Source organism: Acetobacter sp. ESL1128, assembly GCF_058505085.1.
In genome coordinates, this window is record NZ_CP196369.1 from 2,165,001 (window position 1) to 2,278,201 (window position 113,201).

At 57.8% G+C, this 113,201-nt stretch carries 108 protein-coding genes, 4 tRNA genes, 1 pseudogene and 2 riboswitches (1 of these 115 only partly in view); of the genes and pseudogenes, 64 read left to right on the plus strand and 49 right to left on the minus strand.

The window, feature by feature from the left end; genetic code table 11:
* Nucleotides 1-838 precede the first annotated feature (838 nt).
* The 4 genes from ACSYTG_RS10015 to ACSYTG_RS10030 all read right to left on the minus strand — a co-directional run bounded on the left by ACSYTG_RS10015 (nt 839) and on the right by ACSYTG_RS10030 (nt 2,720).
* Nucleotides 839-929, minus strand: a tRNA-Ser gene (locus ACSYTG_RS10015).
* A 72-nt stretch (nt 930-1,001) separates the two neighbouring features.
* Nucleotides 1,002-1,646 (minus strand): phosphoribosylanthranilate isomerase, encoded by a 645-nt coding sequence (locus ACSYTG_RS10020; protein ID WP_489783314.1) that lies wholly within the window; start codon nt 1,644-1,646, stop codon nt 1,002-1,004.
* A gap of 2 nt (nt 1,647-1,648) precedes the next feature.
* Entirely contained in the window at nt 1,649-2,362 is a 714-nt protein-coding gene (gene pyrF, locus ACSYTG_RS10025; RefSeq protein WP_095350309.1) for an orotidine-5'-phosphate decarboxylase, read from the minus strand.
* On the minus strand, nt 2,355-2,720 hold the full coding sequence (locus ACSYTG_RS10030) for a lipopolysaccharide assembly protein LapA domain-containing protein (RefSeq protein WP_095350308.1): 366 nt from the start codon (nt 2,718-2,720) through the stop codon (nt 2,355-2,357). Before ACSYTG_RS10030 ends, pyrF begins: the two co-directional genes overlap by 8 nt.
* A gap of 222 nt (nt 2,721-2,942) precedes the next feature.
* Between ACSYTG_RS10030 and pdxA the strand changes: the two genes are divergently transcribed.
* The 7 genes from pdxA (at nt 2,943) to ACSYTG_RS10065 (ending at nt 8,489) form a co-directional block, all read left to right on the plus strand.
* Entirely contained in the window at nt 2,943-3,914 is a 972-nt protein-coding gene (gene pdxA, locus ACSYTG_RS10035) for a 4-hydroxythreonine-4-phosphate dehydrogenase PdxA (protein WP_489783333.1), read from the plus strand.
* Nucleotides 3,911-4,633: a pyridoxine 5'-phosphate synthase gene (locus tag ACSYTG_RS10040; protein WP_489783313.1), complete on the plus strand. Its 723-nt coding sequence runs from the start codon at nt 3,911-3,913 to the stop codon at nt 4,631-4,633. The genes pdxA and ACSYTG_RS10040 overlap by 4 nt, the downstream gene beginning before the upstream one ends.
* A complete protein-coding gene (locus ACSYTG_RS10045; protein ID WP_489783312.1) occupies nt 4,634-4,966 on the plus strand; it encodes a DUF6476 family protein in 333 nt (110 codons plus the stop codon). It abuts the gene before it with no gap.
* A 7-nt stretch (nt 4,967-4,973) separates the two neighbouring features.
* A complete protein-coding gene (locus ACSYTG_RS10050; RefSeq protein WP_489783311.1) occupies nt 4,974-6,152 on the plus strand; it encodes an anhydro-N-acetylmuramic acid kinase in 1,179 nt (392 codons plus the stop codon).
* Between the two features lie 17 nt (nt 6,153-6,169).
* A complete protein-coding gene (locus tag ACSYTG_RS10055; protein WP_086645727.1) occupies nt 6,170-6,661 on the plus strand; it encodes a hypothetical protein in 492 nt (163 codons plus the stop codon).
* 179 nt (nt 6,662-6,840) lie between these two features.
* The gene (locus ACSYTG_RS10060; RefSeq protein WP_086645726.1) at nt 6,841-7,020 is read left to right on the plus strand and encodes a DUF3311 domain-containing protein; all 180 of its coding nucleotides are present in this window, start codon (nt 6,841-6,843) and stop codon (nt 7,018-7,020) included.
* The gene (locus ACSYTG_RS10065) at nt 7,017-8,489 is read left to right on the plus strand and encodes a sodium:solute symporter family protein (protein ID WP_095350304.1); all 1,473 of its coding nucleotides are present in this window, start codon (nt 7,017-7,019) and stop codon (nt 8,487-8,489) included. Before ACSYTG_RS10060 ends, ACSYTG_RS10065 begins: the two co-directional genes overlap by 4 nt.
* A gap of 84 nt (nt 8,490-8,573) precedes the next feature.
* Here the strand turns inward: ACSYTG_RS10065 and ACSYTG_RS10070 are convergent, their stop codons facing one another.
* A complete protein-coding gene (locus tag ACSYTG_RS10070; RefSeq protein WP_086645724.1) occupies nt 8,574-8,957 on the minus strand; it encodes a hypothetical protein in 384 nt (127 codons plus the stop codon).
* 114 nt (nt 8,958-9,071) lie between these two features.
* Between ACSYTG_RS10070 and alkB the strand changes: the two genes are divergently transcribed.
* The 3 genes from alkB to ACSYTG_RS10085 all read left to right on the plus strand — a co-directional run bounded on the left by alkB (nt 9,072) and on the right by ACSYTG_RS10085 (nt 13,529).
* Nucleotides 9,072-9,752, plus strand: coding sequence for a DNA oxidative demethylase AlkB (gene alkB / locus ACSYTG_RS10075; RefSeq protein ID WP_489783310.1), 681 nt, complete (start codon nt 9,072-9,074; stop codon nt 9,750-9,752).
* A gap of 29 nt (nt 9,753-9,781) precedes the next feature.
* Entirely contained in the window at nt 9,782-10,963 is a 1,182-nt protein-coding gene (locus ACSYTG_RS10080) for a serine hydrolase domain-containing protein (protein WP_489783309.1), read from the plus strand.
* Nucleotides 10,964-11,144: 181 nt separating this feature from the next.
* Nucleotides 11,145-13,529, plus strand: coding sequence for a TonB-dependent siderophore receptor (locus tag ACSYTG_RS10085; protein ID WP_278740025.1), 2,385 nt, complete (start codon nt 11,145-11,147; stop codon nt 13,527-13,529).
* Between the two features lie 131 nt (nt 13,530-13,660).
* Here ACSYTG_RS10085 and ACSYTG_RS10090 read toward each other — a convergent pair whose 3' ends face one another.
* From ACSYTG_RS10090 to ACSYTG_RS10115, 6 genes are all read right to left on the minus strand, one after another.
* Entirely contained in the window at nt 13,661-14,029 is a 369-nt protein-coding gene (locus ACSYTG_RS10090; protein ID WP_095350300.1) for a helix-turn-helix domain-containing protein, read from the minus strand.
* A gap of 485 nt (nt 14,030-14,514) precedes the next feature.
* On the minus strand, nt 14,515-15,186 hold the full coding sequence (locus ACSYTG_RS10095) for a methionine ABC transporter permease (RefSeq protein ID WP_095350299.1): 672 nt from the start codon (nt 15,184-15,186) through the stop codon (nt 14,515-14,517).
* Entirely contained in the window at nt 15,167-16,147 is a 981-nt protein-coding gene (locus ACSYTG_RS10100) for a methionine ABC transporter ATP-binding protein (RefSeq protein ID WP_489783308.1), read from the minus strand. The genes ACSYTG_RS10095 and ACSYTG_RS10100 overlap by 20 nt, the downstream gene beginning before the upstream one ends.
* Complete coding sequence (locus tag ACSYTG_RS10105) at nt 16,144-16,959, minus strand: MetQ/NlpA family ABC transporter substrate-binding protein (protein WP_489783307.1); 816 nt, start codon at nt 16,957-16,959, stop codon at nt 16,144-16,146. The genes ACSYTG_RS10100 and ACSYTG_RS10105 overlap by 4 nt, the downstream gene beginning before the upstream one ends.
* 179 nt (nt 16,960-17,138) lie before the next feature.
* A complete protein-coding gene (locus ACSYTG_RS10110; RefSeq protein ID WP_489783306.1) occupies nt 17,139-18,563 on the minus strand; it encodes an FAD-binding oxidoreductase in 1,425 nt (474 codons plus the stop codon).
* A 30-nt stretch (nt 18,564-18,593) separates the two neighbouring features.
* Nucleotides 18,594-20,063 (minus strand): mannose-1-phosphate guanylyltransferase/mannose-6-phosphate isomerase, encoded by a 1,470-nt coding sequence (locus tag ACSYTG_RS10115; protein WP_489783305.1) that lies wholly within the window; start codon nt 20,061-20,063, stop codon nt 18,594-18,596.
* Between the two features lie 491 nt (nt 20,064-20,554).
* On the opposite strand from ACSYTG_RS10115, the gene ACSYTG_RS10120 reads away from it, so the two are divergent.
* Genes ACSYTG_RS10120 through ACSYTG_RS10135 form a run of 4 tightly spaced genes read left to right on the plus strand, consistent with a single transcriptional unit; the run spans nt 20,555 to nt 23,690 of the window.
* Nucleotides 20,555-20,938 (plus strand): dihydroneopterin aldolase, encoded by a 384-nt coding sequence (locus ACSYTG_RS10120; RefSeq protein WP_491706412.1) that lies wholly within the window; start codon nt 20,555-20,557, stop codon nt 20,936-20,938.
* Nucleotides 20,916-21,701, plus strand: coding sequence for an SDR family oxidoreductase (locus tag ACSYTG_RS10125; protein ID WP_086645714.1), 786 nt, complete (start codon nt 20,916-20,918; stop codon nt 21,699-21,701). The genes ACSYTG_RS10120 and ACSYTG_RS10125 overlap by 23 nt, the downstream gene beginning before the upstream one ends.
* A gap of 53 nt (nt 21,702-21,754) precedes the next feature.
* A complete protein-coding gene (locus tag ACSYTG_RS10130) occupies nt 21,755-22,678 on the plus strand; it encodes a hypothetical protein (RefSeq protein WP_489783304.1) in 924 nt (307 codons plus the stop codon).
* A 25-nt stretch (nt 22,679-22,703) separates the two neighbouring features.
* Complete coding sequence (locus ACSYTG_RS10135) at nt 22,704-23,690, plus strand: NAD(P)/FAD-dependent oxidoreductase (protein ID WP_278740035.1); 987 nt, start codon at nt 22,704-22,706, stop codon at nt 23,688-23,690.
* 62 nt (nt 23,691-23,752) lie between these two features.
* Here the strand turns inward: ACSYTG_RS10135 and ACSYTG_RS10140 are convergent.
* Nucleotides 23,753-23,828 (minus strand) — tRNA-Glu (locus tag ACSYTG_RS10140).
* 51 nt (nt 23,829-23,879) lie between these two features.
* Entirely contained in the window at nt 23,880-24,785 is a 906-nt protein-coding gene (locus ACSYTG_RS10145; RefSeq protein WP_489783303.1) for an energy transducer TonB, read from the minus strand.
* 71 nt (nt 24,786-24,856) lie between these two features.
* Here ACSYTG_RS10145 and ACSYTG_RS10150 point away from each other — a divergent pair, with 71 nt between their 5' ends.
* The gene (locus ACSYTG_RS10150; RefSeq protein WP_489783302.1) at nt 24,857-25,402 is read left to right on the plus strand and encodes a hypothetical protein; all 546 of its coding nucleotides are present in this window, start codon (nt 24,857-24,859) and stop codon (nt 25,400-25,402) included.
* A gap of 98 nt (nt 25,403-25,500) precedes the next feature.
* Nucleotides 25,501-27,669 carry a TonB-dependent receptor gene (locus ACSYTG_RS10155; RefSeq protein WP_095349534.1) on the plus strand — a complete coding sequence of 723 codons (2,169 nt, stop codon included), beginning with the start codon at nt 25,501-25,503 and terminating at the stop codon, nt 27,667-27,669.
* An 87-nt stretch (nt 27,670-27,756) separates the two neighbouring features.
* Here the strand turns inward: ACSYTG_RS10155 and ACSYTG_RS10160 are convergent, their stop codons facing one another.
* Together ACSYTG_RS10160 and cobU are read right to left on the minus strand one after the other, a co-directional pair.
* A complete protein-coding gene (locus tag ACSYTG_RS10160) occupies nt 27,757-29,211 on the minus strand; it encodes an NAD-dependent succinate-semialdehyde dehydrogenase (RefSeq protein ID WP_489783300.1) in 1,455 nt (484 codons plus the stop codon).
* A gap of 222 nt (nt 29,212-29,433) precedes the next feature.
* A complete protein-coding gene (gene cobU / locus ACSYTG_RS10165) occupies nt 29,434-29,994 on the minus strand; it encodes a bifunctional adenosylcobinamide kinase/adenosylcobinamide-phosphate guanylyltransferase (RefSeq protein WP_489783331.1) in 561 nt (186 codons plus the stop codon).
* Nucleotides 29,995-30,054: 60 nt separating this feature from the next.
* Here cobU and cobT point away from each other — a divergent pair, with 60 nt between their 5' ends.
* Together cobT and ACSYTG_RS10175 are read left to right on the plus strand one after the other, a co-directional pair.
* On the plus strand, nt 30,055-31,104 hold the full coding sequence (cobT, locus tag ACSYTG_RS10170) for a nicotinate-nucleotide--dimethylbenzimidazole phosphoribosyltransferase (protein WP_489783299.1): 1,050 nt from the start codon (nt 30,055-30,057) through the stop codon (nt 31,102-31,104).
* Nucleotides 31,101-31,931: an adenosylcobinamide-GDP ribazoletransferase gene (locus ACSYTG_RS10175; protein ID WP_489783298.1), complete on the plus strand. Its 831-nt coding sequence runs from the start codon at nt 31,101-31,103 to the stop codon at nt 31,929-31,931. Before cobT ends, ACSYTG_RS10175 begins: the two co-directional genes overlap by 4 nt.
* A 66-nt stretch (nt 31,932-31,997) precedes the next feature.
* Here the strand turns inward: ACSYTG_RS10175 and ACSYTG_RS10180 are convergent, their stop codons facing one another.
* The gene (locus tag ACSYTG_RS10180; protein ID WP_489783297.1) at nt 31,998-32,264 is read right to left on the minus strand and encodes a hypothetical protein; all 267 of its coding nucleotides are present in this window, start codon (nt 32,262-32,264) and stop codon (nt 31,998-32,000) included.
* Nucleotides 32,265-32,420: 156 nt separating this feature from the next.
* Nucleotides 32,421-33,500 (minus strand): threonine-phosphate decarboxylase CobD, encoded by a 1,080-nt coding sequence (gene cobD / locus ACSYTG_RS10185; protein ID WP_489783296.1) that lies wholly within the window; start codon nt 33,498-33,500, stop codon nt 32,421-32,423.
* A gap of 49 nt (nt 33,501-33,549) precedes the next feature.
* Between cobD and cbiB the strand changes: the two genes are divergently transcribed.
* The gene (gene cbiB, locus ACSYTG_RS10190) at nt 33,550-34,539 is read left to right on the plus strand and encodes an adenosylcobinamide-phosphate synthase CbiB (RefSeq protein WP_489783330.1); all 990 of its coding nucleotides are present in this window, start codon (nt 33,550-33,552) and stop codon (nt 34,537-34,539) included.
* Nucleotides 34,536-35,174, plus strand: a complete 639-nt coding sequence (bluB, locus tag ACSYTG_RS10195; protein ID WP_415424436.1) for a 5,6-dimethylbenzimidazole synthase — start codon at nt 34,536-34,538, stop codon at nt 35,172-35,174. The genes cbiB and bluB overlap by 4 nt, the downstream gene beginning before the upstream one ends.
* A 33-nt stretch (nt 35,175-35,207) precedes the next feature.
* On the opposite strand, the gene ACSYTG_RS10200 is transcribed toward bluB, so the two are convergent.
* From ACSYTG_RS10200 to ACSYTG_RS10230, 7 genes are all read right to left on the minus strand, one after another.
* Entirely contained in the window at nt 35,208-36,734 is a 1,527-nt protein-coding gene (locus tag ACSYTG_RS10200) for a cobyric acid synthase (RefSeq protein WP_489783329.1), read from the minus strand.
* A 14-nt stretch (nt 36,735-36,748) separates the two neighbouring features.
* Complete coding sequence (gene cobO, locus ACSYTG_RS10205; RefSeq protein ID WP_489783295.1) at nt 36,749-37,375, minus strand: cob(I)yrinic acid a,c-diamide adenosyltransferase; 627 nt, start codon at nt 37,373-37,375, stop codon at nt 36,749-36,751.
* A gap of 44 nt (nt 37,376-37,419) precedes the next feature.
* Nucleotides 37,420-37,998, minus strand: a complete 579-nt coding sequence (locus tag ACSYTG_RS10210) for a histidine phosphatase family protein (RefSeq protein ID WP_489783294.1) — start codon at nt 37,996-37,998, stop codon at nt 37,420-37,422.
* Between the two features lie 121 nt (nt 37,999-38,119).
* On the minus strand, nt 38,120-39,469 hold the full coding sequence (locus ACSYTG_RS10215; protein ID WP_489783293.1) for a cobyrinic acid a,c-diamide synthase CobB: 1,350 nt from the start codon (nt 39,467-39,469) through the stop codon (nt 38,120-38,122).
* Nucleotides 39,470-39,472: 3 nt separating this feature from the next.
* Complete coding sequence (gene cobN, locus ACSYTG_RS10220) at nt 39,473-42,913, minus strand: cobaltochelatase subunit CobN (RefSeq protein ID WP_489783292.1); 3,441 nt, start codon at nt 42,911-42,913, stop codon at nt 39,473-39,475.
* 14 nt (nt 42,914-42,927) lie between these two features.
* The gene (gene cobW, locus ACSYTG_RS10225; protein WP_354857781.1) at nt 42,928-43,980 is read right to left on the minus strand and encodes a cobalamin biosynthesis protein CobW; all 1,053 of its coding nucleotides are present in this window, start codon (nt 43,978-43,980) and stop codon (nt 42,928-42,930) included.
* Nucleotides 43,977-44,417 carry a DUF1636 family protein gene (locus ACSYTG_RS10230; RefSeq protein ID WP_489783291.1) on the minus strand — a complete coding sequence of 147 codons (441 nt, stop codon included), beginning with the start codon at nt 44,415-44,417 and terminating at the stop codon, nt 43,977-43,979. The genes cobW and ACSYTG_RS10230 overlap by 4 nt, the downstream gene beginning before the upstream one ends.
* Nucleotides 44,418-44,592: 175 nt before the next feature.
* Nucleotides 44,593-44,825: riboswitch (cobalamin riboswitch) on the minus strand.
* Between the two features lie 189 nt (nt 44,826-45,014).
* Between ACSYTG_RS10230 and ACSYTG_RS10235 the strand changes: the two genes are divergently transcribed.
* The 3 genes from ACSYTG_RS10235 (at nt 45,015) to ACSYTG_RS10245 (ending at nt 48,513) form a co-directional block, all read left to right on the plus strand.
* Nucleotides 45,015-45,488, plus strand: coding sequence for a MarR family winged helix-turn-helix transcriptional regulator (locus ACSYTG_RS10235; RefSeq protein ID WP_086646253.1), 474 nt, complete (start codon nt 45,015-45,017; stop codon nt 45,486-45,488).
* A 25-nt stretch (nt 45,489-45,513) separates the two neighbouring features.
* Nucleotides 45,514-47,724: an FUSC family protein gene (locus tag ACSYTG_RS10240; protein WP_489783328.1), complete on the plus strand. Its 2,211-nt coding sequence runs from the start codon at nt 45,514-45,516 to the stop codon at nt 47,722-47,724.
* A 189-nt stretch (nt 47,725-47,913) separates the two neighbouring features.
* Nucleotides 47,914-48,513: an acetate uptake transporter gene (locus ACSYTG_RS10245; RefSeq protein ID WP_086646202.1), complete on the plus strand. Its 600-nt coding sequence runs from the start codon at nt 47,914-47,916 to the stop codon at nt 48,511-48,513.
* A 106-nt stretch (nt 48,514-48,619) separates the two neighbouring features.
* Here the strand turns inward: ACSYTG_RS10245 and ACSYTG_RS10250 are convergent, their stop codons facing one another.
* The gene (locus ACSYTG_RS10250; RefSeq protein WP_086646203.1) at nt 48,620-49,639 is read right to left on the minus strand and encodes an enoyl-CoA hydratase/isomerase family protein; all 1,020 of its coding nucleotides are present in this window, start codon (nt 49,637-49,639) and stop codon (nt 48,620-48,622) included.
* Nucleotides 49,640-49,701: 62 nt separating this feature from the next.
* On the opposite strand from ACSYTG_RS10250, the gene ACSYTG_RS10255 reads away from it, so the two are divergent.
* Nucleotides 49,702-50,196 (plus strand): flavin reductase, encoded by a 495-nt coding sequence (locus ACSYTG_RS10255; RefSeq protein ID WP_095349546.1) that lies wholly within the window; start codon nt 49,702-49,704, stop codon nt 50,194-50,196.
* Between the two features lie 49 nt (nt 50,197-50,245).
* On the plus strand, nt 50,246-50,377 hold the full coding sequence (locus ACSYTG_RS10260) for a hypothetical protein (RefSeq protein WP_255375217.1): 132 nt from the start codon (nt 50,246-50,248) through the stop codon (nt 50,375-50,377).
* A gap of 34 nt (nt 50,378-50,411) precedes the next feature.
* Here ACSYTG_RS10260 and ACSYTG_RS10265 read toward each other — a convergent pair whose 3' ends face one another.
* From ACSYTG_RS10265 to ACSYTG_RS10275, 3 genes are read right to left on the minus strand one after another with little or no spacing between them, the layout of a single operon-like run.
* Nucleotides 50,412-51,206: a metal ABC transporter permease gene (locus ACSYTG_RS10265; protein WP_095349547.1), complete on the minus strand. Its 795-nt coding sequence runs from the start codon at nt 51,204-51,206 to the stop codon at nt 50,412-50,414.
* Entirely contained in the window at nt 51,206-52,012 is an 807-nt protein-coding gene (locus tag ACSYTG_RS10270; protein ID WP_278740067.1) for a metal ABC transporter ATP-binding protein, read from the minus strand. Before ACSYTG_RS10270 ends, ACSYTG_RS10265 begins: the two co-directional genes overlap by 1 nt.
* Nucleotides 52,009-52,920 carry a metal ABC transporter solute-binding protein, Zn/Mn family gene (locus ACSYTG_RS10275; protein ID WP_095349548.1) on the minus strand — a complete coding sequence of 304 codons (912 nt, stop codon included), beginning with the start codon at nt 52,918-52,920 and terminating at the stop codon, nt 52,009-52,011. The genes ACSYTG_RS10270 and ACSYTG_RS10275 overlap by 4 nt, the downstream gene beginning before the upstream one ends.
* A 123-nt stretch (nt 52,921-53,043) precedes the next feature.
* Between ACSYTG_RS10275 and ACSYTG_RS10280 the strand changes: the two genes are divergently transcribed.
* The 3 genes from ACSYTG_RS10280 to ACSYTG_RS10290 are packed head-to-tail and all read left to right on the plus strand — an operon-like array spanning nt 53,044 to nt 55,211.
* Nucleotides 53,044-53,625, plus strand: a complete 582-nt coding sequence (locus tag ACSYTG_RS10280) for a Fur family transcriptional regulator (protein ID WP_354857766.1) — start codon at nt 53,044-53,046, stop codon at nt 53,623-53,625.
* Nucleotides 53,625-54,146 (plus strand): hypothetical protein, encoded by a 522-nt coding sequence (locus tag ACSYTG_RS10285; RefSeq protein ID WP_489783290.1) that lies wholly within the window; start codon nt 53,625-53,627, stop codon nt 54,144-54,146. Before ACSYTG_RS10280 ends, ACSYTG_RS10285 begins: the two co-directional genes overlap by 1 nt.
* Nucleotides 54,147-54,173: 27 nt before the next feature.
* Nucleotides 54,174-55,211 carry an asparaginase gene (locus ACSYTG_RS10290; protein WP_489783289.1) on the plus strand — a complete coding sequence of 346 codons (1,038 nt, stop codon included), beginning with the start codon at nt 54,174-54,176 and terminating at the stop codon, nt 55,209-55,211.
* Between the two features lie 160 nt (nt 55,212-55,371).
* On the opposite strand, the gene ACSYTG_RS10295 is transcribed toward ACSYTG_RS10290, so the two are convergent.
* Complete coding sequence (locus tag ACSYTG_RS10295) at nt 55,372-56,076, minus strand: histone (protein WP_489783288.1); 705 nt, start codon at nt 56,074-56,076, stop codon at nt 55,372-55,374.
* 323 nt (nt 56,077-56,399) lie between these two features.
* Here ACSYTG_RS10295 and mtnA point away from each other — a divergent pair, with 323 nt between their 5' ends.
* The 7 genes from mtnA to ACSYTG_RS10330 all read left to right on the plus strand — a co-directional run bounded on the left by mtnA (nt 56,400) and on the right by ACSYTG_RS10330 (nt 62,567).
* On the plus strand, nt 56,400-57,497 hold the full coding sequence (gene mtnA, locus ACSYTG_RS10300) for an S-methyl-5-thioribose-1-phosphate isomerase (RefSeq protein WP_489783287.1): 1,098 nt from the start codon (nt 56,400-56,402) through the stop codon (nt 57,495-57,497).
* Between the two features lie 32 nt (nt 57,498-57,529).
* Nucleotides 57,530-58,027 carry an aminoacyl-tRNA deacylase gene (locus ACSYTG_RS10305; RefSeq protein WP_086646255.1) on the plus strand — a complete coding sequence of 166 codons (498 nt, stop codon included), beginning with the start codon at nt 57,530-57,532 and terminating at the stop codon, nt 58,025-58,027.
* Nucleotides 58,028-58,184: 157 nt separating this feature from the next.
* Nucleotides 58,185-59,075, plus strand: coding sequence for a DUF2272 domain-containing protein (locus tag ACSYTG_RS10310; RefSeq protein WP_095349611.1), 891 nt, complete (start codon nt 58,185-58,187; stop codon nt 59,073-59,075).
* 72 nt (nt 59,076-59,147) lie between these two features.
* Nucleotides 59,148-60,191, plus strand: coding sequence for a cysteine synthase A (locus tag ACSYTG_RS10315; protein ID WP_086646213.1), 1,044 nt, complete (start codon nt 59,148-59,150; stop codon nt 60,189-60,191).
* Between the two features lie 129 nt (nt 60,192-60,320).
* Nucleotides 60,321-60,539: a hypothetical protein gene (locus ACSYTG_RS10320; RefSeq protein ID WP_086646214.1), complete on the plus strand. Its 219-nt coding sequence runs from the start codon at nt 60,321-60,323 to the stop codon at nt 60,537-60,539.
* A 6-nt stretch (nt 60,540-60,545) separates the two neighbouring features.
* The gene (locus ACSYTG_RS10325) at nt 60,546-61,295 is read left to right on the plus strand and encodes a class I SAM-dependent methyltransferase (RefSeq protein ID WP_489783286.1); all 750 of its coding nucleotides are present in this window, start codon (nt 60,546-60,548) and stop codon (nt 61,293-61,295) included.
* 825 nt (nt 61,296-62,120) lie between these two features.
* Nucleotides 62,121-62,567: a DUF1493 family protein gene (locus ACSYTG_RS10330; protein ID WP_489783285.1), complete on the plus strand. Its 447-nt coding sequence runs from the start codon at nt 62,121-62,123 to the stop codon at nt 62,565-62,567.
* 62 nt (nt 62,568-62,629) lie between these two features.
* Here the strand turns inward: ACSYTG_RS10330 and ACSYTG_RS10335 are convergent, their stop codons facing one another.
* On the minus strand, nt 62,630-63,022 hold the full coding sequence (locus ACSYTG_RS10335; protein ID WP_491706413.1) for a hypothetical protein: 393 nt from the start codon (nt 63,020-63,022) through the stop codon (nt 62,630-62,632).
* A 352-nt stretch (nt 63,023-63,374) separates the two neighbouring features.
* On the opposite strand from ACSYTG_RS10335, the gene ACSYTG_RS10340 reads away from it, so the two are divergent.
* The 3 genes from ACSYTG_RS10340 (at nt 63,375) to ACSYTG_RS10350 (ending at nt 67,529) form a co-directional block, all read left to right on the plus strand.
* A complete protein-coding gene (locus ACSYTG_RS10340; protein ID WP_489783283.1) occupies nt 63,375-63,764 on the plus strand; it encodes a hypothetical protein in 390 nt (129 codons plus the stop codon).
* A 70-nt stretch (nt 63,765-63,834) separates the two neighbouring features.
* On the plus strand, nt 63,835-66,165 hold the full coding sequence (locus ACSYTG_RS10345) for a TonB-dependent receptor family protein (protein WP_489783282.1): 2,331 nt from the start codon (nt 63,835-63,837) through the stop codon (nt 66,163-66,165).
* Nucleotides 66,166-66,176: 11 nt separating this feature from the next.
* Nucleotides 66,177-67,529: a PepSY-associated TM helix domain-containing protein gene (locus tag ACSYTG_RS10350; RefSeq protein WP_489783281.1), complete on the plus strand. Its 1,353-nt coding sequence runs from the start codon at nt 66,177-66,179 to the stop codon at nt 67,527-67,529.
* 2 nt (nt 67,530-67,531) lie between these two features.
* On the opposite strand, the gene ACSYTG_RS10355 is transcribed toward ACSYTG_RS10350, so the two are convergent.
* Complete coding sequence (locus ACSYTG_RS10355) at nt 67,532-68,173, minus strand: SCO family protein (RefSeq protein WP_489783280.1); 642 nt, start codon at nt 68,171-68,173, stop codon at nt 67,532-67,534.
* A gap of 484 nt (nt 68,174-68,657) precedes the next feature.
* A complete protein-coding gene (gene guaA / locus ACSYTG_RS10360; protein ID WP_086646220.1) occupies nt 68,658-70,256 on the minus strand; it encodes a glutamine-hydrolyzing GMP synthase in 1,599 nt (532 codons plus the stop codon).
* 227 nt (nt 70,257-70,483) lie between these two features.
* Here guaA and ACSYTG_RS10365 point away from each other — a divergent pair, with 227 nt between their 5' ends.
* Complete coding sequence (locus ACSYTG_RS10365) at nt 70,484-70,921, plus strand: hypothetical protein (protein ID WP_489783279.1); 438 nt, start codon at nt 70,484-70,486, stop codon at nt 70,919-70,921.
* Between the two features lie 71 nt (nt 70,922-70,992).
* Nucleotides 70,993-71,069 (plus strand) — tRNA-Arg (locus tag ACSYTG_RS10370).
* 234 nt (nt 71,070-71,303) lie between these two features.
* Here the strand turns inward: ACSYTG_RS10370 and ACSYTG_RS10375 are convergent.
* Nucleotides 71,304-72,488: a lipase family protein gene (locus tag ACSYTG_RS10375; protein WP_489783278.1), complete on the minus strand. Its 1,185-nt coding sequence runs from the start codon at nt 72,486-72,488 to the stop codon at nt 71,304-71,306.
* Between the two features lie 149 nt (nt 72,489-72,637).
* Complete coding sequence (locus ACSYTG_RS10380) at nt 72,638-73,975, minus strand: PQQ-dependent sugar dehydrogenase (protein ID WP_489783277.1); 1,338 nt, start codon at nt 73,973-73,975, stop codon at nt 72,638-72,640.
* A 221-nt stretch (nt 73,976-74,196) separates the two neighbouring features.
* Between ACSYTG_RS10380 and ACSYTG_RS10385 the strand changes: the two genes are divergently transcribed.
* Nucleotides 74,197-75,792 carry an L-lactate permease gene (locus ACSYTG_RS10385; protein ID WP_489783276.1) on the plus strand — a complete coding sequence of 532 codons (1,596 nt, stop codon included), beginning with the start codon at nt 74,197-74,199 and terminating at the stop codon, nt 75,790-75,792.
* 52 nt (nt 75,793-75,844) lie between these two features.
* Here the strand turns inward: ACSYTG_RS10385 and ACSYTG_RS10390 are convergent, their stop codons facing one another.
* Complete coding sequence (locus tag ACSYTG_RS10390) at nt 75,845-76,141, minus strand: putative quinol monooxygenase (protein ID WP_415424209.1); 297 nt, start codon at nt 76,139-76,141, stop codon at nt 75,845-75,847.
* Nucleotides 76,142-76,399: 258 nt separating this feature from the next.
* On the opposite strand from ACSYTG_RS10390, the gene lgt reads away from it, so the two are divergent.
* The 4 genes from lgt to ACSYTG_RS10410 are packed head-to-tail and all read left to right on the plus strand — an operon-like array spanning nt 76,400 to nt 80,053.
* Nucleotides 76,400-77,248 (plus strand): prolipoprotein diacylglyceryl transferase, encoded by an 849-nt coding sequence (gene lgt, locus ACSYTG_RS10395; RefSeq protein WP_086646226.1) that lies wholly within the window; start codon nt 76,400-76,402, stop codon nt 77,246-77,248.
* Between the two features lie 8 nt (nt 77,249-77,256).
* Entirely contained in the window at nt 77,257-78,285 is a 1,029-nt protein-coding gene (locus tag ACSYTG_RS10400) for a class I SAM-dependent methyltransferase (protein WP_086646227.1), read from the plus strand.
* Nucleotides 78,282-79,085 carry a peptidoglycan editing factor PgeF gene (pgeF, locus tag ACSYTG_RS10405; RefSeq protein WP_489783275.1) on the plus strand — a complete coding sequence of 268 codons (804 nt, stop codon included), beginning with the start codon at nt 78,282-78,284 and terminating at the stop codon, nt 79,083-79,085. Before ACSYTG_RS10400 ends, pgeF begins: the two co-directional genes overlap by 4 nt.
* Complete coding sequence (locus ACSYTG_RS10410; RefSeq protein WP_253528334.1) at nt 79,082-80,053, plus strand: hypothetical protein; 972 nt, start codon at nt 79,082-79,084, stop codon at nt 80,051-80,053. Before pgeF ends, ACSYTG_RS10410 begins: the two co-directional genes overlap by 4 nt.
* A gap of 68 nt (nt 80,054-80,121) precedes the next feature.
* On the opposite strand, the gene ACSYTG_RS10415 is transcribed toward ACSYTG_RS10410, so the two are convergent.
* The 5 genes from ACSYTG_RS10415 to ACSYTG_RS10435 all read right to left on the minus strand — a co-directional run bounded on the left by ACSYTG_RS10415 (nt 80,122) and on the right by ACSYTG_RS10435 (nt 85,299).
* Nucleotides 80,122-81,546 carry a lytic transglycosylase domain-containing protein gene (locus ACSYTG_RS10415; RefSeq protein WP_095349576.1) on the minus strand — a complete coding sequence of 475 codons (1,425 nt, stop codon included), beginning with the start codon at nt 81,544-81,546 and terminating at the stop codon, nt 80,122-80,124.
* A 337-nt stretch (nt 81,547-81,883) separates the two neighbouring features.
* Nucleotides 81,884-82,918, minus strand: coding sequence for a transporter (locus tag ACSYTG_RS10420; protein ID WP_086646256.1), 1,035 nt, complete (start codon nt 82,916-82,918; stop codon nt 81,884-81,886).
* Nucleotides 82,919-83,104: 186 nt separating this feature from the next.
* Complete coding sequence (locus tag ACSYTG_RS10425) at nt 83,105-83,383, minus strand: hypothetical protein (protein ID WP_415420259.1); 279 nt, start codon at nt 83,381-83,383, stop codon at nt 83,105-83,107.
* Nucleotides 83,384-83,542: 159 nt separating this feature from the next.
* On the minus strand, nt 83,543-84,610 hold the full coding sequence (gene hisC, locus ACSYTG_RS10430; RefSeq protein WP_489783274.1) for a histidinol-phosphate transaminase: 1,068 nt from the start codon (nt 84,608-84,610) through the stop codon (nt 83,543-83,545).
* Nucleotides 84,611-84,726: 116 nt separating this feature from the next.
* Nucleotides 84,727-85,299 carry an ankyrin repeat domain-containing protein gene (locus ACSYTG_RS10435; protein WP_095349579.1) on the minus strand — a complete coding sequence of 191 codons (573 nt, stop codon included), beginning with the start codon at nt 85,297-85,299 and terminating at the stop codon, nt 84,727-84,729.
* Between the two features lie 329 nt (nt 85,300-85,628).
* Here ACSYTG_RS10435 and tkt point away from each other — a divergent pair, with 329 nt between their 5' ends.
* The 8 genes from tkt (at nt 85,629) to ACSYTG_RS10475 (ending at nt 94,980) form a co-directional block, all read left to right on the plus strand.
* Nucleotides 85,629-87,731, plus strand: a complete 2,103-nt coding sequence (gene tkt / locus ACSYTG_RS10440; RefSeq protein ID WP_489783273.1) for a transketolase — start codon at nt 85,629-85,631, stop codon at nt 87,729-87,731.
* Between the two features lie 87 nt (nt 87,732-87,818).
* Nucleotides 87,819-90,674 carry a bifunctional transaldolase/phosoglucose isomerase gene (locus tag ACSYTG_RS10445; RefSeq protein WP_489783272.1) on the plus strand — a complete coding sequence of 952 codons (2,856 nt, stop codon included), beginning with the start codon at nt 87,819-87,821 and terminating at the stop codon, nt 90,672-90,674.
* Nucleotides 90,675-90,699: 25 nt separating this feature from the next.
* Nucleotides 90,700-91,698 (plus strand): phosphogluconate dehydrogenase (NAD(+)-dependent, decarboxylating), encoded by a 999-nt coding sequence (gnd, locus tag ACSYTG_RS10450; protein ID WP_489783271.1) that lies wholly within the window; start codon nt 90,700-90,702, stop codon nt 91,696-91,698.
* A 53-nt stretch (nt 91,699-91,751) separates the two neighbouring features.
* Entirely contained in the window at nt 91,752-92,660 is a 909-nt protein-coding gene (locus tag ACSYTG_RS10455; protein WP_489783327.1) for an HAD family hydrolase, read from the plus strand.
* Between the two features lie 17 nt (nt 92,661-92,677).
* Nucleotides 92,678-93,427 (plus strand): 6-phosphogluconolactonase, encoded by a 750-nt coding sequence (pgl, locus tag ACSYTG_RS10460; RefSeq protein WP_489783326.1) that lies wholly within the window; start codon nt 92,678-92,680, stop codon nt 93,425-93,427.
* 17 nt (nt 93,428-93,444) lie between these two features.
* Complete coding sequence (gene rpiA, locus ACSYTG_RS10465; protein ID WP_415421531.1) at nt 93,445-94,158, plus strand: ribose 5-phosphate isomerase A; 714 nt, start codon at nt 93,445-93,447, stop codon at nt 94,156-94,158.
* 2 nt (nt 94,159-94,160) lie between these two features.
* On the plus strand, nt 94,161-94,739 hold the full coding sequence (locus tag ACSYTG_RS10470) for a gluconokinase (RefSeq protein WP_489783270.1): 579 nt from the start codon (nt 94,161-94,163) through the stop codon (nt 94,737-94,739).
* Between the two features lie 13 nt (nt 94,740-94,752).
* Complete coding sequence (locus ACSYTG_RS10475; RefSeq protein ID WP_489783269.1) at nt 94,753-94,980, plus strand: hypothetical protein; 228 nt, start codon at nt 94,753-94,755, stop codon at nt 94,978-94,980.
* A 50-nt stretch (nt 94,981-95,030) separates the two neighbouring features.
* Here ACSYTG_RS10475 and ACSYTG_RS10480 read toward each other — a convergent pair whose 3' ends face one another.
* The gene (locus ACSYTG_RS10480; protein WP_489783268.1) at nt 95,031-95,255 is read right to left on the minus strand and encodes a hypothetical protein; all 225 of its coding nucleotides are present in this window, start codon (nt 95,253-95,255) and stop codon (nt 95,031-95,033) included.
* 108 nt (nt 95,256-95,363) lie between these two features.
* Here ACSYTG_RS10480 and ACSYTG_RS10485 point away from each other — a divergent pair, with 108 nt between their 5' ends.
* From ACSYTG_RS10485 to ACSYTG_RS10520, 8 genes are all read left to right on the plus strand, one after another.
* Complete coding sequence (locus ACSYTG_RS10485) at nt 95,364-96,398, plus strand: TroA family protein (protein WP_244896401.1); 1,035 nt, start codon at nt 95,364-95,366, stop codon at nt 96,396-96,398.
* Nucleotides 96,399-96,487: 89 nt separating this feature from the next.
* Nucleotides 96,488-98,257, plus strand: coding sequence for a chloride channel protein (locus tag ACSYTG_RS10490; protein WP_415424200.1), 1,770 nt, complete (start codon nt 96,488-96,490; stop codon nt 98,255-98,257).
* 121 nt (nt 98,258-98,378) lie between these two features.
* Nucleotides 98,379-99,404: an NAD(P)H-quinone oxidoreductase gene (locus tag ACSYTG_RS10495; RefSeq protein ID WP_253528315.1), complete on the plus strand. Its 1,026-nt coding sequence runs from the start codon at nt 98,379-98,381 to the stop codon at nt 99,402-99,404.
* 63 nt (nt 99,405-99,467) lie between these two features.
* Nucleotides 99,468-100,166, plus strand: a complete 699-nt coding sequence (locus ACSYTG_RS10500; RefSeq protein WP_489783267.1) for a YggS family pyridoxal phosphate-dependent enzyme — start codon at nt 99,468-99,470, stop codon at nt 100,164-100,166.
* Nucleotides 100,167-100,287: 121 nt separating this feature from the next.
* Nucleotides 100,288-102,279 carry a potassium transporter Kup gene (locus ACSYTG_RS10505; RefSeq protein WP_489783266.1) on the plus strand — a complete coding sequence of 664 codons (1,992 nt, stop codon included), beginning with the start codon at nt 100,288-100,290 and terminating at the stop codon, nt 102,277-102,279.
* 4 nt (nt 102,280-102,283) lie between these two features.
* Nucleotides 102,284-103,438, plus strand: coding sequence for a radical SAM family heme chaperone HemW (gene hemW / locus ACSYTG_RS10510; protein WP_489783265.1), 1,155 nt, complete (start codon nt 102,284-102,286; stop codon nt 103,436-103,438).
* Between the two features lie 44 nt (nt 103,439-103,482).
* Nucleotides 103,483-103,914 carry a DUF1489 family protein gene (locus ACSYTG_RS10515; protein WP_086646246.1) on the plus strand — a complete coding sequence of 144 codons (432 nt, stop codon included), beginning with the start codon at nt 103,483-103,485 and terminating at the stop codon, nt 103,912-103,914.
* Between the two features lie 147 nt (nt 103,915-104,061).
* Nucleotides 104,062-104,137, plus strand: a tRNA-Glu gene (locus ACSYTG_RS10520).
* A gap of 153 nt (nt 104,138-104,290) precedes the next feature.
* On the opposite strand, the gene ACSYTG_RS10525 is transcribed toward ACSYTG_RS10520, so the two are convergent.
* From ACSYTG_RS10525 to ACSYTG_RS10550, 6 genes are all read right to left on the minus strand, one after another.
* Nucleotides 104,291-105,526, minus strand: coding sequence for an MFS transporter (locus tag ACSYTG_RS10525; protein ID WP_415420267.1), 1,236 nt, complete (start codon nt 105,524-105,526; stop codon nt 104,291-104,293).
* Between the two features lie 26 nt (nt 105,527-105,552).
* Nucleotides 105,553-105,951, minus strand: coding sequence for a GlcG/HbpS family heme-binding protein (locus ACSYTG_RS10530; RefSeq protein WP_165925509.1), 399 nt, complete (start codon nt 105,949-105,951; stop codon nt 105,553-105,555).
* An 88-nt stretch (nt 105,952-106,039) separates the two neighbouring features.
* Complete coding sequence (locus ACSYTG_RS10535; RefSeq protein WP_489783264.1) at nt 106,040-106,771, minus strand: IclR family transcriptional regulator; 732 nt, start codon at nt 106,769-106,771, stop codon at nt 106,040-106,042.
* Between the two features lie 104 nt (nt 106,772-106,875).
* The gene (locus ACSYTG_RS10540; protein WP_489783263.1) at nt 106,876-107,520 is read right to left on the minus strand and encodes a LysE family translocator; all 645 of its coding nucleotides are present in this window, start codon (nt 107,518-107,520) and stop codon (nt 106,876-106,878) included.
* A gap of 149 nt (nt 107,521-107,669) precedes the next feature.
* Nucleotides 107,670-108,116 carry a hypothetical protein gene (locus tag ACSYTG_RS10545; RefSeq protein ID WP_489783262.1) on the minus strand — a complete coding sequence of 149 codons (447 nt, stop codon included), beginning with the start codon at nt 108,114-108,116 and terminating at the stop codon, nt 107,670-107,672.
* A 37-nt stretch (nt 108,117-108,153) separates the two neighbouring features.
* A riboswitch (cobalamin riboswitch) is annotated at nt 108,154-108,362 on the minus strand.
* Between the two features lie 43 nt (nt 108,363-108,405).
* Entirely contained in the window at nt 108,406-108,975 is a 570-nt protein-coding gene (locus tag ACSYTG_RS10550; RefSeq protein WP_489783261.1) for a histidine phosphatase family protein, read from the minus strand.
* Nucleotides 108,976-109,085: 110 nt separating this feature from the next.
* Between ACSYTG_RS10550 and ACSYTG_RS10555 the strand changes: the two genes are divergently transcribed.
* The 3 genes from ACSYTG_RS10555 to bfr all read left to right on the plus strand — a co-directional run bounded on the left by ACSYTG_RS10555 (nt 109,086) and on the right by bfr (nt 112,694).
* Entirely contained in the window at nt 109,086-111,041 is a 1,956-nt protein-coding gene (locus tag ACSYTG_RS10555) for an esterase/lipase family protein (RefSeq protein ID WP_489783260.1), read from the plus strand.
* Complete coding sequence (locus ACSYTG_RS10560; protein ID WP_491706414.1) at nt 111,038-112,042, plus strand: Lnb N-terminal periplasmic domain-containing protein; 1,005 nt, start codon at nt 111,038-111,040, stop codon at nt 112,040-112,042. Before ACSYTG_RS10555 ends, ACSYTG_RS10560 begins: the two co-directional genes overlap by 4 nt.
* A 166-nt stretch (nt 112,043-112,208) precedes the next feature.
* The gene (gene bfr / locus ACSYTG_RS10565) at nt 112,209-112,694 is read left to right on the plus strand and encodes a bacterioferritin (protein ID WP_025826363.1); all 486 of its coding nucleotides are present in this window, start codon (nt 112,209-112,211) and stop codon (nt 112,692-112,694) included.
* Between the two features lie 56 nt (nt 112,695-112,750).
* Here bfr and ACSYTG_RS10570 read toward each other — a convergent pair whose 3' ends face one another.
* Nucleotides 112,751-113,110: an ArsC family reductase gene (locus tag ACSYTG_RS10570; protein ID WP_415420297.1), complete on the minus strand. Its 360-nt coding sequence runs from the start codon at nt 113,108-113,110 to the stop codon at nt 112,751-112,753.
* Nucleotides 113,111-113,125: 15 nt separating this feature from the next.
* Nucleotides 113,126-113,201 (minus strand): annotated as a pseudogene (locus ACSYTG_RS10575) (HIT family protein); its annotated part runs 368 nt beyond the window's last position; the annotation flags it as partial.

A 113,201-nucleotide genomic window follows, 5' to 3' on the forward strand; every position in this document is an offset into this window, starting at 1 on the left:
CATGTGGGGCGCGGAGTACGTTGGTTATGACCAGATCAGCCGAATATCTGAGGAATTAAGTTCAGATCTCATGACCAGAAGAGGACTGGTGGCATAAAGAAAACCATGGCCGCCGCTGGTGCGAGCAACAACGCCCGACACCTCTTGAGCCTGTCGAGCATGATTTCGATGTGGTTTTGGCACTATGGTGTCATTTGTCGCGCATGATGGCCGGGAGCAAAAACTCCGCTCTGGAATGTAAGGCTTGACCTCCCCCACATGCAGAGCATCACGAAACCTGCCCGCGTTATAACCCCGATCAGCCATTGTGCTTTTGGAAGGCGGCTAGGAAGAGTTACGCCCCTCCCTACGTGTGTCATCACTGACCCACACCCAGTCACGAAGAAACTCTCTAAGAGCATCCATTCCTGTCGGTCACGACACGGGTTGCGCATTCATGCCGCTTATGGTGCGACTGATCGGATCACCTCGGCCCCGTTTTTATCCACGGGCTCGACATCACACGATACGCAATTTCAGGCAGGTCGTATCGACCCTAAAGTTTCCTCGATAGGCAGGCCACCTATCATCCGGGCAAAACCACCCATGGCGCTCCAGTTGTTGTAAAACGCCTTCTGCGGACCACACGCTTCTGGGGTATCTTTCCACTAAAAATCATTGCAAATGACGCAAATAATCCCGCTCAGCAGGCTCCCTCCACCGGAGAGACCAGCCTGATGCAAACACAACATGAAGAGAGGAAAGAAGCCAAAATCTTTATCGCCTCTGCAACACACAAGTGTATTACACAACGGAAAGCTAAAAATTTTATGCTGCAAAATTAACCACTTAAGTGGTGTGGCGGAGAGAGAGGGATTCGAACCCTCGGTACGCTATTAACGTACACACGCTTTCCAAGCGTGCGCCTTAAGCCGCTCGGCCATCTCTCCAGCGCGAGGACGGTAATAGCAAGATTATCGGAACAGGCAAGAGGGAAAAAGTCCTCCGGCTCTGTTTTTTCCTTAATTCCTGTCCGCCTGCCGTGCGTTGCGCACAAATTGCGCAATCAAAGCCGGGTCCTTGATGCCCGGAGCACTCTCCACCCCTGACGAAACATCCACAGCCGGAGCACCTGTAATACGGATCGCTTCTGCCACGTTATCGACCCTGAGCCCTCCGGCGAGCATCCACGGGAATAAAGGCTTCCAGCCTGCCAGCATGGACCAGTCCAGCTTCTGGGCGTTTCCACCGGGGCGGGTTGCCTCCTTGGGAGGACGCGGTTCTATGAGCATTTTCTGGACAGGGCAGGATGCTGGCAGGTCCGCAGCACCCGCAACCGGGAACGAAAGCCAGACAGGTACGCCGAATGCGTGCGCCACCTGCTGCGCACACTCCTCTGAAGCATAAATCTGCAGGACATCGAGTGCTGCATGCTCAAGCACCCGCGCAATATCCTCATCCCGTGGGTGCACAAACAGGCCAACAGTTTTGGCCTGCCCCACGCCACGGGTGGCAAGCCTTGCAGCCTGCTGCGGCGTTACACAACGTGGGGAGCGATCAAAAAAAACAAAGCCAATCCAGTCTGCCCCATGTTCCACGCAGGCATCAAACCCCGCTTCCTCCGTAAGGCCGCAGATTTTAACACCTGTGTGTAAACGCCCGGGCATGTTCAGCTTTCCAGTTCCGCCATAATGGCAGCAGCAGCCGCCGCCGGCTGTGCAGCCTGCGTTATGGGGCGGCCAACCACAATCCAGTCTGCACCTGCATCCCGCGCCTGAGCGGGGGTCATGACCCGCTTCTGGTCACCTTTTGCTGCACCAGCGGGACGGATGCCGGGCGTCACAATAACCGGGGCACTTCCCAGATCATCACGCAGCACATCCAGCTCATGCGCGGAACAGACAAGGCCATCCATACCGGACTCAACAGCCAGCTTGGCCAGACGGCGCACCTGTGCCCGCGCGCCATCCATAACCCCGGTTTCCGCCAGTCCCTGATCATCCAGACTGGTCAGAACCGTAACACCCAGCAGCAGAGGCCGCTGCCCTTGGGGAAAAGCTTCATCACAGGCCGTGCGGGCAGCTTCCATCATGGCCCGACCGCCAGAAGCGTGGAGGGTAAGCATACGTGGCCGCAAGTGCGACAGGGAGCGCACCGCTGCACCAACCGTATTGGGAATATCGTGCAGCTTCAGGTCCAGAAACAGTGGTGCCCCACCGGCAACATCTGCCACAGCCTGAAAGCCGGCAGCGTAAGTAAACTCAAGCCCCAGTTTGATGATGCCGGACACGGGCGCTACATCCTGCACCCATTGGCGCGCCTGAGCAGGGTCCTGCGTATCCAGAGAAACAATAAGGCCGGTGCGCCGGGGTGTATTAGACATTGGAGTGCTCTTCGCTCCCTGCAGGGTTAAGCTGTGGTGTAACAACAGGCTGCACATCAGGGACAGGCACAACGGGAGGTGCACGGTTAGCCAGCATGGCCCGCACCTGTGCCAGTTGTGCCTCCAGGTCCCGGACCTGCTGTTCGGCCTTGCGCGCCCTGCGCCCCTGCCGGAACTCGACCACCCACAGGCAGAACGCTCCAAGCAGAAAAGCCAGAGCCCCCACACTCAGTGCAAGCACACCCAGCGAGCACTTCCAGCTATATGTGAGCATCCACATATCCAGCGGGTCCTGATTACTGGCACTGAACACAACAAGTGCAAGCAGGAACGGTACAACAATTATGAGCCTGATCATGATGATGTGGTAGCCCTATCCTACGCAAAGAACAAGAATGGCAGACAAACCAGCCGCAAGGCAGCCTGTACCACCCTACCACGGTCTTTTATCCGCGTGTTGGCATAAACACATATCCCGCCCGGCCAAACACTCTCCCCCTTTACGCACGCGCCTTTCTGCGTTTCTCTGCCAGAGGTTCAGGCAAAGACAGCAACAATGACGGATAAGGAAGACACAGCCATGCTGGTTCTGACGCAGGGTGACCCGGCCAGTATTGCGCCCGAAATTACCGCCGCGGTCTGGCAGGCCCTCCGCCAGAACGGGCCTTCTTTTGTATATGTGGGCGATCCCTCCCTGCTGGAGCGACGCGTGCCGGTACAGACCATTCGTTACCTGTCTGATGGCGCAGATGTATTTGGCCACGCCCTGCCGGTGCTGCCCCTGCATCTGGCAACGCCCCCCGCACCGGGGGAGCCGGACCGCCGCAATGCCGCCAGTGTTCTTGAGAGCATTCGCCTTGCCACGGAACTCACCCTGAGCGGGGAGGCCTCGGCCATGATCACCAACCCGATCAGCAAGGAGGTTGTGCAAGGATCAGGCTTCCGGCACCCCGGGCATACGAGCTATCTGGCAGAACTCTGCCAGACGCCGGGGGATGAGGTCATGCTTCTGGCTGGCCCTTCGCTCAAGGTCGTGCCCATTACCGTGCATGTGGCACTGCGGGATGCCATTGCCCAGCTTTCCACCGAACTGATCATCCGCACAGCCCGCACGGTTGCTGCCGGTCTGCAACGTGACTTTGGCCTGCCCCACCCGAGACTGGCCTTTGCGGGCCTGAACCCCCATGCAGGCGAACACGGGCTCATGGGGCATGAGGAACAGGAGATTATTCTCCCCGCCATAAATACCCTGCGCAATGAAGGGCTGCATGTAAGCGGCCCCCTACCGCCGGATACCATGTTCACCCCCCATGCCCGCGCGCAATACGATGTTGCCCTGTGCATGTACCATGATCAGGGACTAATCCCGCTCAAGACACTGGATATGGCCGAAGGCGTAAACGTAACCCTTGGCCTGCCCATTATCCGCACATCGCCAGACCACGGGACGGCATTTGACATAGCAGGCCAGAACAAGGCAGACCCACGCAGCCTGGCAGCGGCCATAAAGCTGGCCGCAACACTGGCCGCGAACAGAAGGAAAAATGCATGAGACCGGCCATCAGGCTTGGCGTCAACATTGACCATGTTGCCACCGTCCGTAATGCCCGTGGGGGCCAGCACCCCGACCCCGTAGCCGCAGCCCTGCTGGCCGTGCAGTCCGGAGCAGATGGCATAACAGCCCACCTGCGCGAAGACCGCCGCCATATCCGTGATACAGACCTTGAGCGCCTGCGCACCGAGGTAGACGCCCCCCTGAACATGGAAATGGCCGCAACGCAGGAAATGCTCGGCATTGCCCAGAACCTGCGCCCCCATGCCTGCTGCCTTGTGCCCGAACGCCGCGAGGAGCTGACAACCGAAGGCGGGCTGGACGTCGCTGGCCAGTCCTTGGTGCTGACACCCAAGGTCCATGCACTCAAGGGCTGGGGGATCCGGGTGTCACTGTTCATAGACCCCGACCCCGCACAAATTGCCGCGGCAGCCGCCACAGGCGCGCAGGTTGTGGAACTGCATACCGGCGCTTATGCACAGGGTCGGGCGGGAGAGCTGGAACGCCTGCAACACGCCGCCGCACAGGCAGCCAGCCTTGGGTTGGAAGTGCACGCAGGCCACGGCCTGACTTACGAGAATGTCGGCCCTGTTGCCGCCCTTACCCCTGTGCGGGAACTGAATATCGGCCACTTCCTGATCGGTCAGGCCATTTTTGACGGGTTGCCAACGGTTATCCAGACCATGCGCGCCCATATAGACAAAGCAGCAGGACACTAAATGGAAGAGCAGAACTACAAGACGCCAAAAGCGCTCATGGCTGCGGTTGTGGGCATGGGGGTGCTGATTATTGTCGGTGTGGTTGTTCTGGTAGGCGTGGTCATCCACCGCATGAACGCCCCCCACCAGCCTGCCCTTGCCAGTGCCATCCCGCTAACGGACGCCCGCAACGCCCACCTTGCCCTTGGGCCGGACGAGCACATGCTGGCCATAACCCGCGTACATGATGACCTGCTGGCCATCCAGATTGCGAGCAAGGAGCACGAGCGGATCATGCTGTGGAATGTGGCTACCGGGCAGGTTCAGCCCGGGCTGGAAACCACACAGCCCTGATGCGCTAATGCCTGCGCCCCCTCCCCCGTTTACGCCAGATGGCAGCCTGAACGCACTGGGCCTGATGAGCGGCACATCGCTCGACGGGGTGGATGCAGCCCTCATCCGCACGGATGGCATATCCGTTACCGCCCATGGTCCATCGCTGACGTTGCCCTACCCCGCGCATATACGCCAGAATCTGCGCGACCTGCTTGATAGTGCACCGACCCTTACCCCCGATAGTGCCGCACTCAAGGAAGCAGAACATGCCCTGACACTGGTGCATGTGCAGGCCGTGCAACGCCTACGCGCGCTTGCCCCGGACTGGGCGGTGGATGTTGTGGGCTTTCATGGCCAGACCATTCTGCACCAGCCCGGCCGCACATGGCAGATCGGGGATGCCGCCTGCCTCTCTGCCCAGACTGACCTGCCCGTGGTGCATGATTTTAGAAGCGCTGATGTTGCCGCAGGGGGAGAAGGGGCTCCTCTGGTCCCGCTTTACCACGCGGCCCTGCTCCGTAACCGACCTTACCCCGTTGCAGCGCTCAATATCGGTGGCGTTGCCAACCTGACCCTTGTCACCCGTGACGGGCACATTCTTGCGTGTGATACCGGGCCGGGGAACGCCCTGCTGGATGACTGGGCCTACCAGCACACCGGCATACCGTGCGACACCAATGGCCAACTGGCGCTCCAGGGTACCGCCGACCTGACTCTGGTGGACCGCCTCCTCGCGCATCCCTTTTTCCATAAACCTGCCCCCAAATCGCTCGACCGCATGAGCTTCCATTCCGCTCTGGCGCAGGTCGGGGCACTGGGTGCGGCGGATGGGGCAGCAACGCTGACCGCCTTTACTGCACAGAGCATTGCCCGCACCCTGCTGCCAGAACAGCCAAAGGAATGGTTTGTCTGCGGGGGAGGCAGGCACAACCCGGCCCTTATGGCAGCACTGGCCCAAGCCCTGCCCGGCACCCTGCACCCGGCAGAACAGCTTGGCTGGAACGGAGATGCACTGGAAGCCGAATGTTTTGGCTTTCTGGCGGTGCGCAGCCTTGCCGGGTTGCCTCTTTCCCTCCCCACCACAACGGGTGTACCGTCGCCCCAGACAGGTGGGCGGCTGACCTGCATGAGCATTACGCCGTGGGGGCGTCGGCTCTGGCCGGATGCACACACGACCAGCCCTCCCCCACCCCATTCAGACTGACAGGAAAGACCTTCTTGATGAAACGTTTTTTCGCGCTTTGCATTCTTTTGCCCAGCCTGGGTTCCGTGGCCGTGCACCACACTGCCGCAGCCCAGACCATGCTGGATAACAGCGCCCAAAAAGCATCACCTTTTGTCAAGGAAACGCTCAAATCGCTGACAACGCGTTTTCCCAGCGCGCACCCCAAGTTCCGCAAGCTGAGCGTACATACCAACAGCGACAAGAAACAGGTTGTCTGCGGACAAGTCAGCCTGAGCGAAAACAAGGCTCCGGCTGAAGACAGTTTCCTGTCCTTTGGTGCATCGGAGGATTCGGAACAGCCGGTTGTGTACGAGGCCCGCCCCATTCCCAGCACACTGGACTCGCGCGAGGCCAACCAGTGGATCAACCATGGTGCTGATCTGGAAGAACTGGAGGAGCTTGGCTGTGTGCCAGAAGGCAGCTACCGCCAGTACGGCGACAGCCTGAACAAGGTGTTGCAGGAACACAAGATCAACACCACACGCTAACCGCTTCTGCCCCTGCTTATGACGTTCGCGTTATAACAGGGGCATACCTGATGCGCAAAAAACACAATTCTGATTATACTCGCCTGAAATCGCTTCAGGCGTAATTGACATAAGCCGGTTTCCATCGGCATGGTCAGCCGGTTGCGAACAAAAATAACAAAATAAGCCGGTCTCACGAAATGAAATATCTTAATTACCTCCTTCTGCTGCCCTTTTTGGGTTTGCTCTGGACGCCGCTGTATGATCGGCACGACCCGGTCCTGCTCGGGTTTCCCTTCTTTTACTGGTACCAGTTCGCCTGGGTTCCGGTGACATCCGTCCTGATCTGGGTGGTCTGGAAAAAGGGTAACCGCGCATGAGCACGATCAATCCGTGGGCGCTTGGCGTCTTTATCCTGTTCTTTGCCGCAACCATTGTGATCGGGTCTTCCATCCAGTGGATACGCGGGCTGTTCAGCAAAAAAAACACGGCCACCTCGCATGAGGAATGGTCGCTGGGCGGGCGTGGGTTTGGCCCCTGGGTTACGTGGTTTCTGGTCGGTGGGGATTTTTACACGGCCTATACCGTTATTGCCGTGCCGGCTCTGGTTTACGCCGCAGGCGCTTACGGTTTTTTTGCGCTGCCCTACACCATTATCGTGTACCCGTTCATTTTTATCGTCATGCCCAAACTGTGGAAAATCGCGCGTGAAGGCGGGCATGCCACGGCGGCCGATATTGTGCGTGCCCGCTTTGACAGCCGCGCGCTGGAAGTTGTGGTTGCACTGACCGGGCTTGTTGCCGTCATGCCCTATATTGCCCTGCAGCTTATTGGGATCCGCACCGTTATTCAGGCACTTGGGCTGCCGGGGGACCTGCCCCTGATTATCGCCTTCCTGTCCTTGGCCGCTTATACGTGGCTGGGTGGGCTGCATGCCCCGGCCCTGACCGCATTTATCAAGGACATCATGATCTATATTGCCGTGCTTGTGGCAGTTACGGTCATTCCGCTGCACACCGGCGGGTATGGAGCACTTTTTACCTCGGTTGAACATGCGCAGAACATGCTCAAACCCGGTCAGGGCCTGCCTTATGCAACGCTTGCCCTTTCCTCCGCACTGGCAGCCTTTTTGTACCCGCACACGCTTACGGGTATTCTGGCATCCCGCTCGGCCGACACCATCCGCCAGAACGCGGTCTTCCTGCCCATTTACACCATTGTGCTGGGCCTGATTGCCATGCTGGGCTTTATGGCGCATGCCGCTGGGATTATCACAACCAATAACTCCATGGTTGTGCCCATGCTGTTCCAGAAAGTGTTTCCTGCATGGTTTGCGGGCTTCTGTCTGGCGGCCATTGCTGTTGGCGCACTTGTACCCGCAGCCGTTATGGCTATTGGGGCTGCCAACCTTGTCACCAGCAACCTGCTTCCTACACAGAAAAACCCTGTGCGTACCAGCCGCCTGACCTCGCTTGTGGTCAAGCTGGGCGCTCTGGTGTGCGTGCTGTTTTTGAATGCACAGTTCGCCATTGACTTCCAGCTCCTTGGCGGCGTGTTCATTCTGCAGACCTTTCCCGCACTTATTCTGGGTCTGCTCAAAATACGTTTTTCCGCCACGGCCATGCTGGCAGGCTGGCTGATTGGCACCGTGTTTGGGGTCAGCCTGTGCTGGATGGATGGGCTTAAGCCTATTCACCCGGTTAACTTTGGCCTGTTCTCGGGCAATGTTTCCACGGGTCTGCTGGCCCTTGGGGTCAATGTGATTATTGTTGTTGTGGTTTCGGCTCTCTATCCAGCCAAAAAGACAACCATCGTGGCAGAACACGACAATGTGGAAGAACCGGCCTAAACACCGGTCCACACGCTACACAGCAAAAAGGGATGCTCCCGGCAGGGCGCATCCCTTTTTTATGGCTATACAACTGGCGCGGCCTTACAGGCTTAGCAGAATAGCCGGAGCTGCTTTTCCTCCACCGGGCTGAAAAGTCCTGACCTGCTCACGCACAACGTCATACAAATCTATGCCGCACCGGCGGGCAGGTTCGGCCATCTGCTCATAAATCTCTTCCAGCAGATAGGTTTTCTGGGCATCACCGCTCAAAAGCAGGGGGGACCGCCGGTTACTCTGGCACAGGTTTAAAAAGGAGCGTAACGCGGCCTCGCCCTGCGGTTCCAGCCCGGCAACCGTGCTTGCAAAAAAGTCCACTTCGGCGTTCAGCCCCACAAACACCCCCCGAAAAACCGAGCGTGGCACCTGGTAGCTGATCAGGGCAGGAATACCACCAATAAGCATAATATCCTGTGCGGATGGGGGCATGGGGGCTGTCTGGCTCCTTGCAAGCGGGGGCAGTGTTTGGCAATGCTGATAGCATTCTTCTGTCCTGTGCCAAAGAGTGTGCGGGGTCGCAAACGGTTTTCATCAGGAGCCGCCATGACACACCCCCAGCCCTCCGCCAGACAACTGGACCTCCTGCTGCCAGACAACCGCCCCGCGCGCGAGGTGCTGGAGCCCGGTGCCCTGCTGCTGCGCCAGTTTGCCACATCCTCAGCCACCATTTATTTACAGGCTTTGCAGGCGGTAGCCGAACAGGCACCTTTCCGCCACATGCACACCCCCGGTGGGGGCACCATGTCCGCCGCCATGACCAGTTGCGGAGCACTGGGCTGGGTCAGCTCCGCGCAGGGCTACGCTTACACACCCGTGGACCCGCTGAGCCAGCAGGCATGGCCTGCCATGCCTGCCAGCCTTTTTGCCCTTGCACGCAACGCCGCGCAAACAGCCGGGTACCCCGGTTTTACCCCCAATGCCTGCCTGCTCAACTGTTATCAGGATGGTGCCCATATGGGGCTGCATCAGGACAGGGATGAAGGAGATATGACGCAGCCCGTTGTTTCACTCTCGCTCGGGCGAACCGGTCTTTTTATGTGGGGTGGACAAAACCGGCGTGACAGGGTGCGCACCTTTGCCTTGGACCATGGGGATGTACTGGTCTGGGGCGGACCCGCGCGCCTGCACTACCACGGCATTAAAGGGCTTGCCCCTGCCCCACACCCGGTAACGGGGCTGACGCGCTACAACATCACCTTCCGCCATGTTGCGGCCCCTTCCTGATCTTTTATTCTGGCCCGGAGCTACCCAACATGCCCTTGCGTACTCTGCTGACCCGCCGCAAAGCCTTGCATGCTGGGCTGGCACAAGCCACTTGCCTTGCGGGCCTATGCCCCCCAGCTTATGCCCAGCAAACTCAGCCTGCCCCGTTTGCCCCGGTGGAAGAAATTTTCCGCAAGGCCATACAGAATGGCAAAATGCCCGGAGCCGTTGCCGCCATAGGCCATGAAGGCCGCATGGTATGGCACGGTGTTTTTGGCCAGCGCAGCCTGCTCCCCCCAGCAGAAGCCATGACATGGGATACCATTTTTGACATGGCCTCCCTGACCAAGGTTCTGATAACGGTACCCTCCATCATGCAGTTTTATGAGCGAGGCCTTATCGCGCTGGATACACCGGCCTGCCATTACCTTCCCGCATTCGCGGCTAATGGCAAGCAGGACATTACCATCCGCCAGCTTCTCACACACTATTCCGGCCTTGCGCCGGATCTGGACCTGAGCTTTGCATGGCAGGGCAAGCAGACAGGGGTGCAGATGCTCATGAACAGTGCCCCCCAAACCACGCCGGGCGAACAGTTTGTTTACAGTGACCTTAATTTTATAACGCTGGGCCTGATTGTAGAGCGCCTATCCGGCCAGCCCCTTGCCGCGTATGCCATGGAGCATATTCTCAAACCCCTTGGTTTACACAATTCTTTTTTTCTTCCTGCATCATCATACCAGAACACTATCGCGCCCACACAGTATGATGAAAACGGGCATATGCTACGCGGGGTTGTGCACGACCCAACAACCCGGCGTATGGGCGGGGTGGCAGGGCACGCGGGACTATTTTCCTGCGCGCAGGATACAGTCTCTTACGCACAAGCCCTGTTGAACAAACTGGCCGGCCTACCCTCGGCTTTTCCTCTACGGGCAGAAACCCTGTACCTTATGTCCACCCCCCAGCAGCCCGCAGGCAAAACCGACCTGCGCGGGTTGGGGTGGGATATAGCAACCCACTACTCCACGGCCCGTGGGGCTTACTTTCCTTCCTCCTCTTTTGGCCATACCGGTTTTACCGGCACGTCCCTCTGGCTGGTGCCCAATACCCGTAGCTTTGTGATGATTCTGACAAACCGCGTGCACCCGCAAGGGCAAGGCAATGTGGTGGCCCTGCGCAGGGATGTGGCAACTGCCGCGGCACTGGCTTTGCGCGCGTTCGGGCCTTAAAAACCCGGTTTATCGCCATTTGTCATGGTATACAGAGCTGGTGTGTTATTCCTGCATCACTTCATGGTTATATTCGTTCATATATAGGTTTATGTGTGACCGTATATAGACAAGCCCCCGACTCACCCGGCAAAACAGGCATCAATTTTATACCCCTCCTTATCCCGGATGAGCCTGATCCATGCACGCACGTTTCCATACATTTTTCGCCACCGGAACATTTAGCGCGTTGTTGCTAACTACGTCCGCGCTGGCCGCAGAACCTGTGGCACCAGAGCAACAGAACACCACCGGCAAGCAGACTTCCATCAAGGCATCCGCCTCCACCACCCCAAAAACCGCAGCACCCAAAACAGCCAAAACCATGGCCCCCATTGCCGGGATTCTGGATGGCTCGAACGGTGAAACCGTAAACGTGCATGGCCACCACGCAGCAGACGGCACCAGCGCCAAATACATGAACAAGATTGTCTATCTTGGCCCGCTGGGAAACCGGGATACACTGGATACGCCTTACTCCGTTATGGGGGTACCGCATGACGTTGTGGTTAACCAGCAGATCCGCAACATTAATGACATGGCGCAGTATCTGCCGTCTGTTCAGCTTGAAATTCGCGGGGACCCCAATACCTCCCGCCCGCAGTCGCGCGGGTTTGAGGCGGATGTGTGGTCCAACTCCCGTCTGGATGGGTTGAACGTGGTTTCCACCACCCCTTATGCAGGGGAATGGGTGGATAACCTGCAGGTCCTCAATGGCCTGTCTGGTGCAATGTATGGCCCCCAGAACCCTGCCGGTATGTTTGAATACACGCTCAAACGCCCCACAGACCGACGGACCGAACGCCTGTCCGTTGGTGTGGATTCCATCGGCACACCTACGGTTAACGGTGATATTTCAGGCCGGGTTGGCAAAAATGGCTGGTTTGGTTACCGGCTGAACATGCTGCACGCCAATGGCACGGCCTATACACAGGGCAGCTGGATCCGGCGTGAGATGGTCAGTGCTGATTTTGACATCCATCTGGATGAAAAAACGGTTATTGAGCTTGATGCCAGCCATTACACGTTTGTGGAACGCGGGACCGCCCCGGGCTTTGCTGTGCAGGAAACGCCTACAAAAGCGATTCCGTCCTATGTCAGCTCCCTCCCCACTGCTCCGGACCTGAGCAAGCCCTATCTGGGGCAGGACTGGAGCGGCTACAATATGGAAACCAATACGTTTCTGGCCAAGATCAAGCATGAGATCAACAAAGACTGGAGCTTTACACTCGGCGGATTGTACCAAGACGCCGCACGCCAGTCTTTTGCCTCAAACGATACGCTTATCAATAACACCGGGGGGTACACCCAGACGGTCACGGCTGCTGCCACAGCCAATGATTTCCGTACCGGCAGTAACATGGCCTACTTCAACGGGCGTGTTTACACAGGCCCCGTCAAGCATGATCTGGTAATTGGTACAAATGGCTACATGTCAGGGACCTATAACCCGACCACCCCTGGCACCGCGGTCAGCACGGTAACAGCCGCCGACCACGCCAGCATCTACAACCCCATCAAGGTCAACGGCAAACAGCCTTATTACCATGGGCGCTGGGAATCAGGGCGCATTACCACACAGTCTTTTATTATTGGTGATACCCTGACCTTTAACAAACACTGGTCAATTCTGGGCACACTGGGCTGGAGCTGGATAGACCAGAGAGGCCCCAAGAGCAAAGTTGTACCCAGTCCTTTGGAAAAATCCGTTCAGGCCAGTGCTGCTTTTAGCCCGACGGTTAGCCTGCTCTATAAACCCACCGATAACCAGACCCTGTACTTCACGTATGCCCGCTCGGTTGAACCGGGTGCGGTGGCCAATGCCTCCAACTCCAACGCGTATCAGACACAGCCTTTGATCCGCCCGGAAGAATATGAAGTCGGCTATAAACTCCGTTACGGGAAAATGCAGTTTAACGTTGCAGGTTTCCGTATGACATCAAAATACGCGGCAAGCTACTGTCCCAACGGTTCCACCTGCACCAACCCCGTGAGCGGAGCGCAGCTGCCGCTGGAATATGGTTATGTTGGAACACAGCGTAACTACGGTGTGGAAGCCCAGATTTCTGGCGAAGTATTGCCCAACCTGTCCGTTCTGGCTGGTGTCACCTGGCTGGATGCCGAGCTTATTAACAGCAAGGAAAGCAAATATAATAATAAGGAAATTATTGGGGCAGCTCCGCTACAGGCCAACATGCTGCTGGACTACCGGCTGCCTGCCTCGCTTGGTTCCTTTGCTTCTGGCTGGGCGTTCAATGCCAATGTGCATTACATGGGCAACCGTGCAGCAAACCTGACAAATACGCTCCATACAGGATCCTACACCACGCTGGATCTGGGCACGCGTTATGCCTTTAATGTCGTCAAGTTCCCCTGGGTTGTACGCTTTGGGGTGAGCAACGCGACAAATGAGCGCTATTGGGCATCGGTTTTTGCAGGCTCCCCCGGTGCAGTGTCCAATACACCTGAGACACTCTATGCCGGCCTGCCCCGCATCTACCACTTCACTCTTTCCATGGAGTTCTAAGCGGTTCAGGGTTGGGTAGGTTTTCCCCTACTCAACCCCGTTTGCAGGCAGCCCGTTTACGTGCGTAACCCTGCACCGCATGCACAACGGTAAGAACGTTTACCTTTGGCAGCCAGACTGCCTAAAAACGATTACCCTTCCAGATTAACCGTTTTTGCCTGCCGTTCCATCCACTTCTGGGCGGAAACTTTGCGGGACGCATCGAGCATCCGGTAAAGGGAAACCATATCCCGCTCATCGGGCGAGACGATCAGATCAATATCTTCCTGCACGTAGCCTGTCAGAAACACTTCTGGTTCCACGTGCAACAATGCTGCCAGTTTGGGAATATGCTTGCGCGCACTTCCCTCACGCCCTGTTTCCCAGAATGCTATGGCGGGGCGGGAGACACCGAGTGCATCGGCAACCTGCTGCTGTGTAAGACCGGCAGTTTTGCGAAGAATTTTGATTCTCTGACCAAGTTCAACACCCGGCGAGATAACATTGTCCCGTTGAGCCATCTTAATTCCTCCATTTTACCACGCCGTGGCAGAATGCTTTTGCCGGAAAAATTCGCACCATATTTAAAAATGCACAGAGTGCGCGCTGCTCTGCCTCAAATCATATCCATGAGAAAAGCAGGTAACCAATAAAGTGGTGCATACCTGTTATAGTCATAACACAGAATCAATCATGTGCAACAAATTACGGGGCGTTAATTTTTCAAAGCTCTATTTTGTGGTCACATTCCTGTGTGAGCGAGATTTATTTTGGTGCTCAAAACAATAAAATAAGTGTTATTTTTTGCTTTATTCAGTGATGTGCGCAGGAAGAATAAAATACGGCACACAAGTTTGCAGCCTTGGAGCGGCCACAGCACCTGCATGACTTATGCTTTAAAAATAACACCTTCGCTACCTGCTCCACATAGCTCGACCCGTGCAGTGACTCGGCTGAATCCCTAGTGCACTGGCCCCGTAGGCGAGCGTTGGGTAGTGCTACCCTTTTACTCTGCCCGCCCCGGGCCTGTATGACGCAAGGAGTGCGCAAGAAAATTACCCACACCCTGCAAGGCCATAACCAGAGCGATTAGAACAGCCACCACCCCGAACATGACCGTGGTGTTGAAGCGCTGATACCCATAGCGGATTGCCAGATCACCCAGCCCACCCGCGCCTATGGCCCCGGCCATGGCAGATGCGCCCACAAGCGTTACCAGCGTAACCGTAAAGCCCGAGATCAGCCCCGGCAGACTTTCTGGCAGCAGCACATAGCGCACCACCATCCACCGAGTGCCCCCCATGGCCCGTACGGCATCGACCAGCCCGGTATCCACCTCCCGCAAAGACACTTCGGCAATACGGGCAAAATAAGGAATGGCCGCAATGGACAAAGGTACAATAGCAGCCGTTGTACCCAATGCCGTGCCAACCACCATGCGGGTGAAGGGAATAAGCAGCACAAGCAAAATAATAAACGGTACGGCCCGCACCGCATCCACTACCCCACCCACCAAGCGGGATAACAGCGGCAGAGGATACAGCCCCGAAGGGGAGGTAAGAACAAGCAGCACAGCCAGCGGCAGGCCGCCAGCAACCGCCAGCGCTCCGGAGGCCAGAACCATTTCCAGTGTTTCAGCCGTAGCGCGCCAGAGCAGATCAAGAATGAGCCGGGACATATCCAATTACCTCGGCTGCACAGGCATGCGCCTGAAGAGCGTTCATGGTTGCGACGGAAAGACCATCTGTTTGCACCACCACATCCACCAGTTCCTCCCTTTCCGGGTTGGGGAGGGTGTGCAGCAGGGCAAAACTGGCCTGACACTGTTGTTCCAGCGTGTGGAGCAAAGGGGTAAACGCTGCCTGTGTGGCCACGGTCAAGCGTACAATGGCGTGGCTGCCATCCTGCGGGGTCTGGCTGAGATTGGGCGGCAGAACAGCGGCCAGCTGGTTGGCATCCAGAATATCGGCCGGTTTGCCACGGCTCACAATGCGCCCTTTTTCCAGCACAAGCACTTGCTGCGCCAGACTGCGCACGACATCCATCTCATGCGTGATAAAAACAACGGTCAGGCCCAGCACACGGTTAATATCGGCCAGAAGCGCCAGAATTGTCTGGGTTGTCTCCGGGTCCAGCGCCGAGGTTGCTTCATCACACAGCAACAGGGCCGGGTGGGCAGCCAATGCCCGTGCAATGCCAATACGCTGCTTTTGCCCGCCAGAAAGCATAGCCGGATATTTACCCGCGTGATCCGCCAGACCAACAAGGTCCAGCAGTTCCACCACACGTTTGTTGCGCTCGGCCTTGGGCGTACCGGCAATTTGCAACGGCAGGGCCACATTGGCCGCAATGGTGCGCGAGTTAAGCAGGTTGAAGTGCTGAAAAACCAACCCGATCCTGCGCCGTAGCAGAACAAGCTTTGCCTCGGGCAGGATAGCCATATCCTCCCCTTCCAGCAGTATTCTGCCAGACTGGGGGCGGTCCAGACCGCTCAGGCACCGTAAAAGCGTGGATTTACCTGCCCCTGAGCGGCCAATAATACCCAGCCGCTGCCCCTTGGGCACCGTAAACGAAATATCGTGCAGGGCAGGCTGGCCGCCAAAGGAGCGGTTAAGGCGTTCGACTTCTAAAAGGTTCATGGCCAGGATGGCAGCACAGCGCCATGAAACGCCTTGTCCAGAGCCTGCCGCACATTGGGCTGCTGATAGGCGTGCACCAGCTTGGCAACCCACGGAGCGGATTTATCGGCTTCGTTCACGGCTATAATGCAGATATACGGGTTATTATCGGCTGTTTCCTGCGCAATGCGTGTTTTTTCAATATCCACGCCAACCTTTTTGGCCCAGTCCGTATTAATTATCGCGCCATCCAGATCGGTCAGGGCACGCCCCACCACACCGGCATCAAGCTCGCGGATACTGATGTTATGGGGGTTTTCCGTAATGTCGAGCGCTGTTGGGGTATTCCCTGCATCCGCCGCGAGTTTGATCAACCCCAGTTTTTGCAGCAGAAGCAGGGCGCGCCCTTCGTTTGTCGGATCATTGGGTACGCCAATCACAGCCTTGTCTGGCAGGTCGGCAACAGATTTCCAGCGTGTTGAGTAAAGCCCGATCGGCGCCACGTAAGTATGCCCGACCGACACAATGCCATACCCCTTGGCTTTGTTCTGGACATCCAGAAAAGGAGTATGCTGGAAGGCGTTGGCATCCAGCTCATGCTCTGCCAGCGCTTCGTTCGGAGCGTTGTAATCTGAAAAAGTAACCAGCTTGAGTTCCAGCCCATCCCGGGCGGCATTGGCTGCCACCACCGGCCACACGTCCTCATCTTCCCCTGCCATAATGCCTACGCGCAGGACCTGTGGCGCGGCATATGCGGTCTGGCCCGCCAGAGCACATGCCAACGCCATGCTCCCAGCCAGTACAGCCCGACGGGAAAGAAGGAAAGAAACCATCGCTGACAAACCCCGCTATAAGGAATGGGAAGAGACAACACAATAAATCACTATCAGTTCTGCTTGAATAAAATATAGCACCCGATTGTCAAGTTTATTTGTAGTGTCCCACCCCCATGATCCGCAAAGGTAATACGGTTTTTACCCGGAAGCACTCCGCACAGACCTTTGCAAGCCCGTTATCCGATATAAGCCAGCCCTTCTGGCAAAAGCTTACCGGGGTTGAGAATATTCCGTGGGTCCAGAGCAACTTTTAATGTTCGCATCACCTCAAGGGATTGCGCACCATGTTCTCGTTCCAGAAACTCCAGCTTGCCAACCCCTACGCCGTGCTCTCCACTGCATGAGCCATCAAGTGCCAGTGCGCGCGCAACAATTTTGCGGTCAAGCTCCAGAGCCTTTGTACTCCCTTCAGGCGTATCTTCCGTCATGATCAGTGTATGAAAATTACCATCCCCAACATGGCCAAGAATGGCAACCTGTAACCCGGATGCTTCAATATCGGCCTTAACCCCCACAATAAGGGGAGCGAGCTGAGAAATAGGCACGATGCAATCCGTGCTGATCACCCTAAAGCCCGGATAAAGTGCCTTAACGGCCCAGAAAGCGTTATGCCGCGCCTTCCACAACCGGGCCCGTTCATCGGGTGTGTCTGCCCAGGCAAAGCCAAGGCCGTTATTGTCCCCGGCCAGAGCTTCGGTCACGTCCACCTGCTCCCGCACGGAAGCGGGGGCACCGGCAAATTCAAAAAACAGGGTGGTAATCGGCCGCAGTTCATCCAGCCCGGAATAGCGGATGCTGGCCGCCATCTGCACGTCGTCCATCAGTTCCACGCGCGCAATCGGCACCCCGGCCTGAATCACTTCCACCGCCGTGCGTACCGCATCTTCCAGATTTTCGAACTGGCAGATCGCAGCCGAAAGCTGCTCGGGAATACCGTGCAGGCGCAACTGGACTTCCGTAATAATGCCCAAAGTCCCTTCTGACCCGATGAACAGGGAGGTCAGGTCATACCCGGTGGAGGATTTTCTTACCCGTCCACCAGTTTTTATGACCTCTCCATTTGCCATAACCACGGTCAGGCCAAGCACGTTTTCTTTCATTGTGCCGTAATGCACTGCTGCGGTGCCCGAAGCACGGGTTGCACACATACCGCCTAGCGTGGCCTCACCACCCGGGTCCACGGGGAAGAACAGCCCCGTATCACGCAAACGGATATTGAGCTCCTGCCGGGTCAAGCCTGCCTGCACGCGGCAGTCCATATCCTCCGCATTCACCTGCAGAACCTCGGTCATTCTGGACAGGTCGAGACTCACGGCATGTTCAGGCGGCGTAACATGCCCTTCCACCGATGTACCAGCCCCAAAGGCCACAACAGGCACATAGGCCCCGTGGCATATGCCCAGAACGGTCGAGACATCTTCCGTTGTTTCGGCAAACACAACCGCTGCGGGCAGGCGCGCCAGTTCCAGCGCTTCGCCATGGCTGTGCGCTTCACACACAGACTGGTTGGTGGAGACCTTGTCCCCCAGATAATCCTTCAATTGCGCCAAAACAGCAGAAACACGCGCCGCTGCATGGGGAATAAAAGAAACGTTAGGCATTTTTTCTTCCCCAGTCCTTACTGAAAAAATCTACTTAGTCCGGCTATAGATATCATCAAAACGCACAATGTCATCCTCACCCAGATACGAACCGGACTGAACCTCGATCAGGGTAACAGGCATGCGGCCGGGATTTTCAAGCCTATGCAGACTGCCCAGTGGCAGATAGATGCTCTCGTTCTCCCGCACAATCACCTGCTCCACACCACGCCTGACAAGGGCTGTGCCTTCCACAACCACCCAGTGTTCAGCCCGATGATAATGTTTTTGTAACGAGAGCTTCTGCCCCGGCTGGACGACAATTTTTTTGACCTGAAAACGATGCCCTGCTGTCAAAGCTTCATAATACCCCCAGGGCCGATAGGTCAGGCGATGCGCATCCGCTTCGGGCATATTGTTTTTTTTCAGGTTTTGCACAAGGGTTTTAACATCCTGCGCCCGGTCCTTACTGGCAACCAGCACCGCATCCTGCGTTGCCACAACCACCAGATTATCCACGCCCAGAACCGCCGCCAGCAAACCATCGGTACGCACGTAAGACTGGCCTACATCTTCTAGCAGCACGTTGCCATGTATCACATTGCCTTGGGCGTCCTTGCGCCCCAATTCCCACAAGGCGTCCCAACTCCCCACATCCGACCAGCCGAAACTGCCGGGCACAACGGCTGCCTTATCCGTGCGTTCCGCCACGGCATAATCAACCGAAATATCGGGAGAGCGGGAAAAACTGTCCGGGTCCAGTCTTTCAAAATCCATATCTGTCTTACGTTTTTGCACGGCCTCTTCAACACAGGCATACAGGTTAGGTTCGTAACGCTGCATCTCGGCCAGAAAAGTCGCGGCACGGACAACAAACATGCCCGAATTCCACAAATACCCCCCTTGCGCCAGAAAAGCGGCTGCCTTGCCCTTGTCCGGTTTTTCCACAAACTGGGTGACGGAATAAACTTCGGGCATGCCCGCAAGAGCGGCACCTTGCTCAATATACCCGTAGCCTGTTTCCGGCCGGGTTGCGGCCATGCCAAAGGTGACCACATAGCCTGCTTTGGCTGCCGTTACGGCATGTTCAAGAGCAACATGCAGTTTGTGTACATCCTGAATAGCCGCATCCGCAGCCATGACCCACAACACGGCATCGGGGTTACGTTCGGCCACAACAAATGCGGCGGCAGCAATGGCCGGGGCCGAATTACGACCAACGGGCTCCAGAATAATCCGGGCATCGTAGATACCCACACCGCGAAGCTGCTCGGCAATAACAAAGCGGTGCTCGGCATTACAGACAACAACCGGAGCTGCCACCCCTTTGGCCTGCCCCCGCAAAGCCGTATCCTGCAAAAGTGTAAAGTCGGTTAACAAGGACCAGAACTGCTTGGGAAAGCTCCCGCGGGAGACGGGCCACAACCTGCTCCCAGCCCCACCAGACAGAATAACCGGCACAATACCGGGCATGCCCTCCTGCTCCGGGCTACCACCGGTTCCGTCTTTGTCACCAACCATGCTCGTACCCCCAAGCCTTACGGCGCGCTATAGCCCTCTTTCTTTCCGTAATACAGGCATACGACCATGACAATCATTCCTGATCCTCCCCTAGTGGGAGGGTGAAAATATCTCTCCCACAAATTGGAAAATAACTTTTATTATCTTATAAACTATATTTTATTTATATATAATTTTATTTACGAAACTCTGTAAAATACCTTTTTTATTTCAATATAACCAAATAACTGAATTGAAATATCATACCAAACCATTACCACTGACGCAGCGGGAGCCAAAAAAGACAATAACTCAAACAAGTTCCAAGCATCAGCGCTCGGACATTCCCCTTGCCGAGATTGAGGATTTTTTTATACTCAAAAATCTTATATTTTATTATTTACCAACAAAGGATGTTTGGTGAGATGATTAGGGACAACATGCCATCACCTAATGCTGCATCACCTTTAGGCACCAGACCATACCTCAAGTCAGTCTTACGGAATGTAATTGTGAATGCGCAGGTTGGTTTGCACCCGTGGGAACTCTACCCGGAAAGACCGACACGACTTTGCGTTAATGTTGAAATGTTTGCATGGTTGCACGGCGCAAAAGCCCACGACAAAGACCTTTACATTGATTACGACCCGGTCCGCAATGCCATCATCAAATGGCCAGAACGGCTGCATACCCCCCTGCTGGAAACCCTTGCCAGAGAACTGGTTGAAGTTTGTTTTGCTAACCCATTAGTAGATGCAATCCGTATCTCCATCACGAAACTTGATATCTTTAACGAAGCAGACGGAGCTGGTATTGAGATTTGTGGTGAACGCTCTGAGCTACTGCCCGCAGGTAATGTAAACAGGAAAAACAATGACCAGTCGCGATCAGAATAACAATGCCCGGGTTGCTCTTGTAACAGGGGGAGCAAAGCGCATCGGAGCTGTTCTTTCGCAGGATCTTGCCCGGAACGGCTGGAAAGTTGCCATTCAGTATAATCACTCCGAACAGGAAGCTCTTGAACTTGTAAACTCTCTGACCTCCATGGGTTACGAGTGCTTTGCTGTTCATGCCGATTTTAATAATCGCGAAGATGTTCAAAAACTTATTCCGGCAGTTGTCGAGCGTTATGGTGCCATAGACGTTCTTGTGAACAATGCTTCTAATTTTGAATACGATAATATTGATTCACTTACTTACGATTCATTTGACAAGCATATGGAACCCAACCTCACAGCACCCCTTTTCCTATCAAGGGATTTTGCGCGTGCACCGGGGAATATTGATGACCGCTGCATCGTAAATATTCTGGATCACAAGGTTAAAAGCCTTAACCCCGATTTTCTTTCCTACACAATCAGCAAAGCAGCACTGCTGTGCGTGACACAGGTCCTGTCCATGGCATTCAAATCCAAGATCCGGGTCAACGCCATTGCCCCCGGCCTGACCTTGAGAAGCGGCAAGCAGACAGACGAAGGCTTTGAGCGTGCCTGGCGTGCCACCCCACTCGGTCGCAGTTCCACCCCGGAAGAAATTTCTGCATGCCTGAGTTTAATTCTGTCGGCCGCATCCATGGTTGGGCAGGTCATCTACCTTGACGGAGGAGAAAGCCTTATCAACCGTGTAAGAGACGTGGCTTTTGATACAACGGTCGTTTGAGTAATAATTTTTAATATATATTGACATTACAAAGCGGGAAGTGGAGCGCATAAATGGAGCTACTGCAATCAATTAAAATACTTAGCGTTCCCCGCTGGGTCAAAGCCTTTATATTTATTCTATTATTTACCGTTGGTATTATTAATACCATTGTGTTTTTCTTTGGTATATTCGAATGGAACGGTGATGAACTGATCAAGGTCAGTATCGAGCTTCTGGGGGTTATTCTTCCAATTATTATTGTTGCCCTTCTGGTATCTCATTCCAGCACTGGCGTGGATGCTCTACGCCGAAAAACAGAAGAGTTTTTCCTGTCAGTTCTACCTGAGACATTGTCTGGCATTCATGAAATCCGTTCAAAATTCTATCAAGCCTCGTCTTCAGTTGAACTCAAAGAACGGACACGCAATCCTTATATTTTCACCAATTTACAAAAAGGCGAATGCTACGCAGATGTCATAACTTATCTGCCTCATGGTAATGACCATCATCTTAAATTGATGATCAGGCTCGAAATAAATGTCAGAAAAATCAATTTCAATCTTATTTTAGATAAAAACATCATTACTAGCCAATACTCACTGAGTCATAACAACTCCTCCCCCAACATTGATGACATATCTGACTTTGTCATCAATAAATTCCATCATACAACAGGGGGGCATAAGCAAAAAACTGTGGATGAAGAAACCGAAGATTATGAAGACGAGGGAGTGAATAAAGAAACAACTTCTCGTCTCGTATATAAAATCAATGATACTCTGCTTGAACGGGTTTATGGCCAAGACCCCTATTTGTGTCTGGTTGCCACATGCTATGTGTCCTCTGAATTTCTCTGGGACCCAAGCGAACAGCTCTTCTTCTCACAGGATCTGCTATTCTTCTTGCGGTCATTTACACAAGAATGCCCTGCCTGTTTTAGCCTGATCCCGAACGCTCATTTAGATGACGAAATAAAAAAGACACTGACAATGTAATTGTGACATTGAAGGGAGCCGGTAAATGCAAAAAAGACAAAACCTGAATGTTTTGATCATCGGCGGCGGACCCGCTGGAATGTCCTGCGCATTATGGCTCAAAAATTATGGCTTAAATCCAGTTATTGTTGAAAAAGACAAAAACCTAGGGGGGCTTCAGGCGAAAAGCCTAGCCTCCAATACATGGCTTTTAGGGTGGCAGTCTGTTCTAGGCAAAGATGTTGCCGCGATTTTTTCCAAACATGTCGCATATGAACGTATTCAGACAATGTTATCCAGCCAGATCATAAGCATCACGAAACTCTCAGAAACCGAATGGCAGGCGACTTTATTGCGTGCAGAAGAAGGGGCCAGACCTAAAAATATTACCCTGATTGTCAGAGCAATTGTTATTGCTACGGGCACTGATTTTGTCGGCCAGAAGTGGATTAAATCGATCCCCGGTGCTGAAAAATGTAAAAATTTAATTCATATGGGACCGGCATCCTATATGAACCCCAACTCTTGGTTTGGTGATCACCCAGTCATTGTAGGGGGCGGCGACAATGCTTTGGAATGCGCTTCCATTTTAAGCCGCAGAGGAAGCCACCCTATTCTTTTAGTTCGCTCAGAACATTTCCGGGCAGATCAGGACAGCCAAGGGAAATTTAAAGACCTCGTTCAGACAGGTTTGGTTGATTTACACATGGAAACAGAAATAACCAATATTTCCATGCAAGATGATGAGAAAATAAAAATAGAAACAAATAACAACCAGACGATTTTATCGGATTCAATTCTCCTAATGCTCGGATATAGTGCCAACTCCTCTGCAACAATAGAATTTTTTGGAAATCCTCGCCCGGTCAGGGATGAGAATAATTATTTTGTAGTCGATGGGAACTGCGAGACAAGCATTCCATCTGTGTATGCCATTGGTGATGTCGCCAATCCCCGCCATCCCTGCACGGCAACGGCCGTTGCTATGGGCACTATGGCCGCAAGACATATTAATAATTGCAGAGGAAAGTAATTTTACTTTTAAGGAAAAATGCGCCTGATTTTTACTTAAAAAATCAATGCTTCAAAAACCTATGGTATCCCGTACGGGATTCGAACCCGTGTTGCCGCCGTGAAAGGGCAGTGTCCTAGGCCTCTAGACGAACGGGACAGAGGCAATGACCAGTCTCCTACTGTAAAATTCTCCCCGACACAAGCTTAATTACTGAATGTGGAAGCCAACAGGTATCCGGCCCGTGACCACAGCCGATTCAGGGGGAGTGCAATGGAGATTTTTAACGGTCTGCAATGCTTGATCATCCAGATCATCATACCCCGTGCTTTGCACCAGCCTTGCAGCAATTACCTGTCCCTTGGCGTTGATACTGACTTCGGCCACGGCCTCACCCTCTTCATGCAAATGGCGTGCAGATACGGGGTAGTGTGATTCGGGGGCAGAACAGGAGAGCTGAAAGCCCCCTTTCTGCCCCGCAGCAGCAGCGCTGGGAGGTGCCACGGCGTGCCCACCTGTTGCAGCCATATCCGTTTTTGCATGGGTATGAGCGGTTGTAGTGCCTTCCCCCGTATGCGCTGCCTCCGGTGGCGCTTTGGTGGTGGCCTGTACACTTTTGTCGTGCTGCATAGCCGGGGCGGGCTGAACCAGTTTTTTTGGCACGGCAGATGCGGGGGGAAGATGTTCGGCTTCAGCCCTGGCAGAAGGCGGCAGAACCACTGCCTCGTTCTGAGTAAGGGATTGCGGATCCATATCCGGCATATCTTCCATGGCCGGGGCGGGCTGGGCCTGAAGTTTGGGAGCTGTTTGCCCCGCCTGCGCCTGTTCAGCTTCAGGCAATGGTGCCTTGGGCACTTCAAACAGCATGGAAACCGCAGCGGGTTGCTGCGTGCCGGTCTGGGGAGAGACTGTCATGATCAGCCACACGGTCATGGCAACATGCGCCAGAACCGCCACGGCAAAAGCCACCAGCCAGACAAACCTGTGCTCGTCAGACAGCCCAATAGCCAGCCCGCGCTGCCTGAGCGCTCCAACAGAACACTCCACAGGCGCGCATGGCACGGCCCTGTGGTCAGGCTCAACCTGTTCCTGTCTGTCTGTATGCCATTTGCTCACGGTGCTGCCTCCGCCCTGAATTATGGCATAGCCCTGTTTGATTTGACAGGGTGGTTCATAAAAGCGCAAACATGGCACAACCATGGCAAAGTGCCTGTGTACTTCTGACTGTTGAAAAGCTTCTGATCCGCCCTATGTTCCGTCGCAACCCCATTATTCGCGCGCTGCTGTTATGGCCGCTGGTCATGGTTACGCTGGCGGGTCTTGTTGGGCTTATGGCGCTCCAGTCGCTTTCCCTGCCAGAAGAGCTCCCCCGTGCAACGCTTATCCGGCTGACAGGCATAGATATTGCTCCGCATGCGGTACAACCGCACACTGCGCAGGCACACTGCGCCCCCATGCCCGGGGGCAGCATGCACCACATGCCCTGCATGGCCAGTGCGCAAAAAAACCAGCAGCAGCACCCCACCCATCATCATGATGAGGCAAGCTGCCCGCTTTGCCCATTACTGGCATTTTTTGCGGCACTGCCTGCTGTTTTCCTGCTTCTGCCAGCCCCTGCCCTGCGCTGGATCCGCCGTGGCAGTGCGGCCTCCGCCCCACGGGCACCACCCGCCTGCATTCTGGGCCTGCCCCCCTCCCGCGGACCACCCCTTACCCTGCTTCAGGCTTTCTGAAACCTCGCTCCCCGCTTTGGTGCATCTGCGCGCTTGCGCCCGTGTGCTCTTGGCCGGGGACTTTACTCAGTATGCTTTGAACAGGGTTTTTTCTGTTTATGTCCTATCCATTTTTTGCCCGCAGCCAGCGTAACTGGCTGTGGCTTATGGCTGCGTGCGCACTCCCCTGCGCCGCAAGCCCCGGCCTGGCCGCAACTGTTGTGACCCTTCCACGGGTGGATATTTCCACCGCGCAGGAAGATGCCGCTCTGGCCGATAGCCTTTTAAGTGCGTCACAGGTTGATAAAAGCTCGGCTCGCATGTCGCGCCTTTCCAGCCCGGATGCGGCATCGCTCTTCCGTAACCAGCCAGGTTTCAGCAGTTACGGCGGGGGGCGGCTAGCCAACCTGCCCGTGCTCAACGGCATGGCGGATGACCGGGTTGCAACCGTGGTGGATGGCGTGCGCATCAACCCCGCCTGCCCTAACCACATGAACCCTGCACTCTCTTACATCGACCCTGACAGTGTGGAGACCGCAACCGCCATTGCAGGGCTGACATCGGTCAGCAATGGGGGGGACAGTCTGGGTGGCACCATTGATGTGGAACGCGCAGACCCACGCTTTGCCCGCCACGGCAAAATCCTGTTTACCGGGCGCGCACGCGGCACCTACCGCAGCAATGGTGGCGGCTATTCCGCCGCAGGCAGTATGACCGTTGCGAACGACACCTTCAGCCTACGCTACAATGCCTCTTACGACCAGTCGGAGGACTACAGCGGCGGGGGCGGCATAGGTAAAGTCGGATCGACCGAATACGTGCGCTACACGCATGACGTAACGCTTGGCATACATAAGAAAAACCACCTGCTGGTGCTGACCTTTGGACAGCAGGACGCCCCGCGGGAAGGGTTTGCCAACCAGTACATGGACATGACCAACAACCGCTCCACCTACGTAAACGGCAAATATGTGGGGGACTTCAACTGGGGTACGCTGGAAGCCCGTGGCCACTGGCAGCGCGTCACCCACGCCATGAACATGCTGGATGACAAGGGTGGACACTCCACCACAAAAGGCATGCCCATGAATGATGACCAGCGCTCGGCTGGTTATTCCATAAAGGCCACAATTCCGCTGGCCCGCCAGCATACACTCCGCCTTGGCAGCTCATTCGACCATGAAGGCCTGCGGGACTGGTGGCCCCCCCTTGTTGGCAGCATGATGATGGGGCCCAACACCTTCAACAACATCAATAACGGCCATAGAGACCGACTGGGCCACTTTGCCGAATGGGAGGCCCAGTGGACACCCCGCGTTTCCACCCTGCTTGGCCTGCGCAATGACCTGGTCATGATGAACACGGGCAATGTTTCGCCCTATTCCTGGACCGGCATGATGAGTGCTGCGGACATAAAAGCCGCCGACAACTTCAACCGCATTAACCACGGGCGCTCGGACGTAAACTTTGACGTCACCGCCCTGACCCGCTGGAAAGCGACAGACAGCCTGACCATAGAAGCAGGCTATGCCCGCAAATCCCGCGCGCCCAACCTGTACGAGCGCTATGCATGGGGGCAGGGAGGCATGTCCTCCAAAATGATCGGCTGGTTTGGTGATGGCAACGGCTACGTTGGCAACCCGAACCTGAAGTCCGAAATCGGGAACACGGCCAGCGTAACATTCGATTGGCATGACCCCACCTCCGCCCAGAGGTGGGAGCTGAAGGTGCAGCCCTATTACACCTATGTGCACAACTACATTAACGTCAATTTTGTCAAAAACCTGAGCGCCAACAGTAACCAGTATATTTTTGAAAACCATAATGCCCAGATGTACGGCATTAACACCTCCGGCCATTATACGGTGTGGAATACAAGCCGTTACGGCAAAGGGGAAATAACCGGCGTGCTCAACTGGGTCCGTGGGCAGGACAAGGTCACCCATACCGGCCTGTACCAGCAGATGCCCCTGAACGGCACACTGGGCCTGAACGAAACCGTAGGCCCGTGGACAGGCCGGGCAGAAATGAACTTTGTCAAAGCCAAGGATACCGTGGACTCACTCCGTAACGAGCCCCGCACCCCCGGCTATGCGCTGCTGAACCTGAACGGCAGTTACAACTGGAAAATGATGACCCTGACAGCAGGGATCGATAACGTGCTGAATCAGGCTTACTACATGCCTCTTGGCGGTATTCTGACATACGACTTAAAGCGCGATGGCACACGCATGCCCATGCCGGGCATGGGTCGTTCGTTCAACGTCAGTCTTTCTGCCACTTTCTGATTTTTTAGCCGTCTTTTACATACAAAAATGCCGTGCGCTCCACCAGCGCACGGCATTTTTTAAACCCGATGATAAAACCAAATGCTTTTAGTAAGCAGATGGCCGATGCAGGCTGGAAACCAGTTTGATGATCGTGTGCGCCCGCAGAGCAGCAGGGCCACCCTCCGTGCCGTAACCGGAATCCTTGAGGCCGCCAAACGGCACTTCCGGCACGCCAATACCGTGGTGGTTAATAGCCACCATGCCAGCTTCCAGTTTTTCACCCAGCAGGCGTTCTGTACGCTCACAGCTTGTGTACACATATGCAGCCAGACCGTAAGGCAGACGGTTGGCTTCCTTTACGGCGTCTGCGAGTTCGGAAAACTCATCCATAATGGCAATCGGGCCAAACGGTTCTTCCTGCATGACCCGCATATCCAATGTGGGCTTGAGCACCAGCGTCGGGGGGAAGAAAAAGCCTTTGTTAGGCAGCGCGGTATCGGGCTGCCACAGCTCTGCCCCTTTGGCGCGGGCGTCATCCACCAGTTCGGTCAATGCCTTGACGCGCCGTTCGTTAATAACGGGGCCCATTGTCACGCCTGCGTCCAGCCCACGGCCAATTTTGAGCGCGCTCATCTGGGCCTTGAACTTTTCAATAAACGCAGCGGCAATGTCCTTGTGCAGCAAAAAGCGGGTGGGGGCGATGCACACCTGCCCGGCATTGCGGAACTTGGCAGCAGCCACACGCTCGGCCGCCTGATCCAGATCCGCATCCCGGCAGACAATCACCGGACCATGGCCACCCAGTTCCATGGTCACCGGCTTCATCTGCCCACCAGCCAGTGCGGCCAGATGCTTGCCCACGGGGGTAGAACCGGTAAAGGAAATCTTGCGCACCACCGGATGGGCTATCAGATACTCCGAAATTTCCGCTGGCGTGCCATAAACCAGAGACACAGCCCCTGCGGGAATACCCGCATCGCAAAAACAGCGGATCAGCTCGGCCGGAGAGGCGGGGGTATCCTCCGGAGCTTTAACAATAACACCACACCCGGCCCCAAGTGCTGCCCCCAGCTTGCGGGCAATCTGGTTGATGGGGAAGTTCCACGGCGTAAAGGCAGCCACCACACCAATGGGGCGGTGCAGCACACGCTGTTCAACATCTGGCACGCGCGCGGGCACCAGTTCGTCGTTCAGGCGGCGGCCTTCTTCACCAAAATATTCGATCACACCGGCGGCGGCATTAATTTCGATCACGGCCTGAGCCAGAGGCTTGCCCTGTTCTCGGCTCATGATCCGGCCAATGGCATCCGCACGCTCACGCAGCAGGTCGGCAGCCTTGCGCATGATCGCATAGCGGTCCCATGCGCTCAGGTTGCGCCATGCGTCATAACCCACAGCGGCACCGGCCACCGTTTTATCCAGATCGGCAACAGAGGCATGGGCAACCTTGCCAATAAGCTCGCCACTGGCAGGGTCCAGAATGGGGAGTGTACGGCCATCGGCCGCATCCTGCCACTGTCCTGCGATCAGAAGCTGGGTGTTGATTGGTGTCTCTGACATATGCATCTCTCAGCCAAAATGAACGGGTATGGTGATAACCCGGTTATGCCCACACAAGCGTCAGCCACTCACCATCTTCCGCCCAAGTGCGCAAGAGGTCTGGCTGCATTTTACGCCCTGCGCTGGCATGCCCGCAAAAAAGCCAGCGCCATAATGGCAGACCACGCGCCACCGGGCAAAGGGCGTTTTACCCTCCGCCTGCCACCGGGCCCTTACCGTAACTTAGGCAGAAGCACCTTCATTCTTGAGCACCATGGGCAACCCTGCCGCCACAAACACCACCTTGCCCACACAGGCTGCCAGACGCTGGTGCAAAAGCCCGGCCTCATCCCGGAAGCGCCGCCCCAGCGGGCTTTGGGGCACAATACCCAGCCCGACCTCGTTCCCCACCATAACCGTCGGAGCGGTGCGTGCGTGCAAACTGGCAAGCATGGCTGTAGTGGGGCCTTCCACCTCCCGCCCATCGAGCAGAAGATTGGTCAGCCACAAGGTCAGGCAGTCCAGCAAAACCGGGGTGCTGGCGTGCTGGTGGAGCACATCGGCCACATTCAGGGCTTCTTCCACCGTCTGCCAGCCTGCACTGGCGCGCTCGCGCTTATGCCGGGCAATGCGGTCATGCATTTCATCATCAAATGCGCGGCCCGTGGCCAGGTATATTCTTGGGCCGGGCAGAGCTGTTATGGCGTTTTCGGCAAAGCGGCTTTTGCCTGATCTTGCGCCACCCAGCACAAGCAGGCTACCTGCGGCACCTCCCTTGTGGAGATCGAGCCTTACACTGTGCATACGCGCGTCTGCCCCTGTTTCCATTTGCGTGAACCTCCATAACAGCACACAATTACCACCATGCCCTCTTCTTCCCCCCCTCCCCAGCCCGGCCCGTTTTCCTCCATGCTTGCACTGGAGGCCCTGTGCGCGGATCTGCCCCCACCCAGCCTGCAGGCACAGCAGACCATAGCGCAAAGGGAGGCGGAGCTGACCAAACCACCCGGCAGCCTTGGCCATCTGGAGGAGATGACACGCTGGCTAGGCGGATGGCAACACAGCGCGCCCCCCCGGCTGGAACACGTGCAGGTGCTCATTTTTGCAGGCAATCATGGTGTTATGGCGCACCATGTCTCGCCCTGGCCTGTGGAGGTCACGGCCCAGATGGTGCAGAACTTTGAGCAGGGAGGGGCCGCCATTAACCAGCTTGCCCGCGTGGCACAGGCGGAACTGGCGGTAGTCGCACTTAACAACTTGGTTCCCACCGCGGATTTTACCACCAGCCCGGCCATGACGGAGCAGGATTTTCTGGCTGCCGTGCAGGTCGGTTTTAACGCTGTGCCCCGGACATGCGACCTGCTCTGTCTGGGCGAAATGGGCATAGGCAACACAACCGCTGCCTCTGCCCTGTGCGCCGCCCTGACCCGCCAGAGCGGTGCAGACTGGGCCGGTCAGGGCACCGGGCTGGACGCCGCAGGCACGGCACATAAAGCCGGGGTTATAGACACAGCACTCCAGCACCATGCCGCCCATCTGGCACACCCGCTGGAAGTGGCACGCCGTCTGGGCGGGTACGAACTGGCCGCAACACTGGGGGCTACCCTTGCTGCCCGGCTGATGCGTATTCCCGTCATACTCGATGGGTTTGTCTGCACCGCAGCGGTTGCACCTCTGGTACACCTGCGCCCCAATGCGCTGGAGCATACCGCCCTCTCCCACTGCCCGACCGAAGCAGGCCATACCGCCCGACTGGCCCGACACCTGCATATGCGGCCCATTTTGAGCGGACTTGGCCTGCGCCTTGGCGAGGGCTCTGGTGCCGCACTGGCTATTCCCATCCTGCGGGCGGCGGTTGCGTGCCATACAGGCATGGCAACCTTTGCCCAAGCTGCTGTTTCTGAAAAAGCATGACATCCGCCCAGCCCGGCCACTGGCTGGACAGGCGCAGGCTGGACCTTGCATGCGGCCTGAGCCTGCTGACACGCCTGCCCTCCACATGGCTGGCCCCACCTGCGGACAGAGACAGCACCCAACCCTGGCCACTGGCCAGATCAATCTGGTGCTGGCCGGTTATTGCCGCCCTGATCGGGGCATTAACCGGCAGTGTGCTCGCTGCACTCCGTATGGTGCATGTGCCACCCCTTGCCGCCGCCGGTCTGGCCCTTGCCTGCCAGAGCATCCTGACAGGCGGCCTGCATGAAGATGGATTGGCAGACATGGCCGATGGTTGTGGTGGCAGCACACCAGAGCGCAGGCTGGCCATCATGCGGGACAGCCATGTGGGCAGTTACGGCGTTATGGCCCTTGGGCTAAGCCTGCTTGTACGTGCGGCCGCTCTGGCGGCACTCCCCATATGGGCGAGCATTGGGGGATGCGCCACAACCGCCTGCCTTGCCAGAATGGCCATGCTGCTGGTGCCAGCCCTTGTGCCCCCGGCCCGCGCCAACGGGCTGGCGCGCATGCTCTCCCCCCTTCCCTTTCCTTCCCTGTGGGGAGCGGTTTTTGTGGCGGTGGGGGTCATGGCCTGCCTGAGCGTTCTGGCATATGGCCATGCAGGGCTAAGCCTGTGGGCCTCTCTGGCACTTATGGCGGCACCTGCGGGCATCGGCTGCGCCACGGCAGCACTTGTTGCATTATGCGCCAGACGTCTGCTTGGTGGTTTTACGGGGGATGTGCTGGGGTGCTGCGCAGTGGTGGCGGAATGCCTGCTGCTGAGCTTTTACGCGGCATTAGCCTAAGCCCTGCCGCATACAAGCACCCGCATTTGCGTGCCGCCCTGTTAAAGCGGCACGCAAGGGGCCTTATCAGGCTTTGGGGGCGTCTTCTTCTTCGTCTTCGTCTTCGTCCCAGTCTTCGTCGTCTGCTTCAAAGACCAGTTCTACCGTAATGGTCGCGTCGTCCCCTTCCTGCAGGGCCTTGGCGTCTGCTTCGGCTTCTTCCACCTTTTCGTAGAGCTTGCCTTCGTTGGGGTCTTCCTGCCACTCGTTCCGTGGCTCCCAGAAGGACAGTTCGCCCTCTGCATCTTCACGCTGGATGAGGTAGCCTACGATCACTTCGTCTTGGTCTTGCATGGCGGTATCCTTTTCTGCCTGTTTCCTTCTATGAACCATGCCGCAAAAAAGGGAAGAGGAAAGCGTGACAAACAGTTTGATGAAAATATGACAAGGCAGGATTTTACGGCCATGAGGCGCTAAAATCCGCCATTCCACGCCGCGTTCATCTCTTTTTTACGCCTCCTGCCGGGCCACCTGCCATGCCTTGAGCGCACATGCCAGCCGGGTCCATTCTGCCTCGTTGGCGGGCAAGCCAATCCGCAGGCTATGGGAGCACCCGGCAAAGCGGCGGGTTACAATGCCGTGGCGGCACAGATGCACCCACAACCCATAGGCATGGGGGGTATCAACCAGCGTGAACAACGTAGCCTGCCCCCGCCATGCAAGGCCTGCGCCATGCAGCATCTCTACCAGCCTTGCATGGTCCAGACGGGCTTTTTGCGCCGCCTGCTGCACCCAGTGCGTATCGGCCAGTGCCTGCGTGCCCGCGGCAAGGGCGACTGCCCCGACCGGCCATGAACCCAGCAGGGACCGCGCCTTTTGTGCCTGTGCGGGAGCCGCCAGCAAAAAGCCCAGCCGCACACCCGGCAGGCCGTAGCTCTTGCCAAACGAACGCAGCACGACAAGTGCCGGGTGCGGCAGCAGGGAAGCCACGCTATGGGTGGCAAAATCCCCGAAAGCCTCATCCACCACAAGCCAGCTCCCCGCCTTTGCGCACTGTTCCGCCAGTGTAGCAAGGTCCTGCATGTTCAGCAGGCGGCCATCGGGGTTATTGGGGTTACAGATCACACAGGCCGTTCCCGCCTGTTGTGCGGCCTGGCGGACCTGCTGCACGTGCTCCACGCCGCTCCATGGCACACCATTGTGCTCCCACGCCTGCCCGTGGCCAGAATAGGTTGGCCCCAGCACACAGGCCCTCCGTGCCCCCAGCAACCGGGGCAGCAGGGCTATAAGGCTCTGGCTGCCAGCCCCGGTTACCACCATGTCGGGCGATGGCACGCCATAGGCGCGAGCGGCAACCTGTTGCAAAGCCTGCTCTTCCCCTTCTTCGGGCAGGCGTTGCAGGGTTTTCGGGTCTGGCCAGACTAACGGGTATGCAACGGGGTTAATCCCTGTGGAGAGGTCTATAAAAGGCTCCGGCGCGCCCACAAAATGCCGCATGACAGCCTGCACCTGCCCGCCATGGCTGGGCACCGGCAGTTCTGCAGCACCTGTTGTGGAGGACAAACCGTTAGGCGGTGCTACGTGGTGCATGGTAGCGTCCGTGATCTTTTGTGCCAGCCTAGTGTTCATACCCGCCCCCATGCTGTTCTTCCCCCTCTCCATCACCCTGCCAGTGGCAGCCCTTGCCGCTGGCATGGAAGCCGCCTGGGGTTACCCCGCCCCCCTGCTAAACATGATCGGCCACCCCGTGATGTGGATTGGCGCGCTGATCGACCGGCTCGAACATGTGCTGAACAGGATGAACACATCCGAGCGCACACGGCGGTTACTGGGGTTTGTGGCACTGGCCCTGATTATTGCCATACCCGTTACCCTTACAGCCGGCCTGCTTGGGGTGGGTTATACTCTTTTGCCTGCCCCTGTCATGTTGCTTGTGCAGGCAGGGCTGGCCAGCACGCTTGTGGCACAGCGCTCGCTATGGGTGCATGTGCAGGCTGTGGGCACAGCCCTGCGCCACAATGGCCTGTCTGCTGGCCGTAAAGCCGTAAGCATGATTGTAGGGCGCGACACCAGCGCACTGGATGAAGCCGCAGTTGTGCGCGCGGCATTGGAAAGTCTGGCCGAAAACTTTTCAGACGGGATTGTGGCGCCATTGTTCTGGACCGCCCTGTTTGGCCTGCCGGGGGCGGTTTTTTACAAATGTGTCAACACCGCCGATAGCATGATCGGCCATCTTAACCCCCGTTACAGAGCCTTTGGCATGGCTGCGGCCAAACTGGATGACCTGATCAACCTGCCAGCGTCCCGCTTGGCTGCGCTGTGCCTGATGCTGGCCGCCCCACGGCAGCAATGGCCCCATATCTGGCGGACCATAAAACGCGATGCGCCCCGCCACCGCTCCCCCAATGCAGGCTGGCCGGAAGCCGCCATGGCCGCAGCCCTGAACACCCTGCTGGCAGGCCCGCGCTCCTATGGCGGCAAAATGACCAAAGACCCATGGATTGGCAGCGGCACGTCCGGAGCCGGTGTGGCTGATCTGGAGCGTGGGCTGCGCCTGTACCGGCGTGCATGCGGCGTGCTTATTGCCGGGTTGCTGTGCGCTGCACTTGGCGGCATGATAGGGGTATGAATGCACCCTCCTTTTCCCCCGCTTTTGCAGCCGAACTTGAGCAGCTTTTTACATGGCGGAGGGATGTGCGCCATTTCCGGACAGACCCGCTCCCCGACCGTACCCTAACACACCTGCTGGAAACCGCCTGCCTGGCTCCCTCCGTGGGGCTGAGCGAGCCGTGGCGCTTTGTAAAAGTGGATAGCCCGACCCGCCGCCATGCGATCCGTGAGAACTTTGCTCACAGCAATGCGCGTGAACTGGCCGGACGAGGCGGGGACGACGCCCAGCGTTACGCATCGCTCAAACTGGCCGGGCTGGACGATGCCCCCCACCATATTGCCGTTTTTTGCGAAACCAACCCCGCGCAAGGCCGCGGGCTAGGCCGGGGCACCATGCCCCAGACCACCACATGGTCCGCCGTTATGGCCATCCATACCTTTTGGCTTGCAGCAACCGCACAGGGCATTGGTGTTGGCTGGGTTTCCATTCTGGACCCAAAAGAAGCCAACAGGGTGCTGGGCATTAACCCGGAATGGCAGTTTCTGGCCTATCTGTGCGTTGGCTATCCGCTGGAACCTGCCAGCTCACCCGAGCTGGAACGCCGTGGCTGGGAACAGCGCAACCCCGCACGCCGCAAATGGATTGCCCGCTAGCCCGTACCGTGCGGGGCATACACCCCTTTGCCATCACGCAGCGTAAACCGGCAGACTGGCCAGTGCCAGAAGAGCGTCTATATCCATATGCCGCTCCAGATGGTCAGCCAGATGGTCCAGTGCGGCATCCACTACACCATCATGCGTGTCCGGCAGGGTCTGCCCGGCCTGCGCCCATATGCCCTCTGGTGCAAACGCGGCACCTGCAGCACGTTCGAGCAAGGCCAGCCGGGCCGTACGGTGTGTAAACACGCCATGCAGGTATGTGCCCCAGACCCGGCCATTCCCCGACACGCACCCTTCGGCCTGCCCGTTCAACCACAGGAGAGGGGTAAAGCCCTCCGGCCTGTGGGTGTGCCCCAGATGCATTTCGTACCCTGCAACGGGCTGACCGCCCTGAGCCAGAAAACCCTTGCCGTATTCAAGTTTTTTATCATCCCCCAGAACGGTGTGGATGGGCAGTAGCCCAAGCCCCTGCGCCGTGCAGGGCTGGCCTTCCGTGCCGTGCGGGTCGGCAACGCTATGGCCCAGCATCTGATAGCCACCGCAAATACCCATAACCACACCGCCTTTTTGCGCATGCTCTACAATACGCTCGGCCCAGCCACGCGCGCGCAGGCACGCCATATCCGCCAGAGTAGCTTTGGAACCGGGCAGCAGAATAACATCGGCCTGCGGCAGGGCCTCCCCTTCCATAACAGGAATAACCTCGACCCCCGGTTCGGCACAGAGTGGGTCCAGATCATCAAAATTTGCAATCATGGGTAATATGGGCACAACCACGCGCAAGCGGGGTTCTGGTTGCGTATCCCCCACTCGTCCCTGCAACCGCCTTGCCCGCAAAGTGTCCATGAGGTCGGCGGCATCCTCGGCGGGCAGGTCGTGTACATCAGGCAGGTAAGGCACCAACCCAAGCGCCTGCCAGCCGGTTTTTTGGGCAACAAACTGCATACCATCGGCAAACAGGGTTGGGTCACCACGCATGCGGTTGACCACAAACCCCTTGATCCGCTCTGCATCTTCTGGCTGCAATACGACCTGTGTGCCCACAAGGCTGGCAATCACGCCGCCTCGGTCAATATCCCCTACCAGCACAACAGGTGCCTGCACGGCGCGGGCAAAGCCCATATTGGCAATATCATGCCGCCGCAGATTAACTTCGGAGGCAGATCCCGCTCCCTCCACCAGAACAATATCCGCACTGGCCGCCAGATTTTTAAAACTTTGCAGAACCTGCGGCATAAGCTGCTCTTTGCGGCTCTGGTAATGCCGGGCCTCCACCGTATCCACCCGCTGGCCACGCACAACAAGCTGAGACCCAGTCTCGCCCTGTGGTTTTAGTAAAACCGGGTTCATGTCCGCTATGGGCGGCACACCACAGGCTCGGGCCTGTAGGGCCTGTGCCCGCCCGATTTCTCCACCATCCAGTGTAACGGCGGCATTGTTGGACATGTTCTGTGGCTTAAAGGGCAATACCCGCAGCCCCCGCCGCACCAGAGCACGCGCCAGCCCTGCAACCAGTGTGGATTTGCCAACGCTTGAGCCTGTGCCCTGCACCATAAGAACGCGAGCGCTCAAAACTCCACGCCTTCCTGCGCCTTGATCCCGGCCTTGAAGTGGTGCTTGACCAATGTCATTTCCGTGACCAGATCAGCCGCGTCCAGCATGGGCTGTCTGGCGTTACGGCCCGTTACCACAACATGCTGGCTTTGTGGCCGGGCGTTAATATCCGCCAGCACCCGCTCTATATCCAGATACTCGTAGCGCAGAGCCACATTCAGTTCATCCAGCACCACAAGGGCAACATCCGGCCGGGCCAGTGCCTGCACTGCCACGACCCATGCGCGTTCGCACGCTGCCACATCCCGCGCGCGGTCCTGTGTTTCCCACGTAAACCCTTCGCCCATGCTGTGCCATTCCACCAGATCGCCAAAGCGTTCGAGTGCCCGGCGCTCACCCGTATGCCATGCCCCTTTGATAAACTGCACCACCACCACGCGCCGGTCATAGCCCAGCATGCGCAGAGCAAGCCCAAAGGCTGCCGTGGACTTGCCTTTACCCGGCCCTGTATTAACCAGCAGCAGACCTTTTTCCCCGGTTTTGCTGGCGACCTCCTTATCCTGCACAGCCTTGCGTTTGCGCATTTTTTCCTTATGACGTTCGGCGTCGTGCTCTGGCGTATTGTGCTGCTCGTTACTCATGGTTTTGGTATTCTCTGTCTGTCCAATGCGTGTGTACGGGCGGCTCACCCAACAGGGTGCAGGGCCGGGCGGGTCACGGCCTGCTCCACCATAAACAGCCGGGCAAAGCCCTGCGGCATGGAAGGGGCCAGCAGTTCCGGCTGCTCCCCCGCCGCCAGTGCGCTGAGAATGCGCAACGGCCCGCCGTGTGAAAGCACACACGCGGCCTCCCCCTTACGGTGCATATCCTGCCAGAAGTCGGTAATGCGGTGGCAGAGCGCCAGACCGCTCTCCCCCTCCGGCGGGGCAAAGCTGGATGGATCCCTGGCCCATTCATCCAGTTGCCTGCGCTCGATATCCTGCCAGCGCAGCCCTTCCCAGCGGCCAAAGTCCAGTTCGGCCAGCCTTGGGTCCACCCGCAGTTCCATACCGGTTGCCAATGCCAGACGTTGCGCCATGTCCCGGCAGCGTTGTGCTGGCGAGCTATACAGCACACGGCAGACCGCCCCCTTGGCCAGAACAGAAAGCCCGGACACGATTTTTTCCCACCCCGGACGCAACGCCACATCCTGCCTGCCGTAACAGACACCTTCGGGCAGCAGCACGGGAGCATGCCTTACCAGCAATACAGGAAAAGACTGCATGGCCTGTCTCCTCTTTTCATCTCTGTCCGTTGTTCACACCGACCAGACGGGCCAGACAAACCGGCCCCGACCTGCCCCAGACACTTTGCCGACAAGCCGGGCACACCACCACCCCCTTAATTCAGGCGCAAGACATGGTGATCGGCTCTGGCACACTGGCCAGCACATGGAAAAAGGAGCCAGACACAAACCCACGCTGGCCACCACACATCCCCAGTTCCTCACCTATGCCAGAGCGCAGGCTGGCCAGTGGAGCATCCTGCCCCCCCTCCAGCACGGTGGCATAATGGAACTCATGCCCGCGCAAACGCGCCCCACGCGCACCCAGAACACCATCGGCTACAAGAGTGGCCTCACGGTAGCCCAGATTCAACTTGCGTCGCGCAAAAGACGTGCTGTGGCCAAGCAAACCTGCCATGCCGTGCCGCACGCCCTGTGCATCTTCCAGCCCCTGCCCCAGCACCATAAAGCCCCCACATTCGCCGTGCACAGGCCGTGTGCGGGCAAAATGCGCCAACCCGGTACGGAAGGTGGCAGCCCCCGCCAGCACGCCTGCATGGAGTTCGGGGTAACCACCGGGGAGCCAGCAGGCTGTGCAGGATGGGTCCGGGGCTTCATCCGCCAGAGGGGAAAAAGGCACCAGCTCCGCACCAGCCTGCCGCCAGAACAGGGCCAGATGCCCATACAGGAAGGAAAAAGCCGCATCATCCGCCACGGCAATCCGCTGCCCCGGTGGCGGTAACACGCCGGTCTGGGATAGTTCTTCCCCCACTCCGCCCTGCAAAGGCCGGGCAGCAGCCAGAATACCATCCAGATCCAGTTCACGCTCGGCCTTGTCTGCCAGATCGGACAGCCAGCCAGCGAGGTTCCCGTGCTCACGCGCCTGCACAAGCCCCAGATGCCGCTCTGGCAGGGTTTGCCCCATCTGCCGCATCAATGCGCCATAAACGGGTAGCTGCGCGGCCTGCACGGCCTCGCGCCCCAGCCGCTCATGCCGGGGGGAGGCCACGCGGTTGAGCACAACCCCGCTCACCTGCACATGGGGGGACCACTGCGCAAACCCTCTGGCGATTGGCCCCACAGACTGCCCCTGCCCCGACATGTCGAGCACAAGCAGAACCGGAATACCAAAATGCGCAGCAATATCGGACGGCGCTCCCCGCTGCCCGTCGGGCAGGGATAAGCCATCAAACAGCCCCATGGCCGATTCCACGACCAGAATATCCACATCCTGACAAGCGGCCTGCATAACACGGCCCAGCAGGGCATCGGGCATGCACCAGCTATCCAGATTAAGGCCCGGACGGCCCGTAATGGCGGCATGAAAAGCCGGGTCTATGTAATCCGGCCCGGTTTTGACCGCGCCAACCCGCAAACCCCGCCTGCCAAACGCTGCCAGCAGGGCCAGTGTAAGCGTTGTCTTGCCCCCGCCAGACCGTGGAGCAGCGACCATAATGGCCCGTGTTGTCATGCGTTATTCACCCTCATCCAGCACACAGGCCACGCTGTTACCGCGTGGGTGCCACAGGCCACGCCGCATGGCCTCCTTAAAGCGCTGGCGCATGGCCTCCCTTGCCGCGGGGTTGGCCTGACGCAAAAAATCATCACACTCCGCATTCCCCAGTGTTGCGGCAAACACCAGATCAAACTGCGGGTCAAAGCGCTGGAGCATGGTGGCGGCAAAACCGTGCAGCGCGTCCAGCCCGCGCGCCAGTTCGGCGGCACCGGCATATCCGTGCTGCTGCATGCCTTTTATCCATTGCGGGTTGGCCAGACGGCCCCGCACAATGCGGGCGACCTCATCTGCTGTGCCGCGCAGGCGGGGGGACTGTGGGCGGGAGGTATCTCCATGCAGAACCGCAGGTGCGCCCCCCGCCATGTGACTGGCGGCGGCCAGCCCCCCTTCATGCGCAGCAATATCGGGGCTTTCCAGCAAGTCGGTTTCGGCATTGTCCTGCACGTGCAGGACGGTTTCCGCCCGCCCCAGCAGGGTGGACAGGGCTGCCTGATCGCGCGTGCCATCCCGCCCGCCACCATACATCCACGAGGAACCTTCCAGCCATGCGGCCCCCAGTTCTTCACGGTTATGCCATGTGCCGTGGAGCAGATGGTCCTCCACCCCGGTACCGTAACTTCCTGTGGCTGCACCAAAAATACGTGCGGTTGCCCGTTTGCGGGCCTCCCCTTCCAACCCACGGGCCTGTGCTGCAAGGGGGTTCCAGTCATCAGGTTCACGCCGAGCGGCAACTGCGCTGACCGCCTGATCGAACAGGGCAATCTGCTCGCCAAAAGCATCCCGGAACAGGCCGGAAATACGGAGCGTGACATCCACCCTAGGCCGGTCCAGCACGGGGAGGGGAATGACCTCAAACCCGCACACATGGCCCGTGCTGGCAGTGCGCTGCACCTCCACCCCCATAAGGCGCAGGGCCAGAGCCAGGTCCTCCCCCCCCGTGCGCAGGCTGGCTGAACCCCACATATCCATAACAAGTCTGGTCAGGGGTTCGCCGTGTTCCTGCAGGTGGCGGGTCAGCAGGACCTGCTCCATCCGGGTCGCCAGCACCACGGCAGACGGCGTTGGCAGGGCGCGCGGGTCCACGGTAAAAAGGTTGCGCCCGGTTGGCAGCACGTCAATACGCCCACGCGTGGGAGCACCGGCTGGCCCGGCCGCTACCGGCTGCCCTGCCAGAGCTGCCAGCAGGGCGTGCATTTCCGCCGTGCCGCACTGCTTTATGCGTTGCGCAACATCGGCCACAAATGCCTGGTCCCCCTGCCGGGCACAGGCCTGTGCAATGGTTTGCACAAGAGCCGTACAGCGCGGTGCTGTTTTGCCAAAAACATGTAGCCCGTCACGGATTTGCAGGTCCTTGACATCGCACAGATACGCATCCAGCCGTGCCAGTGCTTCTGTCTCATCCAGCTCGCCGGGCCTGACACCACTTTCGGCCAGAACACCCGTGCGGGTTGCACGCTCCAGAATATCCGCCCGCAGCAGGGCACCACGGCGGGGGTCCAGCCCATCGGCCTCTGCGTATTCATCAATCAGGCGTTCGAGTTCCTGCATTTCACCCGACAGGCTGGCCTGCATGACCGGGGGCGTCATATGCCCGATGGTTACAGCACCCAGACGCCTGCGGGCAGCAGCGGCCTCCCCCGGATTATTGACAATAAAGGGGTAAATAACCGGCATATCCCCCGTAAGCACAGCAGGCGCACAGAGCGGGGAAAGAGCCGTTGCCTTGCCCGGCAGCCATTCCAGCGTGCCGTGTGTGCCCAGATGCACCAGTGCATCCAGTTTTTGGCGGCGGCGGAGCCAGAGGTAAAACGCCACATAGGCATGGCATGGTGGCTGGTCCGGGTCGTGATAAGTGGCTTTACGCTCTGCGGTTTTTCCTCGGTCGGGCTGCACGGCAAGGGTTATGGCACCCAAAGCCACGTAACGCAGGTGGAATGCGCCATCCCTTACCGCTGCATCCTGCTCTGGCGGGCCCCATGCGTCCGCAATGGTGGCCATGAAGTCCGGCGGCAGTTCCGCGCTTAAAGCTTTATATTCTGCCAGAGATAAAACGGCCTGCGGGGGGGATTGAGCCATAAGGCGGGCCAGTTCCTGCGCGGCTGGCACCGGCTGCGCCCCCAGCTGGTACCCCTGCTGCTGCATATGCTCCATAATGTTGTGCAGGCTGGCAAAACCGTCCAGACCAACGGCATGAGCCACATGCGCGCTGCCCTGCTCCAACCCTGCGCCGGGGTAGTCCGAGAGTACAATACCAACCCGTTTTTGCTCTACAGGCGTATGCCGCAACCGCGCCCATGCCATGGCCCGTGCCGCCACCATGGCAATGCCGGCATCATACGCCACGCGCTGTGCAGGCAGGCCCGGAGCCGCCTCCTGACGGAAGGAAATGGGAAATGTGGCGATTGTTCCATCAAGTTCTGGCAGAACAACCTGCATGGCAAGGTCCGAGCGCCCCAGTCCGCGTGCGCTTTTAGCCCACAAGGCCTGCGTGCAGCCCGGCTGGAGCACCTGCAAAACAGGCGCACACGCCGCATCCAGCGGGGAACTCCCCAGCCCCCCACGAGCGGAAAAACAGGTGGCATTCAACACCACATCGGGCTTTGTGCGGCGCAAATACTCAGCAACACCCTGCGCAACGCCGTGGTCCTTGAGGGATGTCACAAACAGCACCGCCACGGTGCAGCCCTGCCCGGCCAGCACCGTGGCCAGCCGTTCCACCCCCGCCATGTCCGATGCCTGAAGGTGTGCCCGGTAAAAAACCAGCACAGCCGAACAGACCGCCTGCTCACCAGTTGCTGGATACTTACGGTAAACACCCCATGTGGGCAAAGGCTCGGGCTGTGTGCCGTCATCCTCCCCATATCCGGCAAGGGCTGACATAAGCCGCAGGGCCGCGGCCATGTTATCCGGCCCACCTTGGGCAAAAAAGCCGTTCAGGCGTTGCCATTGGGCGGCCTGCACACCGTAGGACAGTTCGGTCAGACGGGTATCTTCCACCGTACCGCCTGCTGGCTGCCCAGCCCCACCGCACCCGGTATGACCGGGCAGAAACACGACAGGCACAGCCTGCTCGCGCGCCCACGCAGCCAGCTCCTCCACCCCGTAACGCCAGTAATCCAGCCCACCCAGCAGACGCACCACCACGCATCTGGCACCCTGCAAGGTACTTTCCACATACAGGTCGATCGACATGGGGTGCCGCAGGCGGGCCAGACTTGTCACCTGAACGGATGGTAAGCGGGCATGCACCTGCGCGCGCATCTGCTGTGCCGCGTGGCGCAGCCCCAGCAGATCGCTCTCTGTAAAGGATAGAACAACAATATCCGCACCGGGCAGGCCCAGGTCTTCGGCTGTATCCTGTTCATCCAGTGTCCGGTTTTCGCGGACCAGAAGGTGCATGCCCGTAAACTCCCTTACGCAGCCAGATGGCCCGCAAGAGCGGTGGCAATGGCCGTGGCGTCCAGCCCTTTCTGGCCAATGACCACAATGCGGCCCGTACGATCCTCCCCGGCACCGAGGGGACGGTCGAATTCATGCCGGAAGCGGCTGCCCACCCCCTGCACGGCCAGACGCATGGGTTTGCCTGCAACGCTTGCAAAGCCTTTCATACGCAGCACGTCAAAGCTGCGGGCCGTGTTTTGCAAGGTGGTCAGGAACTCATCCACACTGTGCTGTTCTGGCACGGCTACCACAAAGCTTTCAAAATCATCATGTTCGTGCTCGCCATCTTCCGCATCGTGGTGGGATGGGCGGGCGGCAAGGTCGCTCTCGGCCGCAGCGCCAATACCCAGCAGCACGGCAGGGTCTACCTTGCCTTCCGTTGCCCGCACAATCTGCACAGGGCGGGGAGCATGGTCCCGAATATGCTGCTCCACTGCTGCCAGTTGGGCTGCATCCAGCAGGTCGGTCTTGTTCAGCACTACCAGATCGGCAGCGTTGATCTGGTCTTCAAACACCTCGGCCAGCGGGTTGTCATGGTCCAGTGAGGGATCTTCGGCCCGCTGTGCTTCCACGGCCTGCGGGTCATCCGCAAAGCGCCCGGCAGCTACGGCAGGGGCATCCACCACGGCCACAACGCCATCTACCGTCATGCGGTTACGCACCGTGGGCCAGCCAAACGCCTTGAGCAGGGGCTTGGGCAGAGCCAGCCCTGATGTTTCAATCACCACATGTTCGGGTGGGTCGGCCCGGTCCAGCAGGGCTTCCATGGTGGGCAGGAAGTCATCCGCGACAGTGCAGCACAGGCAGCCATTGGTCAGTTCGACAATGTCTTCCTCGCGGCAACCTTCCACCCCGCAGCCACGCAGGATTTCGCCATCAATACCGAGCGAGCCGAATTCATTCACCACCACGGCAATACGGTGCCCCTGCGCCCGGCTGAGCAGGTGCCGCAGCAAGGTGGTTTTACCAGCGCCCAGAAAACCGGTGATAATGGTTACGGGCACGCGTGTCTTGGCAGCAGTCATGGTTCTTCCTGTTCGTTATAAAGCGTTGCGGGCACACGCCCCAGCACCATATCGGCCAGCGTTGCAGGGCGGCGCGATGGCATGACAGTCCCTTTGGCCGATGCCGCATACAGGCGGGCATAAGCCAGAATATCCTCAGCCTTTTCTGGCCCAAGCTGGCCCAGCAGCCATGTCCAGCGCTCGGGCATGGCTATGGCCGCGGTACACCCCCGGTCACACGCTGCCAGACAGGCCACCGGACGCAGCGTGGCGGAAGGGACTACCCCAGCCAGATGCTCCGCATCCAGCAGAACCTGCAGCCGCTCGAGCAGTTGTTCACCCGGCGGGCAATCCATGGCAGGCCCGCCCCGCCTGCACGTAACGCAGACATGCAGCACGGGTGGCCCCGCCTGTGCTGAATGAGCAGAAGAGGAAGGCAAAGAGTGTTCGGCGGTCATGCGTCTTTCCAACAGGCCGTTTTTCCACAACGTGGGGTTGTGGCAGGCATGGGGCAGTAACAACCAGCCCTCTGCCACGCATATGGCAAAGAAAACGCACCACCGGGTGCATCCGTGCCTGCCGGGCACCCCGCCAGCAAACAACGCCAGAACGCAACCATTCCCACAGGAACGGCCTTACAGACTTGTGATGGCAGGTCTCCTGGCTTGTACCCTGCCTGCACCAGCCATGAACTGACGCAAAGCACTGTTCCGCTGCCTTCCCGAGTCCTGAAAGAACCAGTGGCAACCCCGAACACGGCCGGGGCGGAACATGATGGGTACTTACAGTTGCGGGGGCAGCGACGGCCTTGCACCGGTCTTCCCTTTTCACCCCCGGTCAGGGGCACCATCAAGTGCGGGCATGATGTGCACAAAAACCCTGCCGATTCAAGGCATGTCGCGCTGTGGCCAAGCATAGCTGCACGGCACGAACAGGCCGTTAAGGACCACCCAGTGCCGTAGAGTGCGGAACATGATTGACCCACAGAGTAGGCTGGCCTAGTTTGCCCATATACTTTTTATCTCAACTATAATGACACTAAGTTAATGGACCGCATGACTGAGCAGCGCCACATGCCAGCACTGGACGAAACGTATTTTCCCGGCATGGCGCTGACCTTCCGGGTCATGCGGCTGGCAACGCTCTGGCGCACGCAACTGGACCGGGCCTTGCGCCCGCATGGCATGTCCCTTGCTGTCATGCGGCCCATGGCCTACCTGCGCATGTTGCCTGAAGGGGCGACCCAGCGTGACCTGGCCCAGACCATGAACATAGACTGCTCTGCACTGGTGCGCGTGCTTGACCTACTGGAAAAACAAAAGCTGGTCACCCGTAAACCCGATGCGCAGGACCGCCGCGCAAAACGCCTGTTTTTGACAGATGCGGGGCGGGAACAATGCAGGCTGTTCCATACGATTGCCGCTGAACTCGAGCAGACCATACGGCACTCGCTCCCTCCGGCTCAGGCCGATAGCCTGACGCAGACCCTCTCCTCCTTGCTCGAAGCGCATCATGCCCACACGCTCTGACCTGCTCACCCTGCCCGGCTCGCTCATGCACTGGGCCAACCAGCGTTTTGCCCCCGCAGTTTTTGCCGATGATGCCCGCTGGAATGGCTTTACCGCCACGGCGGGCTATACCATGCGTGTGTTCCTTTCCATTGGCATTGCGCTTTTTCTGGCCTTTGTTTTTCAGCTCCAGTCCCCACTCAGCGCGGCCACAACGGTGCTGATTGTCTCCAACCCCACGGTTGGGGCCATGGTTTCCAAAAGTGTGTGGCGTCTTATTGGTACCCTGATCGGGGCCACGATCAGCGTGGGGGTTATGGCTGTTTTTGTGCAGTCCCCCGTTCTCTACTTTGCGGTTCTGTCCGTTTTTGTCGGCCTTGCCTGTATGGTCGCCACGTTTTTACGGTTTTTTCGTGCGTATGCAGCGGTGCTGACCGGCTATACGATTGTAATTATTGCAGCCCCTGCGTTTGCCAACCCCGATGGCATTTTTCTGTCCGCCATGAGCCGCCTTTCTGTTGTGGCAACGGGCATTGTGGTTACGGCCTGCGTGTTCATGGTCACATCCGTGCGCAAACCCAGCACCGTGCTGCACAAGCTTGGTCAGGCGTTCCGGGAAACTGTTCTGCACGCCAGAACATTTCATAAAGCTGAAAGTGAACGCACAACCCCCGAAGCGCTTGATGCCACTGTAACCAGCACGCTGGAAAAACAGGAACAGAAAACCCAGAGCACCAACGCAGCTTTTCGTGGGTTCAGCCAACCGATTTATGACAGCCGCAGCAAACTGCTGGCCAACATGACCGGCCTGACCCCCGCCATAGAATTTGCCGCAGCCGACGACCCGGATATGCAAAACCGCGTGCGCAACCTGCGCCTGTGCTTAAGCCGCCTGACGGGGTTGATTGTCAGCTACCACCCATACTGGCTGACCTTTTCTGCCGGGGTGGAAGAAACCCGCGCCGTACACCTGCTGGTTGCCCAGACACTGGGTCGGATTCTGGAACTGACGGAAAACCCCGGCTGGCTGACAAACCCCGCCCCGCTCTCCACCTGCCTGCATGACGCCCTGAAAACACTGGAACAGCTTGCCCGCCAGACCACCAGCACCACCACCCTGGCCGCACTGGACAACACGCGGGACGCACTGGTGCAGATGGACCTTGCCCTGCATGACCTGACCAGCCTGCGCCCCGACCGCACACAGGCCAACATCCAGCCTTATCTGGAATGGCCAACAGCCCTGCGCAACGGCGTGCGCGGGAGTTTTATTGCCCTGCTGGCGGGCATGTTGTGGTATGTTCTGCACTGGAGTTCTGGCCCGCTGCTGATCATATACACCGTTGCGGCATCCAGCCTTTTGTCCACCACGCCCTCAGCGGCCAAGGCCAGCCCCATGATGGCGGCAGGCACTTTTCTGGCCATACCCATGGGGTTTTTGTGCCACACGCTGGCCCTGCCACGCATAGATGGTTACCCCCTGCTCTGGCTTAGTCTCTGCCTGTTCCTGCTGCCGGGCGTGTGGTTGCAGTTCCACCCGCGTTACAGCATTGGCGCGTTTGGGTATGCCGTGTTTTTTACCATGATGCTCTCGGTCAATAACCCGATTGTGTATGACGACCTGACCCTGACCAACAACTGGATGAGCATGGTGGCAGCATGCGCCCTGCTGGCCATTGTTTTCAGGGTTATTCTGCCGGCCGACCACAGGCTGGATGCCGCACGGCTGGTAACATCCCTGACGCGCAGTATTCAAAAACTGGCGCGTACCCCTTATGGCCGCACCGAACCATGGGTGGCGTGGGAAGGGCTGCAACTGCAAAAAATCTCACGCCTGATGATGCGCCTTTCCTTTATTACCACCAATCTGGACCGGCAGGGTTATACGGATGCGGCCTTTGCTTCGCTCTCCCTTGGCAGACTGATTGTGCGGCTCAAATGGAACGCGGCCCACGCAACGCTGGACCCGCAGGCACAAACCGCTCTGACAAACGCGTTTAACGCCTTTGCCCAACTGCGCCATAACCCGGCAGAAACAGCCAGTGCACTCAAACAGGCGGCTATGGCCATTCGCACCATTCCAACGCAGGAGGCCGGACTATCCCTAACCCGTGACCGAACCCTGTCCTGCCTGGAGCAGGCGGCCAATATCATTCTCTCCGTGCCCGGTTTTTTCCATGACCACGGCCCCATCCAGCAGGCAGAAGACCTGACGCGACCTGCCATTCCCGTTTCTGTCCACCCGGCTGCACGCTAGCTTTTTACTACGGACCTGCTGGGGGAATATCCCCAATACTGTAAAAAACAAATTTTAGAGAGCAACGAACTTTATAGTTTGTTTTAATAAATTAGTTTTTACGCTGTTAATATATTTTTTATGGGAACTTAACCTAACAACACCTCTTATAACCGAGCCATTACATTAATCTCCATAAGAAGAAACACCATGGCTCAAACTGATCTTGCGCTCCACACCCCCCTGCGGGCCAACCCGGCCCCGCTTGGCCTGATGGGGTTTGGCATGACCACCATTCTGCTCAACCTGCACAATGCAGGGTTTGTACCCATGGGGTCCGCCATTCTGGCCATGGGCCTGCTTTTTGGCGGCATTGCACAAATTATTGCGGGTATTCTGGAATACGGCGCGGGCAACACCTTTGGCATGACAGCCTTTATCTCCTACGGGGCATTCTGGCTGACCCTGGTGGCCCTTATTGCCATGCCACACACGGGCATTGTGCCTGCAAGCTCCCCCGCTCTGGTAGGCAGCTATCTGCTCCTCTGGGGGTTGTTCACCTTTGTCCTGTTTTTGGGCACACTGCGGGCTACACGCGCGCATCAGGTTATTTTTGGCACCCTGGTCATTCTGTTTGTATTGCTGGGGCTGGGTGATCTGCTGGCCCAGCCGGGGCTTACGGTTATCGCGGGTTACGAAGGACTGATATGTGGCCTGTCCGCCGTGTATCTGGCTGCGGCCGAAATTCTGGAAGCCCAGTTCAAATGCCCGGTCCTGCCTGTTGGGCCTTATACCCCCGCCGCAGCCTGAAGCTGCCACAGCCCATATTTTTCCAAAACAGCACGCTTTTTTAAATAATATTAGCAACGGCCCTTACCCTACGCCATGAGAGGGTAAGGGCTGCTGTGCTGCCTGCCTAACTGGTTAACGCGGCTTCCAGTGCTGCCACATCCACCGCAGCCAGCATTGAGGGCTGCCAGAGCGGGGCGTTATCGCGGTCGATCAGGCGCGCACGCACACCTTCCACAAAATCCGGACGGCCCAGCATGTAACGGACCAGCCGCCCTTCAATCGCAAAAGCCTCCTGTAACGAGGACGCCTTGCGGGCATGTTGCCAGCCATACCATGCCGCAAAAATGGACGTTGGGCAGGCGCGTGAAATGTCCTGCAAATCCGTTTGCGCTACATTCTGGTCCGAACATTCCAGCCCACGCACAATGTGCTCCAGACTGGCCGAGGGGTCGTATTCCTCCAGCGTGCAGGCCTGTGCGGGCAAGGCTAGCGGGCGAATAAGCCCAAACACATCCTCCACCGGGCGCAGGGCCAGTAACCCGCGCAGATTATCCAGACTATCCGATGGCACCATATAGTCCGCAAAGCCCATGGCCACGGCCTCTACCCCGTTCATGCGCCCACCGGTCAGGGCAAGCCGCAACCCAGCGCCACCGGGAGCGCGTGACAACAGCCACGACCCACCCGCATCGGGCACAAGCCCTATGGATGTTTCAGGCATAGCTACAATGGAGCGTTCGGTCACAACCCGGTAACGGGCATGACCACCCAGCCCCACACCGCCACCCATGGCAATACCATCCATGAACGACACAACAGGCTTGGCATACTGCGCTATGTGCAACATGGTCTGGTAAACACGGTCCATCAGCTCAAACGCATGGTCCGGGCCATCCGCCAGCAGCACGTCCCGTATGGCCTTGAGGTCCCCCCCTGCGCAGAACGCGCGCGGAGCACTGCTTTGCAGCAACACGACCTGCACGGATGGATCATCCCGCCATGCGGCCAGAGCGCGTTCAATACCGGTTGCCATCTCCAGATCAACGGCATTCAGCCGTTTGGGCTTGTCCAGTATGATGCATCCCAGATGCCCCCGCCGGGCCGTTCGCACGCATGCCGTGCCGGAAAGGACGTCCTCGATCATTGCTTTCCTCTTTGTTTCATGCACAAACACGTAGCCATCAACCGTTGTGATGAGGACAGCAGATGTTGGCTCCGGAGACCAGTGCCTATCGTGAAGCCATGGCCAGACTGGGTGCGGCCGTGAATATTGTAACTACAGGAACGCTGGATAACCCGGTCGGATTTACTGCATCTGCCGTTTGCTCCGTGACCGACACGCCCCCCACATTGCTGGTATGCCTGAACCGCAACAGTCGTGCGCGCTCTGCCTTTTATGAGGGAGGGGCCATGTGCGTCAATGTTCTCACGTCCAGCCAGCAGGACCTGTCCAACCATTTTGCAAGCCCGAACACCATGGCAGAGCGCTTTGCCGCCGGCCACTGGCAGACACTGGCCACCGGTGCCCCGGTCCTGCACGAAGCCGCCGCGACCTTTGACTGCCAGATCAGCCAGATTGTGGAAGTGGGCACCCATAGTGTTCTTTTTGGCGTTGTGCAGGGTATTTTATGCCATGCGGGTGCAGAAGGGCTTGTTTATTTTAACCGCAGATACCACTCTCTACCTTATCAGCAGGGTTAACGGCGGCCCAAAGGGCGCTGCACCCCTGTTTACATAAGGAGCATAACTGATGGTCCGTAAACATTCCCAAAGCCGCGCTCTGGCCCTTCCCGCCACACGGAACCAGATGGTACTGGCCCTGTACGCGGCCCTGACCGCCGCCGTTGTTCTGGGCACGGGCCTGAACTGGCTACTCACCTAAAAATTACCGCACAGCAGGCACCATCTGCCCGGCTTTAACGCCCGCGCAGATGGGCCACCAGATTAGCGGCGGCAAACACAGCACTCCCCAGCAACGCAATCCAGAAGGATGCGGGGCAGTCGCTCAGCCATGACAGGCACAACCCGCCCCATGCTTCGAACAGGGCAAGGGCAAATGCTACAGCCATGCCCAGCATTGGGCCAAAACCCAGACGTAGGCTGGCAGCCGCCGGGGCGACCATAAGGGTAAAAACCAGCAGCACGCCGGTAATCTGTGAACACATGGCCGTGGCAATACCCACTAGGGCCAGAAACAGCACATCCAGCAGGCGTAGGTTAACGCCTTTGGCCTCAGCCACATCAGGCTGGAGAGAGGCGAACAGTAAAGGCCTGCTCATAACGCCAAGGCACACAACACAGCCAATGGCCAGTGCGCCCAGCCAGTAAAGGCTGGATGGGGAAATACCCAGAATATCACCAAACAGCAAAGCTGTGGCGGCCCCTGCCGAGCGCGTGAGAAAATGCAAACACAAAGCTCCGGTGCCCATGGCGAGCGACAGTACCAGCCCGATCATAACATCCCGGCCGATCACCCGGTCGCTTGCCATGCCCATGCCCATACCGCTGATCACCGCACTCAACCCGAACCCCAGCAGCGCGGGTTGCCCCCACAGCAAAGCAGCACCTGCCCCGGCAAAGCCAACATGCGAGAGCGCATGGCTGGCAAAGCTCTGCCCCCGCAGCACCAGAAACCACCCTACGGGACCGCAGACAAAAGCCGCCAGAAAAGCAGCCACAAATGCGGTGCGCATAAACTCGTAGGCAAACATCAGCGCGTATGCTCCGCACAGTCACAACAATGCAGGGTGTCTGCCCCGCCATCGGCCACCACAAACAAGCGACCATCTGCGCGCACCACCTCGACCGGCGCACCGTAGAGCGCACTCAGGGCCGGGGTTGTCATAACCTCATCCACACTCCCCAACAACGCCTTGCCATGCGCCAGATAAAGAACGTGGTCCATAAACCCCATAAGCGGGTTAATATCATGCGTGGAAAACAGAACCGTTAACCCCCGCTCACGCGCCAGATCATAAATCCGGCGCGTAGTTTCACGCATGCGGGCGGGGTCCAGACTGGCCAAGGGTTCATCCAGCAGCAGAATACGCGGCTGGTCCAGCAGGGCCTGCGCCAGCAAAAGCCGCTGCCGCTCCCCACCGGAAAGAGACATGACCGGCCGCATGGCCAGATCCTGCGCGTCCACCGCATCCAACGCGGCGTTTACTTCCGCCCGTGCACTGGCCGAGCACCATGGCAGGCCCCAGGCACGTCCCTGCAAAGCGGCGGCCACCATGTGCCACCCATTAAGCTGCCCGGCAACCATACGCCGCATTTGCGGCATATAGCCCACAGGCATGCGGCCCCTGCCAAAACTCTGCCCTTCCACGCGCACATAGCCCTGCTCTGGCGTGGTAAGCCCCAGAATAGCCCGGAAGAGTGAGGTTTTGCCAGCGCCATTGCCCCCCAGCACAGCTACAAAGCTGCCCGGTGGAATGGCAAAACTGACCTGATCAAGCACACGCCGCCCGCCATACGACACACTGAGCTGCCCGGCCTCGATAGCCGGAGTGCTCACTGCTGCACTCCCAGAAGCTGGCCTGTGCGTGCAAGAATATCATGCACCCAGACCTGCCAGTGCTTGCGCGGTGGCAGCATTTCAGACAGCGGCATGGTGGGCACATTGGACTGCTGCGCCAGCTCCAGCAGATGCCGGACGGATGGTTCTTCCACCTGCTGGTTATAAACCAGCATTTTCAGGCGCTTGTCCTTCAGGTCGCTCTCAAATGTTGCAACGGTGGAAGGGGCTGGCTCCACATCGTTCATGATGGCAAGCTGGTAGGCCTGTTCGTCCATCTGCAAACCCAGCAGATCTGCCAGAGGGGTGAACAGCGGTTCGGTTGCAGCCACGTGCATGCCCGCGACATGCTGCTTCAGCAAACCCGCGTAAGCCTGAATGGACTGGATGGCCAACTGCATCTTTTGCGCCCGGCCTGCATACCCATCCGCATGGTCGGGGTCTATGTGGGCACAGGCTTCGGCAAAATGCTGCACAAAAGCGCTGACCGCATCCATATTGAACCACAGATGCGGGTTGCCCCCTTCCTGCCAGCCTGACCACGAATCGGCCTTAACATACCGCACGGGCAACAGGCCGGAGGCGGCAACCAGCTTGTCGGCCCATGCATCGTACCCTGCGCCGTTGGCCACAACCAGTTCTGCCGCCGCAATCATGCGCGCATCGGTCGGGGTGGCCTGATATTCGTGCGGGTCCACTGTGGGGGAGGACAAAATGGCCACAACCCGCATGTCTGGTGCGGCAATCTGTGCGGCAATATCACCCCACGTATTTTCCGCTGCCACAACAAGCGGCATTTTGGCGGCCTGCGCGCTCCCGGCCACAAACCCGAGCGTGCTGACCACGCCCAACGCGCAAAGAGCTGTTTTTAACCAGAAATTCTGTTTTTTCTTACCCGGAAGAACCATGACGCCGACACCTCAATCAATGATATGTAATAATATTACATTAGTTCTGATCATCCGTCACCTCATCACGCATGTCTGGCCTTCCTCTTCTGGCTCGTTTAGGCTAGAAACAAGAGAGAACGGATGATGAACATGCAGACCAGAACACCAGCCTCCTCCCCAGCAGATAACGGCTACGGTTTTTCGGACCGTATTCAGCGCCAGCTTGAACACGCTGCTCACCTCTGCGCCGGGCAGGGAGGACGCATGACCCCGCAACGGCGTGATGTTCTGGGCCTGATCCTGACTGCCACAACGCCTGTTGGAGCCTACGACCTGCTTGAACAGCTCAAAACATCGGGCCGCAAACCTGCCCCCCCTACCGTTTACCGCGCGCTCGATTTTTTGCTCGAACATGGTCTTATTCACCGCATTGAACGCCTGTCCGCCTTTGTGCCATGCACCCACCTCCAGCATGACCATCCCCACGACCACTCTCATGGACCGGCGGAAACCTGCCTGCATAGCGCGCAGTTCCTGATCTGCCGGAGCTGTGGCGGTGTGACCGAAATTGCCGACGCCCCGCGTGTTCTGGACGTATTGAAAAGCATTTGTGACAAAAAAAACTTTACCATGCAAAGCGCATCGGTCGAAGTGGAAGGTGTGTGTGAGGATTGCGCCCCCGCCACACGCGGCCAGAAGGGGCCTGCCCCAGCCCCCAACTGATGGAACACCCCGCCCCAACCGGCCCTGTTCAGCCAGACCTGCCAACCCTGCCTGCTGGCAAGGTGCGCAAACCCATTCGGGCGGGTAAAAAAACAGCCAGACCCAAAACAGTTTCCACAACACCGGACCTGCAACAGACAGACCTGTTTGCCTTACCCCTGCCCCCACTCCCCCGCTCGCACTTCCTGCCCGACGAAATCCGCCTGAGCCTTGTGCCTGCGCCGGAAAAGCTCCCGCCTGCTGGTGAAGACTGTTTTTTATACATGGTTGTTTCGCAAAACCATGCGCAACACCTTATGGCCACCGGCCTTCCCCTGAACCGACGCGCGCCCCTTATGCTGACCGAGCGGGCCGGGATTGCCGCATGGCTGGCAAAAACGGCAGAAACCACGGCGTGTGATGCCCATAACATGCCTGTTGTGCTCAAGCTCAAACGCTCCCTTGTTGCGCAAGCTCTGGAGCTGGAGCCAGACCATACGGCAGAATTTGCCACACCATGCTACCTTCTCAGCGGCAATTAAACATTCTTGATCAACAGGCCCAGTTTTATGACAGATGATGTCCTTCTTGCTCAGACAACCCGCAACGGCATTGTGGAATCCAGCCATTATGGCGCTGCCATTGTTGTGGATGCCCACGGCAAAACCGTTTTTTCCGCCGGGGACTGCACAACACCTGTTTTTCCACGCTCCACGGTCAAGGCGTTACAAGCACTCCCCCTGCTGACCGAAGGTGCAGCAGACCACTTTGCCTTACCAGACAAAGCGCTGGCACTAGCCTGTGCCTCCCATCAGGGGGAGCCTGAACATATTGCTGTTGCCACAGACATGCTTGCCCGCACGGGTCTGGATTATGGTGTACTCGAATGTGGCACCCACTGGCCGCTGGATACAGCCGCCGCCCGCGGACTGGCTGCGGCGGGGGAAGCACCCTGCGCACTCCACAACTGCTGTTCGGGCAAGCATGCGGGCTTTATCTGCCTCTCCTGCGCAACCGGGCAGGACGTGGCACACTACACACGCCCGGAACACCCCGTAATGCAAACAGTTGCCCAAACACTGCAGGAGGTTACCGGAGCCCCCCACACCACGGCCAACAGGGCAGTCGATGGATGCGCCATTCCCACATGGGCTATCCCCCTGTCTGCGCTGGCGCTGGGTTATGCCCGCTTTGCCAGCGGCATTGGCCTTTCCCCCAACCGGGCATTGGCCGCACAACGCCTGCGCAACGCCATAGCCCAAAACCCGTTCATGATCGCAGGCAGCGGGCAGTTTGACACGCGGATCATGACCGAACTGGCCCCGAAGGTCCTGACAAAAATGGGGGCTGAGGGCGTGATGATTGTCGCCCTACCAGAACAGGGGCTGGGTATGGCCATAAAATGCCGTGATGGCGGCGTGCGCGCGGCAGAAACTGCGGCAGCAGCCCTGATCGCCCGTTTTGCCCGCATAGAGAACGCACCTGTTTTAACACACTTCATGCGCCGCCCGCTTAAAAACTGGAATGGTCAGCTCGTCGGGGAGTTGCGTGCATCCAGCTTGCTGGCGCAGACTTATCTGCCACCTGCTCCATTGGCTCAGAACTAGGCATAAAAAAACCGGATAACCCAAACGGTTATCCGGAATTATGGGCCTTTGCACAATTTGCCGGGCAATCCAGTGCGGGAAAAGGAGCAAAAACCCAGCCAAACAATGCAAGCCTGACCAACCTGTATGGTCAGGCTCACACCGTAACGCTGCTTAACCCTTATGCCTTTGTGGCACGGGGACGCCGCGTTGTGGCTGCTTTGCGCTTGCGTGCAGGTGCGGCTTTTTCTGCTTCTGCCACGGCTTCAGCTGCCAGACGCTCATAGCGCTTGCGGCGGCGGCGTTCCTGCACAATGCGCAGTTTTTCAACTGCGGACAGGTTCTTTGCGCTCTCTGCGGCTTCGGCCTTTTCTGCCCGTTTCCGCGTTGCTTTGGCAGCTGGTTTGGCGGGAGCCGGTGCTTCCACCACAGCCTTGCGGGCTGGCTTGCGCGCGCGGGTTGGTGCAGGCTGTGCCACTTCTGCCACAGCAGCAACCTTGGCACGCGTTGCACGGGGCGCTGCCTTGGCAGTTTTTGCCTTGCGGGTTGCCTTGGCCGGAGCCTCGGCCACAACGGCGGCGGCTGCAGTTTTTGTACGGCGGGCAGGCTTGGCCGGGACTTCCACCGGAGCGGCGGCGGCAGTGGACTTGCTGGTTTTTCTGGCTGCTGCGGGCTTGGCCACTTTTTCTACTTTGGCCGTTTTACGTGGTGCGGCGCTCTGGCGGGTCTTGCGCGTGGTGGGAGCGGGGGCTTCCACTTCAAAAATTTCTTCTACCACTTCCACTTTTGCACGCGGCGCGCGCTTTTTGGGGGTGGTTACAGCAGCGGCGCGGGCGGGGGCACGTTTACCGGCAACAGCCTTGCGACCTTTTTTGGTTTCACTCATTCCAGCATTCCCTTTTCATCTTCTTTAAAAATATCAAGAAGAGAAAACATTCTTTTCAAAAAACAAAAACAAACCTGTTCGTGGCACATTCCGCAGTATCAGCAAAGCGCGCCCATTTCCCCCTCTACATAACAAAAATGACCGGAAATGCAAAAAAATACTCTCGTCTTTTCAAGAATAGGCTGTTTGGATTCAACCATTACACACTATATGTTCTACACTTGTTCGCAAAACTGTCATGACATGAGGATATTGCCCACATACTCAAACAAACCCTATGATCAGCGAGCGATTTTTATCTTCCGCCATCAGGAACCTTGGCCATGAAAATTAACGGCACACCTTACCGCAGCGTTTGGGTTAATGAAAAAGACGGCTGGTCCGTGCATATTTTTGACCAGACGCGCCTGCCTTTTGCACTGGATATTCTTCAGCTGACCACACCCGAGCAGGTTGCCCGCGCCATTAAAACCATGCAGGTCCGTGGTGCGCCACTTATTGGCGCAGTTGCAGCCTATGGTCTGGCCCTGGCCCTGCGCACGGACAGCTCCGATACCGCACTGGAACAGCAGGCCGCCATGCTGGCCGCCACCCGCCCCACGGCCATAAATCTGGCCTGGGCGATTGAAAGAATGCTGAACCACCTCCGCCCCCTGCCCCCAGCACAGCGGGCCGATGCAGCTTATGCCGAAGCAGGCCGGATCTGTGATGAAGATGCAGCCCAGAATGAGGCCATTGGCCTGCATGGTCTGGAACTGCTGCGCACACTGGCAGCGCAACGTGGCAAGAATGACAGAATTAACATTCTGACACATTGCAATGCCGGCTGGATTGCCACAGTGGACTGGGGCACGGCACTCGCCCCCATTTACATGGCACACGACGAAGGACTGAACGTGCATGTCTGGGTGGATGAAACACGCCCCCGCAACCAGGGCGCTGCGTTAACGGCGTGGGAACTTGGCAGCCACGGCGTGCCCCACACCGTTATTGCAGACAATGCCGGTGGCCACCTGATGCAGCACGGGCTGGTTGATATGGTTATTGTTGGCACCGACCGCGTCACCCGCAATGCCGATGTTGCCAACAAGATTGGCACCTACCTGAAAGCTCTGGCCGCACGGGACAACAATGTACCGTTCTGGGTTGCCCTGCCCTCCACCACCATAGACTGGCGCGTGGCCGATGGCATACGTGAAATCCCCATTGAAGAACGCTCGGAAGCCGAAATTACCCATATCCACGGGCGGGATGACAGCGGGCAGATCAACCGGGTGCAGATTACTCCAGACGGCAGCAAGGCCGCCAACCCCGCGTTTGACGTCACTCCGGCCCGCCTTGTTACCGGCCTGATAACAGAAAAAGGCTGCTGCGCGGCCACACCGGACGGCCTGCTCTCCCTTTTTCCCGAACGAGGCTGAAACCCCGGATCACATTGGAAAAAACGCCTGTTATGCCAAACTCTGATCAAACACCGACAACACTGTTCCTGACCGCCCATGCCGTGCCCTACACCATGCATGATTATGATTACGTGTCCGATCCGGGCAAGATCGGCCTGCATGCTGCGGCTGGCATAGGCATTGACCAGCAAAAGGTTTTTAAAACCCTGATGGTGGAAATCGACAAAAAACAGGTTGTCTGCACTGCCATTCCTGTTCACCTGAAAATGGACCTGAAAAAAGTGGCCGCTCTTTTTGGCGGTCGCAACGCCCGTATGCTTGGCGCTGAAAAAGCTGAAGCACTCACGGGTTTTCAGGTTGGGGGAATCAGCCCCTTTGGCGCACGCACAACCGTACCTGTTGTGTTTGACGAGAGCATTCTCAAGCTGGACAAGCTCTACATCAACGGTGGTGGTCGTGGCCTTGTTGTGGAACTGGCCCCGGCAGACGCCATACGCTGCGTGCAGGCCCAGACTGCCAGCATTACCGTGGATACACCCCCGGCCTGAGCAGACAAAAAAGCACATGGGGGGAGCAAAAGGAGCATAAACCCCCTTCCACCCTCCATAAAGGACGCCTATTCCTTACAACAGGGCTTTGTTCTGCAAGGCGGTGGAACCACTCCGTCCGGCCCCGAACACGGCCCTGTTCTGGTATGGAGACAAGATGCCACGCAAGCTGACTGTGGCCCTTCTGGCACCTTTGTGTCTGGCGGCCTGCACCTCCCAGCCCTCTTCGGGGGGCGGTACGTCCTCCCGTGGCGGCAGTGTATCGGGCGGCTATGGTTTAAACAGCCATGTGCCGGACTTTGCCACGCGCAATTTTGAGCCTTTTAATCCGCAGGATGTCGTAGCCATTGCCATGCGCGAATGGCGCCTGTTTGGCAGCCCGGTTAATGACGATGACCCCGAACAGCGCCCCGAACCACAGGTCGCCGCCATCAAGCCCGAGCGAGCGCCCGGCCTGTGGCAGCGCGTGGGCGAATACTGGTGGATTGGCATGGACCCGAACATGACCGAAGCCTCCTGGAGCGGCAAACACAATGCCGATGGCCAGTTGACGGACTTTGTGCATGACGGGTCTTTTGCATGGTCGGCTGCATTTATCTCCTACGTTATGCGTATTGCCGGGGCGAATGACCGCTTCCCCTACTCGCCCAACCATTCCACCTATATCAACGCCGCAGCATCGGGGTTGTCCCCCATCCTGCGTGCGCATGACCCCGCAGCCTATACCCCCAAGGCAGGCGACCTGATCTGTGTGGCCCGTGGGCGTGGCAGGCAGAGCATCCGTTTTGCAAGCCTGCCGACGTCCTACGGCTTTCCCGCACATTGCGGCTATGTGGTCGCCACAGGCCAGAATGGCCCGCCTTTTGGCCGCCAGATCAGCATTATTGGCGGTAATATTGATGATGCCGTAGCCCTGACCCACGTTCCCACGGATGAGCAGGGGCGCCTGGCAAGCCCGACCGGGCAGAGCTACGACCCACGCTATCCTTGGTGTGCGGTTTTGGAAGTGCTATATGATGCACAAGAAGAACCGGACGCAGGCCGGTAGGCCGCAGGGGGCAATCCCCAACGCAGACCAGCCCCGATCGCCCAACCTGATCATAGCAAGCAGGGTATACAGATGACCGAAAGCGCAGCGCCCTCCACCACCCGTCCAGGCTGGACCTCACTCTCGCCCGACATGCCCGGTGCGGTAGGTGGAACCCCTCTTATCCTTCTGCGCAAGGCATCTGAAGCAACAGGTTGTCAGATTTACGGCAAGGCGGAGTTCATGAACCCCGGCGGCTCCGTAAAGGACCGCGCGGCCCTTGCCATTATTGATGATGCGGAGCGCCGTGGCGTGCTCAAGCCCGGTGGCACTCTGGTGGAAGGCACAGCGGGCAATACCGGCATTGGCCTGACTCTGGTCGCCAACGCCCGCGGCTATAAATGCGTTATTGTCATGCCTGAAACACAAAGCCGCGAAAAAATCGGCTTTTTGCGCATGATTGGCGCGGACCTGCGCCTTGTGCCCGCCAAACCCTACCGCGACCCGGGCAATTACGTGCATGTCTCCCGCCGTCTGGCGGAAGAAAACGGCTGGGTCTGGGCCAACCAGTTTGACAACACCGCCAACCGCGAAGGCCACCGCGCCACCACGGCGCAGGAAATCTGGCAGCAGATGGATGGTAAGGTGGATGCCTTTACCTGCGCATGCGGCACGGGCGGCACGCTGGCAGGTATAGCCCTTGGCCTGCACGATGCAGCCCGGCGCGACGGTGTAAAGGCCCCGCAGATTGTACTGGCAGACCCCGAAGGCTCCGGCCTGTACGGCTGGGTCAAGAATAACGACCTGTCCGTAGCCGGGTCTTCCATTACCGAGGGCATTGGCCAGTCCCGCGTGACCGGCAACCTTGAAGGCGCTCCCATTGACGATGCAGAGCGTATTCCCGACCCCGAAGCACTGGACGTGATTTACAGCCTGCTGGGGGAAGAAGGCCTGTCTGTTGGGGGGTCATCGGGCATTAATGTCGCGGCCGCCATACGCACCGCACGCAGGCTTGGGCCGGGCCATAGAATTGTGACCATTCTGGCAGATGGTGGCGCACGATATGAATCCAAACTGTTCAACCCGACCTTCCTGCGGGAGAAAAACCTGCCGGTTGCTCCCTGGCTTGATCAGTAAGATTATGCCCCTGCCCCAAGAGAGACCGTTCAGGTCCGCTCTCGGGGCAGATTTTGCCAGCACTCGGGGTTACGCCTGTTTTCTGGCCCTTATCAAGGAGCACGCCCCCGTTTTTGGCGTGAGGTGTTGATGACAAAACTTGGTCTTCCCGAAAGCTGGCCTGTTGCGGTGTTCTGCTGCCTTGTTAACCTGAGCATTTCCATTGCCGCGTTTTGTATCGGCATTGTTGTCATTCTGGATTTTAATATCTTCCCCGGCCTTCTCTGGCTTTTTGTTTCAGCACTTACCTTGTGGCTGTCAGATGTCTGCATAGATTGGCACAACCGCCCGCCATCGCATGACAGCTAGATTTTTATGGTACAGCCCACTTCATCCACACCACCCGGCAATGAGAGCCTGACCTGTTATGAAAAAAAACAGGCTTTTAACCCGCTGGTTTCTTACCTGCATACTACCCGATACAAGCATTTAATCCGCCTGTTTACCAAGCTGGCCGCCCAAGCCCCATCCCGCACCTTACGGGTGGTGGACATAGGCTGTGCACATGCCAAAGCGTTCCAGGTCCTCAATAGCCGCTTCAACATCACATATATCGGCATAGATCAGGATGAGGCATTAAGCGGCATTGCACGGGCAAGGTATTCGGCCCATCCGAACTTTAAAATCATCACGGGTTCCATTGCCGACCACTATGGCGAGTTCCAGAATACCGATGTTATTCTTGCGCTGGAAACCCTAGAGCATATTCCAGAAAATCTTGTTGTCCGCATTATAGAGCAGGTCGCTCTTGCTCGGCCTGCCGCCTTTATGTGCTCGGTCCCTAACGAGGTCGGCCCGGTTATTCTGGTCAAGAACATTGGCTCATTGCTCACCGGCTACATGCGGCACAAGGAATACACATGGACCGAAACCCTGCATGCCGCACTGTTCAATCTGGATAAGGTGGAAACACACGGCACGGGGCATAAAGGGTTTGACTGGCGCTGGCTGGCACAAACCATCCGCCACAACATGCGGATCAGCCAGATTCATACAAATCCGTTTGACTGGCTCCCCAAAACATTCTCGCTTTCCATCATCTTCATTTGCCTGCGCAAACCCTGAAGAATTGGGCAGTTACTCACGCCCGGCATTTTCAACCTTACGCAAAACTCGCCACAGGCACCTCGTTTTTGGGCAAAAAATAGGTCATACCCTTATGGAATATCAGCTTTTTATCTAACCCCACCCCCTAGAACAGATAGACAGTTTAGGGGGAGAGGAAGCAGAATATCAGCCTCTCTTAACAAGGGTACTATGATATTCTTGCCATGCAGCAATTGCTGAACATTCTCTTGATCCTATTGCGATCACAGTCTCGAGGAGAATTGCAACGAATGCGCTGTGTGCAGTTCGCACTTACAGAATGATGGGCAATATCCCGTGGAAAAGCAGGTTTTCCCGGGCGCCGTTTCCATCATACCCCTAGTCGACCAGAAAACCGCGTAGAGCTACGACCAGCACCATTCAGGCGTCCCAGACACCCGCTCAGTTCACAGGCGGAACCGGGCATAGATCAAGTTCCATTTCCCATAGCGTTTATATGTCACGCCATGGGCAGTGCCACCACCATCCCGTTAAGAAACTCACGGAGCTCTGCTAGGACAGACCTAGCAGCAACGCATTCATCATTTCCCGCAAAAACCGATTTTGCAAAACAGGAAAAACAAGCTGATAAGGCTTTTATCAACAGAACAACAGTTTCGAAAAATTAATGGCTCTATAGTAAACCATCACAAATGTACCATAAATAATAAAAAATGGATTTTCTGTTGGGAGAGCTTTACCTTACACAGGTGTAACCATCACTTTTTACGACATATCGAAAATTTCTTTTTATACTAGTTAGACATATAATCACTGGTTGAACTTGAAGATGGGATTTTTTAAATGCATCTCCTCTCAGAAGAATTCAAGAACCTCTTGATATCCGAAGAAAAAATTTCTGAAAATGAAATGCAACTGTCAACAAGACTTTCAGAAGATCTTGGTATAGATGGAATTGATGCTCATTATCTTATGGAATCTTACGCCGACACGTTTTCAATCGATGAAGGGGATTTTGATTTTCATCGATATTTTAATGATGAAACAGACGCTTTATTATTTATTCCCATGATCCTTTTTGCTCTTTCCCGATTTCTGATCTGGCAATTTTTGCTGGGCCAACCAGTTCGAAAACAGACAACAGTGCCAGTCACATTAGCCATGCTCCAGCAGGCAATAGACGATGGTGTCTGGAATTGCGCACGCATTGAATCTCTTGCTGGCACACAGGTTTATCCATCCCCTCCAAAAAAATCATGGTGGTTTTCGCGCATTCGTAACAAGACATGAACTGGCATAATTTAGAATTATCACATTCAATCTGACCTGAGAATAAAAGAAAATCCACGAAACTATTGATCCCGTGGATTTTTTTGAACGTTGTGTGGTTGTAAAAGGCGAACTCTGTTGATCGTATCTAAAAGAGCCTCAAGCTCCCTGCCATACGCATTGGGAGTATAATCCTCTTTTATACCTTTCATAAGATATTCGTCATTTATAATGTGACATACAGCTTCAATATTCTCTCGGGCCAAAACGCCATCAAGAGTATGTCGGATTAGATTTTTAACCGACACAGGCGCTTCAGTATAAAGGTGATTTAGGATTTGTCTCTGACGATCAGTTAGGTTTTCATTGTTCACGGCACTATCCCCGCACGACTTGTTACCCATCCAGTCACGCCATTGCCCGGTGGATTGGCTACAATTATCATAATTGTCGGCAAGATTTCTAGCCTGATCCATTTGGTACAGCCCGTCCATTCTTGCCCTCATTGTGGATATGCGAGCCTCTGACGAACAGGCCGCGTCTACAAGCCTTGCTAGTCCGATCAGCTGCTCCACTCCTGACGCCGAGGCAACATCCGGACGATGAAGGGGTCTTCTCGCCAGCACATACACGAGGTGAAGAACTGCATGACTATGAAGTCAGACAGGCAGCTCTGCCTTCGTTGTCAGTCGTGCAGAGATCAATCTACGTTTCCCGAAAGCGGACATGCAATACGGCTCAAAGACCAGGGCTATCGTCATCGAAAGGTAGAGTTGGCGCTGCCGATATGGACTGGTTAACCGAAAGAACTTGATGTAACGGTGAGACATGACTCCACGTGCTCACAGTTCAGCTTACCTGCTGGCCTTCTGGCCTCTCGTTTTGCTTGCACTGATTGCACGCCTGACATTTGGCGGAATTGCTTCCCCAACAGCACTGATCGACGATCCCCTCAAAACTTTTACGAAGCTGAGCATTCTTTGCGACGCTCAGAGCACATCGTCTGATCCAGACGGACAGAACCATCACTCAACCGCCCCCGATGATGACGGCTTTCTTCTGTCCGAAGCATTGGACCTGCTTATTGTAAGCATCGTTTTCTGTCTTTTTGTGGACTTGCGTATTGCTGTCATTCGTCAGTCATGGATGTTCACATCCATCCGGGGGCCGCCAACACCAAAACGGACTTCTCTCTGCCCGCAGGGACCTCCTGCCTGATCTGAATTGAAAGAGCCGCTCACCTCCCATGCAGGTGAGCATTTTGTGCTGTCTATTCAGGTTCCTTCACATGTTTCGTACGTCTTGTTTTTCACTCCCGTTTTACGGGACACTTACGGCTGCCGCCATTTTCTCGGCCAGCACTCTGCACGCTGCCATCGGTGCAGAGAAGCCCCGCTCGCCTTTGAGTCAACATGCTCCTTCTGTGCCCAAAACCCACAAAAACCCCGTCAAAACCGAACAGATTCTTGTAACGGGATTAAGCCGGTCGTCTGCCCTTACGCGTCCGGCAGGCCAGACGACTTATAGTTCTGACAGAAGTAATTTCGCAAACCAGGTTGGCCAGAGCGTTGCCGATATGGTGGTGACCATTCCCGGCGTCAGCTTTACGCAGGGAAATGGCCCCCGCGATACGAATATTTCCATTCGTGGGTCGGGAGATCGTCAATCATGGGGACTTAAAAATATTCAGGTTCTGGAAGATGGATTCCCCATGACTCAACCAGATGGGACAGCCCGGGCCGATCTGATCGACCCCCATGCTTATCAGGGTGTCGATGTTTTTGAGGGGCCTGCCTCAACCCTGTATGGTAATTATGCCATCAACGGTGCCATCAATTTCCGCACCCGGAAGGGAGCAGATATTCACGGGCTGGAACTGGGCTCCGATTTCGGCAGTTTCGGGATGTTCAACAACTATGCCACCCTCGGCTTTGGCAACAGACACTACGATCTGATGATCTTTGGCAGCGATGTGCGTGGAAACGGCTTCATTGCCAATAGCCGTTATAATACCTCGACAGAAAATATGCGGCTTCGTGTCAATCTGACGTCATCGGATCATCTTATCCTGAAATTCGTCAACAACGTTACGGATGCTTTTCTGCCAGCAAGATTGTCACTCAACCAGTATCGGGCCAATCCTTACCAGCAGGGGTGCACCAATGCGTCCAGTGCAGCGGCCGGTTGTGCGTCTGTCAATCTGCTGGTCAATGGCCGCTATGGCACGAAGGTTGCCATGAGCCCTGAAGAGGCAGGGCTGGGGCGCTTTGACCGGCGTACGGTGGTTGGCCTGCGCTGGGAGCATGATTTCAACAGCCACACAATCTGGCGAAACCAGTTTACGTACGATCAGCGCCATATCGACCAACCAACGTCACCTATGGCGTATGTCGGTCCTTATAATTCCTATAATGTAAGCAGCGACATAACCAACCATGCGCAACTTGCTGGCAGAGCGTTGGAAACATTTGCTGGCGTGAATTTTGATTATCTCGATTTTGGTTCACAGACTTACAATATCATGCCCCTGGGCGGTGCAACACGAGGGGCCATGAATTCGGAAAGTTATGGGCACCAATGGAATCTTGGTGCGCGCTTTCAGGAAGACTGGCATTTTGCGCCTGACTGGCACATCGTCGCCGGTCTTGGCGGCACATATTCCGACATTGGTGCAACCGAAACACTTTATGGCTACTCCGCCACAGCCAGTACCCAGCGGGTCATCACAGCCAATCGTTTCTATTTCAATCTCGCACCAGAAGGAGCGTTAATTTACACGCCATCAAAAGACTGGACGCTTCATACCCGTGTTGGCACAGCCTATGGCACGCCATCTTCTTCCAATCTTTTCATTACCCCGCAGGGGGAATACGGGAACAATACACAACTGAAAAGCCAGACAAGTGTCGGCATTGATCTGGGCGCTGACTGGCATCCCTCTTCGACGATCAGCATTCAGGCAACAGGTTTTTACGAGTTTTATAAGAACGAACTGGTCAGCCAGTCTGCCGGTGTTAACACCGTTGGCTCCTACACTTTTAACGCACCCGCGTCCGAACATCGTGGTGTTGTTCTGGGTGTGGAGTGGAAACCGTTGCCCAAAATGCTTCCCGGCGGTCGGGTTAAACTGAGCTACACCTACGATAATCAGATTTATACCAATTATACCGAGGTTCTTTCCAATAGCACGCTCTCACGCAGCTTCAGCCGTAAAGGGCATTATATCCCCGGGGTCATTCCCAATTTTCTTAATGCCCGCTTTCTTTATGACCAGCCTGACGGTTTACTGGAGGGACTGGGCGGATACGCGGAAGTCACGTGGCGTGATTCTTATTGGCTGGATAACGCCAATCGGCTGAAAGCGCCGGGGTATGCGCTGCTTAATCTTGAAATACATTATGATCCCCCCGCCCGGTTTGGCTGGGCACATCGTTTGCACTGGTATTTTGAGGTGCAAAACGTCGCCAACCAGACCTATATCGCGGGGGCCACAAACATCAGCGATAAACTGCAGGCCAATGGTCAGCAGGCCGGTGCGACAACACTCATGAACAGCACAGGCTCCATCTACGCGGGTTCGCCCCGTGCGTATTTTGGCGGCATGCGGATCAGGTTTTGAGGGATAGTGCCATGACCATACACATTGCCACTCTCTGGCCAGACCGCCGCACGCTCTGGCGCTGGCATTTCTTCGCAGGGCTGTTCTGCCTGCCTTTTGTGGCTTTTCTCTCTCTGACCGGAGCGGTTTATCTCTTCAAACCCCAGATTGATGACTGGATTGACTGGCGATATGACCATCTGCCCACAGTTCAGTCGCCCTCTCCCAAGCGTGACGTTCAGGCTGCTTTATCAGCAGTGCCGCAGGGGACTTTCCTGGCTTATGAACTTCCGCGGACTTCGCAGAGTGCCGCACGTGTTCTGGTCAGCAGGCCCGACAGAGAAGCCGTGCGGGTCTATGTGGACAGGAACACCCACACTGTTGTGAAAACTGTTCTGGAAGAAAGCAGATTTGAGCGGCTGGTTTTCCGGCTGCATGGGCAGTTGCTGTTGGGTAATGTGGGTTCTGTCATTATGGAAATGGTCGCATCATGGACCATTGTGCTCATTGTGACAGGCCTGCTGCTCTGGTGGCCTCGCGGTCAGAATGGGCTGGCAGGCGTTGTTTATCCACGCCTTGGCATAAAGGGACGAACCCGATGGCGGGATCTCCATGCTGTCACTGGCGTATGGGCGTCAGTGTTTCTGGTGCTGTTTCTGGTATCCGGTCTACCGTGGTCTTTTGTCTGGGGGCATACCCTGCAATCGGTCGAAAACACGTTTGGTCGCCTGACCTCTGTCAAGGACTGGGAAATCGGCGCGGTTCCAGCCGCCACGGTCATTGCCGGGCACCCGGTCGGGCCATCACAGAAGCAGCCTGCAACAGGCAGCATGGATATGCCCGGTATGGACATGCCAACCGTCTCCACCTCTTTTCCTGAAGAGGACTTGGTAAGCAGTCTGGATACTGTTGTACAGACTGCGAGCACTCTCTCCCTGCCCGCTCCGGTCATTATTACGCCGTCTGGTTCTATGTGGACTGTGCGTTCCGACACGCAAAACCGACCTTTGCGAGAAAGTGTGACGGTAACACCAGATGGCCATGTGCTGGCACATACAACCTTCGCCCGGAAAGGCCTTATGGATCGCATCATTGGCTACGGCGTTGCGGCACATGAGGGCCAGCTTTTTGGGGGGATAAATCAGGTCATCAACCTGTTGGTGGCAATGGGCTTACTGGCAATGAGTAGTGCTGCAACTGTATTGTGGCTTAAACGTAAACCTGCGGGCTCCCTGGGTGCTCCACCCGCCATGCACTCTCAGCAATATGGAATTATCGGCATTGTAATGCTCGTCACTCTAGGGTTGCTTCTACCAGAGCTGGGGGCAGCATTACTTGTTCTGGCCATTGCAAACCGGATATTTGCGAAATTCCGTCCGGCCTGACATCACGATGGCGGTAAAAGCCGCCTGAGTTCGCTTGCAATCTGGTGGGCACTGGCATCCACGGGGATCATGCCGACCAGATGGTTTTGCCCATCCATGAAGTAAAGAAGCGAACTATGATCAATGAGATAGCCTGAACCATTGGGGGCCTGACGCCGTGCGGAGACATGAAAAGCCTTCACGACCGACTGAAGCTGAGCTTCCGACCCAGTCAGGCCAACAATACGAGGGGAAAACCGTTCAACGTAATCCTGTAAAACTTTAGGGGTATCCCGTTCAGGATCAACTGAAATAAACACGGGAATAATGCTTTCTCCCCGCTTACCAAGCTCATCAAGAGCGGCTGATACAGTCGCAAGTGTCAACGGGCAGATATCTACACAGTGCGTATAGCCAAAATACAGAAGCGTATAGTGGCCCTCAAAAGCCGCCTGAGTGACAATCTGCCCCTGACCATTAACCAGAGTGTAAGGCCCGCCTATTTGCGTATGCTTCTGCGACGTCAGAAATATTCGCAAGCATGCAGCGCCAGAAAACAGAAGCAAGATGATACCAAGCAGAGGAAATATTTTTTTCCACTCCTGCCATCTGGAAAGGGGCATTGGCTTGGTTAATGCAATCTTTGTGGGCTTTTTGCGATTCATCGTGCCATCATAGCAAACAGTCTGCCGAACGACAGCAAGACATCCCTTTTCAATTTCAAAGGCTGCTTTTTATTACACGCAAACATAAAGCCGAGCTTCCATTCTCGCCCCATTGCCGACATAAGCGCAGCAGACATCAGCTCTTAAAATCCACCCCAAATGCGCTTATCGTTTTTATCATTAATCAGTAGATATTTCCTGCCTGAGTAAAAATTAGACACATTAAATGGATTCATAACTCACTAATCAACGGGCTCTTGGCCAGCATCGCTCCATGCCGCTTACAAGTTTCCCAACTTGGTATCGGTTTAAATCATGGCATCAGACTCGGTCTGTGCCACGCACTATGCCGTAAAAAAATGCTGCTTGACGATACTTTTCGGTGCCAGACAATGCCCGAGCAAAAAACAAAAAAAAGCCCGCATTTCTGCGGGCTTTAAGGCACTTTCATGCCGGGTGATACCACCCTATGCCAGACGCGGGATTATTCCCACTCAATCGTGCCCGGGGGTTTGGAGGTGATGTCATATGTCACGCGGTTAATGCCGCGGACCTCGTTAACAATCCGCCCGGCCACTTTGGTCAGGAAGCTCATGTCAAAGGGGTAAACATCTGCTGTCATGCCGTCTGTGCTGGTTACGGCACGCAGGGCACAGGCCTGATCATACGTCCGGCCATCCCCCATAACGCCCACGGTGCGCACGGGCAGAAGCACGGCAAAAGCCTGCCAGATGGCATCGTACAGACCGGCCGCGCGGATTTCTTCCAGAAAAACGGTATCCACCTTGCGCAGCAGATCCAGCTTTTCACGCGTGATGTTCCCGGGAATACGAATGGCAAGCCCCGGACCGGGGAACGGATGCCGCCCGACAATAACTTCCGGAATCCCGAGCTCACGCCCCAGATCGCGCACTTCGTCCTTGAACAGTTCACGCAGCGGTTCCACCAACTGCATGTTCATGCGTTCGGGCAGGCCACCAACGTTATGATGGGACTTGATGGTAACAGACGGGCCACCCGTAAAGCTCACGCTCTCGATCACATCGGGGTAGAGTGTGCCCTGAGCAAGGAACTGCGCGCCGCCAAGTTTGGTGGCTTCTTCCTCGAACACTTCTACAAACAAACGGCCGATGGTCTTGCGCTTGATTTCCGGGTCTGTCACGCCGTCGAGCGCGCTCAGGAAGATGTCAGACGCATCCCGGTGAATAAGCTGGATGTTGAACTGGCCCCGGAAGGTTTTGATAACGTCATCCGCCTCTCCTGCACGCAGCATGCCGTGATCGACAAAAATGCAGGTAAGCTGTTCGCCAATGGCTTCGTGGATCAGCACGGCAGCAACGGAGGAATCCACACCGCCGGACAGGCCGCAGATTACCTTGCCGGTCCCTACCTGAGCGCGGATACGGGCAATTTCCATTTCGCGGAAACCCGCCATGGTCCATGACCCAGAGCAGCCTGCCACGTTATGCGTAAAGTTTTCCAGCAATGCTGCACCGTGCGGTGTATGCACAACTTCGGGGTGGAACTGCACACCGTAAAGGCGACGCCCTTCATCTGCGATCACCGCAAACGGTGCCCCCTGGCTGACCGCCACCGTACGGAACCCCGGCGGCAATGCCACCACCCGGTCACCATGGCTCATCCAGACCTGTTCACGCCCACCACGTGCCCATGCCCCACGGAACAGGGCGCAATCTTCTACAATATCAACAAAGGCGCGGCCAAACTCGCGGTGTTCCCCGCTTTCCACTTCCCCGCCCAGCTGCTTGCACATGGCCTGCTGACCATAGCAGATACCCAGAACGGGCACTGCCATCTCAAACACCACATCCGGAATTCTGGGGGCATCGGGCCCATTTACGCTGGCCGGGCCGCCGGACAGAATAATGCCACGCGGAGCAAAAGAACGTATTTTTTCAGCATCTGTCGTAAAGGGCCAGATTTCGCAATACACGCCGCTTTCACGCACACGGCGGGCAATCAGCTGCGTAACCTGACTGCCAAAATCCAGAATCAGAATACGGTCATGGTGCAAGGCTTCATCCAGCACAACAGGTGAAACGGGTTGAGCGGCATCGGACATGGGTCATGGTTCTTTCTGGTCTGCGTCAGGGTTGGCTTTCTTGTGCAGTGGCGACAAACACGCTCAAGGCCCACCACTAAGTAAGTATGACAGCGGATATAAAGCCATGCGGCGGCCTCGTCACCCTATAAAAGCCAGAATAACGAGCAAATCTGTTTTCCACCCGGGCTTGCCACAACCTGCTTATCACCCCAGATTCAGGCTGACAGCACAGGAGAGCACCGAACATGAACGCCAGACACTTGCAGTTATGCGGATACGCCGCCCTGCTGGGCATGGGGTTGGCAGCCTTTAGCCCCGCACAGGCAGCCACCTCCGCTGCCAATGACCCATATGGTGACTGGACAGGCATGCTGGTAACGGACAAAGGCCGCGACTGCCCGACCGAAGGGCTATCCTATATGCAGATCCAGCCCAAGCGCATGATCTTTGTGCCCCAGATGGGCAACCTGGTCCTGCATGGTGTCCCGGACAAGGAGCGCCAGCACTACCATGCCCAGCTTATTCTGACCGATGCCCGCAAGCAGCCCCTACCCATTGTTTTTGAGGCCCACCCGATAGACGACACGTTTGAAGGTGTTTACGGCACCCCCACCTGTCGCGCGCACATCATACTCCGCCGCCCGGAAAACCACCCGCTGGATAACTTTTTGAACCGAAATTAGAAAAAAAATCAAAAATATCATTTTTAGGGGTTGCCGAGGTCCGGATGCTCGGCTAAACACCCCCTCACGGCGCACCCGTAGCTCAACTGGATAGAGCACCAGACTACGAATCTGGGGGTTAGAGGTTCGAGTCCTCTCGGGTGCACCACACTTTCCTTAAAATAAAAAGTGCCTGAAACAGACAACAGTTTTTCTGTTCCTGTTTACACTTGAATAACGCTGCTAGTCCAAACCAGCACTGTTCTGGCTTTGTGGCCACAAGCGGGTTCCAAGGGCGTTACGCCGTGGCACGCACCTGCACCGCCTGAAATCCCCGCTCATATTCTGGATAAACCGGAACACTGCGTAATGTTCCGGTTTATGCCAGCTTTTTTACAGAACCTTACTGCGCAACGGGCGTGCATACCGCCTGAACGGACTGGCCGCTCATAACCGCTGCTGTAAAGGCCGCGGAATCCACCATGGATGCCAGAACAGCCTGAGAGTGGTCCTGCCCCTTATACAGATGTGCCTGCACAACTGTGCCCGCCTTGCAGGCATCCTTGACCAGCATAAGCTGCCCCTGGGGTGCTACGTCCCTGTCTGTCATGCCAATGCCAACGAACAATGGGACATCAAGCTTGAGCGTAGGAAACAGCATGCCTTTAAACGCCGGTGCCAAAGCCTGTGGCAGAGTTGGTTCGAACGCATTGGCCCGCGTCAGCCCTTCGGTTTTTATGCGCTCCATCAACGGACGAGCGCATATTTCCGATGCAGCATGGAATGCGGGCATGGCGCGCGGCGTAAAGGCCTGCTCGGGATTGAACGCAGGGTTAAGCCCGGCCTCGGATGCGCCAATCAGCAAGGCATAAGCAACAACCGGGTCTATGCCGCTGGCACTGTTCTGCGGCTTGGCATGCAGCACGGCCTTGATAACCTCGGGCGACATGTAGGGAATACCCGTGGCCACCACCCCACGCACATGCAATGCCGGAGCGTATGCCGGGGCATACGCCGCGGAGGCAAAAGCCGCCCCCGCCCCCTGCGACTGCCCCACAATCATGATATTGTTGCTCAGGTCAGGCAGACCGGCCAGTGCAGCCTTTACCCCATCAAGCACACTGTAGGCTTCTGTCCGGGCGTTCAGGTACGGATGTGTGCCATCACTCCCCAAGCCCTGATAATCGGTTGCGACAATAGCAAACCCACGGCGCAGCCACTCACCCAGATATGTCTGGTCCCGTGCGGAGCGGGGGTTGAGAGAGGGCGCACAACTGTTGGCAACCCCCACCGTACCGTGTGCCCATGCCACAACAGGCCAGCCACCCTGTGGGGCCGGGCCCGCAGGGTAAATAACAACCCCCGTAACCGGCACCAGCCCAACACCTGACACCCCATTGGTGGACAGATACTTAATGCTAAAAGCCGGACCACTCCCCGTAACCCCCAACGCGGGAGCTAGCGGCTGGTGCTGCGTTAATGCACCACTAACCGGCACAGGTGGGGCCGGAACCTGCGGTGCTGGCGTCTGGCATGCCGCCAGAGCAAGCAGGGAAACAGCAGCAACAAGACGTGGGACGGATTTCATGAAAGACCCCTTATACGGGGCTTATGCGCCCCACATTGCAAAAAACGGCGGAAATACAAACATTCCGCCAATTTCATGCCCGCAGAGTTTCATTATCCCGCCCCGGACGCAAGGACACAAAAAACCAAACACGCCCCGCCCTGAACTGCTCAGGGCGCTTCGGTCACGCGCCAGATGGTATTCCCCACATCATCGGCAACAAGGAGCGCGCCATTCTGGTCAATGGCCACGCCCACAGGCCGCCCATGCACATGTTCCTGATCAGGGGTGAGGAAGCCTGTCAGCACCTCCTGTGCAGCGCCGTCGGGTTTGCCCGCGTTAAAGGGAACATAAATGACCCTGTAACCACTTTTTGGCCGCCGGTTCCAAGACCCGTGCTGCCCAACCATAACACCCTGACGCATGGCTTCAGGCAACAGCCGTGCGGTATCTGTAAATGTCAGGCCGAGGGATGCGGTATGCGGGCCGAGCGCATAATCAGGCACCAGTGCGGTAGCGACCAGATCGGGGCGTGGTGAGCTCACCCGCACATCCACATGCTGGCCGTAATAACTATAGGGCCAGCCGTAAAACCCTCCCTCCTGCACCGATGTCATGTAATCCGGCACAAGGTCACTGCCAATTTCATCACGTTCATTGACTGCCACCCATAAGGCACCGGTTTTGGGCTCCCACCCCATGCCATTCGGGTTACGCAAACCTGTTGCATATGGCTCCAGCTTTCCGGTTTGCAGGTCCAGCCTGTCAATTCGTGCGCGGCCTTCTTCCACCGCCATGCCATGTTCGGCCACATTACTGTTGGAGCCGACGGTCACATATAAAAAGCGCCCGTCCGGGCTGGCCAGAATGTTTTTGGTCCAGTGGTGGTTATACCCTGCAGGCAGATCAGCCACTTTTACAGGTTCGGCCGTAATATGCGTATCCCCCGAATGGTATGGGAATTTTACAATGGCATTGGCGTTTGCCACATAAAGATCATTCCCGACCAGCGCCATGCCAAATGGGGAATAAAGATGGTCCAGCAGGACCGTTTGCAGTGTTGCTCTCCCCTGCCCTTTTTCATCACGCAGGAGCATAATCCTGTTGGGGCTGGGTTCCCCCGCGCCAACAGCCCCCATAACAAAACTGGCAATACGGTTCTTGAATGTTTGTATATCCGTTCCCGGAGAGTTGCTCTGGGCGACCAATACATCCCCATTGGGCAGGACATAGAGCCAACGCGGATGATCCAGCCCCGATGCAAAAGCCGCAACATCAAGCCCGGGGGCAGGAGTTGGGTGCTCCCCTTTGCCCCAGCCTATAGGGTTGGCAATGTTAACCGTAGGCAACAGCCTTGGCGCAGGTGCGGGCAACTCGGGGGCAGGCCCCATACCCTGCTCCACAGCCAGCCTTGCCCGCTCAGTGCGGGAATACTGAACACCCCCACCAACCACGGCAGCCAACGCAACCAGCGCACCGCCCGCCACCCATATTCTTCGTGACCCCATAACTCCGCCCTCCGTACAACGCACAACACTTAATCCATGTTAACCCGAACGCAGCATGTGGCCGCGGGTTTGCACGGCAAAAACCGCACTCGCAGGCGGCTCGCAGGAACACCGTGCATGATATAACACGAAATTTTATTGCATCTTCACACAGGAGCACGCGTTACTTCAAACGCTCTCTCCATCACGAGAGAGGTACAACGCCTTGTTTGAGAACAATCATGTTCATACAGCCTCTTGCTCCTGTGGGTCACAGCCTGCTGCTTTCCTTTATTGTTGCAGCCTGCCCCATTCTTGTTACCCTGTTTCTTATGGGGGTTTTGCGCCGCCCTGCCTGGCAATCCTCCCTTGGGGGGCTGGCCGTGGGGCTGGTTATTGCCATTGGCCTATGGGGCCTGCCCCCTGCACTGGCTGTGGCCAGCATAACCAACGGCATGGTTTTTTCGCTGCTGCCGGTCATGTGGATCGCGCTGTGCGCCCTGCTGCTGTTTAACGTTGCCGTGCATAACGGCCGGTTTGATGCCTTCAGGGGCTGGATTATCCAGCATGTCCCCAATGACCGCCGCATAATCCTGATCGTGCTTGGCTTCTGCTTCAGCGCAGCGCTGGAAGGGGTTGCCGGGTTTGGCACACCCGTTGCCATTACAAGTGCGTTGCTGATCATGCTGGGTTTTCCCGCACTGGATGCGCTAACCTATGTGCTCATCTTCAATTCAGCACCCGTGGCTTTTGGGGGCCTGGGCATTCCCGTAACCGTGCTGGGCTCCATTACCGGGCTGCCGCCAGATGTACTTGGTGCGACCATTGGCCGCCAGCTGACCCCCTTTGCCTGCCTTATTCCGTTTTATGTTATGGCGCTTTACGGTGGGTGGCGCTCCATACGGCAGACATGGCCCATTCTGCTTGTAGCCGGTGGAAGCTTTGCCCTGACCCTGCTCGTCATTTCCGGCGCGGGGCTGTACAGCCTGAGCAATGTGCTGTCTTCCAGCGTATCTCTTGTGGCCAGCATTGTGTTCCTGCGCTTCTGGCAGCCTGCGCCGGACCCGGCATATGCCATAGACCTTAGCCGGATCAACGCGGAAAAACCCGCCAACGCAGCCCCCGTGCCGCTCTGGCAGGGCTGGATTCCGTGGGTTACGGTTATTGCCGTTGTTATCGCGTGGGACGCACTGCACGTTGCCCGTATTGGCGCGCTGCCCATACACTGGCCGGGGCTGGACAATGCTGTTTTCATATCGCTGTACAAATCCGTTTATGCTGCGGTCTGGAAGTTTGAACCCCTTGGCACGGGCACGGCCATTCTGGTTTCCGCTATTCTGAGCGCCCTGCTCACCCGCACTACGTTGCGCCAGTTTGGTGCGGCCATTGTTACAACCGTGCGGCAGGCATGGCTGGCGGTTGTAACCGTAGCACTGACCATTGGTCTGGCGTTTTTGATGAACTATTCGGGCATGACCTACACGCTGGGCTATGCGGTATCTTCCACCGGCATGTTCTTCCCGCTTGTTTCGGTCTTTCTAGGCTGGGTGGCTGTCTTCCTGACCGGGAGCGACACATCGGGCAATGCGCTCTTTGGCAACCTTCAGGTGGCGGCCGCCCACCAGCTCTCGCTTGACCCGGTTCTGTTTGCCTCGGCCAATTCCTCTGGCGGGGTCATGGGCAAGATGATCTCACCCCAGAACATTACTACCGGTGTATCCGTAACCTCACTCAAAGGGCAGGAGGGGGTCGTGCTGGCGCGCACGTTCAAGCACAGCCTGTTCCTGACCTTCTGCATGGGGGTGCTGGTGGTTATCCAGCAGTTTGTCCTGCGTTAGTCACAACACCCGCGCACCCCTTTTGCCGGGGAGCGCGGGGTTTTTTTAGGCTTCAGCCGACAGGTTGCAGAATATGCACCTGCAAGGGCGCTTCCAGCTTGCCTTCCAGTGCAGCAGCCAGTTGTTTGAAGTGCGGTGTTTCCATATGGTCAGCCAGAGCCTGCCGGCTGGCCCAGCGTTCAATAAAAATCAGTGTCTGCGGGTCATCCAGATCCCGGTTGGGCACATACTGGCGGTTTGTAGCCTCCGCGCGCGACGCGGGCGCACAGGCCGCCATGGCTTTTGCAACCGCATCCTCACAGCCCACTTTGGTCTTGAGAATGGCAACGACCGTAATTTCATCGCTCATGGGTAAAAACCTTCTGTCTTCTCAAAAAGGGATAATAGCGGGCATGATAGAAAACTGACACCGCCCTGACTACCAGCTTATTGCCCTGTTTTTGCGCGTTCAAATACGCTGCCGCGCATTTGCTGGGTTGGAGGGAACAGGCACGCCCTTTATAGTCCCGCCTAAGCCCCACCCCTTGGTGGGCCGGTTCCTGCTCTGGTCCACCCAAACGCAGGCCGCACCGATCTCTGGCCCCTCACGCACCGGATTGACCTTTCCATGCTTCCTGTTCTGATGTTTCCACAGTTCGACCCGGTGCTGGTGCATTTCGGGCCATTGGCCGTTCGCTGGTATGCGCTGTCTTATATTCTGGGCATTGTGCTGGGCATCATGCTGCTCCGTAAACTGCTGGCCCTGCGCCCGCGGGCTGGCACAACCGAACTGGCGGACGACTTTTTAACATGGGTCACCATTGGCGTGCTTGTGGGAGGGCGGCTTGGTTACGTGCTGTTCTACCAGCCCAGCTATTACCTCAGCCATCCGCTTTCCATACTGGAAGTGTGGCATGGGGGCATGTCCTTCCATGGGGGCGCGCTCGGGGTCATTACCGCCATGGTGCTGTTTACCTGGCGGTATAAGCTGAACTTTCTGGCTTTTGCAGACCGCGTGACCGTGGCTGTTCCCATCGGGCTGGGGCTGGGGCGTCTGGCCAACTTCATTAACGGGGAACTCTGGGGCCGCGAAGCCCCGGCAAGCCTGCCCTGGGCCATGATTTTCCCTACCGGGGGGCCAATCCCGCGCCATCCTTCCCAGCTTTATGAATCCCTGACCGAAGGGCTTTTGCTGTTTTTAATCCTGTTTACCGCATCCCGCCGCCTGTCGGTACGGGAACATCCCGGTTTTCTGGCTGGCATGTTTCTGGCAGGATATGGCTGTGCACGATCCTTTTGCGAGTTCTTTCGCGAGCCGGATTCCTTTCTCGGCTACCTGCCCGGCGGCATTACCATGGGGCAGCTGCTCTGCCTGCCCATGCTGGTCGCAGGCATTGGCCTGATGCTGTACGCCCGCCGCCAGCCCATTTACGTCGGCCTGCCCGACCCGCAAGATCAACCCGCTGAAAAAAACTGAACGGACCTATGGCACCACACATCTACCACGCAGAGCGACTTGACCACTTTATGGCACGGGTAAACGCCCAGTATTACGCCGAGACACCGTTCCTGTCGGACTTTATTACCGCGCCAGAAATTTCTCAGGTTTTTGGCGAACTGCTGGGTGCGTGGGCCATTACGGTGTGGCAGGGCATGGGCAGCCCCGCCAAGATCATTCTGGCCGAAGCAGGCCCGGGGCGGGGCACACTCATGGCCGATGCCCTGCGTGTCATCACCCGTCAGGCCCCTGCCATGGCGCAGGCGCTCAGTGTGCATCTGGTCGAAACATCCCCCCGGCTGCGGCAGGTGCAGGCAGAAATACTGCAGCCTTACACGCAGCCCGTGTGGCACAAACACGTCGAGGACATACCCGCCAGCCCCATGATCCTGCTGGCCAACGAGTTTCTGGACGCCCTGCCCGTGCGGCAGTTCATCCAGACCAGCACGGGCTGGCATGAGCATTATGTGGCCAACAAGACGCTGGAGCTGATCGCCTGCCCCCCGCCTACCCTGCCGGACAGCCGTGTGCTCGAACCCAATACGGTTGTGGAAGTCTGCGAACAGGCCCAGCATATTGTGCGTGGCCTTGCCCACAGGTTTACCCATTCCCCCGGTGTGGCGCTGTTTATTGACTATGGGCACAACACAAGCTCCACCGGGGATTCGCTTCAGGCGCTGCGCCATGCCCGCCCGACCCATCCGCTTCAGGCGGAGGAAGGTGAGGCAGACCTGACCACCCATGTCGATTTTACAGCCCTGCTTGCCGTAGCCCGCAAAGGCGAGGCCGCCACTTACGGGACCGAAGATCAGGGTGATTTTTTGCAGCATCTGGGCATTATGGAACGCACCGAGCAACTGGCACGCAACGCCGCACCACAGGATGCAGCCATGCTGCGTTCGGCTGCAAACCGGCTGGTCGCACCAGATAAAATGGGGCATCTGTTCAAGGTCATGGCGCTGGCCAGCCCCTCCCTGCCTACGCCTCCCGGCTTTACGAAAGGTCCGGTTGCATGAGCGGCTCCTCCACCGCCCCCACTGGTCTGGCCCCCCTGACCAGCCCCCTGCTGGGGCAAGCCCGGCATGGCTTTTTTACGCGTGAAGGCGGTGTATCCAGCGGCCCGTATGCCAGCCTGAACTGCTCCACCCGATCAGGGGACAGCGCAGAAAATCTGGCACGCAACCGCCAGCTTGTTGCCAGCCATATGGGTGTGCAGGCAGACTGCCTGCTGGGTGTAACACAGGTGCATGGCCCAGTTGTTGTGACGGCTACCAGCCCGTGGCCTGCGGGCACCGGCGCTGAGGCAGATGCACTGGTAACCAGCAACCCCGCACTGGCCATAGGGGTGATTACGGCAGACTGTGCCCCGGTCCTGTTCAGCACTGCGCAGGGCACCGTTGTTGGCGCGGCTCATGCAGGCTGGCGCGGTGCATTAAGTGGTGTGCTGGAAGCAACAATAGAGGCCATGCTCCCCCTTGGTGCCGTGCGGGAAGATATACGCGCCGTAGTTGGCCCCTGCATTGCGCAGGAAAGCTATGAAACAGCCGAGGACATGCACACCGCCATTACAAGTGCTGACAAACAGGCTGCCCGTTTTTTTGCCCCCGGCAAACAGGCAGGTCATTACCAGTTTGACCTGGCCGGATGGTGTGTTTTTCGCCTGCAACGTGCAGGGCTCAAACATGTAGCCGCTCTGGGCGTGGATACACTGAGTGACGAGACACGTTTTTTCAGCCACCGGCGGCGCACGCTGGCGGGGGGCGGCCCCATTGGACACCAGATTTCTGTTATCGCCACGGGAACCCGTAACGGATGAAACGCCGCCAGCAGCCTTTACGCCTAGCTTTTTCCTGTTCTGCCCTGCTTTTGCTGGGCGGTTGCCTTGATGTGCCACACCCGTTTGCACATTCAGGCAAAAACGGGCCGGGACTGGCTGCCAATGCGCCCCCTGCACGGCTGGATGTACCCACCCCACCCAATGCCCTGCTCTCCGACGCCAATGCCAGCCTGTGGGCCAAGGATGTCGCACAGGCGCTCCTCCAGCAGACCATTCCAGCCATTGCCCAGCCCACACGCAAGGGAGATTGGTGGCTGAACATGCGGGCCGAACTGCGCAACGGGCAGGTTGTGCCCATTTATACGGTCATGACCCCCAAAAACACGGTTCGCGCCACGCAGGAGGGCCAGCCGGTTCCAGTGGAGCAATGGTCTGCGGGGGATGGGCCATTCTTCACGCTGGTTGCGCAGGATGCGGCAAGCCGCATTGCCGCGGTCCTGACGGGTATTCAGGCTGATGATATGGACAAGGACCCGCACAGCCTTAAGCACCGGGCCGCGCGGGTGTATTTTACAGGCGTTACCGGCGCTCCGGGCGATGGCAACACATCACTGGCGCAAGCCTTTGCCGCCTCGTTCCGGGATAGTGAAGATACAATCCAGAACTCGGCCAAAAATGCCGACTTTATTGTAAGCACCACCGTAAAGCTCACGCCCGGCCCGGCTGGCACTACGGGGCACCCTCAGGAACATATCGAAATTGTCTGGCATGTTGTGGATGCAAACGGCAAGGAAGCCGGGGCCGCCACGCAACTACATGACATAGACGCCCATTCGCTCGACCAGTATTGGGGGGATGTAGCCGTAGCCGCAGCACAGGAAGCCGCCGCCGCCACAAAACAGATTATTGACCGTTATTCCGGCCGGGATAATGCCCCTCTTGCGGCCCCCGGCACATCCAAACCCGCCCCGGCAGCGCCTGCCACCACACCCGCTCCGGCGGGCTGAGCGGGGCAAGATAACCCCGGCAGGCATAGTGCCTCGGCCCATACAGGCCAGAGGCCAGAAGCATCTGCCTAGAGGTGTGATTCAGGCGAGATCACAACGCACCCGCTCAGTTTGCGGCAGGCGCCCACTGCATCGGTATGCGACAGGTTGGTGAGACGCGCACGATACAGCCGTCCCTTTTTTGCCTGCACCACAGCAATTTGCACCCGCGCGCCAGAGAGGGATGTGTTCTGGTGCTGTGCTCGCCCCGATGCCTGCTGCGCCAGAGCAGCGGAGCCAAACGCGCCAACCTGAATAGCCCAGTTTCTGGCATCCACACCGCGTACCTTCCTGCTCAGTAAGGGAGCGGGTTCCGCATGCGCCATGGGGATCAGGCGTAAACTGCCCCCTTTGCGCCCATCCGCCACGCTTAGCCGGGCCGGTTCGGGATCAGACACACCCGATTCGGTCAGGGGCGCGGGAATATATGCGGGTTCATCTGTTTCCGCCTCCCCCGCCTGAGCAACCTGCACGGGTGTCTCTGGGGTAGTCTGCGCGGTTGCTCCCAGCCGTTTGGCCCATATAGCCCGTACATCCGACGGGCTTTCCGTCAGCCCATCCACTCTTGTTTTACGTGAAACAGGATGCCAGTCCTGCCCATAGGTGGCCGCGGGAGCACTGGCGGTATCTGCCGTATCATCCCCAATGGCGTCCGCCACTTGCACGGGCTGCATGCTCCCCTGCTGCCGGGCCGACCATGCAGCCTGTACAGCACTTATGCCGCCAGCATTCCGGCCAGCGCCATTACCAACCGCCCTTTGTGTAAAGGAATCATGGCTGGCCACCTGCATATCGGCCTGAGAGCGATTGAGGGGTGAAATACCCACAATGCGCCGCCCGATGGAGGCCACGTAATTCCGTGTCTCCCGCGGGAGGGTCCGGTTACGGGTGATAAAATCTTCCAGACGTCCAGGGCCCGCATTATATGCGGCCAGAAAGCCGGGGGAGCCATAAACATCGTATAACTGCCGCAAATATGCAGTCCCCGCCATGATGTTATCATGCGGTTCGTAAGCATCCCCACCCAGATTATACGCGGCGCGCATTTCATCATAGGTTGGGGGCATAAGCTGCATCAGGCCCATGGCGCCGGGGCCGGATGTCACAAGCTGGCCGTCATGGAACAGCTTGCCGCCGGATTCCTGCTGGATAACGGCGCGCACCCATTCCTCAGGCACATCAAAGCGTTTGGAAGCTTCACGGATATAAGGACCCCACGGGTCTTCCGCCGGGCCGGGAGGCGCATAGTAGGACCGGGCATGAGCACGGTAGAACTCGGCTTCCTGCGCTATGGGAACATCCGTATCGCTTCCACCCGGCTGGCCAGCGCAGGCCGCCAGCACGGCCAGCAGCCCCAGAGCAAGCACACCCCTGATACCACGCCCAAACCTGATGGGGGCATTACGGGCGGCACAACAGTCTTGCATCCTGGAAAAGGGCTGTCTGCCTGTCATGCTGTTTTATCCATCCTTGCCGTGGCACAGGAAAACCGGCCGGTTCCATGCTCACTCCCGCATGCCCGGACCAGAAAATACGCCCATGTGTTTATACGGGCCATACCCCACATGCAAGAAAACGCTCCACCCGCGTTCAAGCGTTTTGTGGCAGAACCGGCTTTACTATGCGCAAACAACACGGACATGGCTATTTTTACCCATGGGCTGGCCAGAACATGCCAAAATCCCCAGCCGGAGACTGTGTTCTTCAACTTGGCTTATTTTATGGCACGCACACCCGTACGTAACAATTCTGATACGTGTGGTTTGCCCTGCCACATGCCACCAGCAGCTTTTACAAAAAGCGGATAAACTTGAGCAAAAACCATGTTCCCATCATGATCAGAAAACACAGTCCACCCGCATCCACCGTGCCCCAGCGGCCATCGGTCAGGAACATGCCGCCCGTATTCATGCCAAAAAAGCCGGTGACCAGCGTTGCGGGGAGCATAAGAATGGTGCCCACGGTCAAAATATACAGCCGACGGTTGGTTTCTTCCGCCTGATTGGATGTCAGCTCGTCCTGCAAGGAACGGGCCCGATCCTGAAGGGCCAGAAGGTCATCGAGTGCGGCATGAACCTGCCGGTGCGAGCGGTCCTTCAGGTCGTCCTCGGCCCATTCGGGCAGTTCCAGTTCTTCATCACGGAAAATACGGTCCACGGGGGCCAGTACCCGCCGCAGTTCCGTGGAACGGCGGCGCACCATACCCAGCAGGCCGCTCATACGGCCCAGATCCGTATCCCGGTCGAGCATCAGCAGCACATCTTCCGCCCGGTCAAGCTGGTCATCCAGCCGGGCAAAGTCACGCCGCAATGTATCTGCAAATTCCAGCAGGGCGCGGTCCACCACCTTGGCGGGGGAGCGGGGCACCAGCCCACGCTTGAGTTCGTGGAACACAACACCAAGGGCGGGAATAGGGTGGCGGCGGGTGGTGAGCAGCAGATCCGGCTCAAGGGCAAAACGCCACGTGCTGACGTTGCGATCATCATCGGTGGAGGTATCGTCAAACGCGGGGAGTGCGCCGAACACAATATCCCCCTCGTTTTCCAGCCGGGTACTACGTTCCAGGTTGGTCAGAACCTGCCGCACTTCTTCCGGCAGGGAGGGAATGGTCTCGATCTGATGGCGGGACATGGTGTGAACAATATCAAAATGAAACCACGCCCAGCCTTCACCCTCGGCAAATTCGGGGGGGAAGTTCCCCGTTGTCAGGCGGTGGACCACCACATCGCGTTCAAGCTCCTGCGGCTCCTGACCGGGGCGGCAGTAAATGGCCCAGACCAGACCATCACGCAGCAGGGTTCCCCCTTCAGAAAGCAGATCGGTCAGTTGAGACAAGGTGGTTCCAGCCAATTCCGATCTCCCTGCTCTGCTAATCTGTTATGGGGGGGTTTTCCAATGCACCGCAAACCATCTGATTCTGCGGTAATAAAGACGTCAAGCAAACGCTATAACACGCACAAGCCACACAAAAAGGGGAGAGGTCAACCACCTCTCCCCTTTCTGGCTCATTATTTAAAGAGACCGTATTGTTGGCCGCCGTGGTGCGTTCCCCCGCTCCTGCCGGGGGCGGGCATTACCGCTGGGCCGGTTGTTGGATTTGAGAACAGGAGCCGCCGTAAGCTCGGCCTCAAGCTGGGCAATGCGTTTGCGCACACTCTCCTTGAGTGCAGGAGATGTGTGGGACTTCATGGCAGCCAGCGTTTCCTTCAGGTCACGCAGCTGCTTCTGTTTTTCCGGCAGGGAGCGCCGGATTGGCTGGTTATCAGACATCTGGCCGCGAAAAGCGCGCATGAACAGACCCTCCATCAAATCAAGACCGTGCGGCGGGGTCGCGGCACGGTTTATGTCTTAAAAATTTAATACCTGACCGCCTTGCCAAACCCACCGCGCACACTGCGCGGCACAGGCCCGGGCAAGCCTGTAACGGCTGGGCGAATGACCAGACAGTTTTTACGAATTGCGAAGAACACTGTCGCGCAACACATCAAGCAAGGCCTGACACTGCTCTTGCGTTCCCACCGTAACGCGCAACCACGCCATTGTGCGTTCACCCTTGAGGTGGCGGACAAGAATGGCCCGGGCTCTCAACTGCGCCGCGAGTTCTCCTGCATCACGGTCGGGATGCCGAGTGTAAACAAAGTTTGCCATGGACGGCAAGACTTCAAAACCAAGTCCACGCAGTCCTTCGCTCAGCATCGTACGGCTGTCCATAACCCGCTGCACGCTTTTGGCAAACCAGTCTTCATCCTCAACAGAGGCCAGAGCCCCCGCCTGTGCCAGACGGTCCAGCGGGTACGAGTTAAAGCTGTCCTTGACCCGCACCAGTGCCTCAATCAGATCAGGCTGCCCAAAGGCAAAACCCACCCGTGCCCCTGCCAGCGCGCGGGATTTGGAAAAAGTCTGCACAACCAGCAGGTTAGGATAATCGCGGACCAGTTCCACCGCACTCTGTGCGCCAAAATCCACATAGGCTTCATCGACCAGCACCACCCGCTCGGGGTGCATGTCCAGCAGCTTGCGTATGGCATCCAGCCCCAGAGCAATACCTGTTGGCGCATTGGGGTTGGCAATGACCACGCCACTGCATGGGCCGGTGTAATCCTCCACCGCAATGCCCATATCCGCACGCAATGGCACCATGCGGTAAGGCAGTTTGTACAGCCCACAGTAAACCTTGTAAAAACTGTAGCTGACATCGGGGAAGAGCAGCGGATCCCCGTGTGCAAACAGAGCCTGAAAAGCGTGGGCCAGCACCTCGTCCGAGCCATTACCAACAAACACATGGTCCGCACCCAGCCCCACACGCTGGCCCAGCGCCGTGCGCAGTGCCAAGGCTTCCGGGTCGGGGTAAAGGCGCAGGGTGTCATTGGTGGCGGCCTTTACGGCCTCCAGCGCACGGGGGGATGGGCCATAGGGCGATTCATTGGTGTTCAGCTTGATCAGATTGGCAATTTTTGGCTGCTCACCCGGCACGTAAGGCGTAAGGGTGTGAACAAGAGGGCTCCAGAAACGGCTCATTCCGATCATTCCATGCACATAAGTTGAACGGCCTGCGCTGGCAGGCCGTTGCTCAAAAAAGCTCAGTCAAAAAATCAGGCGCGGCACAGCTTTGCAGCAGTACCTCTGCATCAGGCTCAGGCGGAAACGCCTACCGCTTTTTTCAGGTCCTGCAACAATGCGCCATTGCCCTGCCGCTGGGCCAGGTCCAGGGCATTCAGGCCCTCCCCATCACGCAGCAGCACATTGGCCCGCGCCCCAAGCAGCACACGGGCAACATCGTCCCGCCCGAACATGACCGCAAACATCAGCGGGGTGCGGCCTACGGCATTGGCGGCATCTACTTCGGCACCGGCGGCAAGCAGCATGCTCACCAAGGCAACATCCCCTTTAAACGCCACACCCGAAAGAGCGGTGGAGCCTTTTTCATCCTTCAGGTTCGGGTCCGCGCCACGGTCCAGCAGCACGCGCACGGCGTCCGTGTGCCCGTTATAGGCCGCCAGAATAAGGGGGGTATACCCTTTTTCCATCCTGAGATTCGGGTCCATGCCAGCTTCAAGGAAGCGGGCCAGCAGGTCCGCATCCCCTTCTCTGGCTGCGTTAATGAACAGGGCTTCCACCTGCTCACGCGTAAAAGCCTGCCCGCCTTCTCCGGCTGCCGGATTGGCGGGGGCCTGCTCGGACTGTGTCCGTGTAGACTCTTCTGTCATGGCTGACCTCCGGAAAAAACGGTTTATCCTGATCAAGGCAACGTCCTGCCCTGCGCGATTGTTCCATTTTGTCACATTGCCTACCCACCGCAAAGCAACTTGTTGGCATATGGCGGGCGGGGAACATGGCAGAACAACAACTCTTTTGATATAATGGGTTGAACTGGATAACTCCGCAAGGGTTCCGCTCCCGGCAAGCTCGTCTCTTGCCGAAAAATGCAGAACCGTGGAATTGTGCAAAAACGTCTTTTAATGGGGCCTCGTGCGCAGGCCCCAACCCTATATTTGCGGGCTTTGGCACTAAAGCCCAGCTGGAGGACAGGCCCGCTATGCGCGTTTCTTTTTCTACCCCCCTGCGTGCACCTGCCGGGGCAGAAGCCGGTAGAGTGAACAGCCCCGATACGCTGTGCATCAACACCATCCGCACTCTGGTGATGGATGCCGTGCAGAACGCCAATTCCGGGCACCCCGGGGCCGCCATGTCCATGGCCCCCATTGCCTACACCCTGTGGCAGAACACCCTGAATTACGACCCCACTGCCCCGCTCTGGCCCAACCGTGACCGTTTTGTGCTGTCCATCGGCCATGCCTCCATGCTGCTTTACGCGCTTATTCATGTTGCAGGCATCCGGCAGGTTACCAACGGCAAGGTTACGGACGAACCCTCCCTGAGCGTGGAAGACCTCCGCCAGTTCCGCCAGTTTGGTTCCAAAACTCCCGGCCACCCCGAATACGGCCACACAACGGGGGTGGAAACCACAACAGGGCCGCTGGGTGCAGGCTGTGGCAATTCCGTAGGCATGGCCATTGCCGAAAAATGGCTGGCCGCGCGTTACAACCTGCCCGGCTTTACGCTGTTCGACCACCACGTGTACACCCTGTGCGGGGATGGGGACATGATGGAAGGCGTATCCAGCGAGGCTGCCTCCCTTGCCGCACACCTGGAACTGGGCAACCTGACATGGATCTATGATTCCAACCGGATTTCCATCGAAGGTTCGACCGATGTCGCGTTCACCGAAAACGTAGCCGAACGCTTTGCCGCCTATGGCTGGCAGGTGCTTGAGCTCAAGGACGCCAACGACACAGCCGCTTTTGCAGAACTTCTGGCCCAGTCCCGCGCCCAGACCAGCAAACCAACCCTGATTATTGCGCACTCGGTTATTGCGTGGGGTGCCCCGCACAAGGCTGGCAAGGCTTCCGCCCATGGTGAGCCGCTGGGTGCGGAAGAAGTGCGCGAAACCAAAAAGTTCCTCAACTGGCCCGAAGACAGCAGCTTTGCCGTGCCCGATGCCGTTCTGCCGCACATGCGCGCAGGGCTTGGCGCGCGCGGGCTGGCCGCACGCACGGCATGGGAAAAACTGTTCGCGGACTACCGCACCGCCCACCCGGAAAAAGCGGGCGAACTGGATGCCATTTTCAGCGGCACCCTGCCCGAAGGCTGGGATGCGGATATTCCGCTTTACCCAGCAGATGCCAAGGGCACTGCCTCGCGCGCCAGCTCGGGCGAAGTGCTGAACGCCGTTGCAGGCCGCCTGCCATGGCTGCTGGGCGGTTCGGCCGATCTGGCCCCCTCCACCAAAACGCTGCTCAAGGGGCAGGAGAGTTTTCAGCCTGCCAAATGGGGTGGCAGCTATGCTGGCCGCAACTTCCATTTTGGTGTGCGTGAACATGCCATGGGCGCCATTGTAAATGGCATGGCCCTGTATGGCCTGCGCCCATATGGTGCAGGGTTCCTGATCTTTTCGGATTACATGAAGGCCCCTATCCGCCTGTCCGCCCTTATGGGGCTGCCAGTGACCTATATTTTCACCCACGATTCCATTGGCGTGGGCGAGGACGGGCCAACTCACCAGCCAATTGAGCAACTGGTGCAACTGCGTGCAACCCCCGGCCTGACCACCCTGCGCCCGGCAGATGCCAACGAGGTTGCCGAGGCTTGGCGCTACCTTATTGCCAACCGTTCCGGCCCTGCGGCACTGGCCCTGAGCCGCCAGAACCTGCCGACACTGGACCGCACACGCTATGCCCCGGCCTCTGGTCTGGCAAAAGGTGCTTACGTGCTGGCCAGCAGCGAACAGACCCCCCGGGTGATCCTGATCGCAACCGGCAGCGAACTTTCGCTGGCAGTCGAAGCGTATGAAACCCTGAGTGCCCAAGGCGTGCCTGCCCGCGTGGTTTCCATGCCAAGCTGGGAACTGTTTGAAGCGCAGCCACAATCTTACCGCGAAAGCGTTCTACCTTCCGCCGTTACGGGGCGCGTGGTGGTAGAAGCGGGCTCCCCCATTGGGTGGGACCGTTACGCTGGCCCCACCGGCACCATTATTGCCATGAACGGCTTTGGCGCGTCTGGCCCGGCCAGCCAGCTGCTCAAGCACTTCGGCTTTACGGTGGATGCTGTTGTAGACGCCGCCCGCAAACAGGCAGGCTGAACCAGACAGCCCCTCTGGCGTAACGGTTACAGGACTAAAGCCCGGCTACTGCCAAACAGCAGCCGGGCAGGATAAGGATATGCACGTATGACCGCCTCTGTGCCAACAGGCAGCAACCCATTACAGGCCCTGGCCACGGTCCATCAGTCCCCCTGGCTGGACTTTATCCGCCGTTCCTTTGTGGAAGACGGCTCGCTGGCCAAACTGGTGCACAGTGGCGACATACGCGGCGTAACCTCCAACCCGGCCATCTTCCAGAAAGCCATGGGAGAAGGCACGGAATATGACCCGCAGATACGCGATATTCTGGCACATGAAACACTCTCCCCCGGCGCTCTGTACGAGCGGCTTGCTGTAGCCGACATTCAGGCCGCAGCCCATGTTCTGGCCCCTGTTTACGAGCAGACCAAAGGCCGCGACGGGTTTGTAAGCCTTGAAGTGTCCCCCTATCTGGCGCGGGACGAGGCCGGGACTGCGCATGAGGCAAAACGACTGTGGGCAGATGTAAACGCCCCGAACCTGATGATCAAAATCCCTGCAACACCGCAGAGCATTCCGGCCATCCGCCAGAGCATTGCCGCAGGGATTAACGTTAACGTCACGCTCATTTTCTCACTCGCAGCCTATGCGGATGTGGTGGAAGCATGGCTGAGCGGGCTGGAAGACCTCAAGGCCCGCGGGGGGGATCTGTCCCGCGTGGCCTCTGTGGCCTCGTTCTTTGTCAGCCGGATTGATGGCAAGATTGACGCCGCCATAGACCAGCGGACCAAAGCAGCGGACAAGGACGCAGAGCACCTTAAAAGCCTGCGCGGCAAGGTTGCCATTGCCAACGCCAAAATGGCCTATGCCTACTGGCAGAACATCATGCAGACCCCGCGCTGGAAAGCACTGGAAGAAGCCGGGGCACAGACCCAGCGCCTGCTATGGGCTTCCACCGGCACCAAGGACAAAACCTATAGCGATGTGCTGTACGTGGACACGCTGATCGGCCCGCAGACAGTCAACACCCTGCCCCCTGCCACCATGGATGCCTTCCGCGACCACGGTACGGTCAGCGAAAGCCTGACACAGGGCGTGGCCGAAGCCCGCAAGGTGATGGAAGAGGCCGAACGCCTTGGCCTTGACCTGGATGGCGTAACCACCACGCTGCTCAATGAAGGTGTGAGCGCGTTTGAAGATGCGTTTGACGCTCTCCTTGGTTCCGTTGCTGCCAAACAGATCGCCCTGATGGGCAACAAGCTGACCACGTCCAGAACCAACCTGCCAGCCGACCTGCAAACGGCGCTGGATACGGGGCTGGAAGCATGGCGCAAGGATGGCACCATCCGCCGACTGTGGCGCAAGGATGCCTCCGTCTGGACCGGCAATTCCGAATCCGACTGGCTGAACTGGCTGGATGTTGTGGACGAACGGCTGGCCCATGTGGATGAGCTGGAAGCGTTTCAGGCCGAGGTCAAGGCGCGCGGCTTCAAGCAGGTGCTGCTGATGGGCATGGGCGGCTCCAGCATGGGGCCGGAAGTGCTGGCCATGACCTTTGGCAAGCACGAAGGCTTTGGCCACCTGTATGTGCTGGACAGCACGGACCCGCAGCAGGTTGCGGCCTTTGAGCGCAAAATAGACCCCGAGCACACGCTGTTTATTGTTGCCTCCAAATCCGGCAGCACGCTTGAGCCCAATATTATGCTGTCCTATTTTCAGGATCTGGCCAAGCGCGCCCTCAAGGATAAAGCAGGCGCGCATTTTGTAGCCATTACAGACCCCGGCTCCAAGCTGGAGGCACTGGCCCGGCAGGAAGGGTTCTGGAAGGTTTTTGCAGGCGACCCCAAAATTGGCGGGCGCTATTCCATTCTCTCCAACTTCGGGCTTGTGCCAGCGGCTGCCGCCGGTGTGCCCATCCGCCTGTTTTTGGAAGATGCCCTGCGTGGCGTACGCCTGTGCGATGCCAGCGTGCCACCCGCGCTCAACCCCGGTGTGCAGCTTGGCACACTTATGGGCGTTGCCGCTCAGGCACTGGGCCGTGACAAGCTGAGCATTATTGCCACACCCCAGATTGCAAGCTTTGGGGCATGGCTGGAGCAGCTGGTGGCGGAATCCACCGGCAAGCACGGCAAGGGCATTATTCCGGTTGATAACGAAACTCTGGGTGGTCCCAGCCGCTATGGCCACGACCGGCTGTTTGTTTACCTGCGTCTGGCCCCCGAACACCGGCATGAGCAGGATGAGGCCATTGCAACCCTGATCGAAGCCGGGCAGCCGGTGCTGACCATCACCTTGCACAACAAGCGCCAGATTGCGCAGGAGTTCTTCCGCTGGGAGGTGGCAACCGCTGTTGCCGGGGCTTTTCTGGGCATAGACCCGTTTGACCAGCCCGATGTGGAATCCACAAAAATCGAAACGCGCAAGCTGACCGCAGCTTACGAACAGACCGGCACACTGCCTGCACAGGCTCCGTTTGCCGAATTTGGGCCTCTAGCCTTTTATACGGACCCCACCAACGCCGCTGCCGTAAAGGCCGAGAGCGCCTGTGGTGTTCTCAAGGCCCATTTTGACCGCGTAAAACCGGGTGACTACGTGGCCCTGCTCGCCTTTATCGAGCGTAACCGCGAAACGGCAGAATGGCTCCAGCACATCCGCCTGCATGTGCGTGATGCCAAAACCATTGCCACCTCAACAGGTTTTGGGCCGCGCTTCCTCCACTCCACAGGGCAGGCTTATAAAGGTGGCCCCAATACGGGGGTGTTCCTCCAGATTACGGCAGACAATGCGCGTGACCTGCCCGTACCCGGCACCAGCTACACGTTTGGCGTGGTCAAGGCCGCACAGGCCCGTGGTGATTTTGACGTGCTGAGCGAGCGCAAACGCCGCGCCCTGCGCGTGCATATCCGTGGCAATCTCAAGGAAGGGCTTGCAGCACTGGCCTCCGCCCTGCATGACGCCCTGTAATAAAGACTGAAAGCGGAGAGAGATCATGCAGATAGGCATTGTTGGGCTGGGCAGGATGGGGGGCAACATTGCCGTCCGCCTGACACGCTTTGGGCACGACGTTGTTGTGTACGACCGGGACGCCGCAGCGGTGGAAAAAACCGTGGCACGGGCAGAATCCGGCCGCGCAGCAGGGGCAAGCAGTCTGGCCGATGTTGTTGCGCAGCTACGTGGCCCCAGAAAAATTGTGTGGTCCATGCTCCCCGCTGGCGACATTACGGAAGAAACCGTTATGTCCCTTGCCGGGCTGATGGGCCGGGGCGACATCGTTATTGATGGTGGCAACACCTACTACAAGGACGATATCCGCCGCGCCAAGGTGCTGGCCGAAAAAGGGATTGATTACCTTGATATTGGCACATCCGGCGGCGTGTGGGGGCTGGATCGGGGCTACTGCATGATGTACGGCGGCGCCAAAGAAGCCGCTGACCATATTGACCCCATTCTGGCAGCACTTGCTCCGGGCATGGGGGACATCCCCCGCACCCCCGAGCGTGACCGCGAAGGGCTGGACCCGCGGGCCGAGCAGGGGTACCTGTATTGTGGTCCGGCGGGGTCGGGTCATTTTGTCAAAATGGTCCATAACGGCATTGAATACGGCATGATGCAGGCCTTTGCCGAAGGCTTTGACGTTATGTACCGCAAGGACTCCCCGCTTCTGGCCGAGGACGAACGGTTCTCGCTTAACATGGCTGATATTGCCGAAGTGTGGCGCCGGGGTAGCGTGGTGTCCTCCTGGCTGCTGGACCTGACGGCACAGGCCCTTGCCAATAACGGCGAGCTTTCCAAATTCAGTGGGGAAGTCAGCGATTCGGGCGAAGGCCGCTGGACCATTGAAGCCGCGATTGAAGAAGCCGTGCCCGTGCCGGTCATGACGGCCGCACTGTTTACGCGCTTTCGTTCACGCAGTGACAATACATTTGCAGAAAAAATCCTGTCCGCCATGCGCTTCGGCTTTGGCGGCCACGTAGAAAGCAAAGGCTAAACGCCTTTTACCCCCGGCCCTTATACGGGTCGGGGCATTGGGGGATGAACACAATGGCAGGCTTTGGGCAGAACAGGCATGGCCCCGAACGCCCTCCTGCCCGCCAGATCCGCCTTGTTGTTTCCGACATGGATGGCACGCTGCTCACTCCGGACAAGCAGGTTACCCCCCAAAGCATGGCGGCAGCGCAGGCATTGCAGCTTGCGGGCGTGCCCCTCTGCCTTGTCAGCAGCCGCCCCCCCGGTGGGATGGAAATGTATTTTGCGCAGTTAAGGGTCAGCACCCCTTATGGCGCACTTAATGGCGGCACCCTGTTCAACCCCGACCGGACCATCCGCTCCAGCCTCTCGCTCGCCCCGCAAACCGTGCAGGAAGCCCTGAACCTACTGGCTGCCCCGCAGGTGGACCCATGGCTGTTCCGTGGGCATGAGTGGCTTGTGCGCGATGCGCAGAACCCCCTTGTGCTGGCAGAAAGCCGGACCGTGCAAAGCACACCAACACAAGTGAGCGACCTGCGCGCTTACGAGCATGATATTGGCAAGGTTACCGGCTCCACCGCAGACCACGCCATGCTACAGGCACAGGAAGCCCTGATAGGCCGCAAACTGGCAGGGCAGGCCAGTGTTGCCCTCTCCAGCAAATGGTTTTTGGACATTACCCCCCTGCATGCCAACAAAGGGCATGCCGTGCGCCAACTGGCCGCTGACTACGGCATAAGTGTGGGCGAAGTTGCCTGTATTGGGGATATGAACAACGACATTCCCATGCTGGCCATTGCCGGGCTTGCCATTGCAATGGGCCAGTCCACCCCGGATGTGCAGGCCTACGCGCATTGCATAACCACCCCCAACACGCAGGAGGGCTGGGCCCGCGCGATAACGGAGTTTGTGCTGCCCCGTTGCCATACGGCCCCCGCCCTGCACTATGCTCCCGCCCCTGCAAATGCGGCACCCGCTCCATGAGTATGAAAGACCCCATGATGCCCGGACAGACCACCGCCACTGGAACCATGCATGTTTTTCCCCATCAGGAGGCGCTGATAACCGGACTGGCGGACTGGCTGCTCGAACGCAGCCTTGCCAAGGCTGATACAGCACCGTTCCGGCTGGCGCTTAGCGGGGGTTCCACCCCCCAGCATCTGTATACCCTTATGGCCAGCGCACCCTATGTTGCGCGCTTTCCGTGGCATAATATGCAGTTTTTTATTGGGGATGACCGCTTTGTGCCCCATGACCATGCCGACAGCAATTTTGGCATGATGCAGCGTCTGCTTTTTTCAAAAGCCCCTATTCCTGCCGACAACATTTTTCCCATGCCAGACCATGGGCTGGCCGAAGATGCTGCTGGAGCGTACGAACAGATCCTGAAAAATCTTTACGGTGCCAAGGATTTTTCACCGGAGCGGCCTTTTTTTGATGTGCAGCTGCTGGGCATAGGCACGGACGGGCACACGGCCTCGCTTTTTCCAGGCCAGCCTGTGCTCGACAACCGTAGTGCTTGGGTTGCAAGCTGCGTGCCCCCCGTGGCACCCCATACCCGCCTGACGCTGACCTACCCTGCCATTCATTCTAGCCAGCATGTGGTTTTTTTGGTGGAAGGTGCCGCCAAACGGGATATTCTGGCCCGCATTCGTGCGCAGGACCCCGCATGCCCGGCCAGCGCGGTTACGGCGCAAGGCGAACTGATATGGTTTACAGACCAGGCCGCAGCCCCATCGGGCCAAAAATAACAAGGACAAACAGACAGATGACAACCACCACACCCGACCCCGCCGCAGCCTTTAAGCAGCAATCCGCCGTAAAAGCCGCATCTCTGGTGCAAAGCGGTATGGCCGTGGGCCTTGGCACTGGCTCCACCGCCAAGTTTGTGGTTGCTGAACTTGGCCGCCGCATTCGCGAGGAAGGGCTGCGGATTACCGCCATTCCCACATCCATCGTGACAGAAAAGCAGGCCCGTGAAGAGGGTATTCCCCTGACTACCTTTGGCCAGCAGCCCGAGCTTGATCTGGCCATAGATGGCGCGGATGAAATTGAACCCAAAACCCTGAACCTGATCAAAGGGCTGGGCGGCGCACTCCTGTGGGAAAAAATTGTGGCAGCCGCAGCAACCCAGTTTGTGGTGGTGGCTGATGCCAGCAAATACGTGGACCACTTAGGCATGCGCTGCCCCCTGCCTGTAGAGGTCATTCCCTTTGGATGGGAAAATGCCGCACGCAAGCTGGGGCTTTTGGGGGCACAGGTTACACCGCGCCGCATGCGCGATGGGTCTTTTTTTCTCACGGATGAAAAAAACCTGATCATGGATTGTGTTTTTCCAGCCATTATGGAGCCCGAAGAGCTGAGCCACGCCCTGTATGGCATTGTTGGCGTGGTAGAGCATGGGCTATTCCTGCACATGGCCACACAGACCATTACCGCAGGCCCGGAAGGTATTCGGATCATCACACCACAAGGGAGCTAGGCATGTCTTTGAACAGTTCAGCTTTTCCGCCCGGGCATGTTCTGCCCGCCCAGCCTGCGGCACATGGTATTGGCAAACGCCTTATTGTTGTCATGGGGGTTTGTGGGTCTGGTAAAACCACTATTGCCGAAGGCCTGCATAACGAACTGGGCTGGCCATGGCTGGATGCAGACACCCTGCACGATGCCAGCAGCATTACCAAAATGCGCGATGGTATTCCCCTGACCGACACAGACCGCAAAGCATGGCTGGAGCGGTGCCACGCATGGCTCAAATCCTGCGCGGAACGCAATACCGGTGGTATTCTGGCGTGCTCGGCACTCAAGCGTGCATATCGCACGATGCTGCGTGCACAGGGGCTGGCCGTGCAGTTTGTTTATCTACATGCAGATGAAGGAACTTTGCACACGCGCCTAAGCACACGTACAGGCCACTTTATGCCCCCCGAGCAACTACCCAACCAGCTGGAAACACTCGAACCCCCACACCCGGACGAGGCTGCATGGTCCCTGCCAACCCTGCACCAGCCAGCAGAAACCATTGCCGAGATCATGGGTCTGCTCAAAGCCAGCAAACACTGAAAGACCACCAGCTATGGGGCATAACTACGCCAAACCACTGACCTCGGGCCAAAAAATGGAACGCCTGTTAGGCCGCATTCCCCCATCGTGGCATGTGGTAATGGAGCGGCAGGCGGGGGAAGCCCAATGGCGGGCACTAGCCCATGCCCCCGGCCAGGATGGCGCATGGAGTGACCTCCACCCCGACCCGGCCGATGCACTGGAAGATAGCTGGCGCCGTAACCGCACGGTTACGGTCTGACGTTAAAAACCCAATAGCCCGCCATCCGCGCATAACATGCGCCATAAAGCTCAGGCTTTCCGCTTTGCCGCCTGCCTGCCGGTCTGGGGTTTATTGTAAGGCTTGCCGGTCAGGGGGTTTATGCGTGTTGTGCGGGTGCGCTGGGGCGTTGGGTCGGGCACAACATAAGCCTGTATGCCCTCCGCCTGCCGGGCGCGGGCAAAACGCTGCGCGTGCGATAACTGCGCTGCGTAATACAGAACCCTGTCCCCCACCATAACACTATGTTTGCGCACGCTCTGCCGCCTTCTGCTGGTATGGCTGCGGGGCTTTTGCCTCCCCCGCCGATGTGGCTTGCAAGCCGCCTGTCCATATTTTAATATATCTGAAATTAGGATAAGCGCATGACCTTCCACCGCCCCAGATATTTCAGCCTGCCACGCATTATGGCAGCCATGGCTGCAAGCCTTGCTTTTTGCGCTCCCCTGCACGCACAGGCCCGCCTTGTAACAGATATGAGTGGCGCAACGGTCGAGATCAAGGATGGCGCCCCCCCCATTGCCGACCTGTGGTTTGCCCATAATGAAATAAGCGTCATGCTGGGTGCGGCACCGCGCATACGGGTCACGGCGGAAAATCCGGGCGATAATCCCTGGCTTTTCAAAATTTCTCCCGTTCTGTACATGGCGCATATGGGTGTCAAACCCGATACGGCCAGCGCGGAATACCTGCTGGCCAACAGAATTGGCCTGACATTTGTGCCCACCAAAGCCAAGGCGGAAGAGCTCAGGCGCGCAGGCGTGGCAGCCCTTGCTGCCGAATACATGACCATGCCGGACCTGCTGAGTTCTCTGGACATGAGTGCCGAGGCCATTGGCACGCAGGAGGCCCATAATACCGCCAAGCGTTACCGCCAGGAAATGGAGCGCGTGCTGGAGCTGCTCAAGTTCCGCACGGCACAGGTTCCTGCGACCGAACGCCCACGCGTGCTCCACATTGCCCGTTTTTCCCCCCTGCAGATTGATGGGCAGAAAACCCTGATTGATGCCTGGATTCAGGCCGCCGGGGGCATCAACGCCGCAAAAATTGCAGGCAATCACAGGCCAGTCAGCTTTGAGCAGATCGCTGTGTGGAACCCCGATGTGGTTATTGTGGACTCCGCCGCCGGGGAACTACCCGAATCTTCCCCCCTGCGCACGCTCAACGCATTCCAGCAGCAAAAATGGTGGACCAACCCCAAAGGGGTATTTGCATGGGACCGCTACGGCTGCGAGGCCCTGCTACAGGTCCAGTGGGTTGCAAAAAAACTCCACCCCACCTTGTTCGCGGACTTGGATATACGGACCGCATTGCGCAATTTTTACAACATCTTCTTCCGCTACCATCTGAGCGAGGATGATATTTCGCGCATTCTGGCAGCACAGCCCCCTGCCCCATAAGCCAGCGCAATAGCAGGCTGCCCCATAAGCGGTATGGCATTCATACATCTTATTGGACGCCCTGCCCCCATGCTGTTATGCCATGCAGCATGACAGCGTTGCTGGAACACCTGCGCTCCCATAAGACGCCAGCCCGGTGGCTTGCGGCCCTGCGGGCACTGGTGCGCACGGATTCGCTCTGGCTGCTTGTTCTGGGGGCCATAACCGGCGTGCTGGCAGGGCTGGCCGTAAGCCTGATCACCTTTACCACCTTGCTCGCCCACAATCTGCTGGCTCCCGGTTACAAGCGCCTGTCCGGGCTGGAGCATGTGGCTCCCTGGCGCGCCCTGCTGGTACCCGCCATTGGTGGCCTGCTGCTGGGGCTTTGGCATTACACCCTGCAACGCCACAACCGCCACAGACCGGTTGACCCGATTGAGGCCAATGCCCTGCATGGGGGGCGCATGTCCCTGCGGGATAGCCTGATTGTAACGGGGCAGACCATTCTTTCCAACGGCTGTGGTATTTCCCTTGGGCTGGAAGCCGGATTTACCCAGATTGGCGCGGCCTTTGGCTCGCGCATCGGGCGCAACCTGCGCATGCACCGGGCTGATGTACGCCTGCTTGTGGGGTGTGGCGCAGCGGGGGCCATTGGTGGCGCTTTTGATGCCCCCCTTGCAGGGGCGTTTTATGCGTTTGAACTGATTATAGGTTCCTACGCTTTTCCCCTGCTGGCCCCGGTTGCCTGCGCCTCCTTATGTGCGCTGGCTGTTGTGCACCTGACGGGGGAAACACTCCCCGCCATTACCATGACCATTCCGCAGGATATTCCAGCACTGGCCTACCCCCTTCTGGCGGTGCTGGGGGGTATTTCCGCCCTGATCGGCGTTGCACTCATGAAAAGTGCTGCCTACGCGGAACAGATTTTTGCGGTGTGCATCAAACCCCTGTGGCTGCGGCCCATGGTGGGGGGGCTGCTGGTCGGCGGGCTGGCCATTATATCCCCCACCGTTCTGTCCTCGGGCCATATTGCCATGCGGGCAGGGCTGGTCAGCCCACCCCTGCTCTGGGCCGCATTGGGGCTTTTGCTGCTCAAGGCAGCGGCTTCTACCCTCTCAATCGGGTCGGGGTTTAGGGGGGGGCTGTTTTTTGCCTCGCTTTATCTGGGGGTGCTGACCGGGGCCGCTTTTGCCAGTGTGGTCGCCCCCGTTATGGATCTTTCTCTGGGACTGTGCACGATTGCGGGCATGTGCGCGCTGGCCACCGCCATTATTGGCGGACCGCTGACCATGATCCTGCTCACGCTGGAAACCACCCACAGTGCCAACCTGACCGCCGCCGTAGCCCTGACCGCCCTTGTTGCCTCCTTTACGGTCAAACGCATTTTTGGCTATTCCTTCGCCACATGGCGCTTCCACCTGCGGGGAGAAAATATTCGCTCCGGTGTAGATGTGGGGTGGATGCGCACCTTAACCGTAGGCCGCATGATGCGCACGGAGCTGGATACGCTGGCCGCAGACACAACCGTTGCTACGGCCCGCACAAACTTTGCCGGGCGCATGCCCCGCTATATCGTGCTGCACAATGGCCAGAACCGTTACGCCGGACTGCTGGAAAGCAACCTGATCCAGTCCATTACCATTGCCCCCGACCAGCCTCTTTCCGCTCTGGTGGAACATGACGGGGAAGTGCTTTCCCCCGATTTTTCAATCGGGCATGCCGTCGCCGCCTTTGAGCGCACAACCCGCCCGGCACTGGCCGTAACAGACAGGGAGGGCCATGTGCTGGGTATTCTCAGCGAGCGTTACGTCCTGCGCCGTTACGCGGAAGAACTCGAACGCACCCGCCGCGAACTGGCGGGGGAAAAACACGGTAAATAGCCCGGCAACCGCCTGCCTCCGCGCCACGTAGCACGGACGTGATCGCCCGGCCTCTTTTGCCCCGCACGGCTACCCCCCATAATAACAGGGTCTGATTGTTATCAAAAACCGGCGGTGTCCCATGCCTGCTGCACCTGTTGTTCCATCCTCCATGCAAGCAATCTGCTTTACCGAACCCGGAGAGCCAGACGTTTTGCACCTTGAAACCCTGCAGGTTCCCCAACCCGGCCGGGGGGAAGTGCTGGTACGCGTCATGGCCGCAGGCGTTAACCGCCCCGACCTTATGCAGCGCAAGGGACTTTACCCCCCTCCGCCCGGAGCCTGCCCCCGGCTTGGGCTGGAAATAGCGGGCGAAGTGGTCGCCTGTGGCCTGCCACAGGAGGGCACCCCCATGCCCGCCCCCGGCAGCCGTGTATGCGCCTTAACCAATGGCGGCGGCTATGCGCAGTACTGCCTTGTGCCCGCAGGCCAGTGCCTGCCATGGCCCAAGGGTTTTAATGCCGAGCAGGCCGCCGCACTGCCGGAAACCTATTTTACCGTCTGGTCCAACCTGTTCATGCCGACCATGCCCGAACCCGGTGCACGGGTGCTGATCCATGGCGGTACCAGCGGTATTGGCACAACGGCCATTCAGCTTGTCAAAGCCTTTGGCGGGCAGGCTTTTGCAACCGCTGGCACAGATGAAAAATGCGCCCTGTGCACGGAGCTGGGGGCCACTGCCATTAACTACCGCACAGAAGATTTTTTAACCCGTATTCGCGAACTGACCCACGATCAGGGCGTGAACATTATTCTGGACATGATTGGCGGCGCGTACTTCAACCGCAACCTCAAATCCCTCACGCTTGATGGCCGGCTGGTCATTATTGCCCTTCAGGGAGGCGCCAAGGCGGAACAGGCCGATCTGGCCCGGATTATGACCCGCCGCCTGACCGTAACAGGTAGCAGCCTGCGCCCCAGAGACAGCGCCAACAAGGCCCGCATTGCCCGCGAACTGCATGAGCGGGTATGGCCCCTGCTGGACCGGGGGAGCATAAAACCGCTTATCCATGCCACCTTCCCGCTCGCGCAGGCCGATCAGGCGCACAAGGCGCTGGAGGAAGGTAACCACATTGGCAAAATTGTCTTAACGGTCTCCCCCGCCTAAAAGGAAAGATACTAGAGCAGGGGCAACCCTGCCTTTCCGTTTTGCAAGCACTTCCGGGGCCCCATGGATACGTCTCTCCCTTCCGCCACGTCCAGCATTGCCGATCGGCTTTGCGCCGTGCGCCGCAGCATGCACGCCGCAGCCCTTGCCGCCGGGCGTGACCCGGCTGAGGTGACTCTGGTGGCCGTCTCCAAATTCCACCCCCTGCAAAGCGTGCAGGAGGCTCTTGCCGCGGGGCAGTGTGTGTTTGGTGAAAACCGGGTGCAGGAGGCTACAGCCAAGTTCCCGCCCCTGCGGGCCGCCAACCCCGACCTGCGGCTGCACCTGATTGGGGGCCTACAGACCAACAAGGTGCGCGATGCAGTCCGCATTGCCGATATGATTGAAAGCCTCGACCGCCCCGCACTGGTGGATGCCATTGCCCGCGCGGCAGATGCGCAGGGCCGGCTGCCCGACCTGCTGGTGGAGGTCAACACAGGCGATGAACCCCAGAAGTTTGGTGTGCCAAAAGAAGAGGCCGATGCGTTTATACGCCTGTGCCAGAAGCGATTTGGCCCATCCCTGCGGGGGTTGATGTGCATCCCCCCTGCAGAGCAGAATCCGGTCCCGCATTTTCAGCTCCTACGCAGTATGGCCCAGACCCATGGCCTGCCTGTGCTGTCCATGGGCATGTCGGCCGATTTTGAGCAGGCCATTGCGCACGGTGCCACCCTTGTACGGGTTGGCAGCGCCATATTTGGCCCACGCCCGGCACTAGCCTGAACGGCCCATTCTCAATAATGGTAGCCGGTATGCCTTGCCTCTGGCACTCTGCGCACTTTATGCAGGGCATCCTAGAATTTCTTTTTTCTTCTTCTGCCCCTGACGCGGAGCCAGAAATGCCATGACCGACGCCGACAGTACAACGCCCCAAGGTTCCGCCCCGGCTCCGGGCGAGACGCCCCAGACCACCGGAGCACCAGAACCACGGCGGATTGCCGAGTTCGACGCGGATCAACCCCAACATGCCATGGCGCCCGTAGGCTTTGCTGCCCTGCTGAGCGTGCTGGGTGTTGTTTATGGTGATATTGGCACAAGCCCGCTTTACGCCTTTCGGTCCACGGTGGAGGTCATTTCTGACCACCACAAGGTGGAGCCGTGGGAAATCATGGGGGTTGCCAGCCTTATCTTCTGGACCCTGATCCTGATCGTGACCGTTAAATATGTGCTGCTCATCATGCGGGCAGACCATAATGGCGAGGGCGGTATTCTGGCGATCATGTCCCTGGCCCAACGCGTGACCACCAGCACGCGAACGCGGCTGGTGCTTGGCATGGTCGGGATTATTGGCACCTGTCTGTTTTTTGGGGATGGCATTATTACCCCCGCCATTTCCGTGCTTTCAGCCATCGAAGGGGTGGAAGTCAGTATTCCCGCAGCGCACGAGGTGGTTATCCCGGTTGCCATACTGGTCATTATCAGCCTGTTTAGCGTGCAATGGGTGGGTACGGGCCGGGTGGGCACCATATTTGGCCCGGTCATGCTGCTCTGGTTTGGTACGCTGGGTACGCTCGGCGTTATCGAGATCATGCACCACCCGCATATTCTGCTCTCCCTCTCCCCCACCTATGCGCTGGAGTTCGTGTTTTACCACGGCAAACTCTCCTTTCTGGCCCTTGGGGCGGTTGTGCTGTGCGTAACCGGGGCAGAGGCGCTGTATGCGGATATGGGGCATTTTGGCCGCGCTCCCATCCGCTACGCATGGCTGTTTTTTGTGCTGCCCATGCTGGTGCTGAACTATTTTGGGCAGGCCGCACTGGTTATTGCAGACCCCAAGGCGCTGGCTAACCCGTTCTTCCTGCTATGCCCGCACTGGATGCAGGGGCCAATGGTGGTGCTGTCCACACTGGCAACGGTTATTGCCAGCCAGGCCGGGATTTCGGGTGGGTTCTCGCTCTGCCGCCAGCTTATTCAGCTCGGTTACATGCCGCGTCTGCGCATTACCCACACCAATGCGGAAGAAGAAGGCCAGATCTATCTGCCCGACTTCAACCGCTTCCTTGCTGTGGGTGCCGTGCTGCTGGTGCTGGCCTTCCGCAGTTCGGATGCTCTGGCCTCGGCCTACGGCATTGCGGTTACGGGCACGTTTATCTGCACCTCCATTCTGGCCATTGCGGTCTTTCGCAAGCACTTCAACTGGCCCGCATGGCAGGTGGGCATGGTGTTTGGCGGCTTTTTGCTGCTCGATGGCACATTCTTTACCGCCAATGCGCTCAAAATCCCTGATGGCGGGTGGGTGCCCGTAATGCTCGGCTGCGTGCTGACACTGATGATGACGACATGGAAAAAGGGTCGCGGCCTTATTATTGCCCGCCAGCGGCAGGACAGCCTGCCCATGGGCTCCTTTATTGCCCGTCTGCCCCAGTCGCGCACCATTATCCGTGTGCCGGGCATGGCCGTGTTCATGACCAGCACGCCCGACTTTGTGCCGCCCTGCCTGCTGCATAACCTGCGCCACAACAAGATCCTGCATGACCACGTGCTGTTTGTAACCGTGCAGAACCTTGACCAGCCGGAAGCCGAACGTGGCCACCGCGTAACGGTGGAAGAACTGGCACCGGATGTGTACCGGGTCATCCTGCGCTACGGCTTTATGGAAATGCCCAACATCCCCCGCGCGCTGGAAGAACTCAAAGCCAATGGGGTGGACTTTGATGCCCTTCAGGCCTCGTACTTCACATCGCGCGAACTGGTCACACGTTCCTCGGTGCCGCGCATGTCGCGGTGGCGGATGTCCATCTTCCTGTTCATGCTGCGTAACTCGACTTCGAGCATGGAGTTCTTCCGTATTCCGCCCGACCGCGTGGTGGAACTGGGCGTAAAGGTAGCCATCTGAGCGCGTGCAGCACGAACCACTCGCCCTTTACATCCACTGGCCGTTCTGTCTGGCCAAATGCCCGTACTGTGACTTCAACTCCCATGTACGCGAGCATATTCCGCAGGCCCGGTTTGCCAAGGCACTCCGGGCCGAGCTGGCGCACGACGCCGCACGGCTGGGCCGCCGGAAGCTGACATCCATCTTCTTTGGCGGCGGCACACCCTCGCTCATGGCGCCAGAAACCGTGGCAGCCCTGATAGAAGATGCCCGCACCCTGTTTGACGCAGCTCCGGACATGGAGATCACGCTGGAAGCCAACCCGACCAGTGTGGAGGCCGGGCGGCTACACCAGTTCCGTCAGGCGGGTATCAACCGTGTCTCCCTTGGTATTCAGGCGCTGGAGGACCGGGCTCTTGCCTTTCTGGGCCGGGAGCATTCCGCGGCACAGGCCCGCGCGGCGCTGGAGACAGCACGCAGCCTGTTCCCCCGCCTGACATTTGACCTGATCTACGCCCGGCCAGAACAGAGCATTGCCGCATGGCGGCAGGAACTGGCCACGGCCCTGCAACTGGCGGATGACCACCTTTCCCTCTACCAGCTCACAATCGAGGCGGGCACGCGGTTTGAAGCCCTCTACCGCCAAGGCACGTTTACCCTGCCCGACAGTGATACAGCCGCCGCCCTGTACGAAACCACGGCCGAACTCACACAGGCCCACGGCATGGCGGCGTATGAAGTGTCCAACTACGCGCGCCCCGGCAGCGAGAGCCAGCACAACCTGACCTACTGGCGGTACGGAGATTATCTGGGCATTGGCCCGGGGGCACATGGCCGCCTGAGCTTTGGCAATGCGCTCAAGGCCACACGCCGCCACCGTGCGCCCGAACCCTGGGCCGAACGGGTGGAACACACAGGCACCGGCCAGACATCGGAAGAAGACCTCACACCCCATGACCGTGCGCAGGAAATGCTGCTGATGGGCCTACGTGTGCATGAGGGTATTCATCTGGCCCGTTTTGCAGCCCGTACCGGCATGGAACTGGACAACGCCGTGGACCAGACCATTCTGGCGCAGGCACTGCGCGAAGGCTACCTGATACGCGACGACCAGACACTCCGCGCCACAGCAGAAGGCAGGCTGCGGCTTGAGGCCCTTTTGGCCGCTCTTGTGCTCTAACTCCGGCAGGGTGTTCCATACCTGACCACCACCATGTGAGGGACATGATAAACCTGATCAAACTTGTTGTTGGTGTTTCCTCGCTGGATGAGCTGGCGGAGCGCCAGCGTTTACCCGCCAACCAGCGCCGCCACCCCGGCAGCGGCACAATGCTGCCTGTTGTGCACACACGGACTTTTCCCAAGCAGGCGGCAGCACTGCTCCAGGGGGGGTCACTTTACCGGGTTATTGCGGGGCTTATTCTGTGCCGCCAGCGCCTTGTGGACATTCAGCCCGAAACACGGGCCGATGGCACAAATGGCACATTGCTTTTTATCGACCCCACCATCATCCGGGTGGAAGCCCGCGCCCTGCGCCCTTTTCAGGGCTGGCGGTACCTGAACCCGGCTGACGCACCGCCCGACCTGAGCAGCAGCGCGCGGCATGACGACCTTCCCCCCGCGTTACAAAAGGAACTGACCCTGCTTGGGTTGTAAGGCAGCCCCAACCCGGCATGGAACAGCGCGCCTGCATGGGGGAATGTCAGGGCGTTGGCCCCTCGTTTAAAAAAAAATGCACAAATGTCATTTAGTTGCTTGACGCTCCGTACATTCCACTCTAAACAGCGGCTCAACAACGCCTCTGTCCCGTTCGTCTAGAGGCCTAGGACACTGCCCTTTCACGGCGGCAACACGGGTTCGAATCCCGTACGGGATACCATCTGGTATCAAGCGCGTTGTTATTTTCCCGCACATTGCCGAATTATGCCGCACATGGCGCCATACAAGTGCTGAGTAGCGTCTGCTATGGCCCTGTTGGCAGGCAATAAAAAACCCCTTATCGGGCAAGGGGCTTTTTAAGGCTATGAGCCCATTATGTTATGGGCTGGCGTTCTTCCGGCACCCCGCTTTTTTTGAGAATAAAAAGAGCCAGCAGATAAACCAGCAGCCCACCAGCAGAAAGCAGCGCCCCACCCACACCCAGTGCAGCATACCCAAACTGCTGCCCCAGCAAGACACTCCCCAGCGACGCCCCCAGCGCATTGGCAATATTAAATGCAGAATGATTAAGGGAGGCAGCCAGAGTTTGCGCATCGCCTGCAAAATCCATCAACCGTGTCTGCAAGGCGGGGCCTAGCGCGTTTACGCAGGCCGGGATCAGAAATACATCAAGCATCAACGCAAGATTGCTGTGTAAAAGTGCTGAAAAAACCAGCATGGCTACCGCACTGCCGGCCAGCGCAAAAATAGCTGCCAGATTGATGTTACGGTCCACCAGCCATGCCCCGATATTGGCACCTGCCAGCATACCCACACCCCAGACCACCATATACAGCATGACCTGCCATTCGGGCACGTGCGTAACATTTTGCAAAACACTTGTCAGGTACGTGTAAATTGCAAACATGCCACCAAAGCCGATTGCTGCGGTCAGCAACGTGAGCAGCACCTGTGTATTACCCAGTGCCGTAACCTCCCTGAGCGGAGAATTGGCACGGTTTGGTGTATCCGCCGGAATAAAGCGCCACACCCCGGCAAAGGTTAAAAGCCCGAACAGGCCAATAATCAGGTACGCAATGCGCCAGCCAAAATGATTGGCTGCAAAAGTGGAAAACGGTGCCCCTACCAGAGTAGAAATTGCAATGCCGGACAAAACACGCCCAACAGCCCAACCCCGGCGCGCACGCTCCACCATGGAGGCCGCAACCAGAGCCGATACGCCAAAAATGGCACCGTGAGGCAATCCGGTAATAAACCGCGCCACCTCGACCAGCCCCGGTGTGGGCATGGCAACACTGAGCAGATTACCAAAAACAAACAGTAACAGCAGCACAAGCAGCAGTTCCCGCCGCGACAGGCGCGCACCCAGAATGGTAATGAGCGGCGCACCAATAACAACCCCAAGCGCGTAGGCTGTAATGGCGTAGCCCGCATCAGCCGTGGACAGGTGCAGGGATGCTGCAAATTCGGGCAGCATTCCCATAATGGCAAATTCACCAGTGCCAACAACAAATGCGCCAAAGGTCAGGACAAGGAGTGCCGCAGCTCTACCCGCGGGTGGGGCCATTGGGGCCATGCTGCCTACTGGGGGAGTGGTCTGTTCTGTCATGGTTTATGCTCTGTGCCAGAAACCCATCAGGCCGAAAGGGTTTTTGCAGCCACGCGGGCAATGGCAATATCTTCTTCCGTGCTTGCGCCTGAAACACCAATGGCACCCAGCACCTTGCCATCTGCAGCCTTAAGCACCAGACCGCCGCCAAAGCTGGTCATGCCGCCATTGGTGTTTTCCAGCGTATAGGCACGACCATCGGGATGACCAATTTTTGCAAAATCCGCGCTGTCCATCTGGAACAGAACCGCCGTGCGGGCCTTTTTGCTGGCCACATCAACCGCCCCCAGAATAACGCCTTCCATACGCAGGAAGGCAACAGGCCATGCTGCCGCGTCCAGAATGGAAATGCAGACAGTTACACCCATGCGCCGTGCCTCGGCATGGGCGGCATCCAGCATGGCGGTTGCAAGTGTTGCGTTCATGGCTCGTACATTCCTTTTGTGCAAAGGCAGGTACGTTAGCCACACGGGCAGATAAGGGAACCGGAAAAACAGGGAAAAGTTTATTTATTCAATATTGTTGAACATCAAGCTGCTCAAGTGAACGCATCATCATCCACGCAAGCCTGATCAGGCGATGCTGCGGAAACTGCGCAGGAGGGCCGGTCAGGCACAGGCTTGCCCTGACCTCCCCATTTATCCGCCATGGAATAGCAACACCGTTCAGCCCCGGCCTGTAGGCCTGCAGGTCCAGCGCATATCCTTTGATCCGCACATCTTCTATGCGGCTCAGTACATCTGCATCCAGCGCATTGGCACGGGTTGCCAGCACCCGCTTGCCCAGACCGGGCACACAGGCCAAGAATACCCACCCAACGGCTGAACCTTCCAGATTTTCCCGCACTGGCACGCTGGGCCAAGCAGCACAAAGCCCATTGGGATCGACAATATCCAGATACGCTGCCTGATCCCCGCTAGGCACGGCCAGCCATGCCGTGCCGCCACTTTTATGGGCAACGGCTTCCAGCACAGGGCGCAAGCGGGCCCGCACGCTGTTATCATCCCCCGCAATACGGGCGAGGTTGAGTATGCGCCCGCCCAGATGGTAACGCATATCCCCTGCCCTGCGCTGGACGTATCCCAAATGGTCCAGCGTTTGCAGAATATTGTGCACCGTTGTTTTGCCTATGCCCGAAATACTGGCAATCTGCTGCAAACGTGCACCACCACCCTGCTGGGCTATAATTTCCAGAATAGCTGCGGACCGCTCTATGGACTGGATAAGCCTTGGCGTTTTGCTCATGCCGCATTCCCACTACCCAAGGGGCTGACCATACTCCGCCCGCCTTATGGCCCGCAGCATAACAGCACCTTGGCAGAACGCCTGACTTTTCTGGCCTCCATCCTTCAGGATGGAATACCGCTCATGACCAGCCTGAAGGCAAAAAAGAGGAACACTACCCCCGTAAGCACATCCAGCGCACGCACAACTCTGGGGCTGGACAGAACACGACCGAGCGAAAACGCCAGACAGGCCAGAACCGCATACCATGCAACAGCCATAACCACCTGCACCCCCGCCAGCAGAAGGGAATAGCTGACCCGGTGCACACCTGCGGGAATAAACTGGGCAAAGGCGGTCAGGTCGAACACACCAACAAGTGGGTTAAGGCATGTGGTCAACAGCCCACGCTGGTAGCCAGCCCCCATACCGCCAACAGACTGCGCCTGAGCATCTGCCCGCGCCTGATCATGCGCCCCGGCAGAAGGCATAAGCAGGCGAACCCCCAGATAAGCCAGATAAAGCGCCCCGGCCCATTCCAGCGCCAGATACAGTGTGGGAGAGGCCGCAACCAAAGCGCTTACCCCAAACGCTGTGCCTGCTCCCCATATGGCAAGCCCTGTGCCGGTGCCCAGCGCAGCCCCAAGGGCCGCCTTGCGGCTCACATTCATGCCCAGACGGATAACAAGGGCCGTTTCTGTCCCCGGTGTGAGCACCAGAACACCCCACGCGGCGGCAAAGGTCAGTAAAGGCAAAAAAGCATGGGGCATGGCCAGGTCCTGCACAGTGCATTGAGCAACACGCACCACCCTCTGGCCGGTTCAGCCCATAGGGTGGTGCGTGCTGGGTGCTAAAAAAGAACAAAAGCCACAAAAAGTCCAAGCCAACAGGCAAAAAAATACCTGTGATCACTCTAACGCTATCTGCGGTTATATAACTCCATAGCCATGTGGCGCGCGCCCACAACGTGCTGGGCCGCAACATAGGCCATGAGCGTGGCATGGGCTGCGGGGTTTTCGGTCTTTTCCTCTCGTTCCTGCTCGGGGGCACAACGGGCCTTTATGGCCAGACTTAGTGCGTGCTCCAGCATGCCGCGGAAGAGGGTCTCAAGCTGCAAGGCTCTGGCACGGTAAGGTAAGGGCTGTTCTGGCATAAACATCCCCAGTATCTGCCCTCCGGCCTGTTGCAAGGCGGCCTCTTCGGCCAGCTGAGGGGACTCTCTGAACAGGGCCAGAACCTCCGCCCTGTTCGGCGCAACGCGCAGCAGATGCCGCAGCAAAGGGTGCAGCAACCCCACTCCACCCGCAATATGCGCGGAGCAGGAGGAAGCAGGCGGATAAGAACCCGGCAGTAAATAGCGTGACATCAGACATCTCAGCCCCCGGTCAGTCCCGCCCGGTGACATGGTTTGCAAGACGAAGGCAGGTCTCCTGACTTGCAGATACGCGACACACCCTGCCTTCCCGGTTATGCACCAGTGGCCGCCCCCTCCAGGGCAACGGGTGTAAGCTACTGCCTACAGTTGCGGGTACAGTCTCCGACTGACTTCTGGCGAAGCTTACGGTGTTCCCTTTTCATCCGCTCGCGCGGAACCTTCGACTAACAGGGGCAGGCTATAGCGGCATGCGCGCTTTGCCGCGAGCAAAAAAACAGGCTCACGCCCCTTCCGCCGGCACTCCCAGCAGACCCAAACGCCACTGACCCGCATGACAGCTGATCAGGCTGTAACTCAGGGGGGGGACATCCACCCGCGCAGCATGGGCCAGACCCACAGCCCCTTCCCCCTGATACAAAACCCGCAACAGCAGGTTGCGCACCACAGCAGGCCGTGCCAGCACAACGGCTGCGGGCAGGGTCTGGCTTATATCATCCAGCCAAAGGGCCGTTCTGTGGTAAAACGCGGCAAAGCTTTCCCCTGCTGGTGGGGCAAAAGTCGCATCGGTTAAAAAGGCATGCTGCTGCACAGGGTCCAGAGCTTGCAGGCCTGTGCCCGCCCATGTTCCGTAATCCCTGTCCCGCAGGGTATCCTGTGGCCGCATGATGTGCCCTTGCCCATCCGGCACGGCCACATCCGGGGCATAGAATACCGTTAACTGGCTCACGGACGGTAGATAAGCTGCGGCTGTCTGGGGGGTATAACCATGTGCAACCTGTTCAGCCCCATCAGGCAGCACACCCTTGCGCACAACACCGGGTAGTGCAGACGCACAGCAAAGCAGCTTCAACCCACAAACCTTTCCCGCACTGGGCCATGACTGTACAGGATTTGCCAGCATGCCGCAGACACCCTACACCATCAGGCATTATTTTACCGCGATTTAAAACCGAGAATCGGATGCCCGCTTTTTCCAGCACTTTATCCAGCGCTCTGTGTTCCCGTTTTTCGTGGGTCGCGGTCTGTCTGGCCGTTTCAGGCTGTGCGGCCCCCATTACCGTGCAGCGCCTGAGCCTGACAGACAGCTACAAGGAACGCAGCCAGAGCACACTGAGCGGGCAGAAACTGAGCAACACCACTCGTATTGTGCTTGAGCGCCAGAACCTGCTGGCCATATGGAAGAAAAATCCCGAACAGGCACTGGCCATCCTGCGCGCCAGCACACAGGCGCAGTTTTACACCCCCGACGTGCAGGACCAGCTTTTTGCCCTTGCGGAGCTGAACTACCTGCTGGGTCGCCAGAACACGGACCGTGCGGCCTTTATGGCAGCAGCCCTGTACGCCTATGCCTACCTGAACCCCAACGGGCCGGATAACGCGAAACCCAACCCGTATGACGTACATTTCCGTCAGGCGTGTGATCTTTACATGTTTGGCCTGACCGAAGCACTGGGTAACCCTGTGGAGGTGGCACCACAACGCTGGACGCTCCCCTTTGGCACACTGGACCTGTCCACCACCCCCGCGCAGAAGGAATGGTACGGCTATACGCTGACCGACTTCCGCCCCACAGCGCGCCTTTCGGTGCGGGGGATAAAAAACATCTATCGCCGGGCGGGGCTGGGGGTGCCACTGGCAGCAGTACCCCACCCACCAGAAAACAGCCAGATTTCCTTCTCCATTACCGACAAGCTGCGTATTCCCGTTAACCTGCTGCTGGAAATCCCCAACCCACGCGAGCAGATTTTTACAAACCACATTGATGCGCGCCTGACACTGGCAACCATTGACACAACAAGCAGCCTGCCAACCACAGACGGTGTTATTCCCCTACAATATGACCAGACCGCCTCCCGCGCGATCAGCCTGAGCAACGCGGTTGACTGGTCCGTGGAATACAAGGGTTTTCTGGATGGCAATCTCTTTAACAAACGTGCCCAGCTTATTGCCATAGAACCGCACCAGTATGGCCATATGCCCGTTGTGCTGGTGCATGGCACGGCCTCCAGCCCCGGACGCTGGGCAGATATGGTCAATGACCTGCTGGAAGACCCGCAGATACGCGCACATTATGAATTCTGGTTTTTCTCCTACGCCACGGGCAACCCTATCCCCTACTCCGCCCTGCAACTCCGCGATGCCCTGAACCGCACCATCCATGACCTTGGTGGCACGCAGGCAGACCCGGCACTAGGGCAGATTACTCTGATCGGACACAGCCAGGGCGGACTTTTGGCAAAAATGCTGGCCATTGACCCGCATGATGCCCTGTGGAACGGGCTGACCCACCGCGCGCTCTCCAGCCTCCACCTTTCACCCAATGTACGGCAGTTTCTGGAACAGGCCCTTTTCCCCACCCCCATGCCTGAAGTCAAAAGTGTTGTGTTTATCTCCACGCCACAACATGGCAGTTATCTGGCCGACTTTTCCATTGCGCACCTTATAGGACGGATGGTCACTTTTCCCGCAGCCATTACGGAAGTGACCCAGCAGGTCCTTGAGGGCAACACCGGCGCGCTCAAGGTGGATATGAGCCCCAGCCGTTTTGGCAGTGTTTATGGCATGTCCCCCCGCAGTGCGTTCATACAGGCGCTGGCGACTGTTCCTGTTGTGCCGGATGTGCAGAGCCACTCCATTATTCCCGTGCTGGGCAACGGAATGCTGGAAGATGCGGATGATGGTGTGGTGGCTTACGCCAGTGCGCATGACCCACGGGTGCAGAGCGAACTGGTTGTGCGCAATTCGGGCCACTCCACACAGGCCAACCCGATCACCATTGCCGAAGTACGCCGTATTCTGCTGCAACAGTTAGCAGCCACCATACCCGACCTGCACGTTAAGGGGGATATGAACCACACCAACATCATGCGTATTGGTGGAGATTACGTCATCCCCGCCACATGGGCAAAGCCATGATCATGCGCAAACACCGCAGCCGCCACACAAGACACTGGAAACTGACTGCAATAACCCTGCTTTTTGCAGTCTATGCCTGTGCGGCGCTTTACTATTCCACGCTTGAGCCAAACCTGCTGCGCCTTGGGGCAACCGGCCTGTGCGGGCTGCTGTTTGTGGCAACATCCTGTATCCGCCAGCCCATACGCCGCATTGCAGCCCTGTGCGTGCTTTGTGCGTGCTTTGCCATATGGTTCTGCACCAACCTCCCCAGCAATAACCGCGAATGGGCTGGGGAATATGCCGTGCTGGCCGATGCCATACAGGATGGTCGTACAGTCCATGTACGCAATATCCGTGATTTTACCTATAAAACCGAAACCGATTATACCCCGCACTATTACAACGCGGACTTTGATCTGGACCACCTTGCCACCATAGACCTGATAACGTCTTACTGGGCGGGGGACAGCATTGCCCATGTATTCCTGTCCTTCGGGTTTGATGATGGCCGGCACCTTGCTGTTTCCATTGAAACACGCCGCCAGAAAAAGTTTTCCTATTCCACCATCGCCGGTTTTTTCCATCATTATGAACTGACCTACGTTACAGCCGATGAACGCGACCTGATTGGTGTGCGCACGGATATACGCAAGGAACGTGTGTATCTTTACCGGCTGGAACTTTCTGCCCAGACCCGAGAAGCCGTTTTTAAAAACTACCTGACGGAAATACACAAACTGACCACCACCCCACGGTGGTACAATACGCTTATGGACAACTGCACGACCGAAATTCTGGCCCGTGCCAATGCCCGCACCCGTTACCGGCTGGACTGGCGGGTGCTGCTAAGCGGGTACACAGCCTCCCTTGCCTATGATCTGGGGCTGCTGAACACACACTATGATTTTGCAACACTCCACGAACTCAGCCGAATAAAGCGCCCCGCGAATGCCGTGCCAGATGCGAATTACTCTAATGAAATACGGGAATCCCTCCCGCTCGCACTTGCGAATAAATAAAAATAACGGCAATACATGCATATCGCTCGCATTTAGAAGTAAGTTTGTTGCAAGTGATAATTATTTTTCCAAAAGCACTTGATTTTGAACATTTTTTTGTTTGCGAGTGGTTGCGTTTTATATTATGGTCCGCTTCAGTTCCTTTTGTAATCGAGAGTAAGCCACCATGGTCAAAGACCCTAAAGTTATTGAACACCTGAACATCCAGCTCACCAACGAGCTGACCGCCATCAACCAGTATTTTCTGCATGCCCGCACCCTGCGCCACTGGGGCGTGACCCTGCTGGGCAAAAAAGAATACGAAGAATCCATTGAGGAAATGCGTCACGCTGACTGGCTGATCGAACGCATTCTGTACCTGGGCGGCCTGCCCAACGTGCAGCGCCTGAACACGATTCTGATCGGTCAGGACGTCAAGGAAATCCTTGAATGCGACATGAAGCTGGAAGAAAAGGCCATGAGCGACCTGCGCGAAGGCATTGCGTACTGCGAAAGCGTGCGTGACTTCGTATCCCGCGACCTGCTGCTGAAGATCCTGTCCAATGAAGAAGAACATGAAGACTTCATTGATCGCCAGTTCGACCTGATCAAGCAGATTGGCGTTGAGCGTTACATCCAGCTCAACTCCGCCTCCGCTCCTGAGCAGGAATAAAAATTGCCCTGTTGTCCGGCTTATAACGAGCCGGGCAACAGCCTGCTTTTACCTGTTTAGTTTTTACCCAATACCGCAGCGTAAAGTTCCGGCTTAAAGCCCACCTGCAAACCCTGCGGCGTTTCAAGCACCGGGCGTTTGATCAGTGTTGGATGGGCGACCATAAGGGCTATAGCCCGCTTTTCGGTCAAATCAGCTTTATCGGCATCAGGCAGTTTTCTGAACGTTGTGCCAGCTTTGTTCAGCAGTTTTTCCCACCCTACCTGTGCGGCCCATGCTTCCAGCTGTTGCGCGGTAACACCGGCCAGTTTGTAGTCATGGAAGATATACGCAACGTCATGCTCTTCCAGCCAGTTGCGGGCCTTGCGCACGGTATCGCAGTTTTTAATGCCATATAATGTCAATCCGCCAGACACGGTGTTCTCCTTTACGGGACCAATCCCCAAAACATTGCGCATTTTTTGCATGAATGCTGCATCTTCTGCCAGATTGAACTCCCGCGCCTGC

Excerpts from the sequence above, each read along its gene's own strand:
- ACSYTG_RS10020 (WP_489783314.1), bottom strand. The coding sequence starts at position 1,646 with ATGCCCGGGCGTTTACACACAGGTGTTAAAATCTGCGGCCTTACGGAG.
- ACSYTG_RS10090 (WP_095350300.1), bottom strand. The coding sequence starts at position 14,029 with ATGGCTCAACGGGACAATGTTATCTCGCCGGGTGTTGAACTTGGTCAG.
- ACSYTG_RS10390 (WP_415424209.1), bottom strand. The coding sequence starts at position 76,141 with ATGAGCGATGAAATTACGGTCGTTGCCATTCTCAAGACCAAAGTGGGC.
- ACSYTG_RS10530 (WP_165925509.1), bottom strand. The coding sequence starts at position 105,951 with ATGAACGCAACACTTGCAACCGCCATGCTGGATGCCGCCCATGCCGAG.
- rpiA (WP_415421531.1), top strand. The coding sequence starts at position 93,445 with ATGACAACCACCACACCCGACCCCGCCGCAGCCTTTAAGCAGCAATCC.
- ACSYTG_RS10030 (WP_095350308.1), bottom strand. The coding sequence starts at position 2,720 with ATGATCAGGCTCATAATTGTTGTACCGTTCCTGCTTGCACTTGTTGTG.
- ACSYTG_RS10455 (WP_489783327.1), top strand. The coding sequence starts at position 91,752 with ATGGCAGGCTTTGGGCAGAACAGGCATGGCCCCGAACGCCCTCCTGCC.
- ACSYTG_RS10485 (WP_244896401.1), top strand. The coding sequence starts at position 95,364 with ATGACCTTCCACCGCCCCAGATATTTCAGCCTGCCACGCATTATGGCA.
- ACSYTG_RS10040 (WP_489783313.1), top strand. The coding sequence starts at position 3,911 with ATGAGACCGGCCATCAGGCTTGGCGTCAACATTGACCATGTTGCCACC.
- ACSYTG_RS10545 (WP_489783262.1), bottom strand. The coding sequence starts at position 108,116 with ATGTCACGCTATTTACTGCCGGGTTCTTATCCGCCTGCTTCCTCCTGC.
- ACSYTG_RS10210 (WP_489783294.1), bottom strand. The coding sequence starts at position 37,998 with ATGCAGTCTTTTCCTGTATTGCTGGTAAGGCATGCTCCCGTGCTGCTG.
- ACSYTG_RS10505 (WP_489783266.1), top strand. The coding sequence starts at position 100,288 with ATGACCGACGCCGACAGTACAACGCCCCAAGGTTCCGCCCCGGCTCCG.
- ACSYTG_RS10315 (WP_086646213.1), top strand. The coding sequence starts at position 59,148 with ATGACCGAAAGCGCAGCGCCCTCCACCACCCGTCCAGGCTGGACCTCA.
- ACSYTG_RS10495 (WP_253528315.1), top strand. The coding sequence starts at position 98,379 with ATGCCTGCTGCACCTGTTGTTCCATCCTCCATGCAAGCAATCTGCTTT.
- tkt (WP_489783273.1), top strand. The coding sequence starts at position 85,629 with ATGCGCGTTTCTTTTTCTACCCCCCTGCGTGCACCTGCCGGGGCAGAA.
- ACSYTG_RS10135 (WP_278740035.1), top strand. The coding sequence starts at position 22,704 with ATGCAAAAAAGACAAAACCTGAATGTTTTGATCATCGGCGGCGGACCC.
- cbiB (WP_489783330.1), top strand. The coding sequence starts at position 33,550 with ATGCTGTTCTTCCCCCTCTCCATCACCCTGCCAGTGGCAGCCCTTGCC.
- hisC (WP_489783274.1), bottom strand. The coding sequence starts at position 84,610 with ATGAGCCGTTTCTGGAGCCCTCTTGTTCACACCCTTACGCCTTACGTG.
- ACSYTG_RS10150 (WP_489783302.1), top strand. The coding sequence starts at position 24,857 with ATGGCACAACCATGGCAAAGTGCCTGTGTACTTCTGACTGTTGAAAAG.
- ACSYTG_RS10355 (WP_489783280.1), bottom strand. The coding sequence starts at position 68,173 with ATGAATCGCAAAAAGCCCACAAAGATTGCATTAACCAAGCCAATGCCC.
- ACSYTG_RS10065 (WP_095350304.1), top strand. The coding sequence starts at position 7,017 with ATGAGCACGATCAATCCGTGGGCGCTTGGCGTCTTTATCCTGTTCTTT.
- ACSYTG_RS10050 (WP_489783311.1), top strand. The coding sequence starts at position 4,974 with ATGCCTGCGCCCCCTCCCCCGTTTACGCCAGATGGCAGCCTGAACGCA.
- pdxA (WP_489783333.1), top strand. The coding sequence starts at position 2,943 with ATGCTGGTTCTGACGCAGGGTGACCCGGCCAGTATTGCGCCCGAAATT.
- ACSYTG_RS10265 (WP_095349547.1), bottom strand. The coding sequence starts at position 51,206 with ATGTTTGCCTACGAGTTTATGCGCACCGCATTTGTGGCTGCTTTTCTG.
- ACSYTG_RS10540 (WP_489783263.1), bottom strand. The coding sequence starts at position 107,520 with ATGCCCCATGCTTTTTTGCCTTTACTGACCTTTGCCGCCGCGTGGGGT.
- ACSYTG_RS10160 (WP_489783300.1), bottom strand. The coding sequence starts at position 29,211 with ATGTCAGAGACACCAATCAACACCCAGCTTCTGATCGCAGGACAGTGG.
- ACSYTG_RS10240 (WP_489783328.1), top strand. The coding sequence starts at position 45,514 with ATGCACTGGGCCAACCAGCGTTTTGCCCCCGCAGTTTTTGCCGATGAT.
- ACSYTG_RS10330 (WP_489783285.1), top strand. The coding sequence starts at position 62,121 with ATGCATCTCCTCTCAGAAGAATTCAAGAACCTCTTGATATCCGAAGAA.
- ACSYTG_RS10555 (WP_489783260.1), top strand. The coding sequence starts at position 109,086 with ATGCCCGCTTTTTCCAGCACTTTATCCAGCGCTCTGTGTTCCCGTTTT.
- ACSYTG_RS10435 (WP_095349579.1), bottom strand. The coding sequence starts at position 85,299 with ATGACAGAAGAGTCTACACGGACACAGTCCGAGCAGGCCCCCGCCAAT.
- ACSYTG_RS10345 (WP_489783282.1), top strand. The coding sequence starts at position 63,835 with ATGTTTCGTACGTCTTGTTTTTCACTCCCGTTTTACGGGACACTTACG.
- cobW (WP_354857781.1), bottom strand. The coding sequence starts at position 43,980 with ATGACTGCTGCCAAGACACGCGTGCCCGTAACCATTATCACCGGTTTT.
- ACSYTG_RS10305 (WP_086646255.1), top strand. The coding sequence starts at position 57,530 with ATGCCAAACTCTGATCAAACACCGACAACACTGTTCCTGACCGCCCAT.
- ACSYTG_RS10260 (WP_255375217.1), top strand. The coding sequence starts at position 50,246 with ATGGTCCGTAAACATTCCCAAAGCCGCGCTCTGGCCCTTCCCGCCACA.
- ACSYTG_RS10320 (WP_086646214.1), top strand. The coding sequence starts at position 60,321 with ATGACAAAACTTGGTCTTCCCGAAAGCTGGCCTGTTGCGGTGTTCTGC.
- cobN (WP_489783292.1), bottom strand. The coding sequence starts at position 42,913 with ATGCACCTTCTGGTCCGCGAAAACCGGACACTGGATGAACAGGATACA.
- ACSYTG_RS10235 (WP_086646253.1), top strand. The coding sequence starts at position 45,015 with ATGACTGAGCAGCGCCACATGCCAGCACTGGACGAAACGTATTTTCCC.
- ACSYTG_RS10130 (WP_489783304.1), top strand. The coding sequence starts at position 21,755 with ATGGAGCTACTGCAATCAATTAAAATACTTAGCGTTCCCCGCTGGGTC.
- ACSYTG_RS10425 (WP_415420259.1), bottom strand. The coding sequence starts at position 83,383 with ATGCGCGCTTTTCGCGGCCAGATGTCTGATAACCAGCCAATCCGGCGC.
- ACSYTG_RS10285 (WP_489783290.1), top strand. The coding sequence starts at position 53,625 with ATGGAACACCCCGCCCCAACCGGCCCTGTTCAGCCAGACCTGCCAACC.
- ACSYTG_RS10125 (WP_086645714.1), top strand. The coding sequence starts at position 20,916 with ATGACCAGTCGCGATCAGAATAACAATGCCCGGGTTGCTCTTGTAACA.
- ACSYTG_RS10475 (WP_489783269.1), top strand. The coding sequence starts at position 94,753 with ATGGGGCATAACTACGCCAAACCACTGACCTCGGGCCAAAAAATGGAA.
- ACSYTG_RS10560 (WP_491706414.1), top strand. The coding sequence starts at position 111,038 with ATGATCATGCGCAAACACCGCAGCCGCCACACAAGACACTGGAAACTG.
- ACSYTG_RS10200 (WP_489783329.1), bottom strand. The coding sequence starts at position 36,734 with ATGGTGCAGGGCACAGGCTCAAGCGTTGGCAAATCCACACTGGTTGCA.
- ACSYTG_RS10230 (WP_489783291.1), bottom strand. The coding sequence starts at position 44,417 with ATGACCGCCGAACACTCTTTGCCTTCCTCTTCTGCTCATTCAGCACAG.
- ACSYTG_RS10525 (WP_415420267.1), bottom strand. The coding sequence starts at position 105,526 with ATGACAGAACAGACCACTCCCCCAGTAGGCAGCATGGCCCCAATGGCC.
- ACSYTG_RS10445 (WP_489783272.1), top strand. The coding sequence starts at position 87,819 with ATGACCGCCTCTGTGCCAACAGGCAGCAACCCATTACAGGCCCTGGCC.
- alkB (WP_489783310.1), top strand. The coding sequence starts at position 9,072 with ATGACACACCCCCAGCCCTCCGCCAGACAACTGGACCTCCTGCTGCCA.
- ACSYTG_RS10335 (WP_491706413.1), bottom strand. The coding sequence starts at position 63,022 with ATGGATCAGGCTAGAAATCTTGCCGACAATTATGATAATTGTAGCCAA.
- cobT (WP_489783299.1), top strand. The coding sequence starts at position 30,055 with ATGCCCTCTTCTTCCCCCCCTCCCCAGCCCGGCCCGTTTTCCTCCATG.
- ACSYTG_RS10080 (WP_489783309.1), top strand. The coding sequence starts at position 9,782 with ATGCCCTTGCGTACTCTGCTGACCCGCCGCAAAGCCTTGCATGCTGGG.
- ACSYTG_RS10095 (WP_095350299.1), bottom strand. The coding sequence starts at position 15,186 with ATGTCCCGGCTCATTCTTGATCTGCTCTGGCGCGCTACGGCTGAAACA.
- pyrF (WP_095350309.1), bottom strand. The coding sequence starts at position 2,362 with ATGTCTAATACACCCCGGCGCACCGGCCTTATTGTTTCTCTGGATACG.
- ACSYTG_RS10175 (WP_489783298.1), top strand. The coding sequence starts at position 31,101 with ATGACATCCGCCCAGCCCGGCCACTGGCTGGACAGGCGCAGGCTGGAC.
- lgt (WP_086646226.1), top strand. The coding sequence starts at position 76,400 with ATGCTTCCTGTTCTGATGTTTCCACAGTTCGACCCGGTGCTGGTGCAT.
- ACSYTG_RS10115 (WP_489783305.1), bottom strand. The coding sequence starts at position 20,063 with ATGGTTGGTGACAAAGACGGAACCGGTGGTAGCCCGGAGCAGGAGGGC.
- guaA (WP_086646220.1), bottom strand. The coding sequence starts at position 70,256 with ATGTCCGATGCCGCTCAACCCGTTTCACCTGTTGTGCTGGATGAAGCC.
- ACSYTG_RS10515 (WP_086646246.1), top strand. The coding sequence starts at position 103,483 with ATGATAAACCTGATCAAACTTGTTGTTGGTGTTTCCTCGCTGGATGAG.
- ACSYTG_RS10280 (WP_354857766.1), top strand. The coding sequence starts at position 53,044 with ATGATGAACATGCAGACCAGAACACCAGCCTCCTCCCCAGCAGATAAC.
- gnd (WP_489783271.1), top strand. The coding sequence starts at position 90,700 with ATGCAGATAGGCATTGTTGGGCTGGGCAGGATGGGGGGCAACATTGCC.
- ACSYTG_RS10250 (WP_086646203.1), bottom strand. The coding sequence starts at position 49,639 with ATGATCGAGGACGTCCTTTCCGGCACGGCATGCGTGCGAACGGCCCGG.
- ACSYTG_RS10400 (WP_086646227.1), top strand. The coding sequence starts at position 77,257 with ATGGCACCACACATCTACCACGCAGAGCGACTTGACCACTTTATGGCA.
- ACSYTG_RS10415 (WP_095349576.1), bottom strand. The coding sequence starts at position 81,546 with ATGACAGGCAGACAGCCCTTTTCCAGGATGCAAGACTGTTGTGCCGCC.
- ACSYTG_RS10470 (WP_489783270.1), top strand. The coding sequence starts at position 94,161 with ATGTCTTTGAACAGTTCAGCTTTTCCGCCCGGGCATGTTCTGCCCGCC.
- ACSYTG_RS10105 (WP_489783307.1), bottom strand. The coding sequence starts at position 16,959 with ATGGTTTCTTTCCTTCTTTCCCGTCGGGCTGTACTGGCTGGGAGCATG.
- ACSYTG_RS10100 (WP_489783308.1), bottom strand. The coding sequence starts at position 16,147 with ATGAACCTTTTAGAAGTCGAACGCCTTAACCGCTCCTTTGGCGGCCAG.
- ACSYTG_RS10155 (WP_095349534.1), top strand. The coding sequence starts at position 25,501 with ATGTCCTATCCATTTTTTGCCCGCAGCCAGCGTAACTGGCTGTGGCTT.
- bfr (WP_025826363.1), top strand. The coding sequence starts at position 112,209 with ATGGTCAAAGACCCTAAAGTTATTGAACACCTGAACATCCAGCTCACC.
- ACSYTG_RS10350 (WP_489783281.1), top strand. The coding sequence starts at position 66,177 with ATGACCATACACATTGCCACTCTCTGGCCAGACCGCCGCACGCTCTGG.
- ACSYTG_RS10365 (WP_489783279.1), top strand. The coding sequence starts at position 70,484 with ATGAACGCCAGACACTTGCAGTTATGCGGATACGCCGCCCTGCTGGGC.
- cobU (WP_489783331.1), bottom strand. The coding sequence starts at position 29,994 with ATGCACAGTGTAAGGCTCGATCTCCACAAGGGAGGTGCCGCAGGTAGC.
- ACSYTG_RS10380 (WP_489783277.1), bottom strand. The coding sequence starts at position 73,975 with ATGGGGTCACGAAGAATATGGGTGGCGGGCGGTGCGCTGGTTGCGTTG.
- cobD (WP_489783296.1), bottom strand. The coding sequence starts at position 33,500 with ATGCACCACGTAGCACCGCCTAACGGTTTGTCCTCCACAACAGGTGCT.
- ACSYTG_RS10070 (WP_086645724.1), bottom strand. The coding sequence starts at position 8,957 with ATGCCCCCATCCGCACAGGATATTATGCTTATTGGTGGTATTCCTGCC.
- ACSYTG_RS10085 (WP_278740025.1), top strand. The coding sequence starts at position 11,145 with ATGCACGCACGTTTCCATACATTTTTCGCCACCGGAACATTTAGCGCG.
- ACSYTG_RS10275 (WP_095349548.1), bottom strand. The coding sequence starts at position 52,920 with ATGGTTCTTCCGGGTAAGAAAAAACAGAATTTCTGGTTAAAAACAGCT.
- ACSYTG_RS10215 (WP_489783293.1), bottom strand. The coding sequence starts at position 39,469 with ATGACAACACGGGCCATTATGGTCGCTGCTCCACGGTCTGGCGGGGGC.
- mtnA (WP_489783287.1), top strand. The coding sequence starts at position 56,400 with ATGAAAATTAACGGCACACCTTACCGCAGCGTTTGGGTTAATGAAAAA.
- ACSYTG_RS10410 (WP_253528334.1), top strand. The coding sequence starts at position 79,082 with ATGAAACGCCGCCAGCAGCCTTTACGCCTAGCTTTTTCCTGTTCTGCC.
- ACSYTG_RS10255 (WP_095349546.1), top strand. The coding sequence starts at position 49,702 with ATGTTGGCTCCGGAGACCAGTGCCTATCGTGAAGCCATGGCCAGACTG.
- pgeF (WP_489783275.1), top strand. The coding sequence starts at position 78,282 with ATGAGCGGCTCCTCCACCGCCCCCACTGGTCTGGCCCCCCTGACCAGC.
- ACSYTG_RS10180 (WP_489783297.1), bottom strand. The coding sequence starts at position 32,264 with ATGCAAGACCAAGACGAAGTGATCGTAGGCTACCTCATCCAGCGTGAA.
- cobO (WP_489783295.1), bottom strand. The coding sequence starts at position 37,375 with ATGAGTAACGAGCAGCACAATACGCCAGAGCACGACGCCGAACGTCAT.
- ACSYTG_RS10375 (WP_489783278.1), bottom strand. The coding sequence starts at position 72,488 with ATGAAATCCGTCCCACGTCTTGTTGCTGCTGTTTCCCTGCTTGCTCTG.
- bluB (WP_415424436.1), top strand. The coding sequence starts at position 34,536 with ATGAATGCACCCTCCTTTTCCCCCGCTTTTGCAGCCGAACTTGAGCAG.
- ACSYTG_RS10060 (WP_086645726.1), top strand. The coding sequence starts at position 6,841 with ATGAAATATCTTAATTACCTCCTTCTGCTGCCCTTTTTGGGTTTGCTC.
- ACSYTG_RS10340 (WP_489783283.1), top strand. The coding sequence starts at position 63,375 with ATGACTCCACGTGCTCACAGTTCAGCTTACCTGCTGGCCTTCTGGCCT.
- ACSYTG_RS10055 (WP_086645727.1), top strand. The coding sequence starts at position 6,170 with ATGAAACGTTTTTTCGCGCTTTGCATTCTTTTGCCCAGCCTGGGTTCC.
- ACSYTG_RS10535 (WP_489783264.1), bottom strand. The coding sequence starts at position 106,771 with ATGAGCAAAACGCCAAGGCTTATCCAGTCCATAGAGCGGTCCGCAGCT.
- ACSYTG_RS10310 (WP_095349611.1), top strand. The coding sequence starts at position 58,185 with ATGCCACGCAAGCTGACTGTGGCCCTTCTGGCACCTTTGTGTCTGGCG.
- ACSYTG_RS10245 (WP_086646202.1), top strand. The coding sequence starts at position 47,914 with ATGGCTCAAACTGATCTTGCGCTCCACACCCCCCTGCGGGCCAACCCG.
- ACSYTG_RS10500 (WP_489783267.1), top strand. The coding sequence starts at position 99,468 with ATGGATACGTCTCTCCCTTCCGCCACGTCCAGCATTGCCGATCGGCTT.
- ACSYTG_RS10295 (WP_489783288.1), bottom strand. The coding sequence starts at position 56,076 with ATGAGTGAAACCAAAAAAGGTCGCAAGGCTGTTGCCGGTAAACGTGCC.
- ACSYTG_RS10290 (WP_489783289.1), top strand. The coding sequence starts at position 54,174 with ATGACAGATGATGTCCTTCTTGCTCAGACAACCCGCAACGGCATTGTG.
- ACSYTG_RS10045 (WP_489783312.1), top strand. The coding sequence starts at position 4,634 with ATGGAAGAGCAGAACTACAAGACGCCAAAAGCGCTCATGGCTGCGGTT.
- ACSYTG_RS10490 (WP_415424200.1), top strand. The coding sequence starts at position 96,488 with ATGACAGCGTTGCTGGAACACCTGCGCTCCCATAAGACGCCAGCCCGG.
- pgl (WP_489783326.1), top strand. The coding sequence starts at position 92,678 with ATGCCCGGACAGACCACCGCCACTGGAACCATGCATGTTTTTCCCCAT.
- ACSYTG_RS10110 (WP_489783306.1), bottom strand. The coding sequence starts at position 18,563 with ATGCCTAACGTTTCTTTTATTCCCCATGCAGCGGCGCGTGTTTCTGCT.
- ACSYTG_RS10385 (WP_489783276.1), top strand. The coding sequence starts at position 74,197 with ATGTTCATACAGCCTCTTGCTCCTGTGGGTCACAGCCTGCTGCTTTCC.
- ACSYTG_RS10325 (WP_489783286.1), top strand. The coding sequence starts at position 60,546 with ATGGTACAGCCCACTTCATCCACACCACCCGGCAATGAGAGCCTGACC.